Source organism: Fibrobacter sp. UWB15 (assembly GCF_900177705.1).
Taxonomy (GTDB): Bacteria; Fibrobacterota; Fibrobacteria; order Fibrobacterales; family Fibrobacteraceae; genus Fibrobacter.
The window spans coordinates 57,672-173,014 of sequence record NZ_FXBA01000006.1 but is presented as its reverse complement, the minus strand read 5'-3'; the positions used below and the strand labels follow the sequence as shown (position 1 = coordinate 173,014).

General features: G+C 51.8%; 107 protein-coding genes and 7 tRNA genes (2 of these 114 cut by a window edge). 74 read left to right on the top strand and 40 right to left on the bottom strand.

Going from position 1 to position 115,343, the window contains the following annotated elements:
* On the top strand, positions 1-203 hold the 3' portion of the coding sequence (locus B9Y58_RS10280; RefSeq protein WP_073056101.1) for an extracellular solute-binding protein. It extends 1,321 nt beyond the left edge of the window; only the last 203 of its 1,524 coding nucleotides appear in the window; the start codon falls outside the window, past its left edge; its stop codon occupies positions 201-203.
* Positions 204-225: 22 nt separating this feature from the next.
* Positions 226-2,121 (top strand): sensor domain-containing diguanylate cyclase, encoded by a 1,896-nt coding sequence (locus B9Y58_RS10275; protein WP_083532287.1) that lies wholly within the window; start codon positions 226-228, stop codon positions 2,119-2,121.
* 67 nt (positions 2,122-2,188) lie between these two features.
* On the opposite strand, the gene B9Y58_RS10270 is transcribed toward B9Y58_RS10275, so the two are convergent.
* The 6 genes from B9Y58_RS10270 to B9Y58_RS10245 all read right to left on the bottom strand — a co-directional run bounded on the left by B9Y58_RS10270 (position 2,189) and on the right by B9Y58_RS10245 (position 6,376).
* Positions 2,189-2,262, bottom strand: a tRNA-Pro gene (locus B9Y58_RS10270).
* A gap of 74 nt (positions 2,263-2,336) precedes the next feature.
* Complete coding sequence (locus tag B9Y58_RS10265; RefSeq protein WP_073056064.1) at positions 2,337-3,068, bottom strand: hypothetical protein; 732 nt, start codon at positions 3,066-3,068, stop codon at positions 2,337-2,339.
* A 21-nt stretch (positions 3,069-3,089) separates the two neighbouring features.
* A complete protein-coding gene (locus B9Y58_RS10260) occupies positions 3,090-3,770 on the bottom strand; it encodes an HAD family hydrolase (protein WP_073056063.1) in 681 nt (226 codons plus the stop codon).
* Between the two features lie 25 nt (positions 3,771-3,795).
* A complete protein-coding gene (locus B9Y58_RS10255) occupies positions 3,796-3,990 on the bottom strand; it encodes a hypothetical protein (RefSeq protein ID WP_073056062.1) in 195 nt (64 codons plus the stop codon).
* Between the two features lie 11 nt (positions 3,991-4,001).
* Positions 4,002-5,636, bottom strand: a complete 1,635-nt coding sequence (locus tag B9Y58_RS10250; RefSeq protein ID WP_085534920.1) for a beta-galactosidase — start codon at positions 5,634-5,636, stop codon at positions 4,002-4,004.
* Positions 5,637-5,674: 38 nt separating this feature from the next.
* Positions 5,675-6,376, bottom strand: coding sequence for an AgmX/PglI C-terminal domain-containing protein (locus B9Y58_RS10245; protein ID WP_073056057.1), 702 nt, complete (start codon positions 6,374-6,376; stop codon positions 5,675-5,677).
* 233 nt (positions 6,377-6,609) lie between these two features.
* On the opposite strand from B9Y58_RS10245, the gene B9Y58_RS10240 reads away from it, so the two are divergent.
* The 11 genes from B9Y58_RS10240 to argS all read left to right on the top strand — a co-directional run bounded on the left by B9Y58_RS10240 (position 6,610) and on the right by argS (position 14,875).
* Positions 6,610-6,924: a type II toxin-antitoxin system RelE/ParE family toxin gene (locus B9Y58_RS10240; protein ID WP_073056099.1), complete on the top strand. Its 315-nt coding sequence runs from the start codon at positions 6,610-6,612 to the stop codon at positions 6,922-6,924.
* A gap of 11 nt (positions 6,925-6,935) precedes the next feature.
* The gene (locus tag B9Y58_RS10235) at positions 6,936-7,946 is read left to right on the top strand and encodes an ImmA/IrrE family metallo-endopeptidase (protein ID WP_083532286.1); all 1,011 of its coding nucleotides are present in this window, start codon (positions 6,936-6,938) and stop codon (positions 7,944-7,946) included.
* A 21-nt stretch (positions 7,947-7,967) separates the two neighbouring features.
* Positions 7,968-9,302: a tRNA (N6-isopentenyl adenosine(37)-C2)-methylthiotransferase MiaB gene (gene miaB, locus B9Y58_RS10230; RefSeq protein WP_083532285.1), complete on the top strand. Its 1,335-nt coding sequence runs from the start codon at positions 7,968-7,970 to the stop codon at positions 9,300-9,302.
* A gap of 116 nt (positions 9,303-9,418) precedes the next feature.
* Positions 9,419-10,327 (top strand): SPOR domain-containing protein, encoded by a 909-nt coding sequence (locus B9Y58_RS10225; protein WP_199220968.1) that lies wholly within the window; start codon positions 9,419-9,421, stop codon positions 10,325-10,327.
* A 79-nt stretch (positions 10,328-10,406) separates the two neighbouring features.
* Positions 10,407-10,490: transfer RNA gene (locus tag B9Y58_RS10220), tRNA-Leu, on the top strand.
* Between the two features lie 22 nt (positions 10,491-10,512).
* Complete coding sequence (locus B9Y58_RS10215) at positions 10,513-11,265, top strand: hypothetical protein (protein ID WP_073056053.1); 753 nt, start codon at positions 10,513-10,515, stop codon at positions 11,263-11,265.
* Positions 11,266-11,272: 7 nt separating this feature from the next.
* Entirely contained in the window at positions 11,273-11,620 is a 348-nt protein-coding gene (gene panD / locus B9Y58_RS10210) for an aspartate 1-decarboxylase (protein WP_073056052.1), read from the top strand.
* 55 nt (positions 11,621-11,675) lie between these two features.
* Positions 11,676-12,251: a hypothetical protein gene (locus B9Y58_RS10205; RefSeq protein ID WP_073056050.1), complete on the top strand. Its 576-nt coding sequence runs from the start codon at positions 11,676-11,678 to the stop codon at positions 12,249-12,251.
* A gap of 123 nt (positions 12,252-12,374) precedes the next feature.
* Entirely contained in the window at positions 12,375-12,758 is a 384-nt protein-coding gene (locus B9Y58_RS10200) for a LytR C-terminal domain-containing protein (RefSeq protein ID WP_233247908.1), read from the top strand.
* Entirely contained in the window at positions 12,745-13,161 is a 417-nt protein-coding gene (gene rsfS / locus B9Y58_RS10195; protein ID WP_073056046.1) for a ribosome silencing factor, read from the top strand. Before B9Y58_RS10200 ends, rsfS begins: the two co-directional genes overlap by 14 nt.
* Positions 13,148-14,875, top strand: coding sequence for an arginine--tRNA ligase (argS, locus tag B9Y58_RS10190; protein ID WP_073056044.1), 1,728 nt, complete (start codon positions 13,148-13,150; stop codon positions 14,873-14,875). Before rsfS ends, argS begins: the two co-directional genes overlap by 14 nt.
* A 160-nt stretch (positions 14,876-15,035) precedes the next feature.
* Here the strand turns inward: argS and B9Y58_RS10185 are convergent, their stop codons facing one another.
* Positions 15,036-16,151, bottom strand: coding sequence for a fibrobacter succinogenes major paralogous domain-containing protein (locus B9Y58_RS10185; RefSeq protein WP_073056042.1), 1,116 nt, complete (start codon positions 16,149-16,151; stop codon positions 15,036-15,038).
* A gap of 100 nt (positions 16,152-16,251) precedes the next feature.
* Here B9Y58_RS10185 and purU point away from each other — a divergent pair, with 100 nt between their 5' ends.
* The 10 genes from purU to fusA all read left to right on the top strand — a co-directional run bounded on the left by purU (position 16,252) and on the right by fusA (position 25,860).
* Positions 16,252-17,097 carry a formyltetrahydrofolate deformylase gene (gene purU, locus B9Y58_RS10180; RefSeq protein ID WP_073056040.1) on the top strand — a complete coding sequence of 282 codons (846 nt, stop codon included), beginning with the start codon at positions 16,252-16,254 and terminating at the stop codon, positions 17,095-17,097.
* An 18-nt stretch (positions 17,098-17,115) separates the two neighbouring features.
* A complete protein-coding gene (locus tag B9Y58_RS10175; RefSeq protein ID WP_073056038.1) occupies positions 17,116-17,625 on the top strand; it encodes a hypothetical protein in 510 nt (169 codons plus the stop codon).
* A 37-nt stretch (positions 17,626-17,662) separates the two neighbouring features.
* Complete coding sequence (gene pyrE / locus B9Y58_RS10170) at positions 17,663-18,334, top strand: orotate phosphoribosyltransferase (RefSeq protein ID WP_073056037.1); 672 nt, start codon at positions 17,663-17,665, stop codon at positions 18,332-18,334.
* 13 nt (positions 18,335-18,347) lie between these two features.
* A complete protein-coding gene (locus B9Y58_RS10165) occupies positions 18,348-19,040 on the top strand; it encodes a hypothetical protein (RefSeq protein WP_073056035.1) in 693 nt (230 codons plus the stop codon).
* The gene (locus B9Y58_RS10160; RefSeq protein ID WP_073056033.1) at positions 19,037-20,323 is read left to right on the top strand and encodes a hypothetical protein; all 1,287 of its coding nucleotides are present in this window, start codon (positions 19,037-19,039) and stop codon (positions 20,321-20,323) included. Before B9Y58_RS10165 ends, B9Y58_RS10160 begins: the two co-directional genes overlap by 4 nt.
* Positions 20,324-20,347: 24 nt before the next feature.
* Positions 20,348-21,742, top strand: a complete 1,395-nt coding sequence (locus B9Y58_RS10155) for a DEAD/DEAH box helicase (protein WP_073056031.1) — start codon at positions 20,348-20,350, stop codon at positions 21,740-21,742.
* Between the two features lie 12 nt (positions 21,743-21,754).
* Positions 21,755-22,516, top strand: a complete 762-nt coding sequence (gene map / locus B9Y58_RS10150; RefSeq protein WP_073056029.1) for a type I methionyl aminopeptidase — start codon at positions 21,755-21,757, stop codon at positions 22,514-22,516.
* A 7-nt stretch (positions 22,517-22,523) separates the two neighbouring features.
* Positions 22,524-22,859 (top strand): hypothetical protein, encoded by a 336-nt coding sequence (locus tag B9Y58_RS10145; protein ID WP_073056027.1) that lies wholly within the window; start codon positions 22,524-22,526, stop codon positions 22,857-22,859.
* 112 nt (positions 22,860-22,971) lie between these two features.
* A complete protein-coding gene (locus tag B9Y58_RS10140) occupies positions 22,972-23,622 on the top strand; it encodes an EcsC family protein (RefSeq protein WP_073056025.1) in 651 nt (216 codons plus the stop codon).
* 108 nt (positions 23,623-23,730) lie between these two features.
* Entirely contained in the window at positions 23,731-25,860 is a 2,130-nt protein-coding gene (fusA, locus tag B9Y58_RS10135) for an elongation factor G (RefSeq protein WP_073056023.1), read from the top strand.
* Between the two features lie 667 nt (positions 25,861-26,527).
* Here fusA and mazG read toward each other — a convergent pair.
* On the bottom strand, positions 26,528-27,334 hold the full coding sequence (mazG, locus tag B9Y58_RS10130) for a nucleoside triphosphate pyrophosphohydrolase (protein WP_073056021.1): 807 nt from the start codon (positions 27,332-27,334) through the stop codon (positions 26,528-26,530).
* Here mazG and dprA point away from each other — a divergent pair.
* Both dprA and B9Y58_RS10120 read left to right on the top strand, forming a co-directional pair.
* Positions 27,333-28,247: a DNA-processing protein DprA gene (gene dprA / locus B9Y58_RS10125; RefSeq protein WP_073056019.1), complete on the top strand. Its 915-nt coding sequence runs from the start codon at positions 27,333-27,335 to the stop codon at positions 28,245-28,247. The genes mazG and dprA overlap by 2 nt on opposite strands.
* A 1-nt stretch (position 28,248) precedes the next feature.
* Positions 28,249-28,533 (top strand): FtsB family cell division protein, encoded by a 285-nt coding sequence (locus tag B9Y58_RS10120; protein ID WP_158278347.1) that lies wholly within the window; start codon positions 28,249-28,251, stop codon positions 28,531-28,533.
* A 2-nt stretch (positions 28,534-28,535) separates the two neighbouring features.
* Here B9Y58_RS10120 and B9Y58_RS10115 read toward each other — a convergent pair whose 3' ends face one another.
* The 9 genes from B9Y58_RS10115 to B9Y58_RS10075 all read right to left on the bottom strand — a co-directional run bounded on the left by B9Y58_RS10115 (position 28,536) and on the right by B9Y58_RS10075 (position 39,767).
* Positions 28,536-31,601, bottom strand: coding sequence for an efflux RND transporter permease subunit (locus B9Y58_RS10115; protein ID WP_073056015.1), 3,066 nt, complete (start codon positions 31,599-31,601; stop codon positions 28,536-28,538).
* 7 nt (positions 31,602-31,608) lie between these two features.
* Positions 31,609-32,727, bottom strand: coding sequence for an efflux RND transporter periplasmic adaptor subunit (locus B9Y58_RS10110; RefSeq protein WP_073056013.1), 1,119 nt, complete (start codon positions 32,725-32,727; stop codon positions 31,609-31,611).
* Between the two features lie 153 nt (positions 32,728-32,880).
* Positions 32,881-33,591: a hypothetical protein gene (locus tag B9Y58_RS10105; RefSeq protein WP_073056011.1), complete on the bottom strand. Its 711-nt coding sequence runs from the start codon at positions 33,589-33,591 to the stop codon at positions 32,881-32,883.
* Complete coding sequence (locus B9Y58_RS10100) at positions 33,591-34,970, bottom strand: hypothetical protein (RefSeq protein ID WP_073056009.1); 1,380 nt, start codon at positions 34,968-34,970, stop codon at positions 33,591-33,593. The genes B9Y58_RS10105 and B9Y58_RS10100 overlap by 1 nt, the downstream gene beginning before the upstream one ends.
* A 160-nt stretch (positions 34,971-35,130) precedes the next feature.
* The gene (gene rpmB / locus B9Y58_RS10095) at positions 35,131-35,352 is read right to left on the bottom strand and encodes a 50S ribosomal protein L28 (protein ID WP_073056007.1); all 222 of its coding nucleotides are present in this window, start codon (positions 35,350-35,352) and stop codon (positions 35,131-35,133) included.
* Between the two features lie 69 nt (positions 35,353-35,421).
* Entirely contained in the window at positions 35,422-36,354 is a 933-nt protein-coding gene (gene ispH, locus B9Y58_RS10090; RefSeq protein WP_073056005.1) for a 4-hydroxy-3-methylbut-2-enyl diphosphate reductase, read from the bottom strand.
* On the bottom strand, positions 36,351-37,541 hold the full coding sequence (locus B9Y58_RS10085; RefSeq protein WP_073056003.1) for a glycosyltransferase N-terminal domain-containing protein: 1,191 nt from the start codon (positions 37,539-37,541) through the stop codon (positions 36,351-36,353). Before B9Y58_RS10085 ends, ispH begins: the two co-directional genes overlap by 4 nt.
* The gene (locus tag B9Y58_RS10080; RefSeq protein ID WP_143154675.1) at positions 37,532-38,212 is read right to left on the bottom strand and encodes a methyltransferase family protein; all 681 of its coding nucleotides are present in this window, start codon (positions 38,210-38,212) and stop codon (positions 37,532-37,534) included. The genes B9Y58_RS10085 and B9Y58_RS10080 overlap by 10 nt, the downstream gene beginning before the upstream one ends.
* Before the next feature lie 10 nt (positions 38,213-38,222).
* A complete protein-coding gene (locus B9Y58_RS10075; RefSeq protein WP_073056002.1) occupies positions 38,223-39,767 on the bottom strand; it encodes an ABC transporter ATP-binding protein in 1,545 nt (514 codons plus the stop codon).
* Positions 39,768-39,842: 75 nt separating this feature from the next.
* Between B9Y58_RS10075 and B9Y58_RS10070 the strand changes: the two genes are divergently transcribed.
* The 4 genes from B9Y58_RS10070 to B9Y58_RS10055 all read left to right on the top strand — a co-directional run bounded on the left by B9Y58_RS10070 (position 39,843) and on the right by B9Y58_RS10055 (position 43,365).
* Positions 39,843-39,915, top strand: a tRNA-Glu gene (locus tag B9Y58_RS10070).
* Positions 39,916-40,126: 211 nt separating this feature from the next.
* Positions 40,127-40,199: transfer RNA gene (locus B9Y58_RS10065), tRNA-Glu, on the top strand.
* Between the two features lie 204 nt (positions 40,200-40,403).
* Positions 40,404-40,488 (top strand) — tRNA-Ser (locus B9Y58_RS10060).
* Positions 40,489-40,956: 468 nt separating this feature from the next.
* A complete protein-coding gene (locus B9Y58_RS10055; RefSeq protein WP_073056000.1) occupies positions 40,957-43,365 on the top strand; it encodes a DEAD/DEAH box helicase in 2,409 nt (802 codons plus the stop codon).
* A 9-nt stretch (positions 43,366-43,374) separates the two neighbouring features.
* On the opposite strand, the gene B9Y58_RS10050 is transcribed toward B9Y58_RS10055, so the two are convergent.
* On the bottom strand, positions 43,375-44,631 hold the full coding sequence (locus B9Y58_RS10050) for a hypothetical protein (RefSeq protein ID WP_073055998.1): 1,257 nt from the start codon (positions 44,629-44,631) through the stop codon (positions 43,375-43,377).
* A 50-nt stretch (positions 44,632-44,681) separates the two neighbouring features.
* On the opposite strand from B9Y58_RS10050, the gene B9Y58_RS10045 reads away from it, so the two are divergent.
* The 7 genes from B9Y58_RS10045 (at position 44,682) to B9Y58_RS10015 (ending at position 52,112) form a co-directional block, all read left to right on the top strand.
* A complete protein-coding gene (locus tag B9Y58_RS10045; RefSeq protein WP_073055996.1) occupies positions 44,682-45,554 on the top strand; it encodes a nuclease-related domain-containing protein in 873 nt (290 codons plus the stop codon).
* Between the two features lie 26 nt (positions 45,555-45,580).
* Positions 45,581-46,852 (top strand): M16 family metallopeptidase, encoded by a 1,272-nt coding sequence (locus B9Y58_RS10040; protein ID WP_073055994.1) that lies wholly within the window; start codon positions 45,581-45,583, stop codon positions 46,850-46,852.
* A gap of 44 nt (positions 46,853-46,896) precedes the next feature.
* Positions 46,897-47,355: an RrF2 family transcriptional regulator gene (locus B9Y58_RS10035; protein ID WP_073055993.1), complete on the top strand. Its 459-nt coding sequence runs from the start codon at positions 46,897-46,899 to the stop codon at positions 47,353-47,355.
* 344 nt (positions 47,356-47,699) lie between these two features.
* Positions 47,700-48,983: an O-acetylhomoserine aminocarboxypropyltransferase/cysteine synthase family protein gene (locus B9Y58_RS10030; protein WP_073055991.1), complete on the top strand. Its 1,284-nt coding sequence runs from the start codon at positions 47,700-47,702 to the stop codon at positions 48,981-48,983.
* A gap of 107 nt (positions 48,984-49,090) precedes the next feature.
* Positions 49,091-50,251 (top strand): iron-containing alcohol dehydrogenase, encoded by a 1,161-nt coding sequence (locus B9Y58_RS10025; RefSeq protein WP_073055989.1) that lies wholly within the window; start codon positions 49,091-49,093, stop codon positions 50,249-50,251.
* 41 nt (positions 50,252-50,292) lie between these two features.
* Positions 50,293-51,219, top strand: coding sequence for a cysteine synthase A (cysK, locus tag B9Y58_RS10020; RefSeq protein WP_085534919.1), 927 nt, complete (start codon positions 50,293-50,295; stop codon positions 51,217-51,219).
* Positions 51,220-51,467: 248 nt separating this feature from the next.
* Complete coding sequence (locus B9Y58_RS10015; RefSeq protein ID WP_073055985.1) at positions 51,468-52,112, top strand: HAD family hydrolase; 645 nt, start codon at positions 51,468-51,470, stop codon at positions 52,110-52,112.
* On the opposite strand, the gene B9Y58_RS10010 is transcribed toward B9Y58_RS10015, so the two are convergent.
* Complete coding sequence (locus B9Y58_RS10010; protein WP_073056096.1) at positions 52,109-53,278, bottom strand: TraB/GumN family protein; 1,170 nt, start codon at positions 53,276-53,278, stop codon at positions 52,109-52,111. The two genes, B9Y58_RS10015 and B9Y58_RS10010, sit on opposite strands and share 4 nt — an antisense overlap.
* A gap of 118 nt (positions 53,279-53,396) precedes the next feature.
* Here B9Y58_RS10010 and B9Y58_RS10005 point away from each other — a divergent pair, with 118 nt between their 5' ends.
* The 7 genes from B9Y58_RS10005 to B9Y58_RS09975 all read left to right on the top strand — a co-directional run bounded on the left by B9Y58_RS10005 (position 53,397) and on the right by B9Y58_RS09975 (position 60,470).
* Positions 53,397-54,008, top strand: a complete 612-nt coding sequence (locus B9Y58_RS10005; protein WP_073055984.1) for a hypothetical protein — start codon at positions 53,397-53,399, stop codon at positions 54,006-54,008.
* An 8-nt stretch (positions 54,009-54,016) separates the two neighbouring features.
* Positions 54,017-54,481 (top strand): hypothetical protein, encoded by a 465-nt coding sequence (locus B9Y58_RS10000; protein WP_143154674.1) that lies wholly within the window; start codon positions 54,017-54,019, stop codon positions 54,479-54,481.
* Between the two features lie 36 nt (positions 54,482-54,517).
* Positions 54,518-55,186: a (d)CMP kinase gene (cmk, locus tag B9Y58_RS09995; protein ID WP_073055980.1), complete on the top strand. Its 669-nt coding sequence runs from the start codon at positions 54,518-54,520 to the stop codon at positions 55,184-55,186.
* A 35-nt stretch (positions 55,187-55,221) separates the two neighbouring features.
* Positions 55,222-56,988, top strand: coding sequence for a 30S ribosomal protein S1 (rpsA, locus tag B9Y58_RS09990; RefSeq protein WP_073055978.1), 1,767 nt, complete (start codon positions 55,222-55,224; stop codon positions 56,986-56,988).
* 104 nt (positions 56,989-57,092) lie between these two features.
* Positions 57,093-58,154, top strand: a complete 1,062-nt coding sequence (locus B9Y58_RS09985; RefSeq protein WP_073055977.1) for an acyltransferase family protein — start codon at positions 57,093-57,095, stop codon at positions 58,152-58,154.
* Positions 58,155-58,159: 5 nt separating this feature from the next.
* Positions 58,160-59,509: a bifunctional phosphopantothenoylcysteine decarboxylase/phosphopantothenate synthase gene (locus B9Y58_RS09980; RefSeq protein WP_073055976.1), complete on the top strand. Its 1,350-nt coding sequence runs from the start codon at positions 58,160-58,162 to the stop codon at positions 59,507-59,509.
* The gene (locus tag B9Y58_RS09975) at positions 59,502-60,470 is read left to right on the top strand and encodes a hypothetical protein (protein ID WP_073055975.1); all 969 of its coding nucleotides are present in this window, start codon (positions 59,502-59,504) and stop codon (positions 60,468-60,470) included. Before B9Y58_RS09980 ends, B9Y58_RS09975 begins: the two co-directional genes overlap by 8 nt.
* Positions 60,471-60,485: 15 nt before the next feature.
* Here the strand turns inward: B9Y58_RS09975 and B9Y58_RS09970 are convergent, their stop codons facing one another.
* The 3 genes from B9Y58_RS09970 to B9Y58_RS09960 all read right to left on the bottom strand — a co-directional run bounded on the left by B9Y58_RS09970 (position 60,486) and on the right by B9Y58_RS09960 (position 64,032).
* Positions 60,486-61,436: a class I SAM-dependent rRNA methyltransferase gene (locus B9Y58_RS09970; protein WP_073055974.1), complete on the bottom strand. Its 951-nt coding sequence runs from the start codon at positions 61,434-61,436 to the stop codon at positions 60,486-60,488.
* A gap of 71 nt (positions 61,437-61,507) precedes the next feature.
* On the bottom strand, positions 61,508-61,951 hold the full coding sequence (gene nrdR / locus B9Y58_RS09965) for a transcriptional regulator NrdR (protein WP_073055973.1): 444 nt from the start codon (positions 61,949-61,951) through the stop codon (positions 61,508-61,510).
* Between the two features lie 8 nt (positions 61,952-61,959).
* Entirely contained in the window at positions 61,960-64,032 is a 2,073-nt protein-coding gene (locus B9Y58_RS09960; RefSeq protein WP_073055972.1) for a transketolase family protein, read from the bottom strand.
* 233 nt (positions 64,033-64,265) lie between these two features.
* Here B9Y58_RS09960 and B9Y58_RS09955 point away from each other — a divergent pair, with 233 nt between their 5' ends.
* The 4 genes from B9Y58_RS09955 (at position 64,266) to gmk (ending at position 69,411) form a co-directional block, all read left to right on the top strand.
* Positions 64,266-65,267, top strand: a complete 1,002-nt coding sequence (locus tag B9Y58_RS09955; RefSeq protein WP_143154672.1) for a hypothetical protein — start codon at positions 64,266-64,268, stop codon at positions 65,265-65,267.
* A gap of 79 nt (positions 65,268-65,346) precedes the next feature.
* The gene (locus tag B9Y58_RS09950; RefSeq protein ID WP_073055970.1) at positions 65,347-67,905 is read left to right on the top strand and encodes an NPCBM/NEW2 domain-containing protein; all 2,559 of its coding nucleotides are present in this window, start codon (positions 65,347-65,349) and stop codon (positions 67,903-67,905) included.
* A gap of 7 nt (positions 67,906-67,912) precedes the next feature.
* Positions 67,913-68,824, top strand: a complete 912-nt coding sequence (locus tag B9Y58_RS09945; RefSeq protein ID WP_073055969.1) for a glycosyltransferase family 2 protein — start codon at positions 67,913-67,915, stop codon at positions 68,822-68,824.
* A 23-nt stretch (positions 68,825-68,847) separates the two neighbouring features.
* A complete protein-coding gene (gene gmk / locus B9Y58_RS09940) occupies positions 68,848-69,411 on the top strand; it encodes a guanylate kinase (protein ID WP_072800505.1) in 564 nt (187 codons plus the stop codon).
* Here gmk and B9Y58_RS09935 read toward each other — a convergent pair.
* Both B9Y58_RS09935 and B9Y58_RS09930 read right to left on the bottom strand, forming a co-directional pair.
* Positions 69,408-70,367, bottom strand: coding sequence for an L-threonylcarbamoyladenylate synthase (locus B9Y58_RS09935; protein WP_073056094.1), 960 nt, complete (start codon positions 70,365-70,367; stop codon positions 69,408-69,410). The two genes, gmk and B9Y58_RS09935, sit on opposite strands and share 4 nt — an antisense overlap.
* Positions 70,368-70,523: 156 nt before the next feature.
* The gene (locus B9Y58_RS09930) at positions 70,524-73,418 is read right to left on the bottom strand and encodes a DUF349 domain-containing protein (RefSeq protein WP_085534917.1); all 2,895 of its coding nucleotides are present in this window, start codon (positions 73,416-73,418) and stop codon (positions 70,524-70,526) included.
* A gap of 127 nt (positions 73,419-73,545) precedes the next feature.
* On the opposite strand from B9Y58_RS09930, the gene priA reads away from it, so the two are divergent.
* Complete coding sequence (priA, locus tag B9Y58_RS09925; RefSeq protein ID WP_085534916.1) at positions 73,546-75,585, top strand: replication restart helicase PriA; 2,040 nt, start codon at positions 73,546-73,548, stop codon at positions 75,583-75,585.
* Here the strand turns inward: priA and B9Y58_RS09920 are convergent, their stop codons facing one another.
* Complete coding sequence (locus B9Y58_RS09920) at positions 75,586-76,311, bottom strand: M15 family metallopeptidase (protein WP_083532283.1); 726 nt, start codon at positions 76,309-76,311, stop codon at positions 75,586-75,588. It abuts the gene before it with no gap.
* A 113-nt stretch (positions 76,312-76,424) separates the two neighbouring features.
* Positions 76,425-78,785 (bottom strand): peptidase associated/transthyretin-like domain-containing protein, encoded by a 2,361-nt coding sequence (locus B9Y58_RS09915; protein WP_073055964.1) that lies wholly within the window; start codon positions 78,783-78,785, stop codon positions 76,425-76,427.
* Positions 78,786-78,889: 104 nt separating this feature from the next.
* Between B9Y58_RS09915 and B9Y58_RS09910 the strand changes: the two genes are divergently transcribed.
* The 4 genes from B9Y58_RS09910 to B9Y58_RS09900 all read left to right on the top strand — a co-directional run bounded on the left by B9Y58_RS09910 (position 78,890) and on the right by B9Y58_RS09900 (position 81,660).
* A complete protein-coding gene (locus B9Y58_RS09910) occupies positions 78,890-79,651 on the top strand; it encodes a nitrilase-related carbon-nitrogen hydrolase (RefSeq protein ID WP_158278346.1) in 762 nt (253 codons plus the stop codon).
* Between the two features lie 216 nt (positions 79,652-79,867).
* Positions 79,868-79,999: a hypothetical protein gene (locus B9Y58_RS15040; RefSeq protein WP_255370611.1), complete on the top strand. Its 132-nt coding sequence runs from the start codon at positions 79,868-79,870 to the stop codon at positions 79,997-79,999.
* 17 nt (positions 80,000-80,016) lie between these two features.
* Positions 80,017-80,370 (top strand): hypothetical protein, encoded by a 354-nt coding sequence (locus B9Y58_RS09905; protein ID WP_073055961.1) that lies wholly within the window; start codon positions 80,017-80,019, stop codon positions 80,368-80,370.
* A 45-nt stretch (positions 80,371-80,415) separates the two neighbouring features.
* Positions 80,416-81,660 carry a phosphotransferase gene (locus B9Y58_RS09900; protein ID WP_073055960.1) on the top strand — a complete coding sequence of 415 codons (1,245 nt, stop codon included), beginning with the start codon at positions 80,416-80,418 and terminating at the stop codon, positions 81,658-81,660.
* Here the strand turns inward: B9Y58_RS09900 and queA are convergent.
* The 4 genes from queA to gltX form a co-directional block, all read right to left on the bottom strand.
* A complete protein-coding gene (gene queA, locus B9Y58_RS09895; protein WP_073055958.1) occupies positions 81,657-82,703 on the bottom strand; it encodes a tRNA preQ1(34) S-adenosylmethionine ribosyltransferase-isomerase QueA in 1,047 nt (348 codons plus the stop codon). The two genes, B9Y58_RS09900 and queA, sit on opposite strands and share 4 nt — an antisense overlap.
* Before the next feature lies 1 nt (position 82,704).
* Entirely contained in the window at positions 82,705-83,688 is a 984-nt protein-coding gene (locus tag B9Y58_RS09890; protein ID WP_073055956.1) for a helix-turn-helix transcriptional regulator, read from the bottom strand.
* Between the two features lie 9 nt (positions 83,689-83,697).
* Positions 83,698-84,870: a BON domain-containing protein gene (locus B9Y58_RS09885; RefSeq protein ID WP_158278345.1), complete on the bottom strand. Its 1,173-nt coding sequence runs from the start codon at positions 84,868-84,870 to the stop codon at positions 83,698-83,700.
* Positions 84,871-84,935: 65 nt separating this feature from the next.
* On the bottom strand, positions 84,936-86,408 hold the full coding sequence (gene gltX, locus B9Y58_RS09880; RefSeq protein WP_073055952.1) for a glutamate--tRNA ligase: 1,473 nt from the start codon (positions 86,406-86,408) through the stop codon (positions 84,936-84,938).
* Between the two features lie 118 nt (positions 86,409-86,526).
* On the opposite strand from gltX, the gene B9Y58_RS09875 reads away from it, so the two are divergent.
* Genes B9Y58_RS09875 through ispD form a run of 3 tightly spaced genes read left to right on the top strand, consistent with a single transcriptional unit; the run spans position 86,527 to position 90,246 of the window.
* Entirely contained in the window at positions 86,527-87,969 is a 1,443-nt protein-coding gene (locus B9Y58_RS09875; protein ID WP_073055950.1) for an alanine/glycine:cation symporter family protein, read from the top strand.
* Between the two features lie 21 nt (positions 87,970-87,990).
* On the top strand, positions 87,991-89,562 hold the full coding sequence (locus B9Y58_RS09870; RefSeq protein WP_083532282.1) for an FISUMP domain-containing protein: 1,572 nt from the start codon (positions 87,991-87,993) through the stop codon (positions 89,560-89,562).
* A gap of 9 nt (positions 89,563-89,571) precedes the next feature.
* Positions 89,572-90,246 (top strand): 2-C-methyl-D-erythritol 4-phosphate cytidylyltransferase, encoded by a 675-nt coding sequence (ispD, locus tag B9Y58_RS09865; RefSeq protein WP_233247907.1) that lies wholly within the window; start codon positions 89,572-89,574, stop codon positions 90,244-90,246.
* Between the two features lie 77 nt (positions 90,247-90,323).
* On the opposite strand, the gene B9Y58_RS09860 is transcribed toward ispD, so the two are convergent.
* Positions 90,324-90,863, bottom strand: coding sequence for a permease (locus B9Y58_RS09860; protein ID WP_073055937.1), 540 nt, complete (start codon positions 90,861-90,863; stop codon positions 90,324-90,326).
* Complete coding sequence (locus tag B9Y58_RS09855; RefSeq protein WP_304529005.1) at positions 90,864-91,055, bottom strand: ArsR/SmtB family transcription factor; 192 nt, start codon at positions 91,053-91,055, stop codon at positions 90,864-90,866. It lies immediately after the preceding gene.
* Between the two features lie 82 nt (positions 91,056-91,137).
* Between B9Y58_RS09855 and galE the strand changes: the two genes are divergently transcribed.
* The 7 genes from galE (at position 91,138) to B9Y58_RS09820 (ending at position 97,594) form a co-directional block, all read left to right on the top strand.
* Complete coding sequence (gene galE, locus B9Y58_RS09850; protein WP_073055936.1) at positions 91,138-92,157, top strand: UDP-glucose 4-epimerase GalE; 1,020 nt, start codon at positions 91,138-91,140, stop codon at positions 92,155-92,157.
* Between the two features lie 93 nt (positions 92,158-92,250).
* Positions 92,251-92,323 (top strand) — tRNA-Gly (locus tag B9Y58_RS09845).
* Positions 92,324-93,019: 696 nt separating this feature from the next.
* Positions 93,020-93,430, top strand: coding sequence for a helix-turn-helix domain-containing protein (locus B9Y58_RS09840; RefSeq protein ID WP_073055934.1), 411 nt, complete (start codon positions 93,020-93,022; stop codon positions 93,428-93,430).
* Positions 93,431-93,436: 6 nt separating this feature from the next.
* Positions 93,437-94,723, top strand: coding sequence for a type II toxin-antitoxin system HipA family toxin (locus B9Y58_RS09835; protein ID WP_073055932.1), 1,287 nt, complete (start codon positions 93,437-93,439; stop codon positions 94,721-94,723).
* Positions 94,724-94,788: 65 nt separating this feature from the next.
* Positions 94,789-95,946, top strand: a complete 1,158-nt coding sequence (locus B9Y58_RS09830; protein ID WP_072801320.1) for a ribonuclease D — start codon at positions 94,789-94,791, stop codon at positions 95,944-95,946.
* Positions 95,947-96,002: 56 nt separating this feature from the next.
* Positions 96,003-96,578 carry a 5-formyltetrahydrofolate cyclo-ligase gene (locus tag B9Y58_RS09825; protein WP_073055930.1) on the top strand — a complete coding sequence of 192 codons (576 nt, stop codon included), beginning with the start codon at positions 96,003-96,005 and terminating at the stop codon, positions 96,576-96,578.
* Between the two features lie 65 nt (positions 96,579-96,643).
* On the top strand, positions 96,644-97,594 hold the full coding sequence (locus B9Y58_RS09820) for a TrmH family RNA methyltransferase (RefSeq protein WP_073055928.1): 951 nt from the start codon (positions 96,644-96,646) through the stop codon (positions 97,592-97,594).
* Positions 97,595-97,680: 86 nt separating this feature from the next.
* Here the strand turns inward: B9Y58_RS09820 and pheS are convergent, their stop codons facing one another.
* From pheS to B9Y58_RS09795, 5 genes are read right to left on the bottom strand one after another with little or no spacing between them, the layout of a single operon-like run.
* Positions 97,681-98,703 (bottom strand): phenylalanine--tRNA ligase subunit alpha, encoded by a 1,023-nt coding sequence (gene pheS / locus B9Y58_RS09815; RefSeq protein ID WP_072801315.1) that lies wholly within the window; start codon positions 98,701-98,703, stop codon positions 97,681-97,683.
* 8 nt (positions 98,704-98,711) lie between these two features.
* Positions 98,712-99,350, bottom strand: coding sequence for a GNAT family N-acetyltransferase (locus B9Y58_RS09810; protein ID WP_073055926.1), 639 nt, complete (start codon positions 99,348-99,350; stop codon positions 98,712-98,714).
* 14 nt (positions 99,351-99,364) lie between these two features.
* Positions 99,365-99,892 (bottom strand): pyridoxamine 5'-phosphate oxidase family protein, encoded by a 528-nt coding sequence (locus tag B9Y58_RS09805; RefSeq protein WP_073055924.1) that lies wholly within the window; start codon positions 99,890-99,892, stop codon positions 99,365-99,367.
* A 2-nt stretch (positions 99,893-99,894) separates the two neighbouring features.
* Entirely contained in the window at positions 99,895-100,737 is an 843-nt protein-coding gene (locus B9Y58_RS09800; RefSeq protein ID WP_073055923.1) for a fibrobacter succinogenes major paralogous domain-containing protein, read from the bottom strand.
* 41 nt (positions 100,738-100,778) lie between these two features.
* The gene (locus B9Y58_RS09795; protein ID WP_233247906.1) at positions 100,779-102,080 is read right to left on the bottom strand and encodes a toxin-antitoxin system YwqK family antitoxin; all 1,302 of its coding nucleotides are present in this window, start codon (positions 102,078-102,080) and stop codon (positions 100,779-100,781) included.
* Between the two features lie 95 nt (positions 102,081-102,175).
* Between B9Y58_RS09795 and B9Y58_RS09790 the strand changes: the two genes are divergently transcribed.
* From B9Y58_RS09790 to B9Y58_RS09750, 9 genes are all read left to right on the top strand, one after another.
* Entirely contained in the window at positions 102,176-102,979 is an 804-nt protein-coding gene (locus B9Y58_RS09790; protein WP_073055920.1) for a hypothetical protein, read from the top strand.
* Between the two features lie 7 nt (positions 102,980-102,986).
* Positions 102,987-103,505 (top strand): hypothetical protein, encoded by a 519-nt coding sequence (locus B9Y58_RS09785; protein ID WP_073055918.1) that lies wholly within the window; start codon positions 102,987-102,989, stop codon positions 103,503-103,505.
* Positions 103,506-103,603: 98 nt separating this feature from the next.
* On the top strand, positions 103,604-104,263 hold the full coding sequence (locus B9Y58_RS09780; protein WP_144066153.1) for a hypothetical protein: 660 nt from the start codon (positions 103,604-103,606) through the stop codon (positions 104,261-104,263).
* A 45-nt stretch (positions 104,264-104,308) separates the two neighbouring features.
* Positions 104,309-104,392 (top strand) — tRNA-Leu (locus tag B9Y58_RS09775).
* A gap of 116 nt (positions 104,393-104,508) precedes the next feature.
* Positions 104,509-105,123: a GNAT family N-acetyltransferase gene (locus B9Y58_RS09770; protein ID WP_073055915.1), complete on the top strand. Its 615-nt coding sequence runs from the start codon at positions 104,509-104,511 to the stop codon at positions 105,121-105,123.
* Between the two features lie 81 nt (positions 105,124-105,204).
* Positions 105,205-106,053, top strand: a complete 849-nt coding sequence (locus B9Y58_RS09765) for a TIGR02147 family protein (RefSeq protein WP_073055913.1) — start codon at positions 105,205-105,207, stop codon at positions 106,051-106,053.
* A complete protein-coding gene (locus tag B9Y58_RS09760) occupies positions 106,053-107,450 on the top strand; it encodes a carbohydrate binding domain-containing protein (RefSeq protein ID WP_073055911.1) in 1,398 nt (465 codons plus the stop codon). Before B9Y58_RS09765 ends, B9Y58_RS09760 begins: the two co-directional genes overlap by 1 nt.
* Before the next feature lie 59 nt (positions 107,451-107,509).
* Positions 107,510-109,240: a maltotransferase domain-containing protein gene (locus B9Y58_RS09755; RefSeq protein WP_073055909.1), complete on the top strand. Its 1,731-nt coding sequence runs from the start codon at positions 107,510-107,512 to the stop codon at positions 109,238-109,240.
* A 126-nt stretch (positions 109,241-109,366) separates the two neighbouring features.
* Positions 109,367-110,122 carry an acyl-[acyl-carrier-protein] thioesterase gene (locus B9Y58_RS09750; protein WP_073055907.1) on the top strand — a complete coding sequence of 252 codons (756 nt, stop codon included), beginning with the start codon at positions 109,367-109,369 and terminating at the stop codon, positions 110,120-110,122.
* 23 nt (positions 110,123-110,145) lie between these two features.
* Here the strand turns inward: B9Y58_RS09750 and B9Y58_RS09745 are convergent, their stop codons facing one another.
* Complete coding sequence (locus B9Y58_RS09745) at positions 110,146-110,694, bottom strand: carbohydrate-binding family 9-like protein (protein ID WP_073055905.1); 549 nt, start codon at positions 110,692-110,694, stop codon at positions 110,146-110,148.
* 187 nt (positions 110,695-110,881) lie between these two features.
* Here B9Y58_RS09745 and B9Y58_RS09740 point away from each other — a divergent pair, with 187 nt between their 5' ends.
* Together B9Y58_RS09740 and B9Y58_RS09735 are read left to right on the top strand one after the other, a co-directional pair.
* Positions 110,882-111,220 carry a SpoVG family protein gene (locus B9Y58_RS09740; protein WP_073055903.1) on the top strand — a complete coding sequence of 113 codons (339 nt, stop codon included), beginning with the start codon at positions 110,882-110,884 and terminating at the stop codon, positions 111,218-111,220.
* Between the two features lie 10 nt (positions 111,221-111,230).
* Positions 111,231-112,766, top strand: coding sequence for a YifB family Mg chelatase-like AAA ATPase (locus B9Y58_RS09735; RefSeq protein ID WP_073055901.1), 1,536 nt, complete (start codon positions 111,231-111,233; stop codon positions 112,764-112,766).
* On the opposite strand, the gene B9Y58_RS09730 is transcribed toward B9Y58_RS09735, so the two are convergent.
* A complete protein-coding gene (locus B9Y58_RS09730; RefSeq protein WP_233247905.1) occupies positions 112,763-113,128 on the bottom strand; it encodes a dihydroneopterin aldolase in 366 nt (121 codons plus the stop codon). The genes B9Y58_RS09735 and B9Y58_RS09730 overlap by 4 nt on opposite strands.
* The gene (locus B9Y58_RS09725) at positions 113,122-114,141 is read right to left on the bottom strand and encodes a hypothetical protein (protein ID WP_073055900.1); all 1,020 of its coding nucleotides are present in this window, start codon (positions 114,139-114,141) and stop codon (positions 113,122-113,124) included. Before B9Y58_RS09725 ends, B9Y58_RS09730 begins: the two co-directional genes overlap by 7 nt.
* A 231-nt stretch (positions 114,142-114,372) precedes the next feature.
* Here B9Y58_RS09725 and pgk point away from each other — a divergent pair, with 231 nt between their 5' ends.
* Positions 114,373-115,343, top strand: the 5' portion of a protein-coding gene (gene pgk, locus B9Y58_RS09720) for a phosphoglycerate kinase (RefSeq protein ID WP_073055898.1). It continues 286 nt past the right edge of the window; 971 of the gene's 1,257 nt are visible here — the first part of the coding sequence; the start codon lies at positions 114,373-114,375; its stop codon lies beyond the right edge, outside the window.

The following is a 115,343-nucleotide window of genomic DNA, read 5'->3' as shown; positions in this document are numbered from 1 at the left end:
ACCCGACAACCAATATTATGACGGCGGCAGAATTCAAGGCCGCCTGGAACAAGATTAACGAAGAAAACAAACCGAAGGTGGAAGCTACCAAGGATTCCACAAACAAGGCCGTTGACAGCAATATGCAAAAGGCCCCGTTTGTATTCGTAGTTATGCTGGTCCTCGGATTCCTGTTCGCCTTCCTCCGTCGCCGCAAGAGATAACAAGTTTTTGAAGTAACCGCCTATGTCGACCACTACCATATCAGGTTTTTCACGAAGCATCGTCTTCAAGGTGCTTATCGTTTTGATTTTCTCCATGACCCTCGTGGTCACGGGGAGTATCTTTATTTTCACGTCAAAACAGACAAACCTGATGTTGGAATGGAGTTTCAACAACAACGAGTCGACTCTCTCGCAGATTGGCTACATGGCATCTAGCGAAATGAAGCAGTTTGGCGACCGCCTGACACTTCTTTCCAAGACATCCGAAATTCAAAGTCTCGATCCGAATACGGCTGCCAGCTACCTTAAGAGCTACAGCATTTCGACATTGTTCATTTCGGGTGAAACCGTTACTTTATACGACAGAGGCTACTCGTTCATTTGCGACAACTCCATGGTCGGCATTCCAACAGAAAGCCCCTACCCCATTGATTTTTCGCGCATTACTCCGCACCGCCCTTACTTGACGCCCTGGTTTAGGGAAGCAAAGGATGCACCCCCAAAGCGTCTGTTCGGCATTAGCATTACAAACAAGTCTAGTTCCAGCGGATACCTGCTTGCAGAATTCTCACTTCGCAGACTTTGGACGAACTTCCCTAACTATAAAATTGGTAGAAACGGATTCCTGGTCGCCATTAACGGTCAAGGAGAAATTCTGTACCACCCCGACTTAAAGCGTTGGCTTACAGATACACACAAGATCAACGAACTTGGATTTACAGAAATTGATCCTCGCAACTATGATGTCAAGAAAGCTCAGTTCCAGAAGCTTTACGACAACGAGCAGTATCTTGTTAACTACTACTTTGATTCTAACACCGATTTTGGTCTCTTTGCCTTCCAGCCGAAAAGCGAAATTGACGACCTGATTTCTTCGGCAACGCAGGCAAGCATCGCCATTCTCGTGATTTCAATTCTGATAATCTTCCTTGTCGCAGCATGGATGTTCTACATGCTGGGCGTTCCGCTGAACCGCATTACCAAGCACATCCGTAGAATCACTGACGGAGACCTTGATATCGAAAACATTGACGTGGGTAGCCGTAAAGACGAACTGGGCCAGTTGGGCAACGCTTTCAACTCGATGCACGATACAATTAAACGTCAGATTAAGGAGCTGAACGCCCATAGAGAAATCTTGGAACAGGAAGTCAAGGAACGCACCAAGGATTTGGAACTGGCCAACAAGAAGCTGGAACTGATTTCGAAGACCGACGAACTGACGGGACTCCCGAACCGCCGCGAAATGAACGAAACCGTCGCAAACGAAATGGGTCGTTCAGCCCGAACCCACAAGCCCTTCTGCTTTATCTTTATTGACATTGACCACTTCAAGAATATCAACGACACCTACGGCCACGCCTGCGGCGATATCATCCTGAAGTCGGTAGCCCAGACCATTCGCGGTCTGTTGCGCAAGTACGATGTCTTTGCCCGCTACGGTGGCGAAGAATTCTTGACCCTGTTGCCCGAAACGGACCTCGAAGGCGCAAGAGTTGTCGCCGAACGTTTCCGCAGACAGATCGAAAAGATGACCGTTCGCTATGCGGACTTCACCATCAAGATTACCATTACGCTCGGTGTCGCCAAGTTCGACGACCGTCTGGGTGCAGACCGAAGCATTCAAATGGCCGACAAGGCCCTTTACCAGGGTAAAGAAGGCGGTCGAAACCGCGTAATCGTGTGGAAGCCCGAATGGGTGACCGAAGCCGACTACGAGGCTGCCGCCATTGAACTAGCCGCCTTGAAAAAGGATGCCGAAAAGCCCAAGGGCGAAAACTTCCAGGTGAGTCTCGACTATATCGAAGAACATCCGCTCAAGCAGGCCGCAGAAGCAGCAGAAGCTGCGGAACGCGAAGAAGGCGAGGATGATCGCGATGAAGAAAATCCTCCCGAAAAGGAAGAAAAGCAGAGCTAGCATTCGCCACAATTACCGACGCCAACTTCTAAAAATAAAAACACCGCCTTAAAAGCGGTGTTTTTTATCGGGATGACTGAATTCGAATCAGCGACCTCTTGAACCCCATTCAAGCGCTCTACCAGGCTGAGCTACATCCCGTTGGTTCTTGGTGGGTCAAAATTAGATAAAAGTAGGCTTTTTTGCAAGGCTAAAGCTCCAAAAAAGCCGTTTTTTTACTTCCAGAAACCCACAATCAGCACGTCAGGGGTAGCCTTCGGGTACTTTTTACTTTTGAAAGAAACAATCTTTCGAATGCTCTGCTGCTTGAGTTCCCAGCCCTCGCGGGAAAGCCCCTTGGTCGAAAGCGTCACTTTAAGTCCAGGGACCTTGCCACCTTCTGTAATCTTGTCAAATTTATCGACATTCAACATAACCGGCTTGGCACTCATCGCAAATTGCTTGGAAGATTCCGAAGCAAGCGTCAGGTCAGGGCGTTCCTTTTTGTCGGTGCCCCATACATAAAAAGTCCATTCGCGCTTTTCACCCTTGGCATAGTAGCCCGCGTCAAAAAGCTTTTCGCCGAAGATGAACGGAACCTTCACGATGCCGTCCATATTGGCTAGGTAAGGCTTGCCGGTCGTATCGACCAGAACGACAACCGGATTGATTTGGCCTTCCATTTCAGAAGAATTAAAATCAAATTCGATTTTGACAGTACCCTTGGCAGGAATCTTGTTTGGGTACTTGAAGTTCGACATGCCGTTACCCTGGCCGAACACATTTTCAAGAACGATTTCTTTGTCCGTAATATTAGCACCCTGCAAAACGATATGCTTGGTATCGCCTTGGTTCAACATGCCGATGGGGTATTTTTCGGGAACAAAGCGGATGGCCTCGTCGGCAAAAACAGCCGACGAAAAAAACAAAGCCGCTGCCAAAACTGTAGGAATGATTTTGAAAGTCATGGTATGAATATAGAAAAAATACTAGCTAGAGATTTTGGAGAGCAACTGGCACATTTCCGCATAGCTTTCAACCGTATTTTCGGGCTTTAGCGGGAGCAAGTTCACCGGCTTTCCGAACCCGCAGAGGAGCGTAACGCAGTCGACTCCGGCGTTGCGGGCGGCCAGAATGTCGGGCTGGTCGTCACCCACCATCACGGTTTCGGCAGGAGCGACACCCGCGGATTCCATGATTTTCAAGAGACCCGCGGGGCTAGGCTTACGTTCGGGCGTGGTGTCGCCGCAGAGCACGAATTCAAAGCGGTCGCGAAGGTGGAAATGTTCCAGCAACTTGAATGTCGGGCGCTCCGGCTTGTTGGTAAGCATGGCCACGCGGGCAGTCGTATTACGCAGGAATTCGACAACGCCCGGATTCGGAAGCGTGCGCTCGGTGCAGTGTTCCCAGTAAAAATCCGAATAGACCTTGTGAACCATCTCGACCGTAACGCCCGTGCGGGCAATGTTTTCCGAAAGGGCAGCCTCCCCCATGCTCCGCTCGATCAACTTCATGGAGCCGTTCCCGATAAAAGTCCGCACCCGCTGTTCGTCATGTTCCGGCAAGCCAAAGTGGTGCAGTGCAAAATTCACCGCCACGGCAAGGTCGCCGAGGGTATTGAACAACGTGCCGTCCAGGTCAAACACGATGAGGGATTTGTGGTGAAGCATGACGGAGCCAAATTTAGGAATCTTTTTACCGCAAGAATTCCATTTCCACAAGAAAACGGTAAAAGCAAAGCGCCGACACGCCCAAGATGAACACAAGCACGATTACAAACTGCACCGGGTGCTCGCGAAAACTGTAATCCGCCTTGCCGTAAGAGAACTGCCCGCGAACAATCGCACTTATGAAAAGCGCCAAGAAGATTAAGGCTAGCAGAAGAGACATGAAATTTTGCGTTATCGGGACTTCAATAGTAGCTTATTATTCCCCTGAAGGCCATCGTTGTCGAAGCGGACGGTGGGATTTTTGCCGCTCTTGAAGGCGTCTTCACTTTCATAGAGGGAAAGGGCTACAGAAACACCGGGCTGCGTCGCGAGATTCGCCGCGCCCGCTGGAACCGCGCCGCTAAACGAGAACTGCTGCGAGGCTCCGTCCTTGAAGGTTCCCTTGGGAATGCGAACGGTCTCACCGATTTGTGCAAGAGACGCACCCGTACTGTCCACGAACTCTGCCACCATGTAGACATCGAAGAAGCAAGGCGCCACGCCGGTGTTCTTGACGGTAATGTTCAGCGTGTTCGTCGCAACATTACCTGCAGCAGAGTCGGTGGAGTTTTCCGCAGTGGGCGTCGCGACGGTCAAAAGTTCCGCCTGCGTTACCATGAAATTATACCCGATGACTTTGCTCATGGAATCGGCAAGCGCCTTGTTGTCCTTGTAGAAATAGTAGCCGCAGTCGTTGTCCTGGTCCAGAACGTAGTAGGTCAGGTGCGCCGTGGTAATCGCATCCACCCAGCGTTCCGCAGTCCACTTCTGGGTGCCTCCGGGAATCAGGTCGTCATTGGCCAGCATCGTCTTGTAACCGGCGATGTTCTCAGCAATGGTCGGGAGGTTCGCATTGTAAGCCCGCAGCAAGGTATCGGGCCTGCCGGGAATGCCGATGAACCCGTCGTCGCGCTTGGTAATGCCGAGATCGAGCGCATGCGTATAGACATCGCCAAAACCGTTAGAAGGCAGCACCAGCTGGGTCTTCTTGAAAACGGACGCATAATAGTCCAGCATATCCTTCAGCACCGAGTCGGCGGGCATCACGCTCCCCAATATGTGCGAGGTATGCCATTCGCCCCATTCGCCAAAAGTGCGGATGTCAATGTATTCTATGCGCGGATCGCCATCGTATTTTTCGGCCAGAGCCTTCGCGAACTCCTTCGCCGCTTGCAAATAAATCGGGTCATCCCAGACGGGAGCATACGCATGGTATTCCGTCCCGCGTAAATCAATCTGGATTTTCTTCGCGCCCATCTCGTAGACAAAGGGCGGAGTCCAGTCGTATTCTTCTTGCGGCGGAAAATCGCTCCTGATAAACGAAGGCGTGTACGGCAACACTCGCAGGGCGTAACCCATATTATGCTCAGCGAGTGCGTTCAAAAGTTTTTCCAGTTCCGTCCAGTCGTAAACGCCCTTAGCCGGGTTCAGCTTGTTCCACTGCTGGTAACCGGAACCGTACGAGACCAGGTCCCACGCCCTGTTGTTCAAGGAACCGTAAGGTCCGTATTCGAATTCCGGAACAAACGTCCACGCCCCACCGGTCGGCACCGTGAATCCCTTGTGCGGGTTGGAAAGCGGGCCGTCGAAGGGATTGAGCGCGTAGGTGATTTTGGTAGTGTCCGAGAATGTCACAGAACCGGAGTCACCGCTGTTAGAGGATGTCATTCCGGCCCCTGTGCCGGAATCACCATTTACACTGCTTGATGAGACTTCTATAGACGAACTTGACTCTTCAACGGCACTGCTTTCTGTATTCTCGGGTCCGGAACCGCTCGAGTCATCGCCACAGGCGACAAGGCTGACGCATGCAAAGAGAGCTACCACTACTAAAAATTTTGAATCTTGACGCATAGGTAAAAGCCCTATTCCAACTGAGTAGTCTTTTTTTCTATCGGATTTTCGTGAAACGTAATCGGGAAAGTCACAACAGTCTCGCCAGATTTTACTTTTGGGAATCTCCAGCGGTTTACAGCCTTTTGAATATTTTCATCAAATTCTTTATATCCCGTAGTCGAAGACACAATTTGGATATCTTTAACTGTGCCGTCCGCAGCGATTGTCAACTTCAAGGTGATTTCGCCTTCAAAATGTTTATCAGGATTTTTCTTTAAATACCTGATACTGTATATATGGCGCAATCCTGGCGTGAAAGAAACCAAGACATTAAAAATAGATTCTTTGTCAAGCGAGCTACCTTCAGCAACAGATATTTTTTCTCTAACCGGAAATTCGGCAAGGCCTTTCGAATTTTGCGGAGTTTTTGCAGACGCATTGGCGACCACCATAGAATCCGCCACATAAACTCCATAAAGAGCAGTTACACCCGTGTCAATCAGTTTGCCGATATTCTTTAGGGAATCCAATCTCCGCTTTTCCTTTTTCTCAAGGAGATTGCCTTCGGGCTTTTCGTCGAAAAATTTCTTCGTGTCCCAGGGATGAATCAATTTGGGATTATCCTGCTTGGCAGCATCATCGTTTTTTTCGGAATCGCTGCAACCTGCCCATAGCGCCGCTGCGGTCATCAGAACAATCTTCCCAAGACATCTGCTAAAGAGTTTAGCCATATTTTAAGTATAGCAAAAATATTTTCGCGAACAACGGGGTTTTAGGGGCGGAGCCACTAGGCGTGGGGGTAGCGGAAGACACGGCCGTGCCGTGGCTGAAGCGAGGGGGATACGTCCCCCTTTCGTTATCAACAAAATCCATCCTATTTTTGTAAAAATAAGGTACCCCTTGCGTTTCTTAAAAGTTTTTATTATATTAAAAAATAGGATTTTTGATTAACGGTGGAGGTTTTGTGAAAATTGAATATAGGAACAAGGAACTAGAGTTGTGCGCGCTAGACGAAGCATTCGCCTTACGACGTATGGGTAAAAAACGGGCGGCGTGCTACAATTTGCGAATAAAGGCAATCAAATATGCCGAGAACTTTGAAATCCTGAAAACTGTGCCCGGAAATTTCCACGAACTTGTGGGCAACCGCAAGGGTCAATGGGCCTGTAGTCTTGACCAGCCTTATCGTCTTATAATCAAAGGCGCAGAACCGAACGAATTTGTTATCTGGGCAGAACGGCACAATGCCGAAATTATGGAAATCGTGGATTATCATTAGCAGAGGTTAACATGCAGAAGAATAAGGATGCTATCGTTTGGGGAATTACCCCACCGGGTGCGTTTCTTGAAGAAAAACTTCAGGAAATGGGCCTCGATGTCAATGATTTTGCAGCGCGTATCGGCTACACGCCTAAAACAGTGAACGAAATTCTGAAAGGCAAGTGCAGCATAACTATCGAAGTCGCACATTCCCTGGATTACGCCACCGGAATCCCGGTCAGTTTTTGGCTTAACGCCCAAAAAGGGTACGAAGAAGAACTTATGAGACTTCAGGTCAAAGAAGCCGTCAAGAACCAGGCCGGTTGGCGCAAGTTCTTCCCTATCGGTGAACTCAATCCGCGCACATGGATCAAGGACTTCAACAACAAAGAAGACGGTGTGTCGCCCATCCTCAAGTTCTTCGGGGTGGCTAGCCCAAAGGCGTGGGAAAATTACTACTACAAGAACCGCCTGAAGGTGGCCTTCCGCATCTCGCTGGCCGAAACCGAAGACCCGTATGCGGCCTCCGTGTGGATGCGCCGCGGCGAAATCCTCGCCGACGAAATCAAGATGGAAAAGCAGAACGACAAGAAAGTGCGTTCCGCCATCAAGAAGGCGATGCCGCAATTCGTGGAACTGGCCAAAAAAGACGTTGCCGCGTGGGAAGATTTACGCCGCAAGAAGGCCCTGCCCAAGCCGAAGGTGGGCGAAGATTTCATTGACGACGGCATGCACAAGTTGCAGGAACTGGGCGCTAAGCTCGGAATCAAGGTGCTCTACGCGCAGAACTTCAAGTCGGCACCGATTCATGGCATGGCACGCTGGTACAAGGACATCCCCGTCATCCAGCTGCACGACCGTTTCAAGGACCGCAATGCGTTCTGGTTCACGTTCTTCCATGAGCTCGGCCACATCGTGCTCCACGGCAAGAAGGACATCTTCATCAAGAACGTCTATTACGGCAACAAGAACCAGCAGAAGGACGACGAGGCAAACGCATTCGCGCAAAAATACATGACGCAGGCAGGGCTAGAAGTCTAGGAAATTGCTAAATTTACCCGCATGAAAAAATACCACTTGGCCACTTACGGCTGCCAGATGAACGAGTACGACTCGGCGATGATTGCCCAGGAGCTCGACATGTGCGGTTGCGTCGAGACGAGCAACCAGGAAGATGCCGACTTTATCATCGTGAACACCTGCAGCGTGCGCGAAAAGGCCGAGGAAACTGCCATCGCGAACATCAGCAAGCTCAAGTACCTGAACAAGAAGAACCCCGACGTAAAGGTGGTCGTTTGCGGCTGCATGGCCAAAAATCGCGGGCCGGAACTTTTGAAGAGGCTCCCGAACGTGAGCTACATCGTAGGCCCGGACCAATACAAGAAAATTCCGGAGTTGCTGCTGGGCGATGCCAAAAGTCCGCTGCACCTGACGCACCACAAGATGTTCATCGACGAGGACCTGAGCGAGAATTACCTGGGCGAATACGCGAAGCTCCAGAACGACTTCACCACCTTCGTCGCCATCCAGCGCGGTTGCAACAAGCGCTGCAGCTACTGCATCGTACCGTACCTGCGCGGGCCGGAAAAGTACCGCAACATGGAAGACGTACTCGCCGAAGTACGCAAGGCGGCCGACAAGGGCATTACCGAGGTGACGCTCCTTGGCCAGACGGTGAACGCCTACAAGACGGAAGGCGGCAATTTTGCGGACCTGCTTACGAAGGTTTCTGAAATCGGGGGCATCCGCCGTATCCGCTTTACGAGCCCGCACCCGAGGCATTACACGAACGAGCTCATCGACGTGCTGCTGAACAACCCGAAGGTCTGCCACTATGCGCACATTCCTATCCAGAGCGGCTCCGACGCGATGCTCAAGAAGATGCGCCGCCAGCACAACATGGAGCAGTACCTCTCGATTATCGAACAGCTGCGAAGCAAGGACCCGTTCTACGGGATTTCGACGGACGTGATTTGCGGATTCGTGGGCGAAACGGAAGAGGATTTCGAGCAGACGCTCAAGGCTTTTGAAACGTGCCAGTTCGATAGCGCCTTCATGTTCATCTACAGCCCGCGCAAGGGCACGGAATCGTACAAGGAAGCGGAGACGCTCACCGAGGCCGAAAAGAACGAACGCCACACGCGCCTGGTGGAACTGCAGAATGCCATTACCCTCAAGCGTAACCAGATTATGCTGGGCCGCACCGAAGAACTGCTGGTGGAAAAAAATTCCGTGCGCGACGAGACGGAACTGCGTGGCCGCACCGACAACTTCAAGAAGGTGGTGTTCAAACCGGAAGAAGGCCACATCGTAAAGCCCGGCGACTACGTGAAGGTGAAGCTGGACGACATTCGCGGGTGGACGATTAGAGGAAGCTTAATAGACGGTAAACAATAAACAGGTGGAAGTGTCATCCTGAGCGCAACGAAGTGGAGTCGAAGGATCCATCCTTAGATTCTTCGACTTCGGCCCTTCGACAAGCTCAGGGACCTTCGCTCAGAATGACAAAAGAAATGAAGACGAAACTACTTACTATTCTACTTGCAGTTTGCAGCATTAGCTCCTTTGCGCAGACGATGGCAGATGCTCAGAAGGCATACGTTGCCGGCAACTGGAAAGAAGCTGCTGCCGCATACGAGGTTGCATGCCCCAAGGAACCGGACTCCTTGAAGGCCGAATGCTACCTGTGGAATATCCTCGCCCTTTCGCAAACGGGAAATGCCCAGTCGTTCAAGATTGCTGGCAAACGCCTCGACAGCCTCATCCAGACAACCAATCCGCAAAAGGCTATTTACGCAGATCTCATGATGACGAGCGCCCAGTTCAGGCTCTACCTTGGCAAATACGACAAGGCTGCCGAAGACTTGATCCAGGCCATAGAGACTTCGCACCCGCACCAGGCCGTCGTGCTTCAGAAAGTGTGCCACGCAGTAAAGGCCAAGGTGAAGTCGGAAGACCTGAACGACCGTTGCAACCTGTTAGGCAACCCGGACTCACTAAAAGCCATTCAATCGGCAAAGACTGCTCCCACCACGCAGCCAGCCAAGGTCGCCGCCCCCGCTCCACAGCCTGCGGCATCCGAACCGGCACCAGTAGTCGAACAGCCCAAGGAACAGAAAGCCACCCCGGCACCGCCTCCCGCCCCAGTCGCTACTGCTCCGGCAACAGTTCCTGCAGCAACCTCAGCGGAATATTGGACTCTGCAGTTGGGAGCTTTTGGCACAAAAGCCAACGCCGATTTGCTCGTAACCAACCTTAAAAAGCAAAAAATTACCTGCACCGTAATTGAACAGCCTAGGGGCGAACGAACCCTTTACCTTGTTCAAACCGGACGATTTGAAACAAAGGATCAGGCGGTCGATTTCGCGGCAAACAAACTTGCCCCCCTAAAAATTGAATTCCAACCCCTTTTGAAAAGGTAATTTTTCAACAAAAAACGCTTTTTTCGCGGTTTCCCCCTGCAAAAAAAGCGAAATTGTTCTATATTTGAACAAACCCCGAGCCGGGGTGGTGAAATTGGTAGACGCGCCGGACTCAAAATCCGGTACTCGCGAGAGTGTGAGGGTTCGATTCCCTCCCCCGGCATTATTTTTGAAGGAAGAAATTGATGGCGAATTGGTGCAAGATTCTCACAACGGTGCTTTTGTGCGGCTCCATTGCGTTCGCACAGTTTGACGACGAATCTTCCGAAGATTCCTATTCTTACGGGGCATCCACCGAAGAAACTGACGACGGCTTTGCTGACGACAACAGCAGCGAGGAAGCCGAAGAAAATGCCAAGGTAGGCGAAGCAACCGCTTCTGCTGACGAATGGCAGGGTTTTAATTACGAAGAAATGGGACTTACCCAGTGGGAATTTCAGCAGGCAAAGCAAGAAGGCGTTTCTAGAGCCAAACTGACTAGCCTCGTCGAAATGGGTGTTCGCCCCTCTGAATACTTGCAGAAGCCCTGGGAAAAGCTCGGCGTCTCTGAAGAAGAATGGCTCGCTCAGCGTTCTGGCGGTCTCGAAGATGCCGACATTGACCGTTCTTACCGCAACCGCTCTGGCGATCAGAGCTACGCATATCTCTCTCTGCTTGTTCCCTCCCTGTATCAGTGGCACAAGCAAGAATCCATGAAGGCTATTTGGATTGACGCCCTTTGGGGTGTAAGCGTCGGTGCAACAGTTTACCTTGCAGTCGACGGCAACACCGCTTGGTGGTATGGTTTGATTTTTGTAGCTGGCGCACACATTTGGTCCTTTGCTGATGCATTCTTCAGCACCCAGTGGGACAGCAACCCGGACGCAAACCGCTTCAGCTACGGCATTCTCCCGACCCCGGAAAAGGGTGTGGCGGGATTCTTCAATGTCAAGTTCTAAGCGCATCATGCAGCTGGAATTACTCAAAAGTAAAATTCATCGCGCAACTGTAACCGACGCAAACCTCAACTACGAGGGTTCGATTACTATTGCCCGCGACCTGATGGACGCCGCCAATATTCTTCCTTTCGAAAAGGTGGGCGTTCTTGACGTGAACAACGGCAACCGCCTGGATACTTACGTCATCGAAGGCCCTGCCGGTTCTGGCGTGATTTGCCTGAATGGCGCCGCAGCACGACTTGTTCAGCCTGGCGACCTCGTGATTATTGTTGCTTATGCAACCATGAGCGAAGACGAAGCCAAATCGTGGAAACCCACAGTTATCCACGTGAACGCCAAAAACGAAATCGTGTAGCGCTGTAAGCGCAGTGTGGAATCCCTCATCACTCTGAATTATCTATATTCACAGTATGCGGTGGATGATTTTTCTTGCATGTATGGCAACAATATCCTTTGCGGTCGACCCCGTGAAGATAGATTCAACCATTGTAAAAACTCTAGCCGCCAATCCCAAAGACACAATCGTCGATACTGTCTACATTGTTCCCGACGACGGGATTCCTTGGAACCGAGAGCATTTTGACCCAGAGCGTCTAGTACGCCATGAAACCTTCGACCCAGCTTTAAAAGTCGCCTACACCTACTCGGTGAGCTTTATGGGAGGCACTTTCGGAAGCTTCGCCCAGCAGAGCTACATGGCACACCTCGCCTACGAATTCACTCCGGAGCTTCATTTATATGCAAATGTAGGACTCTGGATGCCGCTATATTCCAACTTCCGTTTCGGAACACCCATTGCAAAAGAAGATGTACGACAGGGTAATGTAGATGTTGTGCTCCCCGACATTGCACTAGAATACAAGCCTAATGACAACATGAGTTTCAGGCTGATGTTCGTGAACGAACGCGACGCCTTCAAGGCTTACGGCCCGCACCGCTACCTGTATGGCGGATGCCCTTGGCGCAATCCGTATTATTGTAGATAGTAGAAAGCCTCGCCCGACTTGAACAAGCAAGACAAACAAGGAACATTTTTTCTAAATTTCAACTAGAAAATGTCCTTGATGTACACCAAAACATTTCGCTTTTCTTTCGCCGCAATAGCCTTGATGGCTGCATTGCTTTTTACGGGCTGCGAAGAAGAAAATAAAACTCCGGTCGTAAAAGTCAAGCGCACCTACAAGGGAGATGTTGAAGTACTGAACAGTTGTGGAATGCAGGGTGCTGCAGCCAAGATGCGCTCTTACTTGCGCGAAAACGGTTTTGACATCGTGAGTTCCAGAAACGACAGATTGCAGAACTACGACGAAACTGTACTTGTGCTTAGAAACCCCGAATGGGAAGGCGCCAAGGCACTTGCGCAAGCCCTCAAGACTGACAACGTGCTGGTGGTGCACAGCAGCCGCGCCGTAGTCGACGCAGCCGTGTATATCGGAAAAGACTTTGAACATATTATAGAACCCGAACAGGGAGAAACAGATGACAACGAATAATCAAGAACTTCCCCAGTCCGTCCAAATGGGCGCAAGCATTTTGTTTGAGTTGCGCGCCCAAAACGTGCAGCTGATTGACCTGCGCGGCATCAAGGATGTCACCGATTACTTCTTGGTGGCAACCTGCGAAAGCGAAGCCCAGATGCAGGCAATTTTGAACGAACTCCGCAAGGAATTCAAGGCGAACAAGCTCCCCTCCGTGGGCGTGGAATACAAAGAAGGCGTGCGCTGGGCCGTGTTCGACGCGGGGTTAGACCTGATGGTTCACCTGTTCGAAGAAGAAAAGCGTAACGAAATTTCCCTTGACCGTCTGTACGCCGACGGCAACATTGTGGAACTCGACGAAAATGACTTTGTGAAGAATACCTCCAAGAAGAAGAGCAGTGAAGATGAACTCGTTTGAGCAAGAAATCGCAGAAGCGCTCGCCGCTACCGGCTCCTTCGAAAAGGAAGCCGCCCTCAAGCTTATCTCCGTGCCGCCTGATACCACGCACGGCAACTTCACCATTCCGTGCTTCTCGCTCGCCAAGGTGATGCGCAAGGCCCCGAAGATGATCGCTGAAGACCTCGCCGCACAGGTGAAGCTCCCGACCGGTCTTTCGAAGGTCGAAGCCGTGAACGGTTACCTGAACTTCTTCATCGACCGCGGATTCCTCGCGAAGTCGACTCTCGAAGAAATCGCCGCCAAGGGCCTCGAATACGGTCACGCAGCACCGAACGGGAAGGTCGTCTGCATTGACTTCAGCTCCCCGAACATCGGTAAGGAACTCGCCTTCCACCACCTGCGTTCAACGATGATTGGAAACTCGCTTTCCCGCATCTACAAGGCCGCTGGCTACAAGGTGGAACGCATCAACCACCTGGGCGACTGGGGTACCGCTTTCGGCAAGCTCATCGTGATGTACCTGCGCGAAAAGCGTCCCACCGACGACGCCACGCTCGATAGCCTCACCGTGAAGGAACTCAACATCCTTTACGCCGCATTCTCCAAGGCCAGCAAGGAAGAGCCGGGTCTCGAAGACGAAGCGCGCGCCGCATTCACCAAGCTGGAACAGGGCGACGAATTCTATCGCAAGCTCTGGACCGCCTTCCGCGCCGCAACGCTGAAGGAACTCATGCGCATCTACGACATGATGGGCGTGGGCTTTGACCACTACACCGGCGAATCCTTCTTCGAAGACAAGATTCCCGCCATTCTCGACGAACTCCGCGAAAAGAATCTGATGGTCAAGAGCCAGGATTTGGACGTGGTGATGCTCGACGAATTCGACCTGAACCCTTGCCTGATCCGCAAGAGCGACGGTTCTACCTTGTACGCCACCCGCGACCTCGCTGCCGCTTGCTACCGCAAGAAGGAATACAACTTCGACAAGTGCCTTTACGTGGTGGACCTCGGACAGGCGCTCCACTTCAAGCAGGTGTTCCACGTCTTGAAGAAGATGGGCCGCGAATGGTACAAGGACATGTACCACATTCCGTTCGGCGTGATTCTGCAGCTGGTAGACGGCAAGTGGGAAAAGGGCAAGACCCGCACGGGGACTGCAAGCCTGCTTCGCGACGTGATTGAAGCCGCCCAGAAGAAAATTCTTGAATTCATCGACCAGAAGAATCCGGGCCTCGAGAACAAGGAACTCATCGCCCGCCAGATCGGCATTAGCGCCCTTACCTTCAACGACCTCAAGAACAGCCGCCTGAAGGACGTGCGTTTCGATTGGGATGCCGTGATGAGCTTCGAAGGCGATACGGGTCCGTATGTGCAGAATGCCCACGTGCGCCTCTGCAGCATTATGCGCAAGGCCGGCATTGAACGTGCCGACCTCGCCGCAGCAATCAAGGACGTGAACTTCGCCGAACTCAGCGACGATGCGGCCTACAGCCTCATCAACATCCTGTCGAAGAAGGGCAAGAAGATTCTGGATGCCGTGGCCGGTGACGAACCGAGCGTGCTCGCTCAGTACGCCTTGGAAATCGCGGAAGCTGCGCACAAGTTCATCCACGAAGACCGCGTGCTCGGTTCTGCCGAAGAAAAGTCCCGCCTGTTCCTGGTTCAGGCGACACAGATTGTGCTCGAAAACGTGCTCGACCTGCTCGGCCTCTTCCCGATTAGGCAGATGTAGCTTCGCAGAAGGCGCTGCAGTAGGAAGTAGACAGTAGACGGTAGGCAGTTAATTGCTTTAGTACTTTTTATTGTCTAACGAAACACAAATGCATATAACAAAAAACGAGAGCTTTCAAGCTCTCGTTTTTTACTTCCTACTTCTAACTTCCTACAGTCTACTAATTTCCGTTGATGCAGCGGACGGAGTAGGCGTTGGTCTTGCTCGGCACGAGCTGGCGGACCATCTGGTCGCTCATGCGGCCCATTGCCCAAATCCAGATGGTTTCGTTACGACCGTTCTGTGCAGACCAGAAGCCGGCGTATTCGCCCATGTCTTCGTAGCGAACGATAGACTTGCCCACCATCTTACGGTAGCCCGAAGAGAAGATGGAGAAACCGTATTCGTCAGTACCGCCACCGCCCTGCCAACCAGTGGTAGCCTTCATCTTGTTGGCAAACTTTTCGCACTTGTCCACGCCGTCGTAGCAGTGTGTCAGGCCAACGAGCAGGTCCATCCATTCGCGGTCACGCGGCAAATGCCAACCTTCGGGGCATGCCTTGCGGGCGCCCTCCAAGTCATAGAGGCGGCCACCGCGAGCGCAGTAGTTTTCCTTATCTTCGTAGCACCAGGAGTGACCTTCCACATTGTAGTTCACGTTTTGAGCAAACCATTCACGACCTTCGACCTTGATGGTGCGGTACACTTGACCGTCGCGCGGGTCCTTGACCATGCCCGACACGTCACGGAGAGAAGCGCGGTGTTCCTGTTCGGCACGGCGGTATTCCACCACCTTTTCGCGCTTGTACTTTTCGCGACCCTCCAGGGTATTTGCCCAAGCTTCCTGGGCCTTGGGGTTCGTGAACTTGATTCTCAGATCACCCACGGCAAAGAGTTCGTCGCCACAAGCGAGGTCCACACCGGCGACGTTGATAACCAGCTGTTCGCCACCGAAATCGCGGGGTTTGTTAAAGAACGAAATCCAGGCTTCCATGGTTTCGTTACACTTTTCGTAGAAATGTTCCTTTTCAATCTTATCGGCGGGAACGGTCATGTTGCCGGCGACAGAGAAAGCGAACAGGCTGTCGGCAACCTTGAAAGAAACCGGCTGGACTTCCTTATAGTGCGTATACTTACCGAAACGAATCTTGCCGTCAATTTTAGCAGCGGAATAATCGCCTTCGCCTTCGGCATTGTAAATAGCATCCCAGGACTTCTGCGGAGCAGCAACGACCTGTGCAATAGCCATACCGAATACAACGGCAATCATAGACTTGAAAGAGATTTTACGACTCATTTTTCCTTCTCGTATAAAGTTTTCGTTTTAAAGTTAGAATATTTTAGTTTTTCGGGAGGAGTGCAAAGACTTAATCCTTGCGATTTTATAATTTTGGGCTATGGCTATTACACGTTACATTTTGCAGATCCATTGCCCCGACCAAAAGGGCCTTATTGCCGGAACAACACAAGTGCTCGCCAAGGCCGGCGCTAACATTGTCGATTTACAGCAACATACGGCAAAAGATATTGAAACATTCTTTTTACGTGCCGTTTTTGAAGCGGAATCCGAAAATATCGAAGAAGTCCGCAAGCACCTGGAGACCCTGGAAGGCCACCTCCATCTGAACTGGAAACTGTTCGATACCACCAAAATTGAGCGCGTAGCCATCTTCGTCTCGAAGACGGACCACTGCCTTTACGACCTTTTGCTCAAGAGACGCGATGGAGACCTCCCCTGCGAGTTCAGTTGCATTGTAGGCAATCACCCCGACCTCGGCCCCGTGGGCGGCACCTTCGGTGTACCGTTCTACTATGTGCCGTCGAACCCGGACAAGAGCATTCCCGAGAACCGTTTCCGCGAAATTATCGCCGAAACCAATACCGATACGGTGGTTCTCGCCCGTTACATGCAGATTTTGAGCGAAGCATTCACTGAAGAATTCAAGTACCGCATTATCAACATCCACCACGGCTTCTTGCCGGCCTTCAAGGGAGCAAAGCCCTACCACCAGGCCTGGCACAAGGGTGTGAAGATTATCGGTGCCACGGCCCACTTCGCTACCGAAGACTTGGACCAGGGCCCGATCATTTGCCAAGACATTCAGCGTGTGCCCGAAACAGCCAGTATCGACGAGCTCGTGGAACTCGGTAAGGATATCGAAAAGCGCACTCTGTCAGCCGCCCTCAAGCTTTGGTTGGAACACCGCGTATTCGTTTACGCCGGCCGCACCTTTATCCTCTAGAATTTTACAGGAGACAATATGTCCGAAGAATTGAATAACCAGAACAATGTGGAACCCGAGGCCGAAGCTCCGGTCGTAGCAACGCCTGAAACGCCTGCTCCGGTCGAAACACCGGTAGAACCGGTGGAAACAGCCGAAGAACCAGCTGTAGAACCGGCTCCTCAAGCAGCTCCCCAACCGCAAGTAATTGTGCAACGCGAAAGAGGATTCGCTCATTACGTAGGTTTCGCTCTTCTGTGCGTTCTTTGCATCGCGTTCTACTTTATTCCGGGCATCGCACTCACGTTTGCCATCAGCCTGATTCCGGGTATTTCACTCGGTGCCGTTGCCGCGTGGACTTTCAGCGCCATTTTCAGCGTTATCGCCTGGGCAATTTTCAAGCTGAAAATAAAGGGAATCAAGAAATCCTTCTACTTCTATATCGGACTATGCGTGTTCGTGACAATCCTCTTAATTGCCATTGAAATTCTCACCGAAGAAACCAATGTATTCGCAAAGATCGTAAGCCTTCTCTGCGGAGCAGCGTAAGTCGCACTTGACCACTATTTACTAACCATAATCTACCATGAATAACAAAGACCAATTTGTTCATTTTCTCGTTGAAGCCGGCGCACTCAAGTTCGGCGATTTCGTGACCAAGAGCGGCCGTAATACGCCGTATTTCATCAACACGGGAGAATTCCGCACGGGCGCCACCCTTTCGAAGCTCGCCGAATTTTACGCAGCCGCATTCATGAAGTACTTTGACGGCAAGGCTCAGAACCTTTACGGTCCGGCCTACAAGGGCATTCCCCTGTGCGCCGCTACCGCCATGAAGCTCAGCGACGTCTACTCCCAGAACCTGACTTTCACCTACAATCGTAAAGAAGTCAAGGATCACGGCGAAGGCGGTTCTCTCGTAGGTTATAAGTACGACGAAAAGACCGACGTGGTCATTATCGAAGACGTGATTACAGCAGGCACCAGTGTGAACGAAACCATGCAGGCTCTGTCGCAGATTGAAAACGCCAACGTAGTCGGCCTGTTAATTTCCGTAGACCGCAAGGAAAAGCTTGAAAACGGCAAGTCTGCACTCCAGACCGTGCAAGATGAATACGGCATCGAAGCTCATTCCATTGTGAACATCAACGACATCATTACATTCCTCGAAAGCGAAGACAATCGCAATAAAATCAACGCTCCCGAAGGAATCCTCGACAAGGTGTACGCCTACCGCGAAAAATGGGGCGCACAATAACCCGCAAGGACTAATGGCACGCCTTTGGGGAACATTGTTTGTAATGGCGGCGCTACTCTTCACGAGTTGCGCCGATTCTTACCATTGGTCCCAAAGCCACCCTGCTTACGCCCGCGCCCCTTATGGCGAACTTGCTGTTACGGGGCTGCAAAAGACGTTTGTGCTCACGCGCACCAAGTGGTTTGCGAACCGGCTCAGCTTCGGCGACAGTACGCAGATTAAGGCGACCGAATTCTGCGCCAAGGCCATGGAAAAAGAGTTCCGTGGAGGCTATACAAAGCTCCTCGTACTTCCGGATTCCGTTTTGGACAACGCACCTGAAGAAAGTCAGAAGCTTGACAGCCGCATTTTCATGAAGGGGAAACTGCCAGAACAAGGCGTAGTCGTCAAGGCACCCGACGGCACCATCCCCCCGCAGATACTCTTGATTCACGAAGTCATCGTAGGCACGGACCTTAAGCGTGAGAACTTCTTTGACTACGCGCTCATCCATAACGAAACCGAAGATCGCCGCGATGTCAAGAACATCAGCGCCATTGTTTCGTATACGCTTTGGGACAATGTAAAGCAGCGTTCTCTCTTTAGCGCCGTCGACGAAATCCAGCACCCGCTGGTATTTAAGCTGACCTTAAAAGACCTTGAGCAACTGATGCGACAGACGGTACAACAGATTCGAAAAAATATGTACCAGGGGGCAGGTAAATGAGACACCTTTCCCTAGTCATTTTCGCTTTTGTTGTAGCCTTGCACGCCCTGATCGCTAATGAGGTCAACGCCAAGGACATTTATTTCGATTCCAAGTGGACCCTCTGGCAAAATGCTGATATCTTGATCTGGACTCCCGACAAAGAACCTGCCGTTGACATGAAGGAATTCTGCCTTTCACTACGCCGCTACAACTCTGGCATTGGCGAGCCCAAGTGCAGACTGTTCGGCGAATGGGAACGCGACACGGTCGCCATGCGTTACGCCACCTGGCTTTCAAGCAACATCGAGCCGGGACTTGATGCGCACCACCTTAAGGCACGCCACCCCGCCATGATGGCGAAGTTCCAGGAGCTCGAAGACAAAATCGTCCTCTATATTGCAGACAAAGGAACGAATTTAACCATCGCCATTTTTGACGAGACCTCCAGCGAACCCAAAGCTGCAGGAACGGTCATCAAAACTGCAGATAAAATCGCACAGGGCGACGAAATCGCAAACGCATTCTTTGGACGCCATACCAAGCGGAGATTGACCAAAGAAGAACGGCTCAAAATGGAAACCGAGCCCGACGATCTTTACAAGGAAACACCGACATTCCGCTCTTGGGCAGGAATTTCTGCAGGTTACGCCCAGGCACAAGTTCCGCTGACACCGTACAATTGGTACAGACGTCATATCCGTAGTCGCGTCGGCAACTATCGCGTAACCCAGGATTCCGTCAGCCTTTGGAATTTTATAGACGATTCCACGCCGCTTTTCACCTTATACGCAGGCGGCATTTGGTTCGGGTTTATCGGCGGAGAAATATTCTACCGTTATTCTAACCACGCCGTAAAAACCGATAATCGAGATTCCGTTTATGAGGAACTAGATCACTGGGATTTTGCCCAGCATGAAATTGGCCTGAACGTGATGTTCGCAAGAACCTACGAGCCATTCAAATGGCTGGACTTGCACCTGTTCGCCTTCCTCGGATTCCAATACAGTTTCTACTCCGAAGATATCGAACTCAAGGATTCCAAGAAAAAGCCCTCTAGAGAATACAACACTCGATTCAAGACCGAAGACCCCTACAAGGGAGCCCTCTTTGGATTCGGCACGCAATGCGTGTTCCTGCAACATTACGGTTTGAGCGTGCGTACCGGCATTTCGAGCCGAGGCAAGGACGTCTATGTGGAGCCCTCGCCCGATGCCGCCGCCGAGCCCACCACCATCGGCGCTACCACCGTTGACTGGTTTGTAAGCGTCGGCTTGGAGTACCATTGGACGCCGTTTAAGTAGGATTTTGCTAAATTTGCACTCACTATGAGTGAAGAAGTAAAAGAAGAAAAGAAAGAAGAAAAAGTAAATCCGTTCCTGACTCCCGTTAAGATTATCGAGCCCGAGCACAAGCTCCCCGACTACACTTTTGACATGCTGCCCGAAGAACAGAAGGCTGTTCTCGCACAGCACGGCTGGACCGACTTGATGCCGGTGCAGCGCAAGACGATTCCTTACATGCTGGCCGCCCGCGATATGCTGGTGCAGTCCAAGACCGGTTCGGGAAAGACCGGCGCCTACGTGCTCCCGCTTTTGCAGGTGATTGTCCGCGACCACGTGTTTCCGCAGGCCCTTATTCTGGTGCCGACGCGTGAACTTTGCTTGCAGGTGCAAGACGAAATTGAAAAGCTCTCTGCCGGAACAGGCATTCGCTCGGTGGCTATTTTCGGCGGTGTAAGCTACGAACCGCAGCTCAAAGCTCTCAAGAACGGCGTACATATCATTGTCGCAACGCCGGGCCGTCTGATGGACCATGTGCAGCGCGGCAACGTGGACTTCCTCGACATCCGCGACTTGATTCTGGACGAAGCCGACGAAATGCTCTCGATGGGTTTCTACCCCGACATGCAGAAGATTCGCCGCTACCTGCCTAAGCAAATCGCCTGCACCATGTTCAGCGCGACGATTCCGCAGACGGTGAAGAGCCTCGCCCGCGAATTCCAGCGTCCGAGCGCCGAATTCCTTTCGCTGAGTTACGACAAGGTAATCGCCAACAACCTGGAACACCGCTGGTATCCCTGCGACGTGATGGACAAGGATTCCATGACCATCAAGGTGCTGGAATACTACAATCCCGAAAGCTGCATGATTTTCTGCAACAAGAAGAGCGATGTGAGCTACTTGGAACAGGTGCTTTCGGGCTACGGATTCAACGTAGGCGCTCTCTCTGGCGATGTCGCCCAGAACATGCGCGAAAAGACCTTGAACGCCTTCCGCGACAAGAAACTCCGCATTTTGATTTGTACCGACGTGGCAGCCCGCGGCATCGACGTGGACCACGTGACCCACGTGATTGTGTACGACCACCCCGACGACCACGAAGTTTATGTGCACCGTAGCGGACGTACCGCCCGTGCGGGCCGCAGCGGACTTTGCATTTCGCTGATTACGCCGGTCGAAGAAATCGACATGAAGCAGACCGCCGCCGACTTCGGCATTAACTTCATCAAGATGGAAGTTCCGACAAACGAAGAAATCGCGAAGAAAGTAAGCGAACGCGTGCGCGCGAAACTCGAACAGGAAAAGAACCACTTCGGTGGTCAGAAGGCTCGCGAACGTATCAGCCGCGTGATTCCGCTGGTGAAGGAACTCGCAAACGGTACCGAAGAAGACCAGATGCTGCTCGCCTACCTTGTTGACCGCTACGCGTGGAAGAAATAGGACAACATAATAATGGCTAAAATTAAGATTAAATCTGCAAAAGAAATTGAACTGATTCGCGATGCCGGCGCCCTTGCCGCCGAAACGCTGATCCGCGCGGGCGAAATGTGCAAACCCGGCGTTTCCACACTCGAAATTGACGAATTCATCGGCGACTATACCCGCAAGCACAAGGGTATCTCCGCTTGCATGGGCTACCACGGTTACCCGCGCTACGCCTGCATCAGCATCAACGAAGTCGTGTGCCACGGCATCCCGAGCGCAAATACCATCCTGAAGGACGGCGACATCGTGAACATCGACATCACGACGATTCTTTCGGGCTACCACGGTGACACAAGCGCCATGTTCTGCGTCGGCCGCGTGAGCAACCTCGCCCAGGAACTCGTGGACACCGCCAAGTTCTGCATGGAAGAAGGCATCCGCGCCGCTGGCGAACAGGGTGCTCGCTACTATGACATCGGTAATGCCATCCAGGACATCGCCGACGAACACGGCTTCAGCGTGGTCGAAGACTACTGCGGTCACGGCATCGGTCGTGGATTCCACGAAGAACCGACCCTTTACCACTTCCGCAACAACGTTCTGAAGCAGTTTATCGAAGTCGGCCACGTATTCACGATTGAGCCCATGATCAATGTGGGTCGCCCGGGCACCAAAACTCTCAGCGACGGCTGGACAGCTGTGACCCGAGATGGTTCTTTGAGCGCCCAGTGGGAACACACCGTGGCCCGCACCAAGAACGGCATCGAAATTCTCACCTTGCCGCGCTAAGGAACACATGTCACTGTTAGGCAATTTACGCAACAAGGCGGTGGAAACCTTTGTCAAGAATCACGAACTAGTCAAGCGCTTCGGCGATGTCCAGTCGGTTTCTATTGATTCGGACAACGGCACCGCCGACGTGAGCGTTCTTTTGCACGGCGAAATTTTCCCGATCAAGTTCCGCGGATACTATTACTTCGACGACACCGACAAAGGTACCGACATCGTCATCCGCAAGATTACCAGCGAACGCGAATGGATAGACCAGGCGCTTTCTTACTGGCTAGACGGCAAGACTCTGCGCTACAACCTGCCCGGACTTGCCGGCGGCCTCGCAAAAATTATATTCTAGGGTTCGTATAGCTCCGGAAGACTCGTTCGTGTCAATTCCTGCCGTCTACTTCCTACTGCCTACTAACCACTAATCACTAAATATTATATATTAGTCTCATAAGGAGTTTCTTATGAGCGATTGCACCGATGAAAAGATGGAAAAATTCAAGGAAAAGCTAAGCACGCTGTTGTTTGAGCTGATTACCGATATTCCAGAATCCCTGTACACTCCAAGTGAAAGTTCCGACGAAAAAATAAAGAAATTAATCCGCCAGGCAGCAGTCAAGGCATCCCTAGTAAGCGCCACCCTTTCGGTGCCCGCCGGCGTTACAGGCGTTTTGACCTCCATCCCCGACATTGCCGCCATCTGGCGTATTCAGGCACAACTGGTGTCCGATATCGCAGCGACTTACGGTAAATTCGCCCAGCTGAGCCGCGAAGCCATGGTCTGGTGCCTGTTCCGCCACAGTGCCGCCCAACTGGTCCGCGACATTGCCGTGCGCACCGGTAGCCGAATCGTAGTCCAAAAGGTCTCTTTTGCTGTTCTAGAAACCCTCCTCAAGAAAATCGGCGTCAAGGTTTCAACCAAATTCCTGGGCAGGGCAGCTCTCCGTGCCATTCCGGCTATTGGCGCCCTCGGAAACGGGGCCTACTCCTTCTATGACACCACCGAAGTCGGAAAAACGGCCGCGAGCTATTTCAAGGCCCTGGCAGACAATCCGGAGGATCCTCTTGCCGAAGAAGCGGACGTAATCATCGAAAATGCCGAAAATCAGGTTTAAAAGCCAATCTCAAGCCTATTCCCATAATCAAGCCCTTGAAAGGGGGCTTTTTTTTTCTATCTTTGGGCGCAACTCAAACAAACATCAACTCCATTTGTGGAATAAAATATGAAAAACATTGAAAAGCACAGAAATATTGGTATTTCTGCCCACATCGACTCCGGTAAGACCACCCTTACCGAACGTATCCTCTACTTCACAAAGCGTATCCACGCTATCCACGAAGTTCGTGGTAAAGACGGCGTCGGTGCCACGATGGACTCCATGGAACTTGAACGCGAACGCGGCATCACGATTCAGTCTGCAGCCACGTTTGCAAACTGGACCCACACCAAGAGCGGTGAACAGGACTCCATCAACATCATCGATACCCCGGGGCACGTGGACTTCACGATCGAAGTGGAACGTTCTCTCCGCGTGCTCGACGGTGCTATCCTCGTGCTCACCGGCGTGGAAGGCGTGCAGTCCCAGTCTATTACCGTTGACCGCCAGATGAAGCGCTACCATGTGCCGCGCATCGTGTTCGTGAACAAGTGCGACCGCTCCGGTGCAAACCCGCTCCGCGTGGCTGTCATGCTCAAGGAAAAGCTCAACCACAAGCCCTGCGTCATGCAGATTCCTATCGGTCTCGAAGACCAACTGAAGGGCGTGGTCGACCTCGTCGAAATGAAGGCCTACTACTTCGAAGGCGCTAACGGCGACGACATGATCGAAAAGGAAATCCCGGCCGAACTCGTTGACCAGGCTAACGAATACCGTGAAAAGCTGATCGACTGCTGCGCAGACTACAGCGACGAAATCATGGAAAAGGCTATGGAAGGCCAGTATGGTGTGGACCAGATCGATAAGGCCCTCATCAAGAAGACCATCCGCGAAGCAACCATCCGTCTCGACATCACTCCGGTGTTCATGGGTTCTGCTCACAAGAACGTTGGTGTCCAGAAGCTCCTCGACGGCGTTATCGACTACCTCCCGAACCCGACCGAAGTTGAAAACAAGGCCCTCGACCTCGACAACAACGAAGCCGAAGTCGTGCTGAAGTCCGAAGACAACGCACCGCTCGTCTGCTACGCATTCAAGCTCGTGAACGACCGCTATGGCCAGCTCACCTACATCCGCGTTTACCAGGGTACCCTCAAGAAGGGCGACATGATCACCAACATGGCCACCGGCAAGAAGGTGTCCGTGGGCCGTCTCGTGCGTATGCACGCCGACGAAATGGTGGATATCACCGAAGCCGGTGCAGGCGACATCGTTGCTCTGTTCGGTATCGACTGCGCCTCCGGTACGACCTTTACCGATGGCAAGAACCACTATAACATGACTTCTATGCACGTGCCGAATCCGGTGATCGAACTCGTGATCGAAGCCAAGAACCGCGACGACCTGGACAACATGTCCAAGGCTCTGAACCGCTTCACCAAGGAAGACCCGACGTTCCAGGTGGAAGTCGACAAGGAATCCGGCCAGACCATCATCAAGGGTATGGGCGAACTTCACCTCGACGTTTACATCGAACGTATGCGCCGCGAATACAAGTGCGACGTGACGACCGGTGCTCCGCAGGTGGCTTACCGCGAAACCATTACCCGTCCGGCCAAGTTCGACTACACCCACAAGAAGCAGACCGGTGGTTCTGGTCAGTACGCTAAGGTTGTCGGCGAAATGCGTCCGATGGCTGTCGAAGGCGACCAGGAAAAGGTCTACAACTTCGTGAACTCTGTCGTGGGTGGCCGTATTCCGAAGGAATACATCCCGTCTTGCGACAAGGGTTTCCAGAGCTGCATGGAAGCTGGTTCCTTGATCGGCTTCCCGGTCGTAGGTATCGAAATGGAAGTCCAGGATGGTGCATACCACCCGGTCGACTCCTCTGATATGGCGTTCCAGGTTGCTGCCCGTATGGCCTTCCGCGAAGCTTTCGAAAAGGCTGGTGCTCAGATCCTCGAACCGATCATGAAGGTCGAAATCCAGACTCCGACCGAATTCCAGGGTTCTGTCGTGGGTAACGTTTCCCAGCGTCGTGGTACCATCACTGGAACGAACGAAGAACTCGGCATGACCACCATCACCGCCGAAGTCCCGCTGTCCGAAATGTTCGGCTACGCTACTGACCTGCGTTCTATGACCCAGGGTAAGGCAGAATTCACCATGGAATTCTGCAAGTACCTGCCGGTTCCGAAGAACATCCAGGACGAACTCATCAAGAAGTACGGCGACAAGGCCAAGGCTAGAGCCTAACGAGACCGCTCGCGCCCAATCGTACTAAGTACGTACCCTGAGCGCTCGCTCTCACAACCACGCCCGGTTAATACCGGGCGTTTGTTGTTCACAGACGACCGAACCGGCTAAATTCAACAGAGTCCTTACTCTGGAGCCAGTTCTCTCGCAAAAGCGTGCAAAACGAGTGTCGTAGAAAAATGCTTGCATTTTTTTATGACCGAGTGAAGCCGCGGACGCCGTAGGCGTCAACCACGCCCGGTTAATACCGGGCGTTTGTTGTTCACAGACGACCGCTCGCACGCAACTTCTTAGAAGTTTAAAATCCTCGGAGTGTGAGCCACAAGCGACTCTGCGAAAGCGAGTCGTGGTGGCGAGAGGGCTGGCTCTAGAGAATGTATTTTGAAGAATTTAGCCGGTTCGGTCTGTATAAGCTCCGGGGATTTTTTTGTACAAAAAAATCCCGCAGGGAACTTGGAGAACCCTGCGGGAAAGTGGAATTAGAAGAAAACAAGCGTGCTTCCGGTCTATTCTACCCCGTGATTTGCTCCAGCATCCCTTCGCTAAACCAGAATGGACTGGAAGCACATTATTTAATATACCGCAAAAAATTTACTTGCGGAAAAAATTTCGTAAAAGTCTTATTCCAAAGTGGAATGTTCCTAATTAGAGTCAATGGATTGCCGCGCTACGCTCGCAATGACGTTTTTTTAGCCTGTTTCCACATTTGTTGCAGGCCTTCAAGGCCAACGTCCTTCATTTCTTTACCCTGGTCGCGGGCCATCTGCTCTACCACGCGGAAGCGGCGTTCGAACTTGGAGTTTGCACGTTCAAGAGCAAGGGCAGCATTGAAGCCACAGTGGCGCGCCACATTCACAAGACTGAACATGATGTCGCCGAATTCATCTTCCATGCGTTCTACGTTACGATTTTCAGGAGAGGCCGCTTGCATTTCGGCGCGGAATTCACTAAATTCTTCCACGGCCTTGTCAAAGACAGGTTCAGCCTCGGTCCAGTCAAAGCTTACTTTGGCGGCGCGGCGCTGAAGTTCCTGGGCACGGGCAAGCGTCGGCAAGCTTTTGCTTACTTTGTCCATAGCAGACTTGCCTTGCATTTTTAGATTATTCTTTTCTTGCGCCTTGATGCGTTCCCATTGGCGGACAACGCCATTCGAATCATCAACCTTAGCATCTCCAAAGACATGCGGATGGCGCCGGATCATTTTTTCGCAGATTCCCTGCACCACGTCGTCAATAGAAAAATCGCCGTTTTCTTTGGCGACTTGCGAATGGAACACCACCTGGAACAGCACATCGCCTAGTTCTTCGGCCATGTGAGCCTTGTCGTTTGCCTGGGCCGCATCGATATATTCATGGGATTCTTCGACCAAATAAGGGAGCAACGACTGGTGCGTCTGTTGCTTGTCCCAAGGGCAGCCTTCCGGGGAGCGGAGGGTCGCCATAATTTTCACCAAATCTTCAAAGGAATATTTCATGACAGACAAAGATAGAAAGTACGAAACACTTGAACCGAATCAATTCCCGCTTTCGCTTAAGGAATCTCCGTTAGCGCCACCGTTACTGTACGTTCGCGGCAAACTGCCCGCAAGCGATTGCATTGGAATTGCCATGGTAGGTACGCGGCGTCCAAGCAGTTCCGCCCGCGAGCTGTGCAGACGGCTCGTCAAATCACTGAAAGGTACGAGGGCAGTCGTCGTTTCCGGGCTTGCACAAGGTATTGATTATTATTGCCACGAAGCCGCGCTCGATTTCGGGATTCCGACGATTGCCGTGATTGCACAGGGAATCAATGTCCCGATTCCTGGAGACCGTGCAACGCTCGCCCGCCGCATTATCGATGCCGGCGGTTGCATCATGACCGAATACGAAGAAGACTTTCCCTCTTTCAAAGGGAACTTTCCTGCCCGCAACAGGATTATCAGCGGTCTCAGTCGCGCCACGGTTTTAGTACAAAGTAAAACCAAAGGCGGAGCCCTCATCACGGCCGACTACTGCCTGCAAGAAAACAAGCTATTGCTCGCCGTTCCGGGGGACTTCGATAGCGAAACCTCTGCAGGACCCAATCAATACCTAGACCAAGGGAAGGCCATGCCAGTCTTTATGCCCGAAAGCCTGCGCACTGTTGCCGGGCTCCCCAAAATCAAGACGGATTCGGATGCGCCGACCGCAGTCAGCCTCTCCCAAATCGAAGCTGCCGGTTGCAATCTTTCTCACGATGCCCTAGCCCTATTTAAGCAATTCAACGGTTTCAAGAAGACTTTTCAGGAACTGCAGAACGAATGTAACTTCAAGCCCAACAATATTTTAGCTATATTAACAGAGTTAGAACTTTCGGGTCTAGTCCATTCACCGGACAACTTCCAGTTCTACTTTAATGGAGCAACTTGACGTGAAAAAGCGTTTTTTCTGGATTATCCTGTTTACGATTGTCGCAACAATTGCGATAGTCATTTCGCAGTTGATGTTCGGGAAAAACAGTTTGAAGCAGCAGCAAAAAGTCACGCAGGACATCGCCAAATACGAAGCGCAAATCGATTCGTTGAAGTACGCTATTGATTCTTGCAATATCGAGATTGAACGACTCAAAAACGATTCCCTGTACAAGGAAAACCTGTTACGCACCCGCTTCGGCATGAGCCGCAAAGGCGAGCGCGTATTCCAGATGGTGAAATAATCTCACGCCATCTTGGAGGCGTCGGTGCTCTTCATGGCATCCATCGAAGCCTTGCCCGCAAAGAAGCTGTAAGCCGCCGGCACAATAAAGAGCGTCATGAAAGTCGCAAACGTAAGACCGCCTGCAATAGCGACACCCATCGCGATACGGCTCGGGGTGCCCGTGAGAATCAAGGGCACGGCGCCCAATACCGTGGACATGCTCGTCATGAGGATTGGGCGGAAGCGGCGTTCCGCCGCCATCCGAGCCGCCTCAAGCTTGTTACAGCCGGTATTCGCCGCAATCTGGTTTGCAAATTCCACAATCAAGATACCGTTCTTCGTCACCAGGGCAATCAAAAGAATCAGAGCAATTTCGCTAAAGATGTTGAGCGTCTGACCCGTAATGAACAGGAATGCAAGGGCACCCGCGAGTGCCAGCGGCACCGTAAAGAAGATGACGAACGGAGCGCGGAAACTTTCGAACTGCCCCGCAAGCACCAAGAACACCAGCGCAAGCGCCAACAGGAACACAATGTAAAGGCCGCTGGAGCTTTCTTCAAATTCCTTGGATGATCCGCTCAAAGCCGTACTCACGTTCGGGTAATCCTTCAGCAAGTGCTTTGCAATGCGGCGCATTTCTTCGACGCCGTCGCCAATCGTCTTACCCGGCACAAGGCCCGCCTGAATAGTCGCTGCGCTAAAGCGGTTGAATCGCGGCAGCGACGGCGATGCGGACTTTTCGCTAAACGTGATGAAATTGTCGAGGCTCACGAGTTCGCCCTTACGGTTTTTGACCGTAAGCATCGAGATGTTCTCGGGCATGCTGCGGTACTGGTAACCAACCGCACCGATAATGTCATACTGGCGGCCATCCTTATAGAATTCGCCATAGCTTTGGTCACTAATGGCCAGCTGCACCGCCTGGGCAATGTCATTCACCGACACGCCTTCTTCGTTGGCCTTGTCACGCATAATCTCGATATGCAGTTCAGGCTTAGTGAAACGGAGGTTCGTATTCACCACGCTGAACACAGGGCTCTTGCTCGCTTCTTCTTCGAACTTGGGCACAAGTGTACGCAGGATTTCGATATTCGGGGCCTGCAACACGAACTGCACCGGCAAACCACCGCGCTGTGTACTGATGCTCTGTGGTTCAAACACCATCACGCGCAAGTCCGGATATTCGTTCCCGAGCAGCTGGATTTCACGGGCGATTACACTCTGCGGGCGACGCGCCTTCTTGTTGTCGTTCAAAGTCAAGCGCATTCTCGAATTGCCCGCATTCCACGCACCCGCTTGAAATTCGGTATATTCGTTGCTATCTAACAGGGCTATCACTTCTTCGGCAAAAGCATCGGCCATGCGCTTCGTGCGCGTGAGCGTCACACCTTCGGGCATATTCAAGTTCACCATGACCGCGTTGGAGTCTTCGGTCGGAGCCATTTCACTACTCATGTTATTGAAGCAGAAATAGGCCGCCGCCAAAAGGCCCGCCACTATCGGGAACAAGAGCAAGCGCATTTTGAGGAAGCCGCCAAGCAGCACCGAATAAATGCGGTTCATTCCATCAAAGAACGGTTCGGTAACACGGAAGAACCACCCCTGTTTCTGCTTTTTCAAGAACTTGGAGCAAAGCATGGGCGAAAGCGTCAAAGCGCACAACGTAGAAAGGAACACCGTACCAATCATCACCGCCACAAATTCACGGAACAAAAGCCCCGTCGTACCACCCAACGCAAGCACCGGCACAAACACGGCCATCAACACCACAGAGGTCGCAATCACGGCAAAGAAGATTTCGTTTGTGCCCGCGACTGCCGCCTGCTTGGGCGTCATGCCACTTTCAATCTTGTGATAGATATTTTCCACAATCACAATGGCATCGTCCACCACAAGGCCAATGGCAAGCACCATGGCAAGCAAGGTCAGCACGTTAATGGAGAATCCGCAAAGGTAAAGCACAAAGAAACTACCGATTACCGACACCGGCACCACCACCATCGGAATCAGCGTCGTACGCCCTTCGCGGAGGAACGCGAAGATAATGGCAATCACCAACAGGAACGCAATAAAGATCGTCTCCACCACTTCTTTAATGGATGCGCGGATGTTGACGGACGTGTCGCGACCGTAAAGGACATCGACACCTTCTGGAATTTCGCGACGAATGTCTTCGACGCGCTTGTAGAATTCATTGGCGATTTCAACGTGGTTTGAGCCGGGCTGCGCCATCAATGCAAGCGTAATGGAATTCTTGCCGTTGCGCCTAAATCCCGTGCGGGTATCCTTCGGTTCGTAGTGAATGTCCGCTACATCCGAAATGCGAATGACCGTGCCATCTTCAGCAACCTTGATTGCGATATTTTCAAAAGCCTTCGGGTCGAGAATACGTCCCAACGTACGGATAGAAAGCGTAGTCTCGCTACCTTCGATAGAGCCGGAAGGCAGTTCCAGGTTACCCTTCTTGAGTGCCGCCGACATCTCGGCACCGGAAACACCGAGCGCCTGCAAGCGCACCGGATCAATCCAAAGGCGAACGGTCGGGCGTTTTTCGCCCCAAATGGCAATTTCAGAAACGCCATTGATGGTCTGCAGGCGTTCCTTGACAAAGTTGTTCGCGAGTTCCGAAACTTCCATCGGATCGAGCTTGTCGCTCACGAGGCTCACCATGAGAATCGGATCGTTGTCGCTATCGGACTTGTACACCGTCGGTTCATCGACATCGTCCGGCAGGCGGCGACGCACGCGGCTCACGCGGTCGCGGATTTCGTTGGCGGCCGCTTCCAGATCCATGCCCGTTTCGAATTCAATGTTGATAAACGAGAAACCATCACGGCTGGTAGAGGTCAGCGCCTTAATGCCAGATGCACTGTTGATGGAAGCTTCCAATATTTCGGTCACTTCGGCTTCGACCACGGCTGCGTTTGCGCCCGGGTAAGAGGTACGCACCTGAATGAGCGGATAGTCTACGTTGGGGTATTCACGCACGCCCAAGTTCGAGGCCCCGAAGGCGCCAAGCAAAATAATCACGAGCGCCATCACGGTCATGAGCACCGGGCGACGTACGGAAAGGTTCGCGACACTCATCGGTTACCTACTCCACTTCGTAATCGGTGTTATGACGGATTTCGCGGATACGTACAGAAGCCCCTTCGCGTAGGCTAATCAAGCCAGAGGTAATGACCGTATCGCCTTCATCGAGGCCACCCGTGACATCGACTGCGATCGGCGTGCGGAGGCCCGTTTCGACATGCTTGATTTTGGCCTTGCCTCCAGTCGCCACAAATACGTAGGCACCGTCTTTATCAAGAGTCAACGCTTCCGCCGGCACTGGAATGCTCTTTGCAAAACCGGACTGCATGGCAGCACTCACCTTGGTATAGGAACCCGCCAACAGGTCCCCCTTCGCGTTGTCTACTTCCACCAGAATCTGGCGGGTGCGGCTAGATTCCGAAAGGGCAGCGTCAAGAGCCTTGACCTTCCCGTTTACAGTAACGCCACGTTCTTCGTCGCGAAGTTCCACAGCATCACCCACCTTCAAGGTAGAAGCGTAACGCTGCGGCAACGCAAACTTGGCCTTCAGCTTTTTCACTTCGCTAATAGATACAATGGGAGTTCCCGTAGTAAGCCAGGCACCCACTGAAACATCTACAAAGCCGAGCTTACCTGCAAAGGGGGCTCGGACTTCGGTTTTTGCGATTTGCGCCTTGATGAGTTCTACGGATGCTTCGGCAGACTTAAGAGAAGCTTCGGCACTTTCCAAGTCAGCCTTGGTGGCGCCATCTTTTTCAAAGAGAGTCTTGACTCGATCAAACTTTTGCTGAGCCAGTTGCTGGTTCGATTCCGCCTGCTTGAGCTGGGCCTGGAATTCGGAATCGTCAATCTTTGCAAGGAGGGCGCCTTTTTGCACCTGGGCACCATCTTTTACGTAAAGGTTCGTCAAGCGCCCCGACATGGCCGCCGTAAGAGACACATGGTTCATGGGCTCCAATGTCGCCATGGCTGTAAACGACTTTAGTGCCACGTGGGCTTCGGCAATGTAGCCTTCCACCGCAATTACTCGAGCAGGCCTGCCTCCCGGTCCACCGGGACCGCCTTTCCCCTGCGTACCACCCTTACCTTGTTTTGCTCCAGAAGTACCTGCACCGGGAACAGAATCTCCCCCACATGCGATAAACATCAAAGCGATAAAAAGCAGCGCAAAATTTCTCATAAATCAGTTTGAAATAGAAAGTAGACGATGGTCAGTAATTAGTTCTTATTTATTAGATGATTAAGCTCCGTAATCCGATGCATAGAAGTGAAAAGAAAAAAAAGAATTTTTTTCGCAGCACTGTCTACTAATCACTGTCTACTGCCTACTATCTTAGAATTTCACATTCAATATCAGGCCACTGCCGTCTTCATAAAATTCGGGTACGAATTCCATGCGTTCGGTAAAGGCTTTAGAAGACGTCGCGCGATAAATACGGATTGTATTCAGCATTGACACCACGCGGTTCAAGAGCAACGCTCCCACAGACACCTGAAAAACGATGCGGCTCACGCGATAATGGCGCAAACGACTCTTGTATTCGTCAATATGTTCCGTAGTTTCAGGATTGTCGCTGGAGCCCCAGTCCCACTGGATGCTTTCATCGAGGTCTTCGTCAACATTCTTTCCGGCACGCAACATGGCCTGGTTGTAATCTTCATCCATATCGGGCGAGGAGTTCTGCCCAGCCACACCGCTACGGCTGCGGTAGTCACCCACCGTATTCAGCATATCCACGTTACGGCTTTTAGAGGTAAGACCTGCATGACGGACTGCATAATTGTGAGCCGAGGTAACATAACGTTCACCGATGGCATAAGAACCGATGGCCGTAAACCAGAGGGCAATATCGGTCCACACGAAAGGTCGCACGAACTGTCGTTCACCCAGGTACAGTTCACCCATGCCAGGCAGCAATGCCGACGAACCCATGGCAATCAGCCAGTTCTTGTCGGAGTTCTTGCTCACGTTTTCGTCAACAGACACAACCACCTGCGAAAAGGCAGATGCTGCAGCGAGCAACAAAACCAAAAGAAACTTCATTAAAAGCCCCAGCTAGCCTGCACGTTAAAACCAAAGCCGTCTACAAAAGACAGACCGCTATCGAAATGCAAGTGGTCGTACCAAGAAAGGTCTTCTTCGTACAAGGACTTGTTGTGAGAGTTGGCTGAAATAGCAGCGTCAACAGCAGAAATGATATGGTTCAGAATCAAACCGCCAAAGAACCATGCCTGCATATCGGCGTAGTCATTAGCCTTGCTGCGCAAGCTGCGATACTTTTTTTGATTGCTAGAGGAACCCAGCTTCTCCGTTGCGGAATTAGGATCTTCCAAATCCAGCGACGTAGCAACAGCGGCATCTTCGACATCGTCCCAGCCAAGCACATAGACATTGTCAGAAATCAACTGGTATACATCGGCTGCAGAATTGAACTTAATCTTATCCATTTCGTCACCCAAGCTCTTGGGAGAGTTCACGAAATCGTTCACATATTCCACATCGTTTTTATAGAGTTTGTCACGGTCGTAGCAACCATGGATAGTCGCCGTTCCAAAGATTCCTTCACAGAAGGATTCGCGGCTGCCCAAGTAGCGACGACGGAACTCGGACTCGTAGTTTACCGCATCGGCATTGTACAAATCACGCATGCCACGTTCGTAACGGCCAATGGAAAAGTGCTCCTTGGCGAATTTCTTGTACTTGTTCACTTGCTGATCGTACTTGTGTACAGAGAAATAATACCAACTGCCCCACAAAGCGGCTTCCAAGGCGAGGTACACGCCACCGCGGGCATAAGTAAAATTGGAACCGCCCACATACATCTGGCCGGAACCCGGAATCACGAGAGACATAAACAAGGCCTTGCGCGGACTCTTGTAGCGGCCCTTCATTTCATCGATACCGTTGACCTTGGACACCTTTACCGGGCCAAGCAATTCACGGCGGTTCATGCTGCTAGAAGACGGAACATCGGCAGAAGAAGAGGAGCCTGCCATAGCGAGAGAATCGCGGATGCGGTTTTCTTCGTTGTGCCTTTTCATTTCAGCGGCATAAGCTTCTTCAGGAGTCATTTCCCTGACGGAATCTCCAGCAAGAGTATCGACGACTGCGGAATCTGCAACCGGAGCTTCAGCGACCGCAGCAGAATCAACGGCAGCGGGAACCTCACTACTGGACGAAACAGTGACAGAGCTAGAAGAGGGAGTGGCGCTGGAGCTAGAAACAGCCTCGCTACTAGAAGACGGCGCCGCCACACTGGAACTGGACGGAACCGAGGCGCTGCTCGGCACTACTGCTGCACTGGACTGAGCCGCTTCGGCTTCGGCCTCGAATTCCGCAAAAAGATCTCGGGGCTGGGCAAAAGACTGGGCTACAAAAACACTTGCCACACAGGCGATGAATGAAAAGGCAAATTTGCGCATATAACGCTAAAATAGCAAAATATGGGCATTCTCGCACATTAAAAGACATTAGTTATTGGCTATTAATATCTAGTAGCGCTTTTATATAAACACAAAGAACCACCTAGCGAGGGATTACCCCGTTAGGCGGCGAATCTTGGCAAACCTTAGAAAATCTAGATTAGATGCCGAGTTCAGCAGCAACAGCCTGGATACCAAGCTTGTTGATCGTGCGAAGCCCTGCAGCGCTAACGCGGAGGGTCACCCAGCGGTCTTCTTCAGGAATGTAGAAACGCTTCTTCTGAAGGTTCGGCAGCTGCTTCATCAACTTCTTGCGGTTAGAGTGGGAAACCATGTTGCCCACGAGGCCGGCCTTGCCGGTAACTTCACAAATGCGGCTCATAATAAACTCCGTTGTTTTATAACGGACGCAATTTTAGAAAAAAAGCGTCCGTTCGTCAAGGTTAAATTATCAATCTTGCAATGCCTTTGGCAGGTTAAATTTGGTTGATTCGACCAATTTTACGAAATTTTCGATTTCTACGGGGGCAAATTTCTCTTTTATCCAGTCCACCACCCCCTGGACGAGCACCTCAGGAGCACTTGCACCGCTCGAAATACCCACCGATTCGATATTTTCGAACCATTCCGGCTTCAAATCGTCTACCGAGGCAATCAAATAGCTGGGAATGCCTTGTTCAAGCCCAAGTTCCATCAGACGGCTGGAATTGGAAGAATTCTTGGCACCCACCACCAAAAGCATATCCACCTTGGAGCAGAGATCGAGGACCGCCGCCTGACGATTGCCCGTCGCATAACAAAGGTCTCCCGCATCGGGACCGATAATGTTGGGGAATCGTTCCTTGAGCGCTTCGATAATTTTGCGGGTTTCAGCCACCGAAAGTGTGGTCTGCGTAATGTAGGCCAGTTCCTTGTCAGCGGGGACTTCCACCATCCGTGCGTCGGTTTCGTTCTTGATCAGCGTGATGGCTCCCGGCGGAAGCTGGCCCAGAGTGCCTTCCACTTCGGCATGGCCTGCATGCCCAATCAGAATGATATGGCGGCCGGCAGTATAATGACGCTTGGCACTGAAATGAACCTTGAGCACCAGCGGACAACTAGCATCCAGCACCTGCAGTCCGCGTTTTTCGGCGTCGGCATAAATTTCTTCGGCGACCCCGTGGGCAGAGAAAATCACTACCGAGCCCGACGGGACTTCGTCCAGTTCATCGACAAAGACAACGCCCTTGGACTTGAGAGTATCAACCACGAACTTATTATGCACGATTTCATGGCGCACGTAAATAGGGGTTCCGAATTTTTCAATAGCGCGTTCCACCACATGAATGGCTCGATCCACGCCCGCACAAAAACCGCGGGGAGTCGCAAGAATCACCTTTTTCATAAAATCCCTTTTATAAAATTCAACAACAACTTATAAGAATTCAAGACCTTTCTTCTTTCACCCATCAGGAACGACCGCACCGTGTCAACAGCGGGCGTCCGGCGGCGCAAGTAATCCGCTGGCGAATTTATCTGCGCAAGCACATGCGATTCTACAAGGCGCGCCACCACATCTTCGTGGCCCTTGGCATAAGGCCCGACGCATGTCGAAACACCCATCTGCAACGGTTCCCAAAAGTCGTGAATTCCAAGACGACGGTCAAAGGAACCTCCCACTACGGCACTCCTGCACTTCAAGAAAATTTCACGGGAGAGACCGAAACGGGAGACCAAGGAAACAGCGCCCTTTTGCACCGTAGGATAATCCACCACAGGCAGTTCAGCCCCTTGCAACAATTTGCGGAACAGGTTCATCTCCGAAAGGCGGCGAGGCATCAGCACTACCGACTCGCCCTTGGCGACGGCATCTTTCGCCATAGAGACAAAGGCCTCCGCTTCTTCTTGATGGAAAGAGACAAACACCACATCGATAGCCGGTTTTTCGGGAACGCAAACCAGGCCGCCATCGCGGGCCCAATTCAAAAGTTTCCAATCACCGCCCATAGTGCAAGGCACAAAGCCCTTGCTGGCATAAGTGAACCGGCCAAGATCTGCAGCCGTCTGCATGCAGGCATAGCCCATGCCTGAAAAATCAATGAACGGGAACGACTTGCGGTAACGACCCGAAACAAGAGCGACGTTTCGGCGGGTCGAAAGTTTAGACATGGTCGAAAGGTAACCCGGCCAGAGTTCATTTTCGGCCAGGACAAGTCCCAAGGGCTGCACCTCACTTGCAAACAAGTGTAATGCCGACGGAATATCCGCCGGAGCCATGGCCACATCGGCCACGCCTGCGCAGGAATCCTTCAGGAACGAGACCACTTCGACTTTCTGCGAAGTAATCAGAATCTTCGGACAATTCGGCAAGTCCTCTCGGAGTGCATGTGCAAGTCCAAGAAGCATACGACATTCACCGAGACTTGCCCCATGAAGCCAAAGGTACGGGCCATCGCTTGGCCACGGGCCAGACAAACGTTCTTCAATATGATATTCGCGATCGAGGCGGGGCAACTTGCTAGCGGCACGCGCCACCATCTTAATGGCAGTCCCTACAGCAAGGCGTCCTAAGTTCTTTACGTTTAAGTCCATAGCATGAACGCAATCTTACGGACAACAATCAGCAAAAGGATCATGATCATCCAGAGCCATGTAAAATGGTCTGCAAGGAACGCCTCTTTTGCAGAACGCATCGGTCCAGAGCGGTGGAATTCGCGCGGGAAAAAGGCAGGGGTCTGCTGCGCCCAGATTTTCCACTCGTCACCGAACTTTTTCTCCAAGAAGCGGTCGTCGAGTTTGCCCAGATAGGCTTCAAACGCGACAAGAACCATGATGAACGGAATGACGCGCAGACTTAAACCCAGGTGCAAGAAGATCAGCGAAATCCCAAACGCCGCGTTAGACACGTACAACGGATGCCGCAACCTAGCGTAGGCGCCCCAAGTCACCAACTCGTCGGCATCCTGGATGTCTCCACGCGTATGGTCGCCAATGACGCGGCGAGCCTTGACGCGCAAGTAAAACGCCAAGATGAACACATTGACAAAGACAAGGAACATGACAATTTCGAGGTCAGCCGGTTCAAATACCAGCATGATTAACGAAAGGATACCCAAGACCCACCCGCGGTAACGGAAAAGGAACTCGCGCTTAGGTTCTTCTTCGGGAAGCTGAGCCGTTTCAACAGACGAATCGTCGCTCTGTTTGACCGTATTTTCAACCGGATTTATCTGCTCATTCTGACTTTCAACAGGTTCGTCCATATCACCTCCGCTAAAGCTTTGCAACATTAAATATACATTCAACTTCGGAAGAAAGCACATCATGGCTCACAATAATCGTCCATTTACCTAAAGCGTGAGCTGCATCAAGGTAGGATTTCAGCAGGTTTTCGCGGTCGGCCAGCGCCACGGATGCAAAAGGTTCATCCAGAAGGATCGTGCGGGAGTCCGAGGCGAGCGCCCAAAGGAGCGACACGCGGGCACGTTCGCCGCCTGAAAGGCCTGATTTTTGAAGGAGGGGGGCGGCACCCGAAGACTGCATAAAGGACTTGAGGATCGAAGACGTTTCGGAATCGCAGCGTTTCTCGAGAAGGCGGGAAAGCATCCACCTAGGCGGAAGTTCCAGGTCTTGTGCGACAAAGAACACATCGCGGGGGGTATTCGCATCGGCAGAATTCCAGCGTTCAAGCCCCGAAAGCAGACGCAATAGCGTGGACTTGCCCACCCCATTTTTACCGCGGACAAGAACCGGTTTTTCGCGGGACCACTGGAGCGCAAGGTCCGTGAATACAGGAGTTTCGGAGCCTTCATAAGTGAATTGTCCCTTGTGAATGGACACCGCATCGGACGCAGCAATATCTTTGCCAGCGGATTTTCCGGCCAATTCAAGCTTTTCAAATTCTTCGAGGACATTGATTGCCGAAACTGCCGAGCGGAACTGCGGCATGACGCGGGCGCATTCCTTGACCGGCTTGTAGCAAAGAAGTACCGCCGAGGTAAACAGTACAAGGCCAGACGCATCCATATAGCCGCGGTTCATGAGGAGCGCACAGAAGGCCAACACCAAAACCATTGCAAGCACCGAAACCGTCTCGGTCAAAAGCGAAAGGCCGGATTTTTTGATAGCGGCGGAGAAACCTGCATCACGGAGGCCACGGACTTCTTTCAGCAAGCCATCCGAGATATCCTTGCGCTCGTCGCGGCCGCTCCACTGCCTAAAAAGCCTACGGGCAAGCGACAGGTTTCCGCGGAAATCGGAACGGGACCGCAACAAGGATTCTTCGGCGGGCCCTAGCTTGTGGAGTTTTCGCTGGAGGACCGCCACCAGCGGCACAATCACCACGAAAAGGAATGCGGTAAGCGGCCAGGAAATGTAAAAGAGCACCGGTAAAAAGACAATCAGTTGAAGAATCGCCTGAACCGCCTGAAAAAAAACGCCACCGTTATTCTGGAGCACGACGGTCGCCTCGTAAGCGGATTCGACCATGCGTTCGCCCTTGGGGGTATGGAAATTCTTAGGAGCGAGATCACGGAGCCTGTGCAAGAACCACGCCTGCACCCGTGCCGAAACTTTATAGAGCCAACCTTCGGAAACTTTTGACTTGCCGTACAGGAACAACAGGCGAAGCATGGCGAGAACCACCATTCCCCCGACCCAGGCTGCAAGCGGAATATCGGCCTTGCCCCCAACGATGTCAATAAAGGAGCGAACACCCCAAAGCACCGCCGCATCGGCAGCACTTGCCAAAAGCGCCATCGGCAAAAAGCGGATTACACCGCCTTTCAGGGATTTTTTCAGCCATTTTCGCAAATTCACGCAGAAAAATTAACTTTTTTCCAGTTGCCCCCTTGACTAAAATTAAATAGTTACCTATATTTGGCCCTACTAAACGCCCCTATCGTCTAGTGGCCCAGGACTCGGGATTTTCATTCCCGCAACAGCGGTTCGAAACCGCTTGGGGGTATAAAAGGAACCTTTCGAAAGAAAGGTTCCTTTTTTCAACCGCGACAAAGGGTATAAAAAAGGCACAACATTCAGTTGTGTCTTTTTTTCAACCCTTTCAAAGGTATAAAAAGGATTCATCGTAAGATGAGTCCTTTTTTTCAACCGCGAAAAAAAAGCGCCAGCCACCCTTGACTAACAAAAAATCTTTCCTATATTTGGTCGCACAAATCGCCCCTATCGTCTAGTGGCCCAGGACTCGGGATTTTCATTCCCGCAACAGCGGTTCGAAACCGCTTGGGGGTATAAAAAGAGCTCAGCGAACAGCTGGGCTCTTTTTTTCAACCGTATTTACAGGGTATAAAGAAAAAGGATCTGCTAAAAGCAGGTCCTTTTTTATACCCTCGAGCAAACCGCGACAAAGGGAATAAATAGAGCTCAGCAAACAAGCTGAGCTCTTTTTATGTTTGTAGACAAAACAAATTTTATTTGCTACATTGTGCAAACCTCGGAGAGATGCCAGAGTGGTCGATTGGGCCGGTCTCGAAATCCGGAGTCTGTCACAGGACCGAGGGTTCGAATCCCTCTCTCTCCTTGAAACGAAAAGGGTCCCCTTTGGGGGCCCTTTTTGTTTTAATGCTGAATGGGATGAGAACCCTCGGAGAGGGTTCGATTAACTGCGCGAGAGCGTAGCGAAAACTTTGTCCAAGCCCTCACTCGTTTTTTCACTCAACTCCGAAGACAACTCCTCAAAAAAGAAATAAAAGCCTACAGAAGAACAATAAAAGCGTCGGCCAAGGAAAGGGAGGGTGCAGGGAGGGAACCGTGCGGCCTTCGCAACTCCGAGCTGGGTTCCCTCCCGCATATTTTCTTAAGACTTTTTTACCCTTTAAAAAAAAGGCTTCTATTTCTACATTTGGCCGCAAATCCAACAAAATGGATCCAAAAAACTTCAGGTTTATAAGCGCGAGTGCGCTTCGGGGCTTTTCAAGGTTCAAGGCAGAACCAATCGATAGTGCGGCATGGGTCGCAGATGAAGTTTACGGGTCCCTGAAGGTGCATTATGACGAAGAATACTGAAGAACGTATTCCTGAAGAAGCTATTGACCCCAAATCCAAGATTGCCCGCGAAGCAAATGCGTTTTTGAACGCTATCGCCGGCGGCGCCGACGAAGACGAGGCTGACGAAGCCGCGTTCCTGGAATTGAACCCGAACGGCGTGGTCGTCGACGAAGAAGGCGACGTGCTCAAGAAGGGTCGAAAGTCCGCCATTGAAGTCGGCACGAAGGTCGAAATTGAAGAAGGTGAAGTCGAACAGCCCGAAGAAGATGAAAGCGCCGAAGAATACGCCGAATCCAAGAAAGACTGTGCCGAATCGGTAGTAGAACAGGAGATGCCCGGTCAAGCCGGGCATGACAGCATGGCTACCGAAGAATCCGTAGACCAAGATTCCACCGACAATTCTGACGAAGAACCGGGCGACGAAGCCCTCGTGACTTTCGAAGACCTCGGACTTGCAGACGAAGTTCTTGAAGCCATCAAGGCCTTGAACTACGAGACGCCCTCCCCCATTCAGGCGAAGGCGATTCCCGCCCTGTTGCAGGGAGCAAACTTGCTCGGCACGGCTCAGACCGGTACCGGCAAGACCGCCGCATTCTCGCTTCCGCTGCTTTCGAGACTTGACTTTAACGGTCACGAAACCTCGATGCTCGTGCTCACGCCGACCCGCGAACTTGCGATCCAGGTAGCCGAAGCGATTCAGCAGTACGCCGCCAAGATGCCGAAGGTGCATGTGGTTCCGGTTTACGGCGGACAGGACATCGCCGTGCAGTTGCGAGCCCTCAAGCGCCAAGCGAACATCGTCGTCGCCACCCCGGGCCGCCTCATCGACCACATCAAGCGCGGCTCTATCGTGCTTTCGGGTGTGAAGGCCATCGTACTTGACGAAGCCGATGAAATGCTCGATATGGGATTCATGGAAGATGTCGAAACCATCCTCAAGGAAATCCCGGCAAGCGCCCAGCGCGCCCTCTTTAGCGCCACCATGCCTAAAGAAGTCAAGAAGATTATCGAACAGCACCTGGGCGAATACGAAGAAGCCTGCATCGAAGGCAAGACGACGACGGTGGAAAACATCCGCCAGCGCTACCTGCTCGTAAAGAACGAGCACAAAATTGAAGCGCTCGCCCGCGTACTCGAAGGCGAAGACTTTGACGGTGTGCTGATTTTCGTACGCACCAAGCAGAACACGACCGAAGTCGCCGAAAAACTCGAAAGCCGCGGTTTCAATGTGGCTCCCTTGAACGGCGACCTCGCCCAGTCCATGCGCGAACGCACCATCAACCGACTCAAGATGGGTAAGCTCGACATCGTCGTCGCCACCGACGTGGCCGCCCGCGGAATCGACGTGGACCGCATCACGCACGTGGTGAACTACGACATTCCCTACGACACCGAATCTTACGTGCACCGCATCGGCCGTACGGGCCGCGCAGGCCGTAGCGGCAACGCCATCCTCTTTATCACCCCGCGTGAAAAGAAGATGCTGAAAATTATCGAAAAGGCAACTCGCCAGCCGATCGAAACCATGGAATTGCCGACGGCAGAAATCATCAGCGCAAAGCGCGTCGCCGCCTTCAAGGACAAAATCAAGAGTGTGATTACCACCGGCGAACTCGACAAGTTCAAGGAACTTGTCCAATCGATGGTAGACGAAAGTCAAAACGCAGAGTGTCATCCTGAGCGAAGCGATAGCGAAGTCGAAGGATCTAGCGAAGTATTAACCGCCATCGACATCGCCGCCGCCGTCATCAAGATTTGGCAGAAAAAGCAGCCGCTCTTCCCGGAACTCAAGCCGCTTGACGTTCCGCGCGAAAGAGGCGAACGCCGCGACCGCAGCAACGACAACTTTGGCCTCGACCGCGAAGAAAAGAGCAGGCTCCGCAAGGAACGCAACGAAGGCGCAAACGGCGTCGAAGAAGGCTACTTACGCTACTACCTAGGAGTCGGCCGCCGCGACCACGTGACGCCGCGAGACATCGTAGGCGCTATCGCTGGCGAAGGCAACATCAGCAGTTCCAACATCGGACGCATCAAGCTGTTCGACAAGTTCAGCACTGTAGAACTCCCCGAAACCATGCCGCAAGAAGTCCTCGACATTCTCGCCGACATGACAATTCGCGGAAACGAATCCAGATTCCGCCTGATGACCGACGAACCGCCCACCGGCCCCGCTCCCGGAACTCGCCCGCGCGCAAGCCGCGAAGACCGCCGCAGTTTCCATCGCGATGGAGACCGTCGCAGCAAAAAGTTCGGTGACGACAAGCCTTTCGAAAACCGCAAGGCCCGCCGCGAAAAAATGTTCGGCGACAAGAAGTTCGGCAAAAAGGAAGACCGCTTCCACAAAGACCACGACGAACGCAGCTTTGGCGACAAGCCCTTCCGCAAAACTCGCCGTTTCGGAAGAGTGTAATCCCCTAAATCACTTGAACAAGCCGCCCCTCGAAAGAGGTACGCGGCCTTCAAACGAAATTCCGATACTGAACTGATTCATAAACGCGCGACGCTTGCGGTTCTTTATCGGATCGTCAAATTTGAATGTCTTTACAAGCCACTGCAACTTGGGAACGATATACGCCATATCGCCAAGGGGCAGTCTTCGCAGTGCCTGAACACCTCCCATGAAAGCAAGGCTCATGGTGGTATCTTCATCTGCATCAATTTCTTCAAAGCCCAAGCCCGCAAGAACATCAATGGCATATTCGTCATTGAATTCAAATGTCGGCCCGATCATGGCATCCAATCCCGATGCAGAAATACGATCCGCCACAAGGATATCCGCTTGAATTTCGAAGACAAAACGATAGATTTGAACACGCCCATTGGGAAGAGAGAAAGTAAAAGTTTCATTGATAAGATCAAGAGACGAACTTTTAATAGTCTTACCCACCGAAAGTCCTACGCCAAGAGAAAGTACCCCACTATTTTTATCGGCGTTATACAATTCTGCAACAATTTTTTCGTTAATCAAAGCATTCAATGCGTTACGGTAATGGCTATTGGGGTATCGAGCCAGAAAATTGTCACGGGCAACTAACAGCCAGCTGTAATCAAATTCGTAATAGCTGTCGCGCTCATAGGGGCTTTCTTTCTGTATCCAAAGTGATGCCCACGAGGCTGCCGCATCGGCAGCAATTGCAGGAGGAGGCAAAGTTACTTCTGTTGCCACACCGGTTACGGTACCTGGGGTAACCCGATACTCAAGCATATATTCAAGAAAGCCGCCTGTTGTCAGCCTTGAATTTGTCTGTAAAGAAGTCTTTTTGGCAAGCGCATAGAAGCCGTCATACTTTGCAACCATGTAATCCAGAACTAGGTTATAGGCAGCATTGTCTTCTACAGTCAGTTTACGACCATCAACTTCATTACCTTCAAAGCCAAAATATCTTGTACTCACCTTAGGAATAGCAACAGAGCCTTCACGATTGGTGGAATAAAGTTTCCCCGCCTTGTAAGTTAGCCCTTTTTGTTTGGACTTATCTTTGCACAATTCATTCTTAACATTAGGAGCATTTTCTACCAGATAGTCCAACACCGCAGGAACTTCGGCCAACTTTGGTTGCACAAAATGATCCAAAAGGAAAAAGTCAAATTCGCAAACATCCAGCTTAGGCGACGTCGCCCCAAAGGCCAAGCTAAATGCAGAAAAAAGAATTACTGATTTGATACTCTGCAACACGATAAATAAAATAAAAAAAATTTTCCATCTAAAATTACTATACTTGCGGCATGACTTTTTCGACTCTTATCGGCATCATTCTGTTGCTAGCCCTTATCTTTTTTAAAATCAAGGGCAAATCGCCGAAAAAGAATCCGAAAATGTACCATGGCGATGGCCGCCGTAAGACATTCCGCGATTTCGAGCAGGAACGCCGCAAGGGTCTGAGCGATGGAATTCGCGGACTGGACAAACCTTTTGAACTGGGCGGCTACGGCATTACGCACGCGCCTACCCGCAGCGAAAACTTCTTTAAGCCGGACCCGAATTTTAACGACGAGCGCATCGCAAACGACCCGCGGGGCATTTTCGGCGAAGCCGCGATGATGGCTTTGACCGCACGCGTCTGCGACACCGACAAGCGCCGGTACGTGCTAATGCGAAACCTCTACATTCCGGCCCGCGCAGGCTACACCGAAATTGACGCCTTGCTCTTGCACCAGTCGGGCATTTACGTTCTCGAAAGCAAGAACCTTTCCGGCGAAATCGCAGGCGACCTCGAAAGCGAGCGCTGGAGCCAACACCTGAACGCAAGCACCGAACATACGTTCCACAACCCCATTCGCCAGAACATCGGACACATTATGGCGCTGGAGCATTTTCTGAAAATTCGCCACGAACAAGCGCACTTTATTTCGTTCGTGGTTTTCAGCGACCGCTGCACCTTACGAAAAGTGCCCAAGGATAACGAATTCTGGAGCATCGTCCACTGCAGCGAACTGCAAGATGCCCTACTCAAGCGCATCACAAGCCGCAAGACCATTTACAGCATGCAGCAGCTTGAAGACTTTTACTATAAGTTGCAAGATTGCATGAACGTGAGCGAAGAAGTGAAGAAGCAACATAGAGATTACGCCAGCAAAAGAGGAACAGCGCTTTCTTAATTACAAACCACTTCCTACTAATAAATATGAAACAGATTGTAAAGAAAACAGTTCTCGATAACGGAATCACGATTTTAACGGACTACATGCCGCATGCCTACTCGGTTGCGGTTGGCGTCTGGGTGCCGCGCGGATCGCGTCACGAAGCGAAAGACGAATTTGGCCTGAGTCATTTTTACGAACACCTGGTATTCAAGGGAACCGAAAACCGGAGCGCACTTGAAATCGCCCGCGCTATCGAAGACAAGGGCGGAAACCTGGAAGCCTATACCACCCGCCAGGAAACAGGATTCTACGCGCAAATCGAACGCCGCCACTTACCGCTTGCGATCGACGTGATTGCCGACATGCTCATGCACCCGCGCATGGACAAGAAGGAAATGGAAAAAGAACGCCGTGTGATTATCGAAGAAATCCACAGCTACGACGACATTCCCGAAGAAATCGTAGGCGACGTCTTTAACGCCATCCACTTTAAAGGCAGCGGAATCGCCCATTCCATTACCGGAAACATCAAGCAAGTCAAGGCGCTCACGCACAAGCAAATGCTCAAGTACAAGGAGCAAGTCATAAGCGAGATTCCGCTCCTGATTTGCGCCTCGGGTAAAGTCAACCACGAAGAACTTGTAGAACTTTGTGCTGAAAAATTCGTACAAAAGAAAGTGAACGGCACCATACCCACCGACATTTACAAGGCAAGCAACAGCGTCAAAGTCGTACAGAAACAAGACATTGCACAATCGAACCTTTTCTGGGGTTTAAGCTTTGACCGAAGCCTGATGGATGAACGCGCCCGCTGCGCACTTTCGCTCTTTAACGTAGCGATGGGTGCCGGCATGGCCAGCCGCCTGTTCCAAAAAATTCGCGAAGACAAGGGACTTGCCTACTCCGTGTATTCAACCGCCGACGTTTACCTCGACTGCACCGACTGGGGCGTATCCCTCGCCACCGAACCGCACCAGTTGAACACGGCGCTAGAACTTTCTCTCAACGAAATCCGTAACTTCTTGAAGCGCGGATTCAATAAGGGTGAATACGAACGCACCAAGACGAACATCCTCGGTGCCATGTACCTAGGCGCCGACAGCCCCGAAAAGCGCGTCGTGCGCATGGCCGAACAAGTGCTGCACTTGGGCGAATTCCATACCATGGAACAGTCCGAAAAGCTAATCAAGTCCATGCCCGAAGACGAAGTCGTCGCCATAACGAATAAGTTATTCGGCGCAGCTAAGTTCTCGGCAGCGGTAATCGAGCCTGCAAGCAAGAAAAAGACTCAAATTCCGGTACATTTTTTCTAAAGCCCGAAATTAATTCTTATTATTTAAGAAAATAAGGCATTATTATGAGAATTTCTACCAAAGGCCGCTATGCACTGCGCGTCATGATTGACCTTGCTCAACACAGCAAGGACGAATACGTGAAATTACAGGAACTTGCCGAAAGACAGCAAATTTCTGAAAAATACCTTGAAGGCATTTTAGGTTCGCTCGTTCGCGGCAAACTGCTTACGGGCGCCCGCGGCAAAGCCGGCGGTTACAGGCTCAACTGCGATCCCGCCCAATGTAGCGTATGGCAAATCCTTTCGGTTGTAGAAACATCCGTTTCGCCCGTCGCCTGCCTTGACGAAAAGGAAAACACCTGCGAACGCGCCAACATCTGCATTACGCTCCCGGTATGGAAAGAGCTCCATTCCATGATCAAGGATTACCTGGACGGAGTCAAGCTGGACCAGTTTTTACGCAACAGTCCCAAAGCCAAGGGCAAAATTCCTGGCGGAAAGAACTGGAATTGCGGTTTATAGCGTTTAAACCGCTTTTTTTCGAACACCAGTTATAGTCTAAAGCTATTAGTAAGAAAAATGTAAGCATTTTTCTTGCATACTGCTTTATTTTCCTATTGATTTGGTGGGGTTAAAGTTCTAATTTACCACCTGTCGAACGGATTAGCCGTTCAAAGCAATTAACAAAAAAAATTCGTTCCGAACCAAAACCGGAATGACACGCGAGGAAGAGTCGCAAAGGTAGGATAGCCTATGAGTTGTCGAATGTGTAACAGAACTGAACCGTCCTGGAAAAGCCAGGCATAAAAAACAACAAACCATTTAACGTCCCACCGCGGACAACAATCAAAAAAGGAATTTATACAATGACTACACAGAACAAGCTCCATTTCGAAACTCTCCAGGTTCACGTTGGCCAGGAACATGCAGATCCCACAACCGATTCTCGCGCAGTTCCCATCTACCAGACCACTTCCTACGTGTTCCATAGCGCTCAGCATGCCGCCGACCGTTTCGCCCTGAAGGACGCCGGTAACGTCTATGGCCGTATCAACAACTCTACGCAGGGCGTGCTCGAAGAACGTATCGCTGCCCTCGAAGGTGGTGTTGCCGCTCTCGCCGTCGCTTCCGGTGCAGCTGCCATTACCTACGCCATTACGGCTCTCGCCCGCAAGGGTGACCACGTGGTTGCACAGCGTACGGTTTACGGCGGTACCTTCAACCTGCTGCAGCACACGCTCCGCGACTTCGGTATCGAAACGACTTTCGTTGACACCCACGACCTCAAGAGTGTCGAAGCTGCTGTCAAGAGCAACACGAAGCTCATCTTTATCGAAACGCTCGGCAACCCGCATTCCGACATCCCGGATATCGAAGCAATTTCCGAAATCGCCCACAAGAACAAGATTCCTCTGGTGATCGACAATACCTTCGGTACTCCGTATCTGATTCGTCCGCTTGAACACGGTGCCGACATCGTGGTGCATTCTGCCACTAAGTTCATCGGTGGCCATGGCACGACTCTCGGCGGCATCATCGTGGATGGTGGCAAGTTCGACTGGGCTGCATCCGGCAAGTTCCCGCAGTTCACCGAAGTGAACCCGAGCTACGGAATTCCTTTCACCGCGACGGGCGCCGCTGCTTACGTGATCTACGTTCGCACGATTCTCCTCCGCGACGAAGGTGCTGCAATTTCTCCGTTCAACGCATTCCTCCTGTTGCAGGGTGTCGAAACGCTTTCTCTCCGCCTGGATCGCCATGTGGAAAACACCAAGAAGGTTATCGAGTTCCTCACCAAGCATCCGAAGGTTACCCGCGTGAGCCATCCGAGCCTCCCGAACCATCCGGACCACGAACTTTACAAGAAGTACTTCCCGAATGGCGGCGGTTCCATTTTCACCTTCGACATCAAGGGCGGTCAGGAAGAAGCCTTCAAGTTCATTGACAACTTGAAAATTTTCAGCCTGCTTGCAAACGTTGCCGACGTGAAGAGCCTCGTGATTCACCCGTACACCACCACGCACGCCGAACTTTCTCCGGAAGAATTGGCCGCCGCCGAAATTACCCCGGCAACGATCCGCGTGTCTATCGGTACGGAACATTACGAAGACATTATCGCCGACCTTGAAAACGGTTTTGCCGCAATTTAATTGTTTGCATTGAGTTTCCAGTTCCGAGCGCGTTTTCACCATTAGGAAACGTTCATCGGACTGGATTCTTTTTTGAACGCCGCATTGGCGAAAACGGAGAGTATTAAATGATTGACTTCGAATATTATAATCCTGCAAAAATTGTTTTTGGCGAGCACAGCGAAGGAAAGCTGCGTGAACTTTTGGCTGCGTACGGCGTGAAGTCGCTCCAGCTTGTTTACAGCGGAGACTTTATCAAGACGCTCGGCATTTATGACGTGATCAAGGACGCAGTCAAGGAACTCGGAATTCGTTTTTCCGAAAACGGGAATGTGGTTCCGAACCCTTCCATTGACCTGGTGCGCGAACTCGTGAAGCAGGGCAAGGAAAACCAGGTGGACTTTGTGCTCGCGGTCGGTGGCGGAAGTTCGATTGATACGGCAAAGGCAGTGGCACTCGGCATTCCGTACGATGGCGACGTGTGGGATTTCTTTGAAAAAGGCATCTCGCCCAAGCAAGTTTTGCCGATTGGCGTGATTGCAACGACAGCCTCGAGTGGTTCCGAGACTTCGAACGCGGCAATCCTTTCGAGCGGTGAATGGAAACTCGGCTTTGAAGATGACCGGATCATTCCGAAATTTGCCATTATGAACCCGAAATACACAGTGGGCCTGCCGGCATACCAGACTTTCGTGGGAATCGCGGACGTACTTTCTCACTTGCTGGAACGCTATTTCTCTGACGAGAAAAATTCCGACACGACGGACTACCTGATTGAAGGCGCGATTCGCGCATTGCTCGTGAATGCGGACAAGCTCTTGGCAAACCAAAAGGACGTGAATGCCCGTGGTGAAATCCAGTGGCTCGCCAGTGTGGCTCACGGCGGATTCCTGGACGCAGGTCGCCGCGCGGACTGGGGTTCGCACCGAATCGAGCATGAACTTTCGGCGCAGTACAACATCACTCACGGCGAAGGCATGGCGGTGGTGACGGTTGCTTGGACCAAGTACATGGCCGAGAAAAAGCCCTGGAGGCTCGCGCTTCTGGCAAGTAGGGTTTTCGGTGTAGATTCTTTCAACTACAGCGAAACAGAACGCGCTTATATTTTGTCCGAAAAGCTTTCGGCTTTCTTCAAGAAACTGCACCTCGCAACAACCCTGGCAGAACTGAAAATCGACAACAAGGATTTTGATGTCATGGCCGCAAGAGCCGTAAGAAACGGCAATGTCGGGCATTATGTGCCTTTAGATGCAACCGCAATCAAGGACATTTTGACGTTAGCTTTGTAAATTTTAACAGGAAAAACAATTCAAAGATAAGGATTAAAACCATGTCTAAAATCTACACCTCCGCCGACCAGCTCATTGGTCACACCCCGCTCCTCGAACTCACCCATATCGAAGAAGGTCTCGGAGCCAAGATTCTTGCCAAGCTCGAATACTTTAACCCCGCCGGCTCCGTGAAGGACCGCGTGGCAAAAGCCATGCTCGATGACGCTGAAAAGAGCGGCAAGCTCAAAGCCGGCTCCGTGATTATCGAACCGACTTCGGGTAACACCGGGATCGGCCTTGCATCTGTCGCTGCAGCACGTGGCTACCGCATCATCATCGTGATGCCCGAAACCATGAGCGTAGAACGCCGCCAAATCATGAAAGCCTACGGCGCAGAACTCGTACTGACCGAAGGCGCCAAGGGCATGAAGGGCGCTATTGAAAAAGCCGATGAACTCGCCAAGGAAATTCCGAACAGCTTTATTCCGGGCCAGTTCGTGAACCCGGCCAAACCAGCCGCCCACAAGGCTACCACCGGTCCTGAAATTTGGGAAGACACCGACGGTAAGGTCGATATTTTTGTGGCCGGTGTCGGTACCGGTGGTACGGTAACCGGCGTAGGCGAATACCTCAAGTCCAAGAACCCGAACGTGAAGATTATCGCAGTCGAACCGGCTAGCTCTCCGGTGCTCTCCAAGGGTACTGCTGGCGCCCACAAGATCCAAGGCATCGGCGCAGGCTTTATTCCTGAAACCTTGAACACCAAGGTGTACGACGAAGTGATCGCTGTCGAAAACGAAGCCGCCTTCGAAGCCGGCCGTGAAATCGGCAAGAAGGAAGGCGTACTCGTTGGCATTTCTTCTGGTGCCGCCCTCTGGGCCGCCAAGGAACTCGCGAAGCGCCCGGAAAACAAGGGCAAGACGATTGTCGCACTCCTCCCGGATACCGGCGACCGTTACCTTTCTACTGCGCTCTTCGCAGAATAATTTTCACAGAATTATTACTTTATTTACAACAACGCCCATTAGAAATTATCTAATGGGTATTTTATTTATTTGTAGCGAGACAGATATTCCATCGTTAGATAAAATACAAACGGCAAGATAACAAAAGCGTCGGCCACAACCTAATAAGGCGAATGCCGCGGTCATACTTGTATGACCATGGCTGAGCCGTAAGGTTGGCGCGTGCGCCAGGATGGGCAACCTGTGTTTATTTTCTACATTTTTTTAAAATGCATTTCAAGAACATCATCTTCGATTTAGGCGGAGTCATCCTCGACATCAACATGCAAAAGGCCCTAGACGGCTTTGCCGCACTCGGGCTCACCCAAAGTGAACTCCGCTTCGATAAAGGTGAAACCGCCGACTTGATGCACCGTTACCAGCTCGGGCATTTTGCGACCGATGAATTTTGCAGACTCGTTGCTGCCAAGTGTAATCCGGGTACGACTCCCGAACAAGTCGCACTCGCCTGGAACAGCATTTGCATCGGCATTCCCGAACGAAAGCTGAACGCCATCAAAGCACTCAAGCAAAAAGCCAACGTTTACCTGCTGAGCAACACCAACGACCTTCATTGGCAATACTGCCTAGACCATTGGTTCAACGCGGGCGGAAACCGTTGCGAAGATTTTTTCAACCAAGTGTTCTTAAGCCAGGACCTGCACCTCGAAAAACCCAGCGCAAAAATTTTTGAATACGTCACCAAAACAATCGGCGCTGTCCGCGGCACAGAGGTGTCAGGCGACATAACCTCGGACACAATCTTCCTCGACGACAACATCGATAACGTAAATGCCGCAAAAAATTGCGGCATTCAAGCGGTGCAAATCACACCCGATTTCGACTGGTTCGATTACCTTAAAGCGCTTAATTAAAACGCCTGGTAAATCTTGAATATGGCGAGAATCTTTCCGATAATGGCGGGGATTCCCGGGCACAAGAAGCAGAGGATTACGCGAGTCACGCGGTTTTTCCACCAGCGCTTGACCTGCCAGATATCGTCAGTCAACGTTTCCATTTCGGACACGCGCGGCGGGCGCATGTAGACCTGCGTCAGCGCCGTAAAGAACCCGACACCAATCAGCGGTGTAAGCCCCGTAAACGGAGCCGCGATAAGCGCCACCAGAACTGTCAGCGGATGACCGCCAGCAATGATGGTACCGAGCATGGCTCCACCGCCGGTGAGCATCGCCCACTGCAGGCTGAGTTCGCCCGCCTTTTCGGCACCCGTATGCACGCCCACGGCAATAATACTTGCGATGATTGCAATAGGAATGACCCAGCCAATAATCTTCCAAATCGGAGCACTCTTCGGAATCACGCTAATGGATTCTTCGCTCGGGAGTTCTCGGTTTTCTTCAATAATCTTTGCGATACCGTTCATGTGACCGGCACCGACGACTGCTACAATCTTTTTGCCCGGAGCATTCCTGATTTTGCTCGCAAGGAACTGGTCGCGTTCGTCGATCAGCACCTGTTTGACTTCGGGGAAAGACTTTCCGAAATCCTGCATCATGGCGCTCAAGGCATCTTGCTGCTTGATTTTAGCCAAGTCTTCTTCGCTGACTTCGGTCTTGTCAAAAATACTTGCGATGAGTCCGCCCAAAAGGCTCAGTTTACGGTACCAGGGAGTGCATGCCCATGTACGCCTCAAGGTAATCTTGATGTCGCGGTCGGCAAGTACCAGTTCGGCGTTCTTTTCAGCAGCAACATTGACAGCTTCTTTAAGTTCGGAACCCGGCTTGACCCCCGTCTGAGCACCCATACGCTTTTGGTAAGACCCCAACACCAGGTTTGCGATCAACGTAGCCAGTTGTTTTTTCTTGATGACCTGTTTCAGGTCAGTCTTTTTCCAGCGGTCAGGATCCTTGATGGAATTCAGGCGGCCTTCGTCCAATTCAACACAAACCGTATCGGGGGATTCCGCCTCAATTGTTGCCCTGACCAGATCCTTGGAGGCCTGAGAAATATGGGCAGTACCAATTAGAATAAACTCTCTATCGTCTTTTCTTATGCGGCAAATGTCGGAAATTTCGTTCATCAGCATAAATGATAGCAAGAAATGACTCATAAATTGAAATTTTTTGGCCATTTTCTGTAACTTTATCAAAAAATGTTTATATTTATATGGAAATTATATTTTTCGGAGGTTTAATCCTATGAAAAAATTCTTGGCTTATTTTTCTTTGGCAGCGCTGGTTCTGACCGGCTGTGCAGGTTCTAGGTCTAATGACCCCGAGGCTCTGGATAACGCGCTCGTGGGTTTTACCTCTTGCGTGCAGGGCGCCCGCTGGCAAGAAGCTCTTGAATACGTGACCCCCAGTGAAGCTGACGCCATTGCCACTTCCGACGGCTACGAATTCAAGGACGAGTACAAGACTGCTGCTCGCCGTCTGCCTCTTTCCACCCTGCGCAGGGCCGGTCTCGAAGTTGATAGCCGCGGTCGTCTGATTGGCATCAAGGCCGCCATGGACGAAGCGAACGAACGCTACGTGATGTCCGAAGAACAGGCCAAGGTCGGCACGAACCTGAAGCAGATGGAAGACGAACGCATCAAGCGCCGCATTGAACAGGGTCAGAAGATCTTGCAGGAAGAAGAGGAAGAAGCCAACCAGGAACAGGAAGAAATCGTCTATTCCAACAAGCTGACCGACGAAGAAAAGCGCAAGTACGGCAGCACCCGCGACCTTCAGGCTCCGGAAGCTTACCAGGACGAAAACACCGAAGCTGCCGAAGAAGAAATCTACGGCGGCGACTACGAAAATCCGTAATGGGGCAAATGAAATTCTCTCTTAAATCTTTTGCTAAAACGGCGCTCCTCAAAGCGTCGTTTTTTGCAGTATTGCCTGCAGTCTTGTTTAGCTTTACCGCTTGCGACCTGGGCCCGGACCCTGCCGCAGACGGATACCGCTTTAACAGGCACTTCCACTATTATTACGTGCAGGACTGCCGTGCCGACGCATTCGGCGCTTATGACTGCGGCCCTATCCGCGTTTTAAGTCCCGCCATGGTCGTAGGTCTCAGAATCGACAGCGACGGTTTGGCCTCCCTGAATCTTGATGGCGACCGCTATTACTACCTGGAATCGGAGTATACTGAAGGCTACGACGACGTATACGGAAGTTATTTCAACTTCTACCAGGACGACGACGAGTTGACGGTCTACAAGGACGGCTACACTTTGGCCTATTGGGATAACAGAAACGGCCTTGTAACCTACTACTTTTACGAGATATATGATTGACGACGGGGCTTCAAGTTTCTAATTTTAGCCCCACTCATGAGTAATTCAGAAAATTTTGTTATCGCCCTCGATGGCGGTTCGGGTACCGGTAAAAGTACCACCGCAAAAATCGTGGCAAAGACCCTCGGCATCACTTATTTGGATACAGGCGCCATGTACCGCGCCGTGACGCTTGCAGCCCTCGATGCAGGACTTGCTGCCGAAGAAGGCCCCGCGATGGACAAATTGCTCGAAAACCTGACCCTCGGGTTCGATTCCGAAAACCACATCCTCATCAACGGTGTCTGCCGCGAAAGTGAAATCCGCGGCATGAAGGTGTCGAGCAACGTGAGCATTTACTGCGCACTCCCGTCGGTCCGCGCCGCCATGACCAAGCAGCAGCGCGAAATCGGCAAGAAGCAGAGTTGCATTCTGGATGGCCGCGACATCGGTACGGTCGTCTTCCCCGATGCGAAGTACAAGTTTTTCATGGTGACGGACGTGAAGGTCCGCGCCGAACGCCGCTACAAGGAACTCCTCGAAAAGGGAGAAAAGGTGACGCTCGAAGAAGTCCTCAACAACCTGGTCGAACGCGACCGCTTGGACTCCTCCCGCGCAAACGCCCCGTTAAAGAAAGCGGACGACGCTATTGAAATTGACACTACACACATCTCAATCCAACAACAGGTTCAAAAGATTCTCGACTACGTAGGTGTAGTGGCGTAGCCTGAATCCTTTGTTCCACAACCCAACTAAACAATATGTCTCAAAATCTCAAATTCGGTACCGCAGAAGATCTCGCTGAAATCCTCGCCGCTCAGGGCGAATGCAGCCCCGACTTCCGTAAGGCTAACGCTGACGTTTATGCCGGCATGGATTGCCTCGAACAGGGCAAGCTCGTCACCGGTAAGATTAGCCAGGTGAACGACCAGGAAGTCTTGATCGACGTGAACTACAAGTCAGAAGGTGTCATTGACCGTGCTGAATTCAAGGACACGGACTCCCTCGAAATCGGTTCCGAAATCGAAGTGTTTGTCGAAAAGCTCGAAGATGAAGACGGACGTCTCATCCTCAGCAAGCAGAAGGCCGACTTCGTTCGCGTGTGGGATCGCATCCACGCTGCATTCGAAAACAACGAAGTCGTGCGTGGTACGCTCACGAAGCGTATCAAGGGCGGTGTGGTTGTCGACCTGTTCGGCATCGACGCCTTCCTCCCGGGTTCCCAGATCGACCTCCGTCAGATCCCGGACATCAACGCCCTCATCGGTCAGGAATACGACCTCAAGGTTATCAAGGTCAACAAGGCTCGCAGGAACATCGTCGTGTCTCGCCGCGTCGTTCTCGAAGAAGAACGCAACAAGCAGCGTGGCGACGTGCTCGAAACCCTCGAAAAGGGTCAGGTCCGCAAGGGTATCGTCAAGAACATCACCGACTTCGGTGCATTCATTGACCTCGGCGGCGTAGACGGCCTCCTCCACATCACCGACATGAGCTACAAGCGCATCAACCACCCGACCGAAATGCTCCAGCTCGGCCAGGAAGTCGAAGTCATGGTTCTCGACTTCAACGACAAGAAGGAACGCATCTCTCTCGGCATGAAGCAGCTTAAGCCGCATCCGTGGAAGGACATCGCCGAACGTTATCCGGAAGGCGCTATCGTTAAGGGTAAGGTTGTTTCCATTACCGATTACGGTGCATTCGTTGAACTGGATAGCGGCGTCGAAGGCCTCATCCACGTTTCCGAAATGTCCTGGACTCAGCATGTCAAGCACCCGTCCAAGATCCTCACCGTCGGTCAGGAAGTCGAAGCTGTCGTGCTCAAGGTTGAAGAAGATGCAGAACGTATCTCTCTCGGCATGAAGCAGCTCGAATCCGATCCGTGGGATTCTATCGAAACCGAACTTCCGCCGGGTGCCCGCGTGGTTGGTGAAATCCGCAACATCGCTTCCTTCGGCGCCTTCGTCGAAATCAAGGAAGGTGTTGATGGCCTCATCCACGTTTCCGACATGTCCTGGACCAAGAAGATCACTCACCCGAACGAAATGGTCAAGAAGGGTGACAAGGTTGAATGCGTCGTGCTCGCTGTCGATAAGGAAAAGCGTCGTATTTCCCTCTCCATGAAGCACCTCACCGAAGATCCGTGGGACACCATCGATTCCACCTACCCGGTGAACAGCGAAGTGAAGGGCAAGATCGTTCGCATGCTCGACCGCGGCGTCGTGGTTGAACTCAACGACGGTATCGAAGGCTTCATCCCGGTCTCCAAGCTCACCGCTGAATACATCAAGGTTCCGGCCGATGCATTCAAGGTTGGCGACGAAGTTCCGGCTGTCGTGACCGAAATCGATCAGAACAACCGTAAGATCTTCCTCTCTGTGGTTGACTACTTCAAGAACCGTGAATCCGCCGAGCTCAAGGCTTGGATGGACTCTCACAAGCCGGGCGAATCTGGCACCACCATCGGTGAAGCTACCGCCCCGAAGAAGAAGTCTTCCAAGAAGAAGGCTGACGCTGAAGCCGAAGCTTAATTCGCTTCTGTTGTTCAAAGCATAAAGCTTAAAAAACTCCCGTGGATAAAACCACGGGAGTTTTTTGTGGTATTTGTCATCACACATTTTTGTATTTTGTCTATATGGGAAATAGGATTCAGGAATTAGATGTTCTACGCATTCTTGCAATGTTATTCGTAATCACGTTCCATTTCGGGCGCGAATATACGGCAGCAGGACTCCCCTGCTTTAATCTTTTGTACAAGACCGTCAATTACGAATTTGGAAACCTCGCCGTTACCATTTTCATTGCAATTTCTGGCGGAATACTTTATAAAAAACACGGTGTAATAGGCAAAAGCAACGGCTCTCTAAAGGATTTTTACCTCAGACGCGCAAGATCAATCTATCCGCCTTTTTGGATTCTAAGCCTTTACATTCCCCTGACAATGATTCGCCACCTGTTGAGCAACGGAAACCCCTTCTTTTTAGGCAATCCCTTTTCACTCCTGTTCACGCTTGTGGGTTTTGACGGTTACGTTAAATGCTTTGGAATAACTTCATACGTCTTTTGCGGAGACTGGTTTGTAGGCGCAATTGTACTGCTTTATTTGCTGTACCCGCTACTGGCGCGCTGTTATTCGAAACGTCCAGTACTAACGCTACTTGTGCTCACACTACTCTACGGTTTACAGTTCCTGATTCCTGCAAAATACGACGAGCTATTCAGCGGCCTTCCCGCCACACTCGCCTTAAAATTCTGCATCGGGTTCTTGCTCGTCCAAAATCTGGAACGCCTAAAGGACTGGCGCATCGCCCTAACAGGCGCCCTTTTATTCCTTGGACTTTCTTTCGTCGACATTCCCGGCCGATTCAAGGCAGATCTTTTAGGAACTATTGCCGCATACGCCCTATTCGCTGTAGCTTTCTACATCGCCCCGCACGTGCTACAATTCAAAGCGATGAGCAAGTCCATTCAAATACTAGTCCCTCTCTCGTACTGCGTATTCCTCGTGCAGCATGTAGGAATCGTCTGGGTTCAAACCGCCTTCATCAAAATCTTTGACAAAATGCACTGGGACTTTACCGAGTGGAAAAACTTAGCCCTGCTCGCCTGCACCACGGTCGCCATCACGCTTGCAGCCTGGATATTGAAGCGGATTAGCGATTGGGTTACGGAACGGGTTTTGAAATTTCTATCTTAGGGAGCATGAACCTCGCTGGAAAGAAAATTCTTCTCGGAGTCTCGGGCGGCATTGCCGTGTACAAGAGCTGCGAGCTGTTGCGCTTGTTGCAAAAGAAGGGCGCAGAAGTACGCGTGTGCATGACTGACGCGGCAACCGAATTCGTGGCACCGCTGACTTTCGCAAGCCTTAGCAAGTGCCCCGTATACCTGAAGAACGGCGCCGTCGAGGCGCGCCCTTTCCAGCATATTGATTTTCCGCGCTGGGCCGACCTCTATTTGGTGGTGCCCGCGACCGCGAACATCATCGGGAAATTCGCCTGCGGTATCGCCGACGATCCGGTGAGCCTTTGCTTTATGAGCTGCACGTGCCCGCGCGTGATTGCGCCCGCGATGAATGTGGCGATGTACAATTCGCCGGCGGTAAAGCGCAACTTCGAGATTTTGCGCGGCTTTGAAGACACGACCGTGCTGGAATCGCCTGCGGGTGAACTCGCCTGTGGTGAAGTCGGACAAGGTCGCCTAATGGAACCTGCAGAAATCGTGAAGTGGTTGGAAGGGGCAAGCCTGCCCCTCGCTGCAGCCGCCTGCGCGGCTTCCGCTACCCCATCGCCTAGGGGCTCGGCCCCTAAAACCCCCGTGCCGGCTGTTCCTGTCGCTGTCGATGTTCCGCCGACACAAGACGCAAGCCTTCCCGGCTACGGCAAGAAGGTGCTTTTAACCGCAGGCCGTACCGAAGAAGCGATTGACCCGGTACGCTACATTAGCAATCGCAGTAGCGGCAAGACTGCGGTGGCACTAGCCTCGGTGTTCTACGCCAACGGCTTCGAAGTCGAAGTGGTCGCAGGCCCGATGGAAGCGGCGTTCCCGGGCGGCGTGAAAGTGACCCGCGTGAAAAGCGCCCGGGACATGCACGACGCCGTGATGGAACGGTTAGATTCTGCGGACGCCGTCGTGCATTGCGCGGCGGTAGCGGACTACCGCCCCGCCCACGCCGCTGACGAAAAAATCAAGGATAGCCGCAGCCAGCTCTCGATTGAACTTGTACCGAATCCGAACATTCTCCGCGACTGCACCGCCGCCCGCAAGGCTCGCACCGATTCCACATCGGGAACCGCCGCGCATAAGCAGGTAATTGTCGGATTCGCGCTTGAAACTGACCACTTCGAAGAACATGCCGCAGAAAAACTTGAAAAGAGCGGCGCCGACGCACTTCTGTTAAATGCGCCCGTGGCAGCCGATTCCGGCTTTGGCCGCGACTGCGTACGCTTCGCCCTGGTGGAGCGTGGCAAGGCCGTTCCACCGCTCGCCATGGGCGAGAAGGTCGATTTGGCCGAGACGATTTTGAACTTTTGCCTGGAGCGCCTGAATGGCTGACGAATTTGACTTTAGCGAACTGCGCAACTACCTTTCAGGACAAATCGACCTGGGCGAAGCTGAACTCTTGTTAGACGAGCCGTGGACGCTCACGCGCAAGCCCGCTGTTCCTGGTGCGCCCGCCGCTCGCCCGGCTCCCGCAGTACCACCTGCAGCACACCCCGTTCCGCCGACTCCGGCCACAGCTCGCCCAGTACCGCGCAACCTGCCGCCCCAATTCCCGAACAGCCCGGCACCCGGCGCATCCAGCGCACCCGCAGATTCTGCGCAGGCCCCGATTCCGGACACCACCGGATTTGCACCTTCGCTCTTCGGCGCCGTCGATGCCAAGGCAAACGCCATTCCGGCAGCCAACATGCCGACCGCACGCACTGTCAAGCGCAGTGCCCACGCCTTTGAATCTGCCGAGACCCTTGACGCATTCTACGAATCCATCAAGGGCGAAGCCATGTACGCCAAGGAAGCGGCCCTCGCCCGCTACGTAGGCCCCGCGAAGCCGAAATTGCTTTTCCTGCTCCCCGCCATTAAAATGGCCGAGGCCGCAAACATTTCTACAACAAGCACCGACGCCTTCTTCGGAACACCCGTTGGCGAAATGCTTTCGCGCCTTTTCGCAAGCTTAAGCATCAATCAGAACGACATCGGCATCACGTACTTTTTCAAGTCTACCGAACGCCCGCTCGCGCCGCTTTTGGAAGCGCTACTCCGCAAGATGCTCGCCAAGGAACTAGCCTTCATTCAACCCGAAATCATGGTGACCTTCGGCCAGCCGCTGTTCTATCAGGTGTTCAGCAAGGGCAAGAATTTCGACGACAACGCCGGCACCGCCATGGATTTTTCTGGCACCAAGAGCGTTGCGCTCGTAGACCCCTACCTCATGGTCAACGACAAGCAAATGAAATGGCTCACTTGGAAGGTTCACATCCCGCGCAGTGGGCTTTTCACTGTCGCGGCGAAGTAGTTTTCAGCAGAATAATTACACTTCAATCAGTGTTGCCACAAGGCAGCTGTCTTTGGTGTAGCCAGATCCTACGAAATCGACATCCTGCGACTTGTTCCAAAGTGTTTTGGCGCTCGAGTGAACAGACGCCACCGCAGCGAGCGCATCGCGCGAGAATTTAGACAAATTAAATTCGCTGTAGTTGGAACTCACCATAAATAGGCCACCCTTGTTGAGAAGCGTGGCGCAATCGGCCACCAGCGGCATCAGGTGTTCGCGCACGTTAAAGTTCTTGCCCTTGAAGCGAGCAAAGCTCGGCGGGTCGAGCACGATGGCATCGAACTTGAGGCCTTTCTTTTGCGCCCAGTGAACGTATTCAACGGCATTGCCTCTGAAGAATTCGCCCTGCTTGGGTTCGAGGCCGTTAAGCGCGTAGTTTTCGCGGCCCTTGTCCAAAATCTTCGCGCTGATGTCGGCGTTCGTCGAAATCTCTGCACCGCCCAAGCGGCCGTGCACCGAGAAGGCGCAAGTGTAGCTGAACAAGTTGAGCATACGGCGATCGGCCGCGCGCTCGCCCATTTCCAGGCGAATGTGGCGCATATCCAGAAACAGCCCCGGATTCACCGTATCGAGCAAATCGATGTGGAACTTTGCCGTACCTTCGCGGACAACACCTACAGAATCTTCCGCGCGCCCCACCGCCACTTCCATCGGCGGATTCTCCAGTGACTTGCCGGAACGCGAAAGGCGTTCCTTTACAACGAGGCAAACCGGTGCGAACTTTTCTGCTACGGCAGCGACGACGGCATATTTTTCGCGGAGCAGTTCATCACCGAAAAATTGAATCTGGTAACGGTCACCGAACTTGTCTAGCGTCATGCCGGGGAAACCGTCCGGCGCCCCGTTCACAATGCGAAAAGCCTCCGTCGTTTCGAACAACGGAGCGCGCTTATTAAAAGCCGCATCTAATTTTTCGACAAAATTCATAAACAAGGTTTCAGATTACAAATGTGAAATGTAGAATTTCTCATTTCACACTCCACACTTCTTACTTCCGACTACTTGTCCATGCTCTTGATTTGGTCCACGAATTCGCCGACTTCCTTGAATTCGCGGTAAATCGATGCAAAACGTACGTAAGCCACCGGATCCAGTTTCTTGAGCTCCTGCATCACCAAGTTGCCAATCTGTTCGTAACTGACTTCGGCATTTTCAGAGAGAGTCAACGCGTTTTCCACGTTAGTCGCCAACTGTTCAATTTCAGCTACTGAAACAGGACGTTTCTTGCACGAGTTCATAATCCCGCGCAAAAGCTTTTCACGCTGGAACGGTTCATGCTCGCCGCTGCGCTTAATCACGGTCAGCGGCTGCACTTCGATGTACTCGCGGGTGGTAAAACGACGGCCACATTCGCAGCATTCACGACGGCGACGGATAGACGAACCGCTCACGCGGCTGTCCACCACTTTGTCGTTATCTTTCTTGCAGAATGGGCAAATCATCTTGAACCCTAGTTGAACTTCTTGAATTCAGCGACATTTGCCTTGAATTCAGCGAGGTATTCCTTCGCAGCGGCCACGACGGCTTCCGGAGTGTAACCGAATTCCTTCTCGAGCACGCCTGCCGGAGCAGAGGCGCCAAAGCGTTCGAGACCGGAGACCTTGCCGAAGCCACCCACGACCTGGGCGAACAGAAGCGGAAGGCCGCTGGACTTTGCAAACACCGGAGTCCAAGGAACGATGATGGAATCGCGGTAAGCCTTGTCCTGAGCCATGAAGAGGGCCGGGCTGATCATGGAGACCACGCGGACCTTGAGGCCTTCGCCACGGAGGATTTCGGCGGCGTCGTGAGTCAGGAGCACGTCGGAACCATTAGACACGAAGGTCAGGTCCGGGCGTGCGGAACCACAATTGTCGCTCACGATGTAGGCTCCCTTGCGGCAAGCCTTGGAAGCTTCGTAGCGTTTGTCACCGGGGAGCGTCTTCACATTCTGGCGGGTAAGGATAATCGCTGTCGGGCGATCGTTGTTTTCAAAAGCCATTTCCCAGGCGGTCACGGTTTCGAAAGCGTCGGCCGGACGGAGCACCAGCATTTCGGACTTGCCGTCTTCGCGCTTCAAGCCTTCGAGCAAACGGATCTGGGTTTCGTGTTCAATCGGCTGATGCGTCGGGCCGTCTTCGCCCACGCGGAAGCTGTCATGCGTGTACATGAACTTGACCGGGAGTTTCATGAGGGCAGCCATACGGATCGCCGGCTTCATGAAGTCGCTGAACACGAAGAATGTAGCACAAATCGGATAGAGGCCGCCGTGCAGCGCGATACCGCAGCAGATGGCGCCCATGGTCAGTTCGGCAACGCCCACCTGAACAAAGGCGCCCTTGAAGTCGCCTGCGCGGAAGATGCCGGTCTTGTTGAGGAAGGCCTGGGTGTTGTCGGAGTTGGAAAGGTCAGCGGAGCTGCAGATGCAGTTCTTCACGTTTTCGGCGAGGTAGCCGAGCACGGTACCGGAAGTCACGCGAGTAGCGACACCTTCCTTGAGTTCGAGGCCAGAAAGGTCGATCTTCGGAGCCTTGCCCGAGAGCCATTCCTTGAGGGAGGCAGCCTTTTCCGGGTTCTTGGCATCCCAAGCGGCCTTTGCCTTCTTCCATTCGGCGACCTGCTTGCGGAGTTCTTCCTTGCGTGCTTCGAAACCAGCCTTCACGTCGTCAAAAATCTTGAATGCATCGGCCGGATCACCGCCGAGGTTCTTCACCGTTGCGTCGGTAGAGGCGCCAGCGGCGTTCAGCGGCTGACCGTGAGTAGAAACGGCACCTTCGAAGCTCTTGCCGTCTTCGGCGATGGCTCCCTTCGCCATGGTGGTGTGACCGATGATGATGGTCGGCTTTTCGGTTTCGGCCCAAGCGGCCTTGAAAGCCTTGCGGAGTTCTGCAATGTTGTGACCGTCTGCCACGTCAATCACGCGGAAGCCCCATGCTTCGTACTGACCAGCCAAGTCGTGGCTCATCACGTCTTCAACCTTGCAAGAGAGCTGCACCTGGTTGGCATCGTAGAAGAAAATGAGGTTCGAAAGCTTGAGGTGACCGGCAATACGGCCCACGCCGTAAGCGATTTCTTCTTCAAGGCCACCGTCAGACACGAGGCATACGACCTTGTGCTGCAAAATGTCGCCAAAGCGTTCGACCATGAAGCGTTCGGCAATCGCATTACCGAGGGCTACGGCATGACCGATACCGAGCGGACCCGAGGAGTTTTCGATGCCGAGGGCGACATCCACTTCGGGGTGACCCGGAGTGCGGGAGCCGAGCTGGCGGAAATTCTTGAGGTCATCCATCGAGAGGTTGCCGAGCATGGCAAGTTCGCCGTACAGGAGCGCGGACATGTGGCCCGGATCCATAAAGAAGCGGTCGCGGGCTTCCCAGTAGGGATTTTCGGGGTCAAAACGGAGAAATTCCGAATAGAGGAGCGTAATGGCGTCTGCTGCGCCCATGGCTCCACCCGGGTGTCCGGACTTTGCCTTCTGCACCATGGCAGCGGAAAGGATTCGAATGTTGTCAGCCGCTTTTGTAACCAACGCGTCTTGCACTTTTTTAACCTCTCTTTAGAATTAAGCGCCCCAAATTTAGTTTTTTTTTACCACCCTCACAAGGCAGGCTGACAGAAAACACCTTATAATCTCCTTATAATTAACGAAAAAGAGTGAAAAATGTTTTACCAAATCTCCAAGAATAAAAGGCCATTTAATAACTATTTTTGGGACAGGAAAAACAAAGGTATCTTAAAATGCTAAAAAATATTTACAAATTTTGCTTCATCACCTTGGCAGGTCTTGTTGGAACGGCCAACGCCCTTGAAATCCGTCCCTTCTTCGAACTCCTTTTCCCCACTAAAGTCAATATCAATACAGATCATGCGGGAAAAGATTCTGACAAAAAGATGGATTCCGACTTGCAGTACATGGGCGGTTCCGAAGTTTTGTTCACTCCCGAAATTCCTATCCGCTACGGTTTCGGTCTCGGCGTGAAGTCTGCCCAGCAAAAGGGAAGCACCATTATCACTCCGGCCATGCTCCCGATTTGGGGCGTCATCACCTACGACCCCCTGAAGTTCAAGTACAAAGTTTCCCCGTACCTCGTCGCCAGAGTCGGTGCCCAGGTACCTCTCGCCACCAACGGAAACTGGTGGGAAAAGCCGTTTAACTACACCGTGTCCGGCGGCCTTGGCGTCATCGTTCCTTTCGACATCGGCGTCGAAGTCATTTACGACTATACTTCGGTACTCAAGTCCTTCAAGAGCCTCGACACCAAGTACCGTGTTTCTTCTGGCCGCGTAGGCATCGTGCTCTCCAAGGGCTTCAACCTCGGCGGCGAAAGCACCCCGAAGAAGGCCGAAGAACCCACTTACGACGCTTCTGCCTTCTCGACCGAATCCACCGAAGAAAAGCAAGAAGAAACCCAGGAAACCTCCGGTTTCGACTACTCCGGCGGAGCTTATGACTCTTCTGAACCCGATACAACGGCAACCACCTCCGAAACCGATTACGGTTACGGCTATGGCGCTTCCGAAGAAACTCCTTCTGAAACAACCGAAGACTCTACAAGCGCCCCTGCAGCAGAAGAAACCCCGGCCGAAGAAATCGCCGCAGAAGCCCCCGCTGAACCTGAAGCCGTCGCAGAACCCGAACCGGAGCCCGAACCCGAAGTAGCCCCGGAACCCAAACCTGTCGCAAAGAAGACCACCAAGAAGTCCTCGAAGAAGTCCAAGAAGTCTTCCAAGAAATCTTCGAAGAAGTCCAGCAAAAAGAGCAAAAAGAAGAAGTAATGCTCACACAAAAATGAAATCGGAATAATTCCAAACGAACTAGGCGCCCTTGGGCGCCTTCATTATTTATATTTATAAAATGAAAGCTTTCATTATTGGACTTTTGAAGAATCTCGCCCATCCGGGAACCATTATCGGCCTTGTCGTATCAATTGCAATTCCGTTCCTGATTTACCTGGGTCCCAATATCGGGCACAAAGATACCATCAAGAATCTTGACCTGTACCTGCCGCTCCCGCTATTTATTATTCAGCTGATTGCAGCCATTGCCATTTTTGCGCTCCTGCATAAGGATTTCAGGGAATGGATCAAGGGAATTCTCCCCGAAAAGAAGATTTCCATTTTGATGCTCGCCTTTACCGCCGCGATTACGATTTTCGCCGGCACCCAGATCGAGGCCCGCCACCGCGTGCAAAGCGACGAAAGCGTGTTCATGTCGGTTGCCCAGAACATGTATTACAACCAGGAATCGGGCACCTGCAACCAGGGATACTTCGATAACGGCAAACTGAATTGCGTCGGTAAGTCTAATAGTTTCAAGACTAAAGGTCTCGCGTTCTTGTACCTGCTGGGCATGCCGCTCTTAGGTAACGACCTGCACTGGATTTTCCATATGGAACTCCTGATGCTCCCGCTCGCGGTATTGCTCATGTTCCTCGCGATTGTCGCCTGGACAAGGATGCCGCTCCTAGCCTTCTTTGCAGCACTCCTTACGGCATTACAACCTACGGTCTTGTTCCAGTTCCGCGCCATGTCGGTGGAACCACTCTACATTTTCCTTTCTGCCCTTTCGCTGCTGATTTTCAAGTGGGCCTACGACCGCAACACCCTAAAGCATTGGGCATTGTTGGCCCTCTCGCTTGCCTTCTTCGCACAGACCCGCCAAGAAACCGCCTTTTGCCTATTCGCCTTCATCTTGTTCGCCCTCCCCAAACTTTTGGACAGCAAGAGCGCCAAGGCTCCCACCTTTTTTGTGACGCTTTCTCTGTTCTCGGTCCCGGCACTTTTGACCATCAGCTACTTCCAGGGCTTTGGTTTCCAGGGTGGAGAATTCGAGGCCCACGGCCACTTCCTAGAAGACCTCAGCCGAAACTGGACCGAAATGACCAAGCCGCTCACCAAGAACGGCGAACTAGAAAACCCGTTCCTCACTTACTTTAATTACCTGTTCATCATCGGTGCCATTTACCTGGTGGCCCGCGCCATTTGGGGCGCCAAGAAGAAGGAATACTTCTACCTCGAAATTCTCGCCTTCTTGCTTCTGTACCACATTCAGACTTACGTGATTCTCGAAAACGTCTCGGGCGATTTTAGCATCCAAATCAACCAGCGTTACAGTTTGGTCATGTTGCCGTCGATGGCTTTTGTTGGCGCCCTCCCGGTAACCCACTTGGTAAAGCTGCTGATTGATTCCATGAGCGGCAAAGACGCCAAGCAGAATGCGATGACCGCCGCCCTGATTACGCTCATTGCAGGCCTTATCTTTACCGGTTGGACCTTCCACTATAAGGAAGACTTCAACAAGAACATCATGTACAACCGCAACCACTTGACCATCGAAGAATACGAGATTCTGAGTTGGCTCAAGGAACAGCCGAAAAAGGAACGCCTGTTCATTTACGGTCGACCCTGGCATTTTATCGGTTACGGCATTTCTTCTATCCATTATGACCGCGCCCGTCAAATGAGTTCCCTTGACCTCAAGAAACTCATCGACAAATACCAAGGCGAAGTCTATTACATTCGCGGCCTCGACTGTTGGGACAGCCAGACCTACCACAAGAAGGCGGTGGAGCATCGCATTGCCACCACCTGCGACGTGTTTGAACGCGACATGGATTTGGAAGGCGTCAAGAACATTCTGATTACCAACAACTACTGGGTGCAAATCGCGAAGTTCAATGGCCGCAAGGAATTCAATCCGCAAAAAATCATTGCTGCAAGCGACCTTGAATTGAATAATTTCTCCGAGGATTCCACCAAGCAATCTCTCTTTTATCGATTCAACTTGAACGAAACCGCAGCTATTGCAAACCAGTGGGACTACACTATTCTCTTTAACGGCGATACCCTGGTACACTCCCCCTACACCAACGGGAGCTTCAGCGGAAACATCGCAGAGGACCGCTTGTTGCCCGGCTACAACCAGGTGCAATACATGGTGCAAAACCGCGAAAACGGCAAGCTCATGGCCGACATTTCCAAGTTCTACTTCAACAAGGCAACCGGCGCAGTGCCGCTTGTAGAATTCCCCTACGAGAGCCACAAGCAGGCCTGGGGTAAGCTCCACAAGAATACTTCGCTCGAAGGCAACACCTTCAAAGTGGGCGGCAGATACTACAACGAAGGTTTTGGCACGCACGCTTCCTCTGAAACCACCTTCAATCTTGAAGGTAAATTCAAGACTTTCAAAATGGGTTTTGGTCTCGACGAAGAATCGCTCTGCAGTGACGGAGTCCAACTGCAAATCATTGCAGACGGGGTCATCCTTTTCGATAGTGGCCGTTTCGGTCTCGGCAAATTGAAAACAGCCGAAGTCAGCGTCGAAAACAAGCAAACCCTTACCATCAAGACCAATTCCCTTGAAGATATGGACTGCGACCATGTCGATATCATCAACCCCGCGCTTATTCCCTAGGTAGATTATGCTGTTATCTGTAATCATTCCTGTTTTCAACGAAGAAGAAATCGTCGCCGAAACCTACCGCGTTCTCGAAGAAGAACTCAAGGATGTCGAGCACGAACTCATCTTTGTAAACGATGGTTCCAAGGACAAGACCCGCGAAATCGTTGAATCGCTTTTGCCCCAGAATCCGAACAACAAGATTATCAACTTCAGCCGCAATTTCGGTCACCAGGCCGCCTTCAGCGCAGGCCTCGATCATTCTACCGGCGATGCCGTGGTAATCATTGACGGTGACTTGCAGGATCCGCCAAGCCTGATTCACGAAATGCTCGAAAAATGGCGCGAAGGTTACCAGGTGGTTTACGCACAACGCAACAAGCGCAAAGGCGAAACCATTTTCAAGCGCTTTACCGCCTTCTGTTTCTACCGCCTGATCGGCAAACTCACGAGCATCGACATTCCGCCTGACACGGGCGACTTCCGCCTCATGGACCGCTGCGTCGTGAACCAGCTCACGAACCTGCCTGAACGCAGCCGATTCTTGCGCGGGCTCGTCTGCTGGGTCGGTTTCAAGAAGATTGGCGTCAAGTACGACCGCGCCGAACGTACCGCAGGCACCTCCAAGTACCCACTCAAGAAGATGGTGCGCCTCGCCCTCGACGGCATTACCGGATTCAGTTCTGCGCCGCTCAAAATCAGTTTCTATGCGGGATTGTTCGCGACTGTCGTCGGCCTCGGCGTGTTGATTTGGTCAATTCTCGAAAAATTTCTCAGCCCCGCCACGACGGTTCCCGGCTGGGCATCCCTCATGACCGCCATCGTTTTCTTTAGCGGCGTGCAGCTCATGTCCATTGGCATCATGGGTGAATATATCGGTCGCATTTACGACGAAGTCAAACAGCGTCCGCTTTACATTGAAGATAAGAAGTAGAAAGTAGACTGTAGGAAGTTTTTATGAAGAACAAACTTTTTGTGATGAGTGCCGCTAGCGGCGCAGGCAAGACCACCCTCAAGGATTTGGTCATCAAGGATTTTCCGGACATCAAGTATTCTATTTCGGCAACCACCCGCAAACCGCGCGAAGGCGAAGTCGACGGAGTCCATTATTTCTTCAAGACGAAAGAAGAATTCGAAAAGCTCATCAAGGAAGATGGCTTGATCGAATGGAACGAAGTCCACGGCAATTACTACGGTACGCCCAAGAGCTTTGTCGAGCATACTCTCGCCGAAGGCAACCGCGTGTTGTTCGACCTCGACGTTTTCGGCAAAGTGAATTTTGACAAGGTCTACCCCGACGCTACGGGCATTCTGATTTTGCCGCCGAGCGAAGAAGAACTTGAAAAGCGTCTTCGCGGACGCGGTACCGACAGCGAAGAAGTGATTCAGCTCCGCCTTGCAAACGCCAAGAAAGAAATGGAATTTGCAAAGACAAAGGGCAAGTACGAATACGTCATCATCAACGACGACTTGCAGCGCGCCGCAGAAGAACTCAGAAACATCCTGAAGAAAAAAGACTAAACCTTGATGCTCGCTCTTTTGAGGCGATCATTCAAGGCCATGCCGACGCCGACATTCGGAATCGGGTCTACCAGAATCAAGTCGTACTTGGGGTCGTCCAAGTCGTGCATGTAGGCGTACAGCTTGGCTGTCGCCTCTAGCATATTGCCCGATTCCGACAGATTCAACGTCGCAGGAATCACGCCGGGGTGATTGCCGAAGGCAATCCGCACGCAGTGTTCCGGAAGCGTAAAGCCAGCAGGAATTTCACCATAGAGCAGCGGAACCTGCGGGCGGTAGTGCGTATCGCACTGCCCCGGCGCTAGCATAGCTTGCCCCGGCTTAGAGGTCGATTCCTTAATTTTCACATCACCGATGACTTTTGCAATCATCTCGGGCGTTACAGCACCCGGGCGAAGCACCGTCGGCTCGCCCACCAGCGACACAATCGTACTTTCCACGCCCACGTCGCAGGGGCCACCATCCACGATGCCCGCAAGGCCGCGGTCGGCGAGCTGAGCAGCCACATGTTCCGCCGTCGTCGGGCTCACATGCTTGAACAAGTTCGCACTCGGAGCCGCAAGAGGCACGCCGGCCTTCCAAATAATTTCTTGCGCCACCGGGTGGCTCGGAAACCTCACCGCTACAGACGGGAGCCCGCTGGTACACAAATCCGGAATGCATTCCTTCTTGGGTAGAATCATCGTCATCGGGCCCGGCCAATAGGCCTTCGCCAACGCATACGCCGCATCGGGAATATTTTCGGCAACATCAGCCAACTGCGAAATTTCGCAAATGTGAACAATCAGCGGATCAAAAGTCGGGCGTTCCTTAATCGCAAAAATCTGCGCCAGGGCCGACGGCAAATAAGCATTACCCGCAAGGCCGTAAACAGTCTCGGTCGGAATCGCAACCACCTGTCCATCGTGGAGCAGGCGCGCGGCATCGTCAATACTTGTCCAAGGAGGAAATTGCATTTTCAATTCAGAATTAAGAATTCAGATTTCAGATTTAAAAATAGAAAAAATTCATTGTTCGCATAAAAAAAGAGAACAGCACATTGCTATCCTCTTTTTAATTATGATTTCACATTCAATAATAATTCCGAATTCAGAAATCCGGCTTCAGAACTATTATGCTTCTGCCGGAACCGCTGCAGCAGCCGGAGTTTCTTCCTTGTCCTTGCGGCCAAAGGCAAACACCTTGTCGCAAGCGGAATTGAAGCGCTGCCAGGTCTTTTCGGAATGCTCGCGAGGCACAGCACCCACTTCCTTCCACAATCGACGCAAGTGCTTCACCTTGTTCATCGAGGCACCGACAGTCTGTTCGTTCAAGTCAGTGAGCAAGTCTTCGGCCTGTTCGCAGAGCAACAGCTTTTTCTGCAAGTTGTTCTGGCGAGCCTGTTCCTGAATGTCGAGCTGATCGCGGCGGCGGGTAAAGAAGTCATCGCAGGCTTCACGGAACTTCTTGTAAAGATCCATATCTTCGATACCGCAGAATCCAAGTTCACGCCATTCCTTCTGGAGTTCACGAACCGCGTCTGCAAGCTGGTTAGAGCCTGCACTTTCGGCAAACTGGCGAACCTTATCGATCATGGCATTCTTCTTTTCCTTGATTACGTCAAGACCCTGAGCCAAGGTCGAATCGGCGTGTGCGAGGCGTTCGAGAATCTTGTTGTAAACCGTATTGTAGCGGTTGCTGATGGATTCAATCGCTTCCTTCGGAACCATGCCTGCGGCCTTCCATTCTGCTTCCACGGCCTTCAGTTCTTCAAGAGAACCCTGACCGGCAGCTTCCATAGCTTCCAGCTTTTCACACAAAGCGTTCTTGGCATCCAGATTCTTCTGTTTCGAAGCATCCATTTCTTCAAAGTGGGCGCGTTTCTTTTCAAAGAAACTGTCGCAAGCGGTACGGAAGCGATTCCAGATTTCATCGGACTTGCTCTTCGGCACAGGACCCACGGCCTTCCAAGATTCTTGGAGCTGTTTTAATTTGTTCGAAGTAACATTCCAGTCATTGGATTCCTTGAGGGCTTCAGCTTCCATGCAAAGCGCCACCTTCTTTTCGTAGTTAGCTTCGCGGTTTTCGTCTTCGGCTTTCAGGTTTTCTTTATGCTGAGCATAGTAAGCAGCAGTCGCCGCCTTAAAGCGTTCAGCAAGGGTTGCCACATTTTCCTTGGGAACCATGCCAATCGATTTCCACTGTTCCTGGATTTCCTGCATGGCCTTGTACTTGTCCTTCCAGAACATTTCCGTGTTCTTGACAAGTTCTTCAATCTTCACGCAAAGGGCTTCCTTGTCGGCCAAGTTCTTCTGGCGTTCCGCATTCATCTCTTCGATAAAGCCGGCGCAGTTTTCCTTAATCTTTTCGTAGTTGCTCTGGAAGTGGTCGCGATATTCCTGCAGCTTGGCAGCAGAGATAGGTCCGATTTCTTTCCAGCGATTCGTAATGTCTTTAAGCTTGGCAAGAACAGCCTGGCTACCTTCTTCCTTGGTCAATGCATCCATTTCAAGGAGCAGGTCATCGCGGTCCTTTTCGTTATGCCAGTTTTCCCACTGTTGCATTTCCTGGAAACGTGCAGTTGCCGCCTTGTATTCCTGCCACAAGTCGTGATACTTGAACTTGTTTTCGCCCACGATTTCTTTCCACTGCTGGTAGAATTCGCGAACCTTCTTGTTCAAGTCACGGAAATCTTCGTTTTCGTCGAGGGCCTTTACCTTTTCGATAATAGCCTTGAGCTTTTCGGAATTGGCTTCGAAACGCTTCTGGGAATCTTCTTCGTATGCAGAGATCTTGTTAGAGAGCGTGTTGCGAAGTCCGTTGTAAGACTGCAACATCGGGTCTTCGCCTTCCAACAGCGGAAGCTTTTCCCATTCACGCACAATGGCGTGCAAATGCTTCTTGGTCATGTCGTTCACGTCGGTATCAGCCAAGGCCTTAAGGCGTTCCAGCAGTTCCGGTCGCACCGATTCGTCGGTCGCTTCGGGCACGTCCACCACAACTTCTTTAACCTTACGCAAATCCTGCACCTTGAAGGTGGCATTGTTGTAGCGCTTGGTCCAAGCGGAATCCATCAGGGACTTGCTTTCGGCACATTCAGCGAGAATGGCATCCACACGTTCGGCGTTGTCTGCCACCTTGTTTTCAGAAATCAATGTTTCGAGTTCTTCAAGAGCCGCCGTGAGAGAGGCAATCTTTGCCTGCTTTTCGGCTTCGGCCTTTTCGGCAGCGATGCGTGCGGCATCGGCTTCGTCGCAGAACTTCTTGAAGCTTGCATAGACTTCGTCAATCGTCGCCTGCTTGTCGCCCATGCCAAGCTTTGCGGCTTCTTCCATCAAAGATTCAAACTGAGCCTTGACAGAGAGGGGTTCCTTCTGCGCAGCCAAGAAATGAGCTTGCTGTACAAGAGCTTCGCGCTTGCTTGCCAAGAGTTCGGCCGCCTTCTTACCGTTGTCTTCAGCTTCTTTTCTTGCACGGATTCGTTCACTTGCAGCCTTACGAACTTCGGGCTGCCTGGAGTTCTTTGCGATATCCTGGAGCAAGGAGTCGGAGGTCACCTTGCGTGCAGCGGACATAGCGATGTCTTCATCCAAGTCGCGGTTAGCGGCAAGGGCCAGGACCGACTGCTTGGTACAAATCTTTACGAGTTCGGCACGAACGAGACCTGCGGTGTTCACACCCTTGAGCAAGTCTTCGGCATAGTGCGTATCCTTAAGGTCTTGCAGATAAGCGAGATCCTCGGCACTCGGTTGAGCCTCGGTTTTAAGTTTCTTGACCACTTCTTCCAAATAACGAGTCTTAGCCGTGCGCTTCACATCTTCGTCGGAATCACGTTCTGAAATCTTTTTCAGAGTAGCAATGATGGACAACTTCTTTACGGCTGCAATCCTTACAGAAGCATCGGTATCGGACTCGGCAATACGTTCCAGGACATCCTGGTTGTCCGCACCCAATTCAGCGATTGCTTCCAGTCGCTTTTCGGGGTTGGAATTTTGCCACTTCGGTTTAAAGGCGTCAAATAAGCTCATAGAGATCTCCAATAGTATGGCAACTCCCAAAGGGGATTTGCATACTATAATCTAACAAAAAAAGTTTTTTGAAACAAAAAAGATTGTAAAATAGGCGCTTTTTGCGGTATTAACTATCTTTTAGCCCGTGACAAAACGAATCCCAAAACTTAGCGCCCCCGAAGAGATTCATCAGAAGCTCAAATCCGAATTGTTAACGGATTTTTGCGAAGTGTACATTCCCATGGCGCCCGACGTATACACCTACGGAGTGCCCGCCGGAGTAAGCCTTTGCCGCGGAGACGTTGTATGGGTTCAGTTTGCCACCCGTAAAAAGCCGACCCTCGCCGTGGTCGCACGCGTCCACCAGGACCGCCCCAAGTTTGATGTGCGCCCCGCTTACCCGCACCAGTCCGGCTACCGCTTTAGCGAACGTTATATGGAATCGCTCGAATGGACGGCGCGGTATTACATTAGTACCCCCATGAAGGCGCTATTCGTCTTCTGGCCCGCCGATTTCGAGAAGTACCTGGACGCACTCGCCGCAGACAGTAGACAGTCGGAAGTAGACAGTAGACAGTCTACCCCAGTAGCGCCGGCGTTGACTCCCGAACAAACTAACGCATTCAATACGCTCTGCGAAGAATTGGACAAAGACGGATTTCGAGGCGTATTGCTTCACGGCGTTACAGGTTCGGGAAAGACCCGCGTTTACCAGGAGCTCGCCCGCGAAGCCTTGAAGCGCCAGAAGAAAGTTTTAATCCTCGTGCCCGAAATCGGGCTCACGCCGCAAACGCGCAAGCGCTTCGAAGATTTCCTGCAAGTCCCGATTGTGGTTTTGCATTCCGCACTTTCGGCGCCCAAGAAACGCGAAGGCTACGTCTCGATTTTGAAGGGCGACGCACAGGTGGTTCTCGGCACCCGCAGCGCAATTCTTGCGCCGTTCGATTTCGACCTCGTGATTCTCGACGAAGAACACGATTCCTCTTTCAAGCAGCAGGACCCGGCGCCGCGTTACCATACCCGCGAAATGGCATTCCACTTGGCGTACAAGTACGGCGCCCTCGTGGTGCTAGGTAGTGCCACGCCGAGTCTTGAAACATTCAACAACGCGAAAGCGAACAACTTAAAGACGGTTACGCTCAAGGAACGCGCCACACAGGCGCCGCTTCCGAAGGTACAAATTGTCGACATGGGCAAGATGCGCCAGCAAAAGGGCATTCTCTTGTCGCCCGCGCTCCGCGAAGCATTGACCGATTGCATCGAACGTGGCGATCAGGCGATTATCCTCATGAACCGCCGCGGATTTTCGAAGATGCGCGTGTGTACCGAATGTGGCGAAACGCTTTACTGCAAACACTGTCATATTCCACTAGTGTACCATAAGCAATACCGCTCGCTCATGTGCCACTACTGCGCCGCCCTTTACCCGGTGAACACACCGTGTAGCGCCTGCGGCGCCGAAACTTACGAGTTTGTGGGCGGCGCGATCGAGATGCTCGAAGACGAAATCAAGGAATGGATTCCGAATGCGAAAGTGATTCGCATGGACCGCGACACCACGCAGAATGTAGGCGCGAGCGAAAAAATTCTCGATGCGTTCCGCAATCGCGAATACAATGTTCTGATTGGAACGCAGATGGTCGCCAAGGGCCACGACTTCCCGGGTGTGCAATTAGTCGGGGTCGTTGGCGCCGATAGCGGGCTTGGCATTCCCGATTTCCGCTCTACCGAAAGACTTTTCCAACTGCTGAGCCAGACTGCAGGGCGCGCGGGTCGCGCCGGCGGCGAAGGCCTGGTACTTATCCAGACACTCAAGCCGTCTGAACCCGTGATGCAGTTCGCCGTGAACCACGACTTCATCGGATTTGCCAACAAGGAAATGGAAGACCGACGCGCCGCCTTCTACCCGCCCTTCTGCAAACTCGTCGAAATCAGCTGCGGCAGCCGCGACGAAGATCTTTTGCGCCACACCATGGAGCGCCTGGAATCACTTCTGCGCGCCGACAAGAAACTCATGGTGCTCGGCCCTGTGGACGCCTTCGTGCCCGTCGTGCAAAACGTACATTGGGCAAAGTTCTACATCAAGACTCAAGACCTCGCCCCCATGCGCAAAATTCTGCACCCCATCATCAACGGCGCCAAGCCCTGGGTGCAAAACGTAGAGATTAAAGTCGAGATTGAATAATTATAGTGGGAACTTCGGGTAGTTTTCGCGTACATATTTGCTGGGGTAAGCATTAAAATGCCACCACTCGCTGCCGAGCGGCACCCAGCCCGCCCCCTTCATAATCTTGCGGAGCTTGTTGCGGTTATCCACTTGTTCCTGCGTAAGCCTGCCGCTCTTTAAAGCTTCCGCTTCGCCGACTTCGCCCGCGCAGCGTTCAAAAGAATCAAAGTCCGTGCCCATGTCAAGCAAGTTGCCATCGGCATCGGTAATGCTCAAATCCAGCGCCAAGCCAAAGTTATGGAGCCCGCCCGTGGCCGGCGAAGACACATATGCCGAATAAGGCGTTCCGCGCACAGTCTTTCGCAAAGCCTCCTGCGCATACAGCGGCCGCGACGCATCAAAAATCACAAGCTCGGAACCCGGCATTTCACGTTCCATAATTTTCACAGCCTTGCGGAGTTTTGCCGCGGCATCTTTATGCACAAAGGCTCGCTGCACGCCACAGTACAAATCATGCCCCGTCACGTTCTCGAAGGTGGCGTAGCGCAAGTCCATACGCACACCCTTCAGGCGAGTGATTTCTACCATGTTGGAATCGTTCGTGGCAAATTCAATCCACTTCTTTACCGAAGAACAATAGCGCAAGGGCTTTCCGGGCCTAGGCGGCACAAACAGGGAATCCGTCTCATGCGCAAAGCAAAACGACCCCCAAAAGAACAACAAAGTTACTAGAAATTTTTTCATCCTTAATTCTTTCTAGATTCTTCGGCTCCGCTCAGGACGACACTCTTCGCATTTTACTCAAAGCCCAAAGGGAGCAACGCGACCGAGCTCTCACCTCAAAGCGAAGCGACCTATTAAATCCCGAGTTGCACTTCCACGCCAAATTGCACGTACAGGCCCATTCCCTTAGCCATGAAGGGAACCAGGTCATAGCCGTCATTGGAATCGTCGTTGTTGTCTTGAGTTACCCAAGAACGTTCACGGCCGTTTTCGCTACCCAAGAACTTCAGAGCGTCTACATCGAGATTTGCAAAGATATTGTCCACTTCTACGTAGAAGCGAGCGCTTCTAAAGAAAGCATTCTTGCCTACCAAATCCAGGTTCACGCGGGCATCGGTACGGAACATATCCGTAAACTTGTTCAAGTCCTTCAGACGGCGAGATCCATTGGTATGGTCCTTGATATCCGAAGGCATGATTTCGTAGTAGTACAGCGGACGGTGCAGGGCAGCATGGTGAGTCACGATCACCGAGATAATGGAGTCCTTGCGCGGGTAATAACGGAAGTGAGACAATATGTCCAAACGGGAATTGGCTTCCCAAGGCAGAGAGTTGCCACCGTCCAGTTCGTATTCACCGTAAATGGAACTGATGTTCGACGCCATGGAAAAATGGTGAGAAGTCTTCAGTTCCACCGTACCCGAGACACCAGCCACCCAAGCATAATCAACGGGAGTTACATCATTGTATTGGGCATAAGCCTTGGGCATCGGCAAAAGCGGATCCGGATAATAACGGCCAAAGCCGGAACCCTGAGCAACCAGGTACTTGGAGTTGTAACCCAGGCCAAGCTTACCGGACACGCCCGATTCCAGACGGCCCTTCAGTTCGCCGTCATCGTAATAAGGTTTCCAGTCGCTACGGTAGGCGGCATTAGCCACGAATCTCCAGTAGGCGGTGTCGATGCGAGAAAGATTCTGGTCGAAGTCGAGAGAAGCCGTCGGTGCAGCCTTGCCGTTTTCCATGTCCGCAATGGCGCCCACAGAAAGAATCCTCTGAGAAAAATCGCTTTGCCAGTTCATGCGGCTCACGCCCGACCAAACGCCGGCATTGATTTCACCCTTTTCAGTTCCGCCGAAATCCTGGTACTTGCGTTCTACAAGGTGGTGTTCGTAAAGCAAGGCATTGCTCAACTTAGCGCCCAGGATATGTCCATTCTGATTCTTTTCAAGGCCCGCCGTTAAAGTAGTGTGGGTCATATCATAGGCATCGATAAATGTCGCAGCATCCTTGGAGTCTGCAGTGCTGCGGAAACCTGTCGTATCGCGGAGTGTATCACCCAGTTCTTCGCGGACCACGCCTACGTGCCCCGAAATACCGTTACGAGCGTTATATTCGGCGCCCACGACCAAGTACTGTTGCTTGCCTTCGATAATGTCAATCGAGTTCACCTGATCGTACGCAGAAGACGTGTCCTGATGAATGCTGTATTCGTCGGAGCTGTACAAGGTTCGCAACGCCCAAGTGTTACCGCTGCTATCGGAACCGTTGAACTGGGCATACACATCGTAAGCGGACAAGTCAAACGGATCCGAAGACTTCACATTGCAATTGTCGACGCAATCTCCGTCGCGCTTGCGGAATTCCGTAAAGAACTTTTCTCCCAGATTCTTGAGCATTTCATCGTCGAGTCTGCGGAATGCGAAGCGGAAACTATCCCAGAAAAGCCACGGAGCATCGACAACGACTTCTTGCAGTGTAATACCGGCCGTGCCCCTGACACCCCATTCGCCCTTGGTCTGTTCGGGAATGTACTGTACCGAAGTTGCAAGTCCCTGACCGATCGGGCCTTCGCCGTAATGGTCATGAATTTCAATGCCACTCAAAATGTGCGGGTTCACCACCGAGAGGTTTCCGGGAAAGCCTACATCTAAGTGGCGCATATTCGGAACACGCAACCGCCCCAAGTGGTAAGCCACATCGCCTGCACGGGAACCTTCGTAGTAAAGAGCGCTACTAAAATCTTTCTGACCCGAAACACCGGGCATCTGGCTCAAGTGTTCCGTCACGTCGAAACGCATACCGGCAGCATCTTCAAGCTTGTCCAAATTCACCTTACGTTCAAAACTCCACTGCACCTTGTCGCCGCCGCCACCAATCACAGTACTGGTTCCCAGGTTTCGCACGTCAGAGGTAGTCTGCATGGTAACCACCATGTCATAAAGGTCTGCAAAATCTTGCAATTCCACCTGCACGCTGTCAAAGCCGTCTTTCTTGAACAGCAAAATGGCGTTTCTAGAATCTACCGTAAGTTCAAAACGACCATCGGAATCAGTCTCACCCAACTTCTTGCCAGACACATAAGTAATCGCCGCGTTCTTGACGGGCAAATCAGTTTCAGATTCCAGAACCACGCCCACAATCAAGGTCGGGGTCGCAGCAAACAGGAACGTCGCAAAGAACAGGACAAAAACGAGCAGGGAACGAATTCTCATATACCTTAAATTAGAAAATTGAAAAAAACGAGAAATCAGAAGATATTCATTAAAAAAGGATTTTTATTATTTTTTACCCAATGTTAGACGTTTATTTAGTTCAAATGGAAGTCGCCCCCAATGACAAGGCCAAAAACTTTGCCAAGGTTCTCGAACTAACCGCCCAGATTCATAAAAACCAGGACGATCCAGTTCACGGCGTAATCATTCTACCGGAGATGTTTGCCACGGGGTATCTGCCCCTGCACCCCGAATCCGCCGCCGAAGATTTTTCCACCAAGGACTCCGGCGAAACGGCGAAGTTTTTATACCAGCTCGCAGGCAACACCGGCTGCACCGTCATGGGAGCAGGTGTTGCCAAGAATAGCGAACCCGGCATGCAACTATTGAACCACAGCAGCGTCTATTTGCCAGGCAATCCCAATGAATACGCCTGCTACGACAAACGTCAGCCCTTCTTTATGGAACAAGGAAAATTCTGCGCCGGCACAAAAGTTAATTTGTTCAAAATTTCAAGTTGGAACACAGCAGCCACCATTTGCTTTGACCTGCGATTCCCGGAACTTTACCGCGACGCCGTAAAAGCGGGAGCAAGACTCATTACCGTTCAAGCCGCCTGGCCCGCTGCAAGAATTGCTCATTGGAAAACCCTGTTGCAGGCTCGAGCCATCGAAGACCAAGTTTATATTGCCGCCGTCAACTGCACCGGCAACGCCTTAAATGGCGGTAACTCTATGATAGTCAACCCCAAAGGAGACATCATAGCTGCAGCAAATCAAGAAGAAGGCGTCGTTTTTGCTAGAATAGAATCCGCCCCGCAAGAAGAATATCGCACAAAATTCCCCGTTTTGAAGGGAATTTTGTAACAGTGCGTTAACAATCGAGGCATTGCATTTTTTCTGTAATTTATATCACATTTCCCTAAAAAAAGTGAATGGACCTAATTCACGAACTATCAACAAGTTAGGCCCAATATACCCGAAAATACGAAAAAAATTGCATTATTTTTGACATTGAAATGTCAAAAATATATTGTATCTTTATCGTAAGAAACTAAAACGTCTAAACGTGTGAGGTAACATATGTCGAACACAAGCAGACTCCAATACGCCAAGGCTCTCATCAAAGCCGGCATCACTCGCGAGCTGATTCTCAAGATCACTTCGATTTCGAGCTATCAGTATTCCTTGATTCAAAGGGAACTCGCTGCATAGGGATTCGCAAATTGCGAATGGTGTTAGTCATTTCTGCACAGCCCGCCACCTCCAACGAGGAAAGGCAGGCTGTGCTTTTTAGTTGCTTTCGCGACGGCTCCCTTTTAATGGAAGCCAAAGACGGCAAAAAGCCGGCACGTTTTTACCTCAAACCAGGCGACCATTTTCCCTGGGACCAGTTTCTACCCAAGTTGCTTGTCAACTGGCAGCTCAGCGACTACAAGGATATTCCTAAAGAATTCAAGCCGCAAAAAAGGATTCCCGACTTTGTGCTTGAAGGTATTCTCAAAGAGCCTCTCGAAGCCCAGCTCAAGATTTTAGCCACGCTGCGCGCCCAAGGGTACTTTTGCCCCCTCACGGCAAGAAAATAATGTGAAATGTGGATAATCGATAATTAATCATTTTCATTTAACCTCATGATTTTTGATACAATTACGAATAAGCGTTGGTTCATGGGCAAAGGGCAGGCCATCCGCCAAATCAGCGAAATGGACTCTGCCGAAATCGCGGGCGTACAGCTCCAGATTCTTAAAGTCGAATTCGAAAACGGCACATGCGACCTGTACGCCACCATGAACGACGAATCTAAAGCAGGGGCCCTACTCGCCGAAGGTTTCGGAAGCGTTGCCGCAATCCAGGCGTACAAGGCACGCAACGGGTTTTTCAAGTTCCAGCGGTTCGCAGAACTTGACCGCACGTCGCTCGCAACAGCAACCCCGCTAGGTGCCGAGCAGAGCAATTCCGCCTTCTATGTCAAGGGCAAGTCCTTTTTCAAGATGTTCCGCCGTCTACAGGCAGGCATTCACCCCGAACAAGAAATCCTCTCGCAACTGAACGCGACCCATTTTGACGGTGTTCCGCAACTTCTAGGATTCATCGAATATCAAGATTACACCGCAAGTTACGCTATCGGCATTCTCGAAAATCATATCGAAGGCGCTACAAATGCTTGGGATTTAATGGTCCGCACACCGAGCGAGAAAACGCAATCCGGCTGCCAGAACTTTTTTGCAGACGCGGCACTTGAACTCGGGCGCACGACCGCCCAAATGCACAAGGCACTCAAAGATTTAGACGGCACGCCTGTACAGCCCGAAGAAGTCCCCTTCGACAAATTGATGGCTTTACTGCAGGCAAACGGGAAACAGGATTTGGTGGCGCGAGTGGAAACGATTGCGAAAAGCGCAACCGATATAGATTCTATCGCTCCCGTTGGTCGTTCCAGAATGACCGATACCGCCAAGGTACTAGTACCGCAGCGCATTCACGGGGATTATCACTTAGGGCAGTTGCTTTATAAAGACGGCAAGTTTATCGTGCTGGACTTCGAGGGCGAACCTACCCGCACTCTGGAATACAGGCGTAGGCTCCGCTCCCCTGCCGCCGACATAGCCGGCATGCTCCGCAGTTTCGCCTATGCAAGCGCCGTTCGGCAAAACAACGCAACCGAAAAATGCCGCGACTCCGTAGACTTTGAGCATCTCTCCGCCGAAGCCTTCTTGCAAGGCTACAGCCGCGAATCCGGCATTTCCGTTGCACAATTAAAAGAAGAGGCCTCGCCCTATGTACTGGGCAAGGCCATCTACGAAGCTTGTTACGAACTGGAATACAGGCCAGACTGGTTCTGGATTCCAGAAGCCGCCTTAAAAAGCGGACTCTAAAGAATCAGCATTCCATCGCCATAGCTGAAGAGCTTCATCTTGTTCTCGACAGCCATCTTGTAGGCTTCGAGCGTGTTTTCGCGGCCATAGAACGCGGAAACCAGCAAAATGAGGCTGCTCTTCGGCCAGTGGAAATTGGTCAAGAGACCGTCCACAATCTTGTAGCGGTAACCGGGGTAAAAGAATGCGTGCGTCACGCCCGATTGCGCCTTCACGATTCCGTTCGCATCGGCGATCGTCTCGACAACACGTGTACTTGTGGTACCCACCGTTACAATGCGGCCACCTTCACGTTTCGCCTTGTTGATGATGTCGGCGTTTTCGGCGGTGAGTTCGTAATGTTCGCCGTGCATTTTGTGCTGGGTAAAGTCTTCCACCGAAATGTTCTGGAAGGTTCCCGGGCCCACATGCAGCGTGACTTCGGCAACATAAACGCCCTTTGCCTTCAAGGCTTCGAGCATTTCTTCGCTAAAGTGAAGGCTCGCCGTCGGGGCTGCCACCGCACCGGAATACTTCGCAAAAATCGTCTGATAAGCCTTCTTGTCGTCTTCGTCATCGGGGCGGTCAATGTAAGGCGGCAGAGGCACGTGTCCTTCGCGGTTCATCACCGCTTCAAGTTCCACCGGCGTCACCGCAAAACGCAGCACGCGAGCGCCGTCTTCCTTGATGTCTTCGACAACAGTCTTGACACCCGCAATATCGAGCTCGCGACCAACCTTGAACGCCTTGCCCGGGCGTACCTGCGCCTCGTAGCGGGCAGAGCCATCTTCGGCCGGAATCAAGGCCTGCACCAGGAGCGTTTCAACTTCGCCGCCATGCATGGTATGGCCGTACAAACGGGCCGGAATCACCTTGGTGTTGTTTACCACCAGGCAATCGCCCGATTTAAAAAGATTGACAATTTCAGGAGCCTTCAGAATATGGCGTTCACCGCCATCTTTCGGGCAATGCAAAATACGGGTTTTCCCCTTGCCCGCCGTACGGCTGGCAATCAGTTCCTTGGGGAATTCAAAATTATAGTCAGAAAGATTATGCGATTCCATTTTAACGGTCCAATTCGGACAAAGCGTCTTTCAGTTTCTGCTTGACGGATTCCTTAAGCGAAGCCGGTTTCAAGATGCGGACATCCGTAGCAACCCCCATCAGCCAAGAAACAAAGTCCGGCGTAATACGGAGTTTCATGTCCACAATCATATTCTTGTTCTTGTCGTAACGTTTTGAAATTTCAGGGTTAAAGTGGGAACGTTCAAATTGCGTCTGCAGCCACCTGTTTCGAATTTCCAACGTAATGTCTTCAGGTTTGTCCTTTCCCGTGTACTTGCCAAAGGCGTACTTGTAATGCGTCGCTGCATCAAAAACAAACTTCGGCACAGCATGGTTTGTTTCCTGCACGTTCTTGATCTGTTCGAACAGGTAATTCTTGAAGACCTGATTTCCCTTGTCGTCTTCTTCGCCAGCAATTAGGTACAGCGTATCCATTCGCATAATCACCTTGACTGGGTTTACTTCCTTATTTTCATCGACGACTGCAGAATGATCTGTTGCGTGACTATATTGAATCTTGATGGCAAAGCCCTCGTGAATGGCCTTGAGGACCTTATTGACATGCGTCGAATTCAGTTTATCGTCGCTGAACGGGCCATAATCCAGAACATAGTCCGGATCCGTCGTAATGGCATCGGGCTTGAATTCTTCCGGATTTGTCGTCTGCATGACCTTAATCAGCTTGTCCAGCAGCTTGTTCGTCTTGATATCCGCAGCAGAGGTTTCGGACAAGTTTTTCTTGATCTTTTCAAGCTGCTTGACCACGTCCTGATTGAAGTTTGCTTCTTTTTCGGTCTGGATAATATAATAGGTTTCGCCGTTTTCCTTAAACTTACGGAGACCGCAGTTTTCTTCGTTGATCACTTCCAAATGACGGAAAATGGTACGGGGGCCGCAGTTCATAAGGCGAGCCAAGCCATTCACCGTCTGCTTGACTTTCAACTTACTCTTAATCGCATTGATTTTTTCGTAACCGGTTGCCATTGGCACCTCCTATACAATTCTTAATCTATTTTCAATCGACGTCGTCTTGACATTTTTCAAAACAGTTGCAAACGCCAACTCTTTCTGTAGAATGGACTGGACAGAGCCTTCCATCAAAAACCTGCGTTTATTGCAAGACACCCTAATGTTGGCACCACGCAAAAAAGTGCTGGCAGCAAGATCCGCTTCAATCTTTTTGCAAAGCGCCATGTTCACAGGTTCATAAACCTCTGTCACCAGCAAAATCAAATCACGAACACCAGGAATTTCTGCCAAACGGTTTTCCAAATCCTTCGGGCATTCATTCTCATAACAGCAAGCTTCCAACTGGACTTTGCCTTCTACCACACTGAGTTTGCAATCGAACAAGTGCGTTCCCGGCGATTCAATTTGTTCGTACACAGACTTTTCGATCTGGTCATCGGTCACAAAAGGCGACACCAGAACGCGGGTAAAGTCGACACAGCCTCGCACCTTAGGGAGCGCATTCACGCACCGTACCATCGCCCGTCGAATTGATAGGTTATCGACAAGGCCATTCAAGTAAACAATGCCCTGCGCCACCTCGACGGTCACCTTGGAACACTGATCCGGAAAAACCTGAGCCAGTTTGCCCTGCACCACCGTTATCAACTTTTCGTTAGACACGTTTTGAGCCAAGGGCGGAAGGGTGATAAAGACTAAAGTTTTGTCCTTTAACAGTACCACCAACTTATCTTTTTCGCCATCATTCACCAGGCCTACGGCCACACCAAACTGATTGCGAATCGCATGATAAATATAATCGCCCAACAGTGTCTGCGCGCTCTGTATAGGCAACAAGCGATATCCCTCGGGAGATTCTTCATTCTCAATAGCGACTCTAGGCTTTTCAATCTTTTGATCAGGGCCTCCGTCATAATTGACAACAATAATCAACTTTTCAGGAGTCTGGAAAATGCTCTTGACAATTCCCGGCTTGGGCGTTCCCTTGAAATAAACCCAGTTACCCGCCGTAATGCGGTTGTAACCATAGATTTTGGTGTAGTCGTGATTCACATACTCACGATCGCAAAAAACGAACTCGTTCGAAAACGCGACAAACACGGTGCCACATGCATCGCAACAGCATAACAGCGGAATATGCGGATCCATACCCCCAAAGGTCGAATACGCCTCGCGGGCATAGATGCCGTGTTCCACTACCTTCTGGCAGCGGCGGCAAAACAGCCTTTGTGTGTACAACCTATGTGGAAACTGGGATCGCATTATTTCATCAAGGGCATTGCCACGTCAATGCGGCGGAGCACTTCGTCCTTGCCGATGAGTTCGAACATTTCCCAGAGGCCGGGGCCGGCGGTCACGCCAGAGACAGCGAGACGCGGGGCGCCCACGAGTTCACCCACCTTGTGGCCGCAGCGTTCGGCGAGGTCGTAGAAACCCTTCTCGATGACAGGCGTCTTGAAGTCTTCGATGGAAGCGAGCATGTCGCGCACAAGCGTCGCCACTTCCTTGGAGCCTTCGCCAAAGTGCTTCTTGGCGCCCTTCTCATCGTAAGTCGTCGGGGCAACAAAGAAGTACACTGCCATGTCAGCGAGGTCCTGCACAAAGTGGGCGCGGGGCTTCAACTGTTTCACAATTTCGTCGAGGCGAGCTTCGGGTTCCTTCGAGAGGTCGATACCCTTGGCGGCCAGGCCTTCCTTCATGATTCCCTTGAGGAATGCGTCATCGCACAGATGAATGTGCTGGCCGTTCATCCACTGGAGCTTCTTTTCGTCGAAGCTTGCGGACTTCGGGTTGATGCGTTCGAGCGTAAAGCTTTCCACCATTTCCTTGATGGTCATGACTTCGCGGTCGTCGCCCGGATTCCAGCCGAGGAGCGCGAGATAGTTCACGAGAGTCTCCGGCAGGTAGCCGAGGTCGCGGAAATCACCCACGGAGGCGGCACCCTTGCGCTTAGAAAGCTTGCCGCCATTCTTGTCGAGAATCACCGGCAGGTGGCACCATACGGGCGGTTCCCAGCCGAAAGCCTTGTACAAGAGTTCGTGCTTGGGCGTAGAGCTAATCCATTCATCGCCGCGGAGCACGTGGGTCGTACCCATCAGGTGGTCGTCCACGACGCTTGCAAAGTGATAAGTCGGATAACCGTCGCGTTTGATGAGCACGAGGTCGTCCAAAAGTTCGTTCTGGTAGCTGATATGACCGCGGATCATGTCGTCGAATTCGGTGACGCCAGTTTCGGGCACCTTGAAGCGGATCACCGCTTTTTCGCCGGCAGCAATGCGGGCTTCGGCTTCTTCACGGCTGATATTACGGCAGTGACGGTCGTAGCCCGTGACCGGCACGTGTGACTTTTCCTGTTCGGCACGGACTTCCTGCAAGCGTTCTTCGGAGCAGAAACAGTAATAAGCATAGCCCGCATCCAGAAGCTTCTTGATTTCGCGGTGGTAAATGTCCAGGCGCTCGCTCTGGAAATACGGACCGCAGTCGCCTTCACATCCCGGACCTTCGTCCCACTGCAGGCCAAGCCACTTGAGGTCACGCATCAAGTCGTGCAGCGCAGTCTCGTTGTAACGCTTGCGGTCGGTATCTTCGATACGCAGGTAGAACGTGCCACCCATGTGTTTTGCAAAAAAGTAGTTGTAAATAGCGGTGCGCGCACCGCCCACATGCAGGTAACCCGTGGGGCTCGGGGCAAAACGGACGCGGACAGGACGGTTAGAATTGCAATTTTCGCACATAATTTCCTCTTTTGTTTATTCCGTGTCAAAAATTAGCAATTTAAAATGATTCCTGATTCAACTTTTCTATCTTTGGGGCCGTTAATCGAAACAGCCACCCTTTTTTACGGGATTATTCATGGAAACTTTAAATTCCATTTTAGATGCTATTGACGGCTATGTTTGGGGAGTCCCCCTGATTGTCATTATCCTCTTCGTAGGATTCCTGCTCACCATCCGCCTCGGCTGCCTGCAGGTTCTGAACCTACCGAATGCAATTCGCTACATGCTTCACAACGAAAAGGGCGGCGAAGGCGAAGTTTCGAGTTTTGGAGCCCTCTGCACAGCCCTTGCAGCCACAATCGGCACGGGTAACATCGTGGGCGTCGCCACCGCTATCGGTACCGGTGGTCCGGGCGCCCTCTTCTGGATGGAAGTGGCTGCATTCCTCGGCATGGCCACCAAGTATTCCGAAGGCTTGCTCGCCGTAAAGTACCGCACCGTCGACAAAGACAGCAAAGTTTTAGGCGGCCCGTTCTACTACATTGAAACAGGCATCAAGGAACGCTTCGGCTGGAACATGAAATGGCTCGCTGTCATATTCGCCGTATTCGGCATCGGCGCAGGTCTCCTTGGCATTGGCACCATCACTCAGGTGAACGGTATCACCAGCGCCATGGCCCGCCTCACCCCGAACGCCCCTGAATTCATTAACCTCGGTGGCAATTCCGTTTCTTGGACCACCGCCATCGCAGGCCTTTTGGTTACGATTTTTGCAGCAACCGTTATCATCGGCGGCTTAAAGCGCATCGCAAAAGTTTCAACCTACATTGTCCCGATTATGGCGATTGTCTACATTCTCGCCTGCGTGCTCTTGCTGCTTTTGAATTTCGCCCAGATTCCGCTGGCTATCCAGACAATCGTGCAAGCCGCATTCAACCCGAGCGCCATTACCGGCGGTGCCGTCGGCACCATCTTTATTGCCATGCAAAAAGGTATCGCCCGCGGCATCTTCAGTAACGAAGCAGGCCTTGGTTCCGCCCCAATTGCAGCGGCCGCAGCCAAGACCAAGGAACCGGTTCGCCAGGGTCTCGTCTGCATGACCGGCACCTTCTTCGACACCATTATCATTTGTACCATGACTGGCCTTGCCATCGTGGTTTCGGGCGCATGGGATCCGAAGCTCGGTCTCGAAGGCGTGAACATCACTATGGAAGCGTTCTCCCGCGGCCTTGCCATCGTTCCAGCCGGTTCTGTCATCGCACCGTTCTTCCTCGCCATCGCCTTGGTGTTCTTCGCATTCACCACGATTCTTGGCTGGGCATACTATTCCGAAAAGTGCCTGCAGTACTTGATGGGCGGCAAAAACGAAAAGGCCACCCTGATTTACCGCTGGGTCTACATCGCGGCAATCTTTATCGGCCCGTATCTCACGGTAAGTGCCGTATGGACTAGCGCCGACATTTTCAACGGCCTCATGGCGTTCCCGAACCTGGTCGCACTGATTCTCTTGAGCGGAATTGTCTCGAAAGAAACCAAGGATTACCTTGAGCGCCTCCACAACGGCCACGTGGGTGATTAAATTTTAGGGAAAGGAGGATACATGAAAAAGTTTCTGATCAAGCCAATCATTGCAACCATTGCGATTACATTATTCGCATGCAGCGGCGAGGGAACAGCCTCATCTCCAGAAAACGAAACGTCAGAAACGGAATCGTCTTCTTCCGCCAAGAATTCAAGCGATTCTTCAAAGGGTTCTTCTTCCTCAGAGAATTCAAAAGGCTATTCTTCAAGCTCGCAAGGCAAGAGTTCCTCTAGTGGAGCAACATCCTCTTCACAAAATTCAGGTTCATCCAGTTCTAGCGCCGACACCAACACGACTCCCTATTCCTTTTCATACATCCACGAATGGGGAGAGACAATCATAGACCTACAAAAGATGCAGGTTACTGACAAGCGAGACGGGCATGTCTACGACATAGAAATCCAAGCGGACAGTTCCATTCACATGATCCAGCCAATCAACTACGAGATCCCGGATCAAAGTTGGTGCTTTAACGATTATGCCCCAAACTGCGAAAAATACGGTCGTCTCTACAAATGGGGCGAGACACTCAGGAACACAAATCTCCGTAGATCCTGCTCCCCCGATCTTGAGGATCCATGCCCCTCCGGATGGACATGGAACAGTAATGGAACAAAAGGATTTTACGCAGGATATCGCAACTACGATGGCGAATACTTAGGATTTGGCGAGGTTCAAATGTATTGGACTTTATCCGCTCAAAGCACAATGGAAACAAACCAGACCTGCGACGAATCAGTCTACGTTACCGAGTTTTGCAGCGACTCAACAAAGGCGTCGTGCTATTCGTCTTACGGGAAAACCCTATACAGAAATAACGCCGTCTACATTCATTGCAGATCGCTCCTTTCTATAATCATCCCCGATTCCATTACTTTACCCAAATCAACCTACGAAATTCCTAAATACGACACGACAAAAATCGCCCAGGAATACGCAGGGGCCTACGGAGAAATCATCGATGAACGCGACGGAAACATTTATAAAACCGTCAAAATTGGCGAACAGACATGGATGGCAGAAAACCTAAAATTCGCCATTGACAGCAGTTGGTGTCATAGCCACGATTGCGAAGCCAACGAGTACCTCGGACGTTACTACGCATGGGCCGGTGCAAACAATTATTCCTACAGCGATTCCATAGATTGGCCCGTTCAAGGGGTCTGCCCTGACGGTTGGCACATTCCAACCCGCGAAGAATGGGATACGCTACTTAAATACGTTCTAGACATTACTGGTGGACATTCCGTTGCAAAAGCCCTCACGACTGCACAGCCCTGGGGGGCAAGGGAACACGGCGGATATAACACTTTCGGATTCAATATTACACCCACTGGTCAAGTGTACTGCTACAACTGGCGTGTTGTGGATGAGGCTAAACATTTCAGCAACCCAGAAGTCGGAGCTTTCTTTATGGTCTCTGGCAGCGGTTCTTCCCGAACAGCCCTCAAATTCGGAAGTCCCGAAAAAAATATAGAACCGAGTTTCTACACAACCACAGGCGACACTCGCGTCTACCCCAGTATTCGATGCATTAAGGGCGAAGGTTCTCGCGGCATTCATCCAAGCGAAGAAGAAAAAGGAAACTAAAGTATGGACATGAAAGGAAAATTCGCGGCGGTACTCCCTGCGGGGGGACTCGGCAAGCGCATGGGCGGAAACATTCCCAAGCAGCTTTTGGTTCTGGGCGGCAAGCCCGTTTACCGTTACAGCCTCGAGACCTTCCTTTCGATGGATGAAATCGCCGAAGTCGAGATGGCCGTGCCCGCCGACTGGAAGGACCATTTCGAAAAAGATTTTTCGCACCCTAAACTGAAAATCGTTGTAGGCGGCGCAGAACGCTGGCAGTCCGTCGAAAACGGCGTGAATGCGCTCACGAGCAACGCCGAATATGTTCTGGTACACGATGTCGCGCGTCCGTTCATCAGTAAAGAAATCATTCTTGACGTTTGCAAGACGCTTATCGAAAAAGGCAGCTGTCTTGTGGCTAAACCTGCCGTCGACACCATCAAAATTGCAAAAGACGGATGCGTGCAGCAGACCATCGACCGCAACACCGTATGGATGGCGCAGACCCCGCAGGCGGCCTCGATTGCCTTACTGAAAAAGCTCTACGGGCGCATTGCCGCAGAGCCTTTAAACTTTACCCCCACCGACGAAGCAAGCATCCTCGAATATTTCGGCGAAAGCGTCTACATCGTGAAGGGCAACAACCTGAACGACAAGCTTACGACTCCCGAAGACTTCGAGATTTTCGCAAGCCGCGCCCGCTAAACTTTTCGCCCGTTAAACTTTTCCGACGCAAGCCTTGCAGTGACTGCAGCTCATTCCGTTCACGCGATAGAATTTGACTACAGGCCCCTCATAATGATGTTCGCCATGTTCGTGATCATGGCAATGGCATTCGCCTTCACCACCAACATGCAAAGCAGCGGATATTCGTGCAAAAACAAGAAGAAATCATCCGGAACAAAAGCCGCAATCAAGGCGCCCAGCAAAAGGCCAATCGTCAGCCACTTGCTCACATCGCCAATCATGTTTACAAAGCCGTATTCAAAAGTTTCTTTCAACTTTTGCGCAAAAGACTTTTTCTCATGCTCATCGTGATCATCATGGCCGCAGGAACAATGGTCGCCTTCACAATCGCAGTGTTCGTGATTGTGATGTTCGTGGTGATGTTCATGAGATTCGCCGATGACTGCGACGCCCGTTTCCGGTTCGTTTTTCGTGACCAGATTCGTGAATACTCCGCCAAGCATTGCCGTTACAAATGCAGCCACCGGACGCAAAATCGCAAACGTGCCGCCCAGCAGCGAATACGTCGCCAAAATGGAAAACAGCGTAATGAATTGCCAAACAAACTTTTCCAGAATTTCTAAAACAGCAGGCATTTACTTACCGTTCTTGTGCAGAATATGTGTGAGACCCGTATTGAAAATCAATCCGATATGTTCATCGTCAAGCGAATAGAACATCTTGCGACCATCGCGACGCGGCTTGACCAAGTTCGCCGTACGCAAGATTCGCAGCTGGTGGCTTACCACGGACTGTTCCATATTCAGTTTTTCGGCAATATCGTTCACCGAAATTTCGCCTCCTTTTTCTTGAAAAATTCACCCAAACACCCCTTTTTTTGTATTTTTAGCCTAAAAATTGAGGTTTTTAATGAAGATTGCAGTGATTGGTGGCGCAGGTTATATCGGCAGCCACACCATTATTGAATTGTACAAGGCAGGCCATTCCGTTGTCGCCGTCGACAACCTGGTTAATTCCTGCGACGAATCGCTCCGCAGAGTCGGCGAAATCGTCGGGCAAGAAATTCCCTTTATCAAGGCGGACGCCCGCGATGCAGCCGCCATGGACAAGATTTTCAAAGAAAACCACTTTGACGCCTGCATCCACTTTGCAGGGCTAAAGGCCGTGGGCGAATCGGTCGCCAAGCCGCTGGAATACTACGAAAACAATATGAATGCGACCTTCGTGCTGTTGAACGCCATGCGCAACAACGGCTGCAAGAACATCATCTTCTCGTCGTCGGCCACCGTGTACGGTAACCCCGCCGAAATTCCCATTACCGAAAACTGCCCGAAGGGCGCCATCACCAACCCCTACGGACAGACAAAGTCGATGCTGGAACAGGTGCTGATCGACGTGCAGAAGGCCGACCCCGAATGGAACGTGGTACTGCTCCGCTACTTCAACCCGATCGGCGCACACCCGAGTGGCCGCATCGGCGAAGACCCGAGCGGAATTCCGAACAACTTAATGCCTTACATTACGCAGACCGCAGTCGGTATCCGCAAGGAACTCGGTGTGTTCGGCAACGACTACGACACCCCCGATGGCACTGGCGTGCGCGACTACATTCACGTATGCGACCTCGCCGCAGGCCACGTGAGCGCCCTCAAGGCCATCGAAAACAAGTGCGGACTCGCCATTTACAACCTGGGAACAGGCCACGGCTACTCCGTGCTCGACGTGGTGCACGCCTTTGAAAAGGTGAACGGCATCAAGGTGCCCTACAGCATTAAGCCCCGCCGCGCAGGCGACATTGCCACCTGCTACTGCAACCCCGAAAAAGCCTACAAGGAACTCGGCTGGAAGGCGCAGTTCGGCATCGAAGAAATGTGCCGCGACGCCTGGAACTGGCAAAAGAACAACCCGAACGGTTACCGAAAAGGCTAACCCCAGGAACCGGGATAGGCTCAAAAAAATTCATTTTTTAGCCACACAATCCCTTGACACGCCCATTTTATTTAACTATAATTGGGCAACCTCGCGGGAATAGCTCAGTTGGTAGAGCACGACCTTGCCAAGGTCGGGGTCGAGGGTCCGAGTCCCTTTTCCCGCTCTAAAACGAAAAAGACACCTATATGGTGTCTTTTTTCGTTTTATAACACGGGAAGGGACCCGGCACCCTCGAAGAGGGTGCGACCAAATTCTTTTGTGGGCGAAGCCCGTGAAAAGAATTTAGGACTTTGAGCGAAGCGATAAGCCCGTCAGGGCAGCAAGTCAGCCGCGCAGCGGAGACTGACGCAGCTGTCAATCCCTTTTCCCTATACACCAAATCACATAATTTGTCTCATGCACGAAGTGCGAAGAGGCTAATTATGAGCTTGAGGCAAGCGCAGCTTGCATCGAGCCCGTAGGGTTAGACCGCAACCTTGCGCAAGCAAGGAATATTGCGGGCTAACACTAAACAACGAGGCGCACGAAGTGCATGCGAGTTGTTTAGGACTTTGAGCGAAGCGATAAGCCCGTCAGGGTGAGGAGCTAGCCGGTCGCAGACCGGAGACTAGCGACGAATCAATCCCTTTTGACGCCTACGCTTCGCTGCTTACCGCGGCGTCACTCGGTCATGACAAAATGCAAGCATTTTGTCGCGACACTCGTTTAGCACGCTTTTCCCGCTCTTTTTAGAAAAAAATAATTCACTAAATCTAAAGAATAAATGCACAATTTCTGTAACAATTCACCAAATCTAACGAAATACCATTGTTTTTAGATTCAATTTTTATTATATTCAATTTAAACAACGGGAGAAAATATGGCGATATACAAAGCACAAACCGACGAGTCCGCACTAGCCCTACTAGGGAAACGTATGGCGGCATTCCGCATAAGGAACAACTGGACACAAGCCCAGCTCGCCCAAATATCCGGAGTCAGCAAGGGAACCGTAGAACGCATTGAACGCGGCGATTCAGTCCAGGTGTTAAATCTAGTTAAGGTACTACGGGCCTGCAATATGCTCGAGACTTTCTTGAGTATATTCCCGGACGATTCTCCCTCGCCCATGCAACTTTTGCAAATGGGGCAAATCAAGAACCGTCAACGCGCAAGCTCTCCTCACAAGAAAAGCACCAGCGAAAATTCCGTCGCTGACAACTCCGCTCAATATTCAGCCGCCGAAAGCCCTGCCAAGAACAAGCCCTGGGTATGGGACGAAGACAAGTAACGCATTATGATTGCAGTCGAAGTAAAACTCTGGGGAACGACCATCGGTGCGCTTTCTATGCTCGAAGGCGAGCAAACAGCGCGTTTCGAATACGCCCCTAATCTTATCGGAGCAGGAATAGAACCTTCTCCTATAGTAATGCCCGTATCCAAGCAAATTTATTCGTTTCCACTGCTGTCAAAGACATTCCATGGACTTCCGGGACTTTTCGTAGACAGCATCCCCGACAAATTCGGCAACAGAGTCATTGACGCATGGCTTATTCGGCAAGGCCGGCTCCCCGAAAGTTTTACCGCCCTTGAGCGCCTGTGCTACACAGGGAACCGCGGCATGGGGGCGCTGGAATTTCTCCCCTTGCAAGGCCCCGATTCTCACACAGACGACTCCCTGGATATAGAAAACCTGCGAATTTTCGCCGCCGAAGTATTGAATCAACGAAAGCGGTTCTCCACAAAAAAGCTCAGCAAAAAAAACACAAAATCCTTCGAGAACATTCTCCGGGTAGGAACCTCCGCTGGAGGCGCCCGCGCGAAAATCCTCATCGCCTATGACGAAGCAACTGGCGAAATGCGTTCAGGCCAGGTGGCCACAGACGCGAACTTCGGCTACTGGCTTTTAAAACTCGACGATGTGGAACAAAACGGCGACAAGGAAAATGCAGACCTGTTTGGGTACGGCGCGATTGAATACACTTACTCGCAAATGGCCAAGCTTGCCGGTATAGACATGACCGAATGCAAGCTGTACGAATGCGCCGGACACAGGCACTTTATGACCCGACGGTTCGACCGACTGCCGGGCGGGAAAAAGATGCATTACCAGTCGCTATGCGGCCTTGCCCATTACGACTTCAACATGCCCGGCGCCTACAGCTACGAACAAGCCCTGAACATCATCAAGCTGCTAGGCCTCGGCTACGACGCACTCGAAGAAATGTTCCGCCGTGCGGCATTCAACATCTGCGCCCGCAACCAAGATGACCACGCCAAAAACATCGGGTTCTTGATGGACAAAAGTGGAGCGTGGAAACTCGCTCCCGCATTCGACATGACCTACGCCTACAATCCGCAAGGTCTATGGACCGGCACTCACCAGATGACATTCAATGGCAAGCGAGACAATTTCTCGCTAGACGATTTCAAAGCGGTCGCAAAATTTGCAGGACTGCGACAGGGGCGCTATAAAAAAATTCTCGATGAAGTCAAAAGCGCCGTCACCGAGTGGCCCAAACTTGCAAAGCAAAACGAAGTCCCAACAAGAATCATCCGCGCTATTGCGGCTGCGCACCGGTAAATTTTTTCCGCAAGATTAAGCAAGCCCCCCTTTACCCAAAAATTTTATTACATTTCACCCTACCGATGCAAGACGAGAAATACATACTGGTAGATAGCGAAGAATCGCTCGCGAATTTGCTCGCGGATTTGGAGCTGTACGAAATGGCCGCCGTCGATACCGAGGCGGATTCCATGTACCATTATACCACCCGTCTTTGCCTGATCCAGATTACTATCGGCGAGCACCATTACATTGTGGACCCGCTGTGTGGGCTTGACCTTGCCCCTTTGTTCAAGGCCCGCGCCATGCAGACGCTCATTTTCCACGGCGCCGACTACGACTTGCGACTGCTGTGGCAGACTTACGGATTCTCGCCCAAGCAAATTTTCGACACCATGCTCGCGGCAAAGATCCTGGGCGAAGATCACCTGGGCCTTGCGGACTTGGTCCGCGAATACTTCGGCGACGAACTCAAGAAAGAAAACCAGCGTGCCGACTGGACCACGCGACCGCTGCCGCTCGAAATGTGCGAATACGCCATCCACGACACGTTCTACCTGCACGAACTCTGCGCGATTCTCGTAGAAAAGTTGCAGGAAGCTGGCCGCATGAGCTGGCTTACCGAACAGTGCGACGCCTTGATCGAACATGCCAAGCATCCCGCCCCGCAGAGAAAGGATCCCTGGCGCGTCACTGGCTCCGCTCCGCTTTCGCCGTGCGCCCTGAACGTGCTCAAGTTCCTCTGGGAATGGCGCGAAAACCAGGCCCAGGAACTGGATCGCCCGCCCTACAAGGTGATGCCGGTGGAACTGATGCTCGCCATCGCCCGCCGCAGCGAAGCGAACTTCCCGACCGTGGACTTGGAAAAGTTGCCGAAGCTCCCCCGCAATTTCCGCGACGAGCGCCTGGATTCGTTCGTGAACATGCTGCAGACGGCCGTAGCCGTGCCGCAATCGGACTGGCCCGAAAGACTCCCCAAGGCCCCGCCCCCGCCGGTGGTGCCGAACTCCGACCTGCTTTCGGTGCTCAAGACCTGGCGCGACCTTAAGGCAGAGGAACTGGAACTCGACCCATCGCTCTTGGCCAACAAGGCGCAGCTCATTTGGCTAGCCGCTCCGGGTGACATGCCCTGGGAGGCCCGCTACGAAGAGGCGCACCTCATGAACTGGCAACGCGCCCTGTGGACTGAAATTTTGCAACAGAACCTGCCCAATGCAAAGCGCGTAGGCGACCCCGACTAAATTTTTTATAACTCACCTTAACCGCCCGCTACTGGACAAATCCCCGCAGGCATACTATGGAATCTATACTTCTCGTTTCTGCCTTACTCCTTTTGATTTTCGGCTCCCGGCCGCTTTTCGAGATGTTGCGCAAAAAGCGCGACGGCGAAGAACTTATCGGAAACCCGTGGGAAGAAGTCCACGCCATCAAGGGTTACAGGGAATCACGCAAGGTGGCGGCGTTCTACCCGCTCACGGGCGAACCGAACATTATGCCGATTATCAAGCAGCTCGCCGACGAAGACCGTCTGCTGCTCCCCCGCTGCACGGGCCCCACGACCATGGAATTCTGCCACGTGCAAAGCCTCAAGAAAGATTTGGTCAAGGGCAAGTTCGGCATTATGGAACCCCGCGGCGACATTCCGGCCTACGAAGGCGACTTCACCGTGTTCCTGGTTCCCGGCACCAAGTTCAACCTGACCGGCGAACGCTGCGGACACGGCAAGGGTTACTACGACCGCTTTTTGGCAAAGCACCCGAACGCCCACAAGGCAGGCATCGCGACTCCCAAGCAGATTAGCGTGGAGCCGCTCATGCAAAAGCTGACCGACATCAAGATGGACCAGATTATCATTTGTAGGGAAAAGCCCTAAGACAGAACGTCGTTGCAAGCACGCCGTGCGAAGCAATCCAAGGAAAATTTTTAAAAGGAAGAAACATGGCTTTCGACAAGAACAAAGAAACTGAATTCGGCATTATCCGCAACAACTTCAAGGACCGCGAATCTCGTGACGGTTTTGAACGCCGCGACGGTTTCAAGTCGCGCGATAACTTTAAACCGCGCGACAGCTTCGAAAAGCGCGAAGGTTTCACACGCCGTAAAACCGATGGCGACCGCCGCGTGAGTTTTGGCGATCCCGATGGCGCTCCGCAAACCGCTATCGGCGGCATCCGCGAAGTGACCGACTTGCTGGAACGCAGCCCCATGCAGGTGCACCGCGTGCTCTTTATGCACCAGTCGGGCAACCCCAAACTCTACGAGCTGCAAAAACTCGCGAAGCGTGCCCATGTGCACGTGCAGCAGGTGGATTCCAAGGTTCTAAATACTTATACGACGCAGCACCACGGCGTGGTCGCCCTGTTGAACGAAAAGGAACTCCTGGTTTGGGAAGATATCCGCGAAGAATACTTTGCCGCCAAGCAAAAGGGCGAACGCAAGCTGATTGCCGTGGGCACCAACATCGAAGACCCGCGCAACCTGGGCGCCTGCATCCGTAGTGCGCTCGCCCTGGGCGTAGACCTTTTGATGCTCCCGGCCAAGGGCATGTGCGGCATTACGCCGGCTGTCGCCCGCTCTGCCGCAGGCGCGCTCGACAAGATGAAGATTTGCCGCCCGAACAACCTGGAAGCCGCCGTCGGCGAACTCAAACTCGCAGGCTACCAGATTCTGGGCCTCGATGCCGACACCGAGACGAACCTCGCCGGCTTTGAATTCAGCGACCAGGCGGTCATCGCCGTCGGTGGCGAAGACGTGGGCCTCCCGCCCTTCATCCGCAAGCAGTGCGACGCCGTACTCCGCATTCCGATGATGCCCGAAGCGCATTCCTACAACGCCTCGGTGGCACTTTCGCTCGGCCTGTACGAATACGCGAGACTACGCATCAAGTAAGCGACTCGGCTATTCGCCAAAAACAAAACGATTTAATACAAAAAAAACGGGCCGCACGGTCCGTTTTTTCATATTTATCGTCTAAACTAGAACTGGCTCAGGAATCTCTGGTCGTTGCTGGTCAGCAAACCGATTTCCGGAATCGCGTGGCGCAGCATGGCGATACGGTCGAGACCGAAGCCGAATGCAAAGCCCGTGTACTTCTCGGAATCGATGCCGCAGTTCTTGAACACGTTCGGGTCCACGGAACCGCAACCGCCGATTTCCATCCAGCCGGTTCCCTTGCAGCGACGGCAGCCCTTGCCACCGCAGAACACGCAACTCACGTCCATTTCGGCGCTGGGCTCCGTGAACGGGAAGAAGCTCGGGCGGAAACGCGTCTTGACACCTTCGCCGAACAGTTTGTTCATGAACACCTGGAGCACGCCCTTGAGGTCTGCAAAGCTGATGTTTTCATCCACCACCAGGCCTTCGCACTGCTGGAACATCGGGGCGTGGGTCGCATCGTTGTCGACGCGGAACACGTGGCCTGGAGCAATCATGCGGAAGGGCGGCTTGTGCGTTTCCATGTAGTGGATCTGCGTGCCGGAAGTATGCGTACGCAGCATCACCTTGTCGTCCACGTAGAACGTATCCTGCATGTCGCGGCTCGGATGGTCGGGCGGCGTATTGAGCGCCTCGAAGTTGTACCAGTCCGTCTCGATGTCGCGACCGAAGTCCACCTCGAAACCCATCTGGCTAAAGAAGTCGATAATCTCTTCGCGCACGTCGTAGAGCGGATGCGTCGAGCCCGCCGGGATGCCTGCACCCGGGAGCGTGGTATCTACAAAGCCGCTTTCCAGCTTCTTCTGGAGGGCAGCCTGGTTCGCGGTCTCGATAGCCTTGTCGATTGCCTCGGAGACGGCGACCTTAAGTTCGTTCACGAGCTTGCCGTAAGCCGGACGTTCCTCGGCGCTCAAGCTACCCATCTGCTTCATGAGGTCGGTGACGGCCCCCTTCTTGCCCAGGTACTTCACGCGGAGGTTGTTGACGGCTTCTTGGTTCGTAAGGTCGGTCTGCGCAAGTTCTGCGTCAAACGCCTGCTTCACATTGTTAATAGCTTCACTCATAGTGGCCGTTAATTTAGAATTTTTTTCATGCTCCAGCTGCCGATTTTCCGGCCGTTGTGCTCAATTTCGCATTCGTGAAAGACCTCGTAGCCGCGTTTGCTGTAAAAAGCGAGGTTTTCCCGGGAATTCGTAAAAAGAGCCAACTGCTTGCCGCCACGCTCCCGCACGTACTCTTCCATATAAATTAAAAACTGCGAGCCGACACCCTGCCCCTGCGCAGACGAGTCCACCTCGAGCATGCTGAGATACCAGATGTCCGGTCCTGATTTCTGAAAATCGTGGCAGGGCTTGCTGGCGTTTTCGTCCATAGCTATGAATCCGTTGATATCGCTCCATTTCGTATTAAGGTACACACGCCAGAAACCGTGTATAATGTATTGGAATGCGGAAGGTTTCTTGAAGCCAGGGGCTTCCAGTGTTGCGCGTGCAACCAGCTTGCCGTCCCGATGCGCCGCCAACAAATCAGCCTTTCCATAGCACGTTTTTAGGACGCATTGCATAAAAATCTGCAGTCCATTTCGGCTTTTTTCCCTATCAGGGAAATAGAGCGTGACGTAGTCATAATCTTCGTACGCCCGGGCCATAATTAGGCCCGCTTCGTCGAGTTCTTCGCGAGTCTGTAACCCGAATTCAAGTTCTGTTGCCATATAGAGATTCCCTTCTATTCCGACTTCGCTTTCCCGGTAAAATTCGTGCTTGTTATCTTGAATACGGTCACGGCGGCGGCCTGCGCGGGCGTGAATTCGAACTCGTGCGGGGAGTGCATAAACGGCGCCGAGCCTGAGGCGTGCAGAGCACCTGCTGCTTGCCGTTCCATCAGGAGCGAGAGCCCGCGGCATTTTTCGGCAACATCCTCGACAATTTCGGCCTTGCCCTGCCCGACGACGCTTGCGTAAAAGCGCCCGCTCTTGCAATAAACATCTTCGTGAATCTCGATGCGGTTCTCGACGCACATGCTAAACGCCACGTTCGGATTCTTGAGGATGCAGTCGAGCTTCTTGCCGACATGCGCACAGTGGAAATACAATTCCAGTACACCATCCATCAAACTATACCCGAATGACATCGGAATCACGTAGGGCATGCCCGCATCCGCATCGTCCACCATCGCAATGTGGCATGTCGTGCACTGCTCGATAATCTTCGCGATGTTTTCGTCGCCTAAAACTTCACGGTCTTTGCGTCGCATCTCTAATTCTTCACGCAGCGAATTGCGTGTCCATAGTTTCTGTCAATGCTTGTCAAGAACGACTCGTCTCCGTCAGAATAAAGGAGCATAAGGGATACCATATAGGGATCTTGCTGGAGCCCGTTCTCTTCTCCCAAAGAGTTTGCACTCCAGAAATAAGCGTAATTATCGTATTCGAATACGCCCTGCTTATAGCGTCCTGTGGGCACAGCCGAGAATCCAATGCCGTCGATTCCCTCGCCTCCAAGGTTCCATCCGGTTTTAGCCTTCAGCATCATGCCCGCCAACGAGTCTCCGCCCGCTTCGGCAACGAGTGCGCGCCATTCGTCGTTGATCGGCAAATGCCAGCCGCTCGGGCAGATTCCCTGCAGCTTTTCCGGAAGCGAGCACACCTTGCCATAACCACATTCCTGCGGGTTCTCGGCATCGGCGGCAAGTTTCACCGAATCAATCGCAGCAGACCAAACATACAGGCGACCCGCTGCTGCGCAATTCTCAGGTTTATTATCATAGCACCAGCTACGTCCCAAAAGGCTCGGTGTATTTACGCTATCCGAGTAATTCAAATTTTCCGCCATCCACCAAAGGTCACCGATTTTCACGGTCTTATATGTTTGTCCATCACGATCGTCTTTCAGGCTCCCGTATTCGCAATTATCTTCGGTTTTTGTCTTGCACGAAAGACTGTCCAGGTGACTGGAGAGTGAGTCCTCTTTTTGTTCTACAGACGAAGATGAGATCTCTTTGCTGTCACTGGAATTTTCGTTCACGCTTGTCGATGACGAATCGTCACCGCACGCAGCAAGGAAGATAGTCACACAGAACGCGACAAGAATCTTTTTCATAAGGGCCTCCAATTATTCCCAAAGGATTTTTTCAAATTTAATTATTCCCCCAGCAAATGCATAATCACAGGACGGTTTTTACCGGCCTCAGTCTTATGGATTGTTAACTTACCGGTGCTGTCGTAACTGAACTGTTCGCCCACGCGCTCCCCGTTCACGAAAGTGAGACTGTCGCGAAGCACGCCGCTCTTATACCAGTTACGCATAATTCCGTTGCGTTTTGACAAGCCGTCTTTCGGGTCTACTTTCCAGAAACATTCGCTCGCAAGCCGCCCACCCATACTGTCCGGGAAAAAGCTGCGACTTTCTGCAATCTGCCCATTTTTCCAATATTCCTCGTAAAGCAGCAAGCGTCCCGGCTTTATGTAGCGAATCGTCGCTGGGAACTTTCCTATACTTTGTTCAAAACCGTCACTTAGAGCCAAGTTGCTGCTGTCAAGTACACCGTCAATTCCACCCACATACGAAGTCTCGGCGCAGAATATGGACATGTCACCTTCGCAAGTCCCATAAACCACGCCAGATTCACTCAAGTTACACTCTCGAACCACATTTCCCTGTTCGTTGAACCATCGCCATACGGAGTCTCGTTTCCCTTCCGCATTCCAATGTTCCTGTTTCATAGGGGTTCCGTCAGCCCTGTAATAAGTCACCGTTCCAATCAGAGCACTATCCATTTTCCCAGCACCTTTACCCAGCACACCACTCACACGTACGCGGCCAGTTCCACAGTTCAACGAATCTACCGTTTCACCATAGCTTTCATAATACAAGGCAAAAGGACCATCCAATTTTCCGTTCCTGCAGGTAAATTCCTCAAGCAAGTGACAATCCTTCGAAAAGCGCTTCAAGTACGTGACACCCCGGGTTTCGGCCGAAACAATTTCTCGCTTCGGGTCCCATTTAGCATGGCAGTTTCCCTCCTGTTCCAGAGCCCCGTTATCAAACCACTTTTTCCAAACTCCTACCGCCAAGCCTTCGTCACTGTAATGTTCTTCAAAAGCCCTTTCGCGATTGTAATGCCAGCCTTCCCAGTCACCTACGGGGTGGTCATTTTCGTAGTAACGGTACGCCTCGGTCTTTTTATCGCTAAAAAGCGACGTCCACTTGCCATCTTTAAGTCCTTTTTTGTAATGGCCAAGCAAGGCCACATCGCCAAAGCCCGTCCAACGCTTAAAGTCCCCGTGTGGCACGCCGTCCTTGTACGGGATTTCCAGTTCCTTGATGCCGTCGGTGTACCATTCGTTTCTCTTGAGAATTTCACCGTCGGGGTACACCCATATAGAGGTCTTTTTGGCCCCATTCGCATGTTCCGCAAGCACCTGCTCTTGGGCTCGCTCCACAGTACACCCCAAAAAAAGCGCACAAACCGCCAAAAACATCAACAATCGGAATTTTTTCATAGCTATCAAAGTATAAAAAAGTTAATTTCTAAAAAATGCTTGAGTTTAAGAACAAATCCATTGCCGATACCTTTAACGCCAGAATCCGCTCCCCCTGGGCGTGGGTAGTATTGGCTGTAGCGATCGGGCTCACCATTCTGTTCTATTTCTCTCAAAAACCGCAGATTATCATGTATTCCCGTTACATCAAGACTCTGTCGGATTACCAGCTTCAAGAATCTTACGCCCTGCGCGGAATGGAACGAGTACGTATCGGTTACGGAGTCGACACCGTCTTCGTGCAGGCGCAGACCATGAACCTACGAGAGATCGCCGTTTCCTTCTCCCGTGAAATGGACGAAATCCAGCGATTAGGCATCAAGGCGCCATCCCGTTCTTCCGTCGAGCGTTTCGAGCGCGAAGTGCTGGCGAAAGTTTCAAGCATGCGCCGCTATGCGGCAAGCCGCCACCAGTGGCTTGAAAAGTTGCAAGCCGTCAACAACCAAGCAGCAGGTCTCCCCGCAAATATCCAGATTCCTGTACGCAAGCTTCTGGATTCCGCACGGGCCGGCTACATGGTCGGCATGACCGGCCTCGGCGAAAATATTGTCGGCGCCATTCCCGATTCCACTAAAGAAGCCATTCTCGCCCTGCTCCAAGAAAACGAAGAACAGGCTCTCGCCTGGAGCCGATTCAACAACGAACTGGCCGTCATGTACAGCGAAGACATGATTCATTTCTTCCAGAGTCAAAATATCGAAGAGATGTCGCTAAAGTCTAAAATACCCATGGCATTTTACTTCTTGACTCTAGTACTGATGCTTTCTACCTTCTTCTTTATTTTTAAGTCAAAGCAATAAGGAACTCATGCGATTCTTTACTTCTAGAAAACCCGCTCTTCTGAATTTTTCCTTGCTGCTGATTTTTTTGGCAGGATGGCTTCTGTCATACCTGATGCCCGCCCTCAAAGGCCTGCTGCAAGAAGAACATCTGTTCTATGGTACCGTTTCGCACGCCGCCATCCCGAGCATTTTCGGCGGAAGCAACGTTCCTTTTTTTGACAAGACTATTTTCCAGATTAACGGCGACGACCAAGTCAACTTTATTCTGTACGCCTCAAGAGACATCCTCGACAGCATGTCCGAATGGTACAGTTTTGCAAGCCGCAACGCAGGCGACGTGCCACTTGAAATTTCGGCAAGCCGCGTCAATGACCGCACGTTCATCGTACACAGCATGTCTTCTACCGACGGCGAAATAGACTTCGATACGCTCGTCATTGATTACCAGGTTTACTACGCCTTTATCGGTTGCGCCCTTGTGGGGTTCCTGGCAATATCGTCCCTGACACTATTCATTTTGTGGATCGTAAAAAAGAGACGTTAATGGCAAGCGGTTAGGACATGACAAAGCGACTTATCCTTCTTCTGCTGGCTACAACATTTTGCTTCGCAAACCCGGCATCGGACACCCTTACTGTACACATGAAGCGGCCTATACAAGGCTCCGTCATGTTCCCGGCAACAAGCCTTTCGAGCGACATGCCTGTAGGAGTCTGGAGAGGCATAAACAAAAAAGCTACGGCCGGAACTATAGTTTGGTTTCATGGCGGCATGACCAGCAACAATTGCCAAAAAGGACTTGTAGCCGGCGGCGCGCTTTCAAAAATGATGCCGGACTACGCCATCGTCAGCGCTTCGGCCTGCAAACAAAACCATTGGGCCGAGCCTGCTACCATCGCAGCCTTAGACGACGCCCTGGACAGCCTCGCCAAGCGCCTGAAAAAAAACATAGAAGAAATTTCGCTGGTCGGAATCTCGGACGGATCCTTAGGTGTTATCGCCTATAGCCTCTGGGGCAAACGCAAAATCAAGAACCGCATTCTCATGAGTTCATACGGCGAAACCCTCGGACCGGCAGCACAGGTCGCAGCGCAGGCTCCGCTTAAAACGGGGCGCTGGAGATTCATCCAAGGGGGCACCGACCGACTGTACCCCTCAGAAAAGACAGTCCCCTGGATTCAAGAGTTCTGCCAGAATGTAGGCACCCAGTGCGACCTCAAGTTTGACCCGCAAGGCGAGCACGACTGGAGCTACTGGCAAAACAAGCGGAAAGACTGGATTTTGGAGATTTTTTCTAAATAACCCTTGACAAATAGGGCAAATTTTTCAAAATTTGGCTTACCCCACGCGGATGTGGTGGAACTGGTAGACACGCTAGATTCAGGTTCTAGTGCCTGCAAGGGCATGAAGGTTCAAGTCCTTTCATCCGCACTGAAAAACCGCCGGATTCGTCCGACGGTTTTTTATTTTCTCCCACCGCCCACTTCCTACTGTCTACCGCCTACTTCCTACTGCCCACTTCCAACTATTTACTACATTCCCTTTCCATGGATAACTTCGAAGACTTTTTCACGGCAACATTCGAAACGGCCACACTAGCCAATAGCGTAGTGACGCTCAAGGGCGTGCGTGAAAACTCCGAAGGTTCCACCTCGGCAGAATCGATCATGCTGGCAATCGAAAAGTCACGAACGCACCTGACCGAGTACCTCCCCTGGATTCGCGACACTGACGTTTTCGACATCAAAAAACGCATCCGTTCCTGGGTACTGAACGAAAGATTCGCCCAAGGCGGCTGCTGGCTGATCTTCAAGAACTCCGAAAGCGAAGTCTCGGCGGGTCCTGCGTCCCCCATGGCAGGTGCTATCATGATGGACGTAAAGCTTTCGAACCGTTCCGCCACCTTGAGTTACTGGCTTTTTAAGGATTATACAGGCCAAGGACTCATGACCGAATCTGTAAAATTGCTTTCGGCCTACGCATTTGCCACCCTCAAGCTGAACCGACTGGAACTTTTGGTATCTGTACACAACGACAAAAGTACCGCCGTAGCCAAGCGTTGCGGGTTCAAGGAAGAGGGCATTTGTCGCGATTTTGAGCTAATAGACGGGAAATTCGTGGATCACAGGCGATTCTCCCTCCTAGCTCGCGATGTTTACTAATGGTTACAATGGTTACTCGGGTAAACGAGAAACTTAAAATATATTTGTTTTTCTAGGGTCATTTCTTCTATTTTTTTGAGTATGGAAAATGGAGAAAAGCAAAAACTCGTAGAACCGGATATCCTGCAGTACACGAATTACAGGGTATTCTTGCGTGATTATTACGAGTATAAAAAGAAAACCTCGACCGCGTTCAGCTTGCGGTTCTTTGCCGAGAAGGCAGGGCTTTCTAGCCATGCCCATCTAAAGCTCGCAATCGACGGCAAGCGCAACATTACCAAAAATACGGTCACCAAGCTTATTCACGGTCTGGGACTCGAAAACCAGCGCGCTGCTTACTTCGAAAGCCTCGTGTTCTTCAACCAGGCACAAAACGACACCGACAAGCAGATTTACTACGCCCAGCTCATCAAGGCAAGCCCCCGTTCCAAGCTGCACAAGATGGACAAGGCCCAGTTCCGTATTTTTCAGGAATGGCACCATTCCGTAATTCTTGAGATGGTAGGGCTCAAGGATTTCCGCCCCATTCCTGACCAAATATCCAAACGTCTTCGCGGGCTCATTACGCCCGCACAGGTCACCGAATCACTCCAGTTACTCTTGGAACTGGGACTTTTGGTCAAGACCGCCAACGGCTACCGCCAGCGTGACCCCATGATCACCACCGACGATGAAGTCCAGGACATGATGGTCAAAATGTACCATTTCCAGATGCTCAAGCTGTCGGCAACCATGCTTGCGGACCTTCCGGGTCCAGAAAGGGATGTTTCTGCGCTCACTTTTGGAATTAAGCGCTCAGATTTCCCTAATTTGAAAAAACATTTACAACTAATGCGAAAAGAACTACTAGATTTCTCTGCAAAAGCCGGAGAAGCAGAAGATGTTGTGCAAGTCAACATTCAGCTCTTCCCCTTGACCCGAGGAGTGTGATGAAATTCTTTTTGTCCATAGCCACGATTGCCGTATACACCACTGCGTTTTTGTCTTTGGTAGCTTGTTCTAACGACAAGTCTATGGCTGGTATTGAAATTGGAAACCCGACTCTTGCCGAAGGCGATACGACAGCGACAGATACGACCGCCACGGACACATCCTCGACTAAGGACACTACCGCCAAGGATACCACAGTCAAAGACACCTCGACTAAGGACACCGCCGTTAAAAAGCAGCCAGCTCTTCCGCTGGTCGCCGACTTCTCTATCGACTATTCCGAAGTGAATTCCAAGGCTCTCGCCAAGGAAGCGGACAAGGACGAACCGATTCTGCTGGATACCTTCTCGCTGGTACTCACCCAGCTGCGTTCTTTCTCTAGCTACTATTATACAAGCTTGACAGTAGACCCTGTTGCCGGATTGCAGCTGTGGCCTTACGAAGATTCTCCTGACGAAACCCTTGAAATTTCCTTTACTCAAGGATCCTCTATTGAAGATCCCTTCAAGGACATTGACCTGAATGAAGAAGGCTACCTAAAGGAAATGGGCGTTGGATTCAGCCCCAACGAAACCATGGCCATTTTTGGCCGCATCCTGATTGACAACAAGTACGTTCCCTTCGTTTACAGCCTTTCAAATTTCCAAACGCTGATGTTGCGTTACCATTACTCGCAGATTGACACTGCGGGCGGCAAGGCGAACTTGTCTGTAGTCTTCCGCGTCAAGCTGTTCACCGACGGAATCGATTTCAGTTCTGTCGAGGTTGGCGAAGATAGCGTCATCCACATCGACTCCAAGTACAATTCAGCCTTGTGGAACGCCATGAACAACCGATTCGTAACAAGTTTCCAGCCACTGCGTTACGACTACACCACCGTTGCAGGCGAAGCTCATTCCGAATATGTCTTTGACATTTGGAAGGGAATCGCCGCCAAGAAGGGCCAGAACACCATCATCAACGGCAACTTCGCATCGCCCTTTACCACCGACTGGATTTTGATGAAGCAGTTCGGCGGACGGGCTGACACGACGGTGATTATTGAAAAGGGCTCCAACGAACGCATTATGCAGGTAGACGTCACGACAGGCGGCAAGCATTCCTACAGCGTGCAGCTGATTCAAGAAAACGTGGCCCTGATTGCCGGAGTCCAGTACCAGTGCGTGTTTACCATCTGGTCCGATGTCGAAGGTCAAATCACCGCCCGAATTGGTTCGTACAACACCTACGAAACTGTCGGTTTCCAGGAACATGTCGATGTGCATACCACGGGTCAGTCTGTCGGAATTACCTTCACTCCGGAAGTCAACGACCCCTTCGCTAGATTCGAACTTAACCTTGGCGGTTCCGAACGGACCTTCTGGATTAAGGAAGTCAAGGTCTTAAGAATCAACTAAAAACAAAACGCATTTAAAGGCTCGCCACGGCGGGCCTTTTTTGCTAAATTTTAGTTACTATGGCTACTATTCCTACCCGTAAAGACAATCTCGTCATCGAAAACATTCGCCCCCAGATCGAAGGCGGGCGTTTTATGCTCAAGCGTGAACCGGGCGACACCGTCACGCTCACCGCGGACATTTTCCGCCACAGCCACGAAAAGTATGACGCGGCGATTTTCTACCGCCACGATTCCAAGAAGAAATGGGAAAAGGCTCCCATGCACTTTGTCGATAACGACCAGTGGGAAGGCTCCTTCACGGTCAACAACATCGGCTACTACGAATACAAGATTTGCGCCTGGACGATCGAGCCCAAGGATGAACCGACTGAAAGCCCGGTGATGAAACTCCGCGTGGACCCGTCTTACGCACGCATCGGCACTTGGTACGAAATGTGGCCGAAGAGCCAGGGCACAGACCCGAAGAAGAGCGCTACCTGGAAGGATTGCGAAAACCAGCTGGACTACATCGCAGGCCTCGGTTTCGACACCGTTTACCTGGTGCCGATTCACCCGATCGGTGTCACGAACCGCAAGGGCGCCAACAACGCCTTGCACGCCAAGGTGGACAAGAAGGGGAAGCCCTTGGAACCGGGTTGCCCGTACGCCGTAGGTAACAAGAACGGCGGCCACTACGACGTGGACCCCGAACTTGGAAGCATGAAGGATTTCGAACACTTCGCCAAGGCCGCACGCAAGAAAGGCCTTCGCTTGGCACTCGATATCGCGCTCAACTGCAGCCCCGACCACCCGTACGTGAAGTCGCACCCGGAATGGTTCTACCACGAACCGGATGGCAGCATCAAGTTCGCCGAAAACCCGCCCAAGAAGTACGAAGACATCTACCCCTTCGACTACTATAACAAGAACTACAAAGCGCTGTGGAAAGAAATCGAGAACATCATCTTGTTCTGGGCAGACAAGGGCATCGAAATTTTCCGTATCGATAACCCGCACACAAAGCCCTTCCCGTTCTGGGAATGGCTGATTGCCGACGTCAAGGAAAAGCGTCCGGAACTCGTGTTCCTCGCCGAAGCGTTCACCCGCCCGAAGATGATGCATCGACTGGCAAAGTCCGGCTTCGATATGAGCTACACGTATTTCGCCTGGCGATCTGCCAAGTGGGAATTTGAACAGTACCTCAAGGAACTTACCCAGAGTGACGCGAAGGAATACATGCGCGGAATCTTTTTTCCGACGACTCCGGATATCTTCCCGAAGTACCTCGCCTACAAGGGCCCGAACGCCTTCAAGCAGCGCTACTTCTTAGCCGGTACGCTCAGCAGCCTTACGGGCATGTACAACGGCTACGAACTCTGCGAAAACATTCCGAGCCCCATCAAAGAAGAACTGCAGGACAGCGAAAAGTACCAGTACAAGGTTCACAACTGGACAGGCCCCGGCATTCAGGACTTCGTGCGCCGCGTGAACACCGCCCGTCAGGAACATATCGCTTTGCAGGAATACGACAACCTCGACTTCCACTATTGCGCCAACGACCAACTGATGGTGTATTCCAAGAAGTCCGGCGAAGACGTAATCCTCTGCGTGTGCAACATGGACATGGACAATGCCCAGGAAGGCATGGTGGAACTTGACATGGCAAAACTTGGACTGAATCAAGACGCCTTCTATTTTTTGAAAGACTTGATTACCGACGAAAGCTTTGTCTGGCGCGGCAACAAGAACTTTGTTCGTCTCGACCCCAATAAGGCTCCTGGCCACTTGCTGGTGCTGAAGAAGATCTAAAAAAAGTGGAATGTGAAATGTATGATGTGGAGTAATATCCTCATACCTAATAAACACAGAACTCCGTACGTATAAAATATTGGAAGTTGTACCCGCAACTTCCTTTTTTCTTTATATATTAAAGGCATGATTGACATTTATTCGCTTGCTAAGAATCCGCTCGTTTTCCAGAAACAGCGCACCATCACTTCGGCCTACATTGACGTTTCGGGCAAGATGGGCATTGCGCAGACCGTGCTTATGGTGCAGGACAACTTCACCGAGAATTTCGGCACACTCAAGATGGACAACTTCTGCGTCAACGAAAAAGGCGGCTATTGGGCCATCACCAAAGCGAAGTTTAAATTTTTCCAACGCCCCTATTGGCGCGACAAGGTGGTGACCACATCGTTCCCCGCCGACAGCGCTCCCATCCGCACTTACGAAAACACGGCCGTCACGACAGTCGAAGGGGAACCCATCATTCTCGCCGTGCAAGAAGCATGCTGCCTCGATCTGGAACGCCACCGCCCTATGAAACTGGAAGCCGTAGACTTTCCGGCAGAAGGCGCTCCGGAGCACTTTATGGACAACAAATTCACAAAGTTCCCTGTAGAACCCGATGAATACCAGGAAGTGTACCGCCAGAAGGTGTTGCCGCAACACATTGACATGTCACACCACATGAACAACATCGAATACGTGAAGCTTGCCCTGAACGTATTCAGCGCCGCCGACTTGGAACTTTGCATCCCCGCGATGCTCGAACTGCATTTTTTGGGAGAAACCCGCGAAGGCCAGGAAGTCAAGATTTTCCGCGCCGACAAGATGGGTGCAACCTACATGAAGATTGAAGACGACACCGGTCGCCAAGTCTTCGAAATGAAAACCAAGATGAAATAACCGCCGAATTAAAATTCGCGAAACTAAAATTCTTGGAAAAATTCAGGCCGGTGAAAATCCGGCTTTTCTGTTTCTATCGGGAACGCACTCAGATAATGGGGCGTCTTTGATTTATCGGCACACTTATAAAGATTGCCTTTTAAGGAAACGCCATCAAAACTTTTTAGACCAAAGATTGTTGCCGGAATCTGAACCGTCACGCCCCAGCACACCAGGTTCCCGGCAACGCTAGCAAGTTCCTTAGTACGAACAACAGAATCGATTTCCTGCTGCGAAAGTTTGGTGCGGGAATGACGATCGGGACCATGGGCAGCAAGCAAGTAGCCTCGGCTCGTAGTTTCGAAGTTAAAGTATTCGGCCGGATTCGCCGGGTTCTGCAAGAAAATTTCGACGCAGGAATCTTCCCAGCTGGAACCGTTGTCTTCCATGACTTCGGCGCGGAAACAGTCCGAAGGTTCTTCCACTGAAAAACGGACCGTAAAACAATCCGAAGAAGGTTCACATTCGGCAAAAACCGTCGGAAGAGCTTTTCCCTGGTTTGCCACCCAGTTCATATTCGGTTTCAAGAGCATATTCAAAAGGTAGTAAAGTGATTAAAACAGTGTTTTAATCACTGATTTAATCACTCCCCAGATTTTCACATTCACAGAAAACAGCGCTTTTTGAATCAATTCCTCGATTTCATAAAAAGTGGCATGTTTTTTGCAAAACGGGATTGCTTCAAGAAAAGCAAAAACTCATACAAACTAGGAGGCCTACATGGCTACAAAAGAAAAGACTCACGAAAAAGAAAAGAAAGAATGGAATGCATCCGGCGCATTCGACTGCCTCGCTGTTACCAGCGTCCAGGTTTATCCCTTTAGAGAAGGCCCTTCCATGGGACATATCAAGGGCTTGGCATCTATTGTTCTCAACGACCAGTTTCTGATCCGCGGTCTGCGCGTCATGGAAGGTGAAAACGGAATGTTTGTGGGTTACCCTGTAGACCCGTTCTTCAAGGGTGAAGAATACCGCAGCGTCTGTTTTCCCATGGCAAGGAATCTGCGCGAGCACATTGAAAATTGCGTCCTTGAAAAGTATCAGGCTTCCGTAGTATAGGTAGATCATTATGTTCCGTCGAATCCGTTCTTATTGTCTGTTTGGAATCAAGGCTGTTCCGGTAAGCGTCGAAGTAGACGCCTCCCAGGGACTGCCAGGATTCACTTTGGTTGGTTTGCCTGACAATGCAGTAAGAGAGTCTAGAGAACGTGTCATTTCGGCCATACGTTCGGTAGACAAAGTGGTGACGGGTTTCCGAACAACGGTAAACCTGTCACCAGCGGATTTGCGAAAAGAAGGGAGCGCCCTGGACTTGCCCCTTGCTATTGGGCTTTTGACAGCCACCGGAGAAATCGATGTCCCCGACTTAGACAATCTCGTTTTTGTCGGAGAACTTTCACTTGATGGTCTGCTAAAGCCTGTCCGGGGCGTTCTTTCCTTCGCCATGAGTTTGTCTGAAAAATCGAAAGACATTTTAGTCATTCCAAAAGCGAACGAACAAGAAGCATCCCTTGTTGAAGGCGTCCGCTATGTTTGCGCCGACACACTCAAGGAATGCGTTGAGATTTTGGAATCCGGCGTCGCCAGAGCCGTCCACGTTGCAAAGGGATTCAAGGACAAGAACAAGAACTTGTACACCCCTAAAGACATCCCCGATTTCAAGTACGTGGTCGGCATGGAAAGCGTCAAGCGTGCCCTCGAAGTCGCAGCCGCAGGCGCCCACAATTTCCTTATGGTTGGCTCGCCCGGAGCGGGCAAGACCTTGTGCGCAAAATGCCTGCCGGGCATTTTGCCCGAAATGACAGAGCTTGAAATCCTAGAGACATCCCGTATCCATTCGTGTGCACGCTCCGCGGGAGAAGCCGAAGATTTCAAGCCTGTCATGGTCCGCCCGTTCCGCACCCCCCACCACAGCGCCTCTATGGTGTCGCTAGTGGGGGGTGGCACCCGGCTAAAGCCGGGTGAGGCGAGCCTAGCCCACAATGGAGTTCTCTTTCTAGACGAACTGCCCGAATTTAATCGCAGCGTTCTGGAAGCTTTACGTGAACCTATGGAAGAAGGCCAAATTTCGATTAGCCGCGCAAGCGGGACCATCACTTGGCCCGCACGTTTTATGATGGGTGCAGCCATGAATCCTTGTCCCTGCGGCTACGCCATGGACCCGAAGCGAGCCTGCACGTGCCTGCCCGAGGCACGCAAGCGCTACCAAGAAAAAATCTCGGGCCCGCTTCTTGACCGCATCGACATCCAAGTGAGCGTCCCGCCCGTCGAAGCCTCGCAATTCGCCCAAAAAAAACTCGCCGAGTCTTCGGCGGAAATACGCAAGCGTGTTTGCGCCGCCCGCGAAATTCAACGTTTACGGTTCAAGGACACACCCTTCAAGACGAATGCGGAAATGTCTTCAGATTTTGCCAAAAGCAGCTGCAAACTTTCGGCCGAAACCGAAAAATTTTCAATCAATGCCGCCGACAAAATGGGCCTGAGCGCCCGCGGCTATTACCGACTATTAAAGGTCGGCAGAACAATTGCCGACCTTCGAAATTCAGATTCCGTTGAAATTATAGACCTGTCAGAAGCTTTGCGCTACCGCGCCTTCCGCAGCTAGCGAATCACCTTGATGCTGGATTCAGCGCCGGCGCTCTGGGGAATCGACAGGGGCTTGCGGACAGATACTTCCGCGGCCACCGTCTTGGGGTAGTGGTTCAAGATATATTTGGCAGTTTCAAGCACCAAGGTTTCTTCCAACTGAAAAGACGACCTGCAGACAAAGTCCTGCACGTCGTCAGCTAATTGTACATAATCAATTGAATGGGCAAGGTCTTCATTTCGGGCGGCCAGAGAAAAATCGAGCCACACCGAAATATTCAAGACAACCGGCTGCACATTTTCACGCTCGTAAGGGAGCGTTCCGATAATGCAGTTGAACTCCAAATCACGTATCGTGATTTTTCCGGTTTCTATTACCATACAAAGAGAACGACTGCACCAGCGATAGAGGCTGCGGAAACGCCAAGCCAGATGTTACGAGCGGAAGTGTAAGAATCCTGGGTCTTCTTGTCTTCGTCCATGCGCCTCTGCAAGTCGCGCAGGCTCCAGGTATCTTGCCTTACCTGCGAAGCCATTATTTCTTCGCACTTGGAGTCGCCTTCACAGGCACTCAAGATCTGGGCGTTCAAGGTCTTCAGGTCATCGTAGGCGTCCTTAGCCTCGTTGGCCTTGCTATGCTGCATAATACCGATCACGGCAGCCGTAACAGCGAGAGCGGAAAGACCGACAGCGGTCCAGAAACGGACTTCGTCAGCAATACCGAAACGGTCGCCCACGTCTCTTGCAGCATCGGTAGCAGTGTAGTCACTGTCATCAATCGGAGCGGAAGTCTTGTATTTGCTGTAGTCTTCATCATCGTCGTCTTCGCAATCCGGATCGTATTCGTCACATTCTTCAGCCTGACTGCTCGGAACGGCAGGAGCGGCAGCAACTGTTTCTTCTTCCTCCTCTTCTTCTTCAGCAACAGGAGCGGAACCCTTCAAGTCAACCGGTTTGCCATCGATATACACAACTGCGTTCGAAAGACCAGGAGCATAAACAGCCTTACCGTCGAAATAAACCTTTTCAACATCCTTGTCGGCAGCCTGACCGCGACGGGTATAAACCTTAGCCTTGACGAGCTTGGAGTAGTCAACGCCTTCGGCGGTCATCGGAGTCATTGAGGAAACATCGCCTTTACCGCCCTGGTATAGTTGGTAAGAGGTTTCAGATTCACCGAACGGGTCTTCAAACTTCTGACGGACAACCATGCGGCCAGCCTGCAGAGACGCAACTTCTTCTGCCGGAGCGACCTTCAATTCGCCACCGAATTCGGCTACAATGTAATCGTCAGGAGAACCTGCATCCTGGGCGGTAAATTCTTCGATATCGTAAATGCCAGCAAAAGCGGATACGACAGACAGGCAAAGGACCATCAAAAGTGAACGTTTCATTTATTACTCCAAAAGGTCTAATTTTTTGATGGAAATATATAAAAAAATGCAGATAGATGCATTAAAATAATGCTTTAATAATATACAATCGTGCACATAATGTTCTCCGCCAGCCTAATGTTTATCAATATTTACACGGACTATGAAACAAATCGGAGAACAATTCAAAGGGGTTTCTTTTTTACTATATTTACATCCGTAAAATTTTAACCCTAACAGAGGATTGCTACAATGGCAAAGCTTTCTATCGAAGATCTCGAACTCGCCGGCAAGCGCGTGTTCATCCGTGTTGACTTCAACGTTCCGCAGGACAAGGTGACTGGCGAAATCACCAACACCAAGCGTATCGAAGCCGCCCTCCCGACCATCCAGTACGCTCTCGATCACGGTGCAGCCGTTGTGCTCGCCTCTCACCTGGGTCGTCCGAATGGCGAAAAGAACATGAAGTACACGCTCGCTCCGGTTGCAAAGAAGCTTGAAGAACTCATCAAGAAGCCGGTGAAGTTCCTCTCCGACTGCGTGGGTCCGGAAGTCGAAGCTGCCTGCGCCGCTATCAAGCCGGGTGAAATCATCCTCCTCGAAAACCTCCGCTTCCACATCGAAGAAGAAGGCAAGCGCAAGATCAAGAACGCCGATGGCACCGAAACTAAGGAAAAGGCCGACAAGGAAGCCGTGAAGGCCTTCCGCGCAAGCCTCACCAAGCTCGCTGACGTCTACGTGAACGACGCTTTCGGTACCGCTCACCGCGACCACTCCTCCATGACTGGTGTTGAACTTCCGCAGCGCGCTGCCGGTTTCCTCATGAACAAGGAACTCAAGGCATTCGACCAGGTGCTCAACAATCCTCCGCGTCCGTTCCTCGCCATCCTCGGCGGTGCCAAGGTCGCTGACAAGATTCAGCTCATCAACAACCTCCTCGACAAGGCCGACAAGATCATCATCGGCGGTGGCATGGCTTTCACCTTCAAGAAGGTTCTAAACAACATCGAAATCGGTTCTTCTTTGTTTGACGAAGAAGGCGCAAAGCTCGTTCCGGATCTGATGGCCAAGGCCAAGGCTGCCGGCAAGGAAATTATCCTCCCGGTCGACTACATCGCTGCTGACAAGTTCGCTGCCGACGCTGCTACCAAGGCAGTCTCTGACGCCGAAGGCATTCCGGCTGGCTGGATGGGCCTCGATGTGGGCGCCGAATCCACCAAGCT

What these genes read in the sequence shown, in the direction of transcription:
- B9Y58_RS09890 (WP_073055956.1), bottom strand. Translation starts at nt 83,688, where the DNA reads ATGGCAACCGGTTACGAAAAAATCAATGCGATTAAGAGTAAGTTGAAA.
- B9Y58_RS09970 (WP_073055974.1), bottom strand. Translation starts at nt 61,436, where the DNA reads ATGAATTTTGTCGAAAAATTAGATGCGGCTTTTAATAAGCGCGCTCCG.
- B9Y58_RS09835 (WP_073055932.1), top strand. Translation starts at nt 93,437, where the DNA reads ATGATTGCAGTCGAAGTAAAACTCTGGGGAACGACCATCGGTGCGCTT.
- B9Y58_RS09860 (WP_073055937.1), bottom strand. Translation starts at nt 90,863, where the DNA reads ATGCCTGCTGTTTTAGAAATTCTGGAAAAGTTTGTTTGGCAATTCATT.
- B9Y58_RS09870 (WP_083532282.1), top strand. Translation starts at nt 87,991, where the DNA reads ATGAAAAAGTTTCTGATCAAGCCAATCATTGCAACCATTGCGATTACA.
- argS (WP_073056044.1), top strand. Translation starts at nt 13,148, where the DNA reads ATGAACTCGTTTGAGCAAGAAATCGCAGAAGCGCTCGCCGCTACCGGC.
- dprA (WP_073056019.1), top strand. Translation starts at nt 27,333, where the DNA reads ATGACAGACAAAGATAGAAAGTACGAAACACTTGAACCGAATCAATTC.
- B9Y58_RS10205 (WP_073056050.1), top strand. Translation starts at nt 11,676, where the DNA reads ATGCGGTGGATGATTTTTCTTGCATGTATGGCAACAATATCCTTTGCG.
- B9Y58_RS09805 (WP_073055924.1), bottom strand. Translation starts at nt 99,892, where the DNA reads ATGCGACGCAAAGACCGTGAAGTTTTAGGCGACGAAAACATCGCGAAG.
- B9Y58_RS10035 (WP_073055993.1), top strand. Translation starts at nt 46,897, where the DNA reads ATGAGAATTTCTACCAAAGGCCGCTATGCACTGCGCGTCATGATTGAC.
- B9Y58_RS09755 (WP_073055909.1), top strand. Translation starts at nt 107,510, where the DNA reads ATGGCTACTATTCCTACCCGTAAAGACAATCTCGTCATCGAAAACATT.
- B9Y58_RS09950 (WP_073055970.1), top strand. Translation starts at nt 65,347, where the DNA reads ATGAAAGCTTTCATTATTGGACTTTTGAAGAATCTCGCCCATCCGGGA.
- pheS (WP_072801315.1), bottom strand. Translation starts at nt 98,703, where the DNA reads ATGAGTGAAGCTATTAACAATGTGAAGCAGGCGTTTGACGCAGAACTT.
- B9Y58_RS15040 (WP_255370611.1), top strand. Translation starts at nt 79,868, where the DNA reads ATGTCGAACACAAGCAGACTCCAATACGCCAAGGCTCTCATCAAAGCC.
- B9Y58_RS09745 (WP_073055905.1), bottom strand. Translation starts at nt 110,694, where the DNA reads ATGCTCTTGAAACCGAATATGAACTGGGTGGCAAACCAGGGAAAAGCT.
- B9Y58_RS09735 (WP_073055901.1), top strand. Translation starts at nt 111,231, where the DNA reads ATGTTCCGTCGAATCCGTTCTTATTGTCTGTTTGGAATCAAGGCTGTT.
- B9Y58_RS10175 (WP_073056038.1), top strand. Translation starts at nt 17,116, where the DNA reads ATGTCCGAAGAATTGAATAACCAGAACAATGTGGAACCCGAGGCCGAA.
- B9Y58_RS10030 (WP_073055991.1), top strand. Translation starts at nt 47,700, where the DNA reads ATGACTACACAGAACAAGCTCCATTTCGAAACTCTCCAGGTTCACGTT.
- pyrE (WP_073056037.1), top strand. Translation starts at nt 17,663, where the DNA reads ATGAATAACAAAGACCAATTTGTTCATTTTCTCGTTGAAGCCGGCGCA.
- B9Y58_RS09730 (WP_233247905.1), bottom strand. Translation starts at nt 113,128, where the DNA reads ATGGTAATAGAAACCGGAAAAATCACGATACGTGATTTGGAGTTCAAC.
- rpsA (WP_073055978.1), top strand. Translation starts at nt 55,222, where the DNA reads ATGTCTCAAAATCTCAAATTCGGTACCGCAGAAGATCTCGCTGAAATC.
- B9Y58_RS10165 (WP_073056035.1), top strand. Translation starts at nt 18,348, where the DNA reads ATGGCACGCCTTTGGGGAACATTGTTTGTAATGGCGGCGCTACTCTTC.
- B9Y58_RS10110 (WP_073056013.1), bottom strand. Translation starts at nt 32,727, where the DNA reads ATGAGAAATTTTGCGCTGCTTTTTATCGCTTTGATGTTTATCGCATGT.
- B9Y58_RS10085 (WP_073056003.1), bottom strand. Translation starts at nt 37,541, where the DNA reads ATGGACTTAAACGTAAAGAACTTAGGACGCCTTGCTGTAGGGACTGCC.
- B9Y58_RS10100 (WP_073056009.1), bottom strand. Translation starts at nt 34,970, where the DNA reads ATGCGCAAATTTGCCTTTTCATTCATCGCCTGTGTGGCAAGTGTTTTT.
- B9Y58_RS09725 (WP_073055900.1), bottom strand. Translation starts at nt 114,141, where the DNA reads ATGAAACGTTCACTTTTGATGGTCCTTTGCCTGTCTGTCGTATCCGCT.
- B9Y58_RS09930 (WP_085534917.1), bottom strand. Translation starts at nt 73,418, where the DNA reads ATGAGCTTATTTGACGCCTTTAAACCGAAGTGGCAAAATTCCAACCCC.
- B9Y58_RS09790 (WP_073055920.1), top strand. Translation starts at nt 102,176, where the DNA reads ATGCTTGAGTTTAAGAACAAATCCATTGCCGATACCTTTAACGCCAGA.
- B9Y58_RS10275 (WP_083532287.1), top strand. Translation starts at nt 226, where the DNA reads ATGTCGACCACTACCATATCAGGTTTTTCACGAAGCATCGTCTTCAAG.
- rpmB (WP_073056007.1), bottom strand. Translation starts at nt 35,352, where the DNA reads ATGAGCCGCATTTGTGAAGTTACCGGCAAGGCCGGCCTCGTGGGCAAC.
- B9Y58_RS09935 (WP_073056094.1), bottom strand. Translation starts at nt 70,367, where the DNA reads ATGCAATTTCCTCCTTGGACAAGTATTGACGATGCCGCGCGCCTGCTC.
- B9Y58_RS10160 (WP_073056033.1), top strand. Translation starts at nt 19,037, where the DNA reads ATGAGACACCTTTCCCTAGTCATTTTCGCTTTTGTTGTAGCCTTGCAC.
- panD (WP_073056052.1), top strand. Translation starts at nt 11,273, where the DNA reads ATGCAGCTGGAATTACTCAAAAGTAAAATTCATCGCGCAACTGTAACC.
- B9Y58_RS10215 (WP_073056053.1), top strand. Translation starts at nt 10,513, where the DNA reads ATGGCGAATTGGTGCAAGATTCTCACAACGGTGCTTTTGTGCGGCTCC.
- queA (WP_073055958.1), bottom strand. Translation starts at nt 82,703, where the DNA reads ATGGAATCGCATAATCTTTCTGACTATAATTTTGAATTCCCCAAGGAA.
- B9Y58_RS09825 (WP_073055930.1), top strand. Translation starts at nt 96,003, where the DNA reads ATGGAATCTATACTTCTCGTTTCTGCCTTACTCCTTTTGATTTTCGGC.
- B9Y58_RS10185 (WP_073056042.1), bottom strand. Translation starts at nt 16,151, where the DNA reads ATGAGTCGTAAAATCTCTTTCAAGTCTATGATTGCCGTTGTATTCGGT.
- B9Y58_RS10000 (WP_143154674.1), top strand. Translation starts at nt 54,017, where the DNA reads ATGAAATTCTCTCTTAAATCTTTTGCTAAAACGGCGCTCCTCAAAGCG.
- rsfS (WP_073056046.1), top strand. Translation starts at nt 12,745, where the DNA reads ATGACAACGAATAATCAAGAACTTCCCCAGTCCGTCCAAATGGGCGCA.
- B9Y58_RS10140 (WP_073056025.1), top strand. Translation starts at nt 22,972, where the DNA reads ATGAGCGATTGCACCGATGAAAAGATGGAAAAATTCAAGGAAAAGCTA.
- galE (WP_073055936.1), top strand. Translation starts at nt 91,138, where the DNA reads ATGAAGATTGCAGTGATTGGTGGCGCAGGTTATATCGGCAGCCACACC.
- B9Y58_RS09875 (WP_073055950.1), top strand. Translation starts at nt 86,527, where the DNA reads ATGGAAACTTTAAATTCCATTTTAGATGCTATTGACGGCTATGTTTGG.
- B9Y58_RS10015 (WP_073055985.1), top strand. Translation starts at nt 51,468, where the DNA reads ATGCATTTCAAGAACATCATCTTCGATTTAGGCGGAGTCATCCTCGAC.
- B9Y58_RS09760 (WP_073055911.1), top strand. Translation starts at nt 106,053, where the DNA reads ATGAAATTCTTTTTGTCCATAGCCACGATTGCCGTATACACCACTGCG.
- B9Y58_RS09900 (WP_073055960.1), top strand. Translation starts at nt 80,416, where the DNA reads ATGATTTTTGATACAATTACGAATAAGCGTTGGTTCATGGGCAAAGGG.
- B9Y58_RS10145 (WP_073056027.1), top strand. Translation starts at nt 22,524, where the DNA reads ATGTCACTGTTAGGCAATTTACGCAACAAGGCGGTGGAAACCTTTGTC.
- B9Y58_RS09915 (WP_073055964.1), bottom strand. Translation starts at nt 78,785, where the DNA reads ATGAGAATTCGTTCCCTGCTCGTTTTTGTCCTGTTCTTTGCGACGTTC.
- purU (WP_073056040.1), top strand. Translation starts at nt 16,252, where the DNA reads ATGGCTATTACACGTTACATTTTGCAGATCCATTGCCCCGACCAAAAG.
- mazG (WP_073056021.1), bottom strand. Translation starts at nt 27,334, where the DNA reads ATGAAATATTCCTTTGAAGATTTGGTGAAAATTATGGCGACCCTCCGC.
- B9Y58_RS10200 (WP_233247908.1), top strand. Translation starts at nt 12,375, where the DNA reads ATGGCTGCATTGCTTTTTACGGGCTGCGAAGAAGAAAATAAAACTCCG.
- map (WP_073056029.1), top strand. Translation starts at nt 21,755, where the DNA reads ATGGCTAAAATTAAGATTAAATCTGCAAAAGAAATTGAACTGATTCGC.
- B9Y58_RS09800 (WP_073055923.1), bottom strand. Translation starts at nt 100,737, where the DNA reads ATGAAAAAGATTCTTGTCGCGTTCTGTGTGACTATCTTCCTTGCTGCG.
- miaB (WP_083532285.1), top strand. Translation starts at nt 7,968, where the DNA reads ATGAAAAAATACCACTTGGCCACTTACGGCTGCCAGATGAACGAGTAC.
- B9Y58_RS10080 (WP_143154675.1), bottom strand. Translation starts at nt 38,212, where the DNA reads ATGGACGAACCTGTTGAAAGTCAGAATGAGCAGATAAATCCGGTTGAA.
- ispH (WP_073056005.1), bottom strand. Translation starts at nt 36,354, where the DNA reads ATGAAAAAGGTGATTCTTGCGACTCCCCGCGGTTTTTGTGCGGGCGTG.
- fusA (WP_073056023.1), top strand. Translation starts at nt 23,731, where the DNA reads ATGAAAAACATTGAAAAGCACAGAAATATTGGTATTTCTGCCCACATC.
- B9Y58_RS09820 (WP_073055928.1), top strand. Translation starts at nt 96,644, where the DNA reads ATGGCTTTCGACAAGAACAAAGAAACTGAATTCGGCATTATCCGCAAC.
- B9Y58_RS09980 (WP_073055976.1), top strand. Translation starts at nt 58,160, where the DNA reads ATGAACCTCGCTGGAAAGAAAATTCTTCTCGGAGTCTCGGGCGGCATT.
- gmk (WP_072800505.1), top strand. Translation starts at nt 68,848, where the DNA reads ATGAAGAACAAACTTTTTGTGATGAGTGCCGCTAGCGGCGCAGGCAAG.
- B9Y58_RS10265 (WP_073056064.1), bottom strand. Translation starts at nt 3,068, where the DNA reads ATGACTTTCAAAATCATTCCTACAGTTTTGGCAGCGGCTTTGTTTTTT.
- B9Y58_RS09765 (WP_073055913.1), top strand. Translation starts at nt 105,205, where the DNA reads ATGGAAAATGGAGAAAAGCAAAAACTCGTAGAACCGGATATCCTGCAG.
- cmk (WP_073055980.1), top strand. Translation starts at nt 54,518, where the DNA reads ATGAGTAATTCAGAAAATTTTGTTATCGCCCTCGATGGCGGTTCGGGT.
- B9Y58_RS10045 (WP_073055996.1), top strand. Translation starts at nt 44,682, where the DNA reads ATGACTTTTTCGACTCTTATCGGCATCATTCTGTTGCTAGCCCTTATC.
- B9Y58_RS09985 (WP_073055977.1), top strand. Translation starts at nt 57,093, where the DNA reads ATGGGAAATAGGATTCAGGAATTAGATGTTCTACGCATTCTTGCAATG.
- B9Y58_RS09945 (WP_073055969.1), top strand. Translation starts at nt 67,913, where the DNA reads ATGCTGTTATCTGTAATCATTCCTGTTTTCAACGAAGAAGAAATCGTC.
- B9Y58_RS10105 (WP_073056011.1), bottom strand. Translation starts at nt 33,591, where the DNA reads ATGAAGTTTCTTTTGGTTTTGTTGCTCGCTGCAGCATCTGCCTTTTCG.
- B9Y58_RS09740 (WP_073055903.1), top strand. Translation starts at nt 110,882, where the DNA reads ATGGCTACAAAAGAAAAGACTCACGAAAAAGAAAAGAAAGAATGGAAT.
- B9Y58_RS10040 (WP_073055994.1), top strand. Translation starts at nt 45,581, where the DNA reads ATGAAACAGATTGTAAAGAAAACAGTTCTCGATAACGGAATCACGATT.
- B9Y58_RS09750 (WP_073055907.1), top strand. Translation starts at nt 109,367, where the DNA reads ATGATTGACATTTATTCGCTTGCTAAGAATCCGCTCGTTTTCCAGAAA.
- B9Y58_RS10155 (WP_073056031.1), top strand. Translation starts at nt 20,348, where the DNA reads ATGAGTGAAGAAGTAAAAGAAGAAAAGAAAGAAGAAAAAGTAAATCCG.
- B9Y58_RS09905 (WP_073055961.1), top strand. Translation starts at nt 80,017, where the DNA reads ATGGTGTTAGTCATTTCTGCACAGCCCGCCACCTCCAACGAGGAAAGG.
- B9Y58_RS09975 (WP_073055975.1), top strand. Translation starts at nt 59,502, where the DNA reads ATGGCTGACGAATTTGACTTTAGCGAACTGCGCAACTACCTTTCAGGA.
- B9Y58_RS09770 (WP_073055915.1), top strand. Translation starts at nt 104,509, where the DNA reads ATGGATAACTTCGAAGACTTTTTCACGGCAACATTCGAAACGGCCACA.
- B9Y58_RS09830 (WP_072801320.1), top strand. Translation starts at nt 94,789, where the DNA reads ATGCAAGACGAGAAATACATACTGGTAGATAGCGAAGAATCGCTCGCG.
- nrdR (WP_073055973.1), bottom strand. Translation starts at nt 61,951, where the DNA reads ATGATTTGCCCATTCTGCAAGAAAGATAACGACAAAGTGGTGGACAGC.
- B9Y58_RS09785 (WP_073055918.1), top strand. Translation starts at nt 102,987, where the DNA reads ATGCGATTCTTTACTTCTAGAAAACCCGCTCTTCTGAATTTTTCCTTG.
- B9Y58_RS10235 (WP_083532286.1), top strand. Translation starts at nt 6,936, where the DNA reads ATGCAGAAGAATAAGGATGCTATCGTTTGGGGAATTACCCCACCGGGT.
- B9Y58_RS09840 (WP_073055934.1), top strand. Translation starts at nt 93,020, where the DNA reads ATGGCGATATACAAAGCACAAACCGACGAGTCCGCACTAGCCCTACTA.
- B9Y58_RS10225 (WP_199220968.1), top strand. Translation starts at nt 9,419, where the DNA reads ATGAAGACGAAACTACTTACTATTCTACTTGCAGTTTGCAGCATTAGC.
- B9Y58_RS10005 (WP_073055984.1), top strand. Translation starts at nt 53,397, where the DNA reads ATGAAAAAATTCTTGGCTTATTTTTCTTTGGCAGCGCTGGTTCTGACC.
- B9Y58_RS10255 (WP_073056062.1), bottom strand. Translation starts at nt 3,990, where the DNA reads ATGTCTCTTCTGCTAGCCTTAATCTTCTTGGCGCTTTTCATAAGTGCG.
- B9Y58_RS10115 (WP_073056015.1), bottom strand. Translation starts at nt 31,601, where the DNA reads ATGAGTGTCGCGAACCTTTCCGTACGTCGCCCGGTGCTCATGACCGTG.
- gltX (WP_073055952.1), bottom strand. Translation starts at nt 86,408, where the DNA reads ATGTGCGAAAATTGCAATTCTAACCGTCCTGTCCGCGTCCGTTTTGCC.
- B9Y58_RS10245 (WP_073056057.1), bottom strand. Translation starts at nt 6,376, where the DNA reads ATGGCTAAACTCTTTAGCAGATGTCTTGGGAAGATTGTTCTGATGACC.
- B9Y58_RS09810 (WP_073055926.1), bottom strand. Translation starts at nt 99,350, where the DNA reads ATGGCAACAGAACTTGAATTCGGGTTACAGACTCGCGAAGAACTCGAC.
- B9Y58_RS10260 (WP_073056063.1), bottom strand. Translation starts at nt 3,770, where the DNA reads ATGCTTCACCACAAATCCCTCATCGTGTTTGACCTGGACGGCACGTTG.
- B9Y58_RS10010 (WP_073056096.1), bottom strand. Translation starts at nt 53,278, where the DNA reads ATGAACGAAATTTCCGACATTTGCCGCATAAGAAAAGACGATAGAGAG.
- ispD (WP_233247907.1), top strand. Translation starts at nt 89,572, where the DNA reads ATGAAAGGAAAATTCGCGGCGGTACTCCCTGCGGGGGGACTCGGCAAG.
- B9Y58_RS10025 (WP_073055989.1), top strand. Translation starts at nt 49,091, where the DNA reads ATGATTGACTTCGAATATTATAATCCTGCAAAAATTGTTTTTGGCGAG.
- B9Y58_RS10055 (WP_073056000.1), top strand. Translation starts at nt 40,957, where the DNA reads ATGACGAAGAATACTGAAGAACGTATTCCTGAAGAAGCTATTGACCCC.
- B9Y58_RS09910 (WP_158278346.1), top strand. Translation starts at nt 78,890, where the DNA reads ATGGAAGTCGCCCCCAATGACAAGGCCAAAAACTTTGCCAAGGTTCTC.
- cysK (WP_085534919.1), top strand. Translation starts at nt 50,293, where the DNA reads ATGTCTAAAATCTACACCTCCGCCGACCAGCTCATTGGTCACACCCCG.
- B9Y58_RS09920 (WP_083532283.1), bottom strand. Translation starts at nt 76,311, where the DNA reads ATGAAAAAATTTCTAGTAACTTTGTTGTTCTTTTGGGGGTCGTTTTGC.
- B9Y58_RS09780 (WP_144066153.1), top strand. Translation starts at nt 103,604, where the DNA reads ATGAAGCGGCCTATACAAGGCTCCGTCATGTTCCCGGCAACAAGCCTT.